At 35.6% G+C, this 115,343-nt stretch carries 67 protein-coding genes (2 of these 67 cut by a window edge); 50 read left to right on the forward strand and 17 right to left on the reverse strand.

The window, feature by feature from the left end; translation table 11 throughout:
• From Q7C23_RS09390 to Q7C23_RS09450, 13 genes are all read left to right on the forward strand, one after another.
• On the forward strand, positions 1-625 hold the end of the coding sequence (locus Q7C23_RS09390) for an ROK family protein (protein WP_375032279.1). The gene continues 2,042 nt to the left of window position 1, outside the view; 625 of the gene's 2,667 nt are visible here — the last part of the coding sequence; its start codon lies beyond the left edge, outside the window; the stop codon is at positions 623-625.
• Between the two features lie 88 nt (positions 626-713).
• Complete coding sequence (locus tag Q7C23_RS09395) at positions 714-2,120, forward strand: sugar porter family MFS transporter (RefSeq protein WP_375032280.1); 1,407 nt, start codon at positions 714-716, stop codon at positions 2,118-2,120.
• A gap of 4 nt (positions 2,121-2,124) precedes the next feature.
• Complete coding sequence (locus Q7C23_RS09400) at positions 2,125-5,466, forward strand: glycoside hydrolase (protein WP_375032281.1); 3,342 nt, start codon at positions 2,125-2,127, stop codon at positions 5,464-5,466.
• Positions 5,467-5,511: 45 nt separating this feature from the next.
• Complete coding sequence (locus Q7C23_RS09405) at positions 5,512-7,893, forward strand: GH92 family glycosyl hydrolase (protein WP_375032282.1); 2,382 nt, start codon at positions 5,512-5,514, stop codon at positions 7,891-7,893.
• Positions 7,894-7,939: 46 nt separating this feature from the next.
• Positions 7,940-9,229, forward strand: a complete 1,290-nt coding sequence (locus Q7C23_RS09410; protein WP_375032283.1) for a hypothetical protein — start codon at positions 7,940-7,942, stop codon at positions 9,227-9,229.
• 251 nt (positions 9,230-9,480) lie between these two features.
• A complete protein-coding gene (locus tag Q7C23_RS09415; protein ID WP_375032284.1) occupies positions 9,481-11,670 on the forward strand; it encodes a glycoside hydrolase family 3 N-terminal domain-containing protein in 2,190 nt (729 codons plus the stop codon).
• Positions 11,671-11,745: 75 nt separating this feature from the next.
• Positions 11,746-14,004 (forward strand): GH92 family glycosyl hydrolase, encoded by a 2,259-nt coding sequence (locus Q7C23_RS09420; RefSeq protein ID WP_375032285.1) that lies wholly within the window; start codon positions 11,746-11,748, stop codon positions 14,002-14,004.
• Between the two features lie 26 nt (positions 14,005-14,030).
• Entirely contained in the window at positions 14,031-14,936 is a 906-nt protein-coding gene (locus Q7C23_RS09425) for a metallophosphoesterase family protein (protein ID WP_375032286.1), read from the forward strand.
• Positions 14,937-15,046: 110 nt separating this feature from the next.
• Positions 15,047-16,360, forward strand: a complete 1,314-nt coding sequence (gene fucP / locus Q7C23_RS09430) for an L-fucose:H+ symporter permease (protein WP_375032287.1) — start codon at positions 15,047-15,049, stop codon at positions 16,358-16,360.
• A 52-nt stretch (positions 16,361-16,412) separates the two neighbouring features.
• Positions 16,413-18,032, forward strand: coding sequence for a UxaA family hydrolase (locus Q7C23_RS09435; RefSeq protein ID WP_375032288.1), 1,620 nt, complete (start codon positions 16,413-16,415; stop codon positions 18,030-18,032).
• 24 nt (positions 18,033-18,056) lie between these two features.
• Positions 18,057-18,821 (forward strand): SDR family NAD(P)-dependent oxidoreductase, encoded by a 765-nt coding sequence (locus Q7C23_RS09440; RefSeq protein ID WP_375032289.1) that lies wholly within the window; start codon positions 18,057-18,059, stop codon positions 18,819-18,821.
• A 176-nt stretch (positions 18,822-18,997) separates the two neighbouring features.
• Positions 18,998-19,852, forward strand: a complete 855-nt coding sequence (locus tag Q7C23_RS09445; protein ID WP_375032290.1) for a fumarylacetoacetate hydrolase family protein — start codon at positions 18,998-19,000, stop codon at positions 19,850-19,852.
• A 250-nt stretch (positions 19,853-20,102) separates the two neighbouring features.
• Entirely contained in the window at positions 20,103-21,734 is a 1,632-nt protein-coding gene (locus Q7C23_RS09450; protein ID WP_375032291.1) for a beta-N-acetylhexosaminidase, read from the forward strand.
• Positions 21,735-21,832: 98 nt separating this feature from the next.
• Here the strand turns inward: Q7C23_RS09450 and Q7C23_RS09455 are convergent, their stop codons facing one another.
• From Q7C23_RS09455 to Q7C23_RS09470, 4 genes are read right to left on the reverse strand one after another with little or no spacing between them, the layout of a single operon-like run.
• Positions 21,833-22,681 carry an outer membrane beta-barrel protein gene (locus Q7C23_RS09455; protein ID WP_375032292.1) on the reverse strand — a complete coding sequence of 283 codons (849 nt, stop codon included), beginning with the start codon at positions 22,679-22,681 and terminating at the stop codon, positions 21,833-21,835.
• 49 nt (positions 22,682-22,730) lie between these two features.
• Positions 22,731-31,472 carry a T9SS type A sorting domain-containing protein gene (locus tag Q7C23_RS09460; protein WP_375032293.1) on the reverse strand — a complete coding sequence of 2,914 codons (8,742 nt, stop codon included), beginning with the start codon at positions 31,470-31,472 and terminating at the stop codon, positions 22,731-22,733.
• Positions 31,473-31,488: 16 nt separating this feature from the next.
• Positions 31,489-32,625, reverse strand: coding sequence for an ABC transporter substrate-binding protein (locus Q7C23_RS09465; protein ID WP_375032294.1), 1,137 nt, complete (start codon positions 32,623-32,625; stop codon positions 31,489-31,491).
• 54 nt (positions 32,626-32,679) lie between these two features.
• The gene (locus tag Q7C23_RS09470; RefSeq protein WP_375032295.1) at positions 32,680-33,261 is read right to left on the reverse strand and encodes a phage tail protein; all 582 of its coding nucleotides are present in this window, start codon (positions 33,259-33,261) and stop codon (positions 32,680-32,682) included.
• A gap of 780 nt (positions 33,262-34,041) precedes the next feature.
• On the opposite strand from Q7C23_RS09470, the gene Q7C23_RS09475 reads away from it, so the two are divergent.
• The 5 genes from Q7C23_RS09475 to Q7C23_RS09495 all read left to right on the forward strand — a co-directional run bounded on the left by Q7C23_RS09475 (position 34,042) and on the right by Q7C23_RS09495 (position 38,774).
• Positions 34,042-35,328, forward strand: coding sequence for an ATP-binding protein (locus Q7C23_RS09475; RefSeq protein ID WP_375032296.1), 1,287 nt, complete (start codon positions 34,042-34,044; stop codon positions 35,326-35,328).
• A 14-nt stretch (positions 35,329-35,342) separates the two neighbouring features.
• Positions 35,343-35,771, forward strand: coding sequence for a response regulator (locus Q7C23_RS09480; RefSeq protein WP_375032297.1), 429 nt, complete (start codon positions 35,343-35,345; stop codon positions 35,769-35,771).
• A 322-nt stretch (positions 35,772-36,093) separates the two neighbouring features.
• Positions 36,094-36,924 (forward strand): Ca2+-dependent phosphoinositide-specific phospholipase C, encoded by an 831-nt coding sequence (locus Q7C23_RS09485; RefSeq protein WP_375032298.1) that lies wholly within the window; start codon positions 36,094-36,096, stop codon positions 36,922-36,924.
• Positions 36,925-37,454: 530 nt separating this feature from the next.
• Entirely contained in the window at positions 37,455-38,204 is a 750-nt protein-coding gene (locus Q7C23_RS09490; RefSeq protein ID WP_375032299.1) for a LuxR C-terminal-related transcriptional regulator, read from the forward strand.
• 111 nt (positions 38,205-38,315) lie between these two features.
• Entirely contained in the window at positions 38,316-38,774 is a 459-nt protein-coding gene (locus Q7C23_RS09495) for an RNA methyltransferase (protein WP_375032300.1), read from the forward strand.
• Positions 38,775-38,781: 7 nt separating this feature from the next.
• Here the strand turns inward: Q7C23_RS09495 and Q7C23_RS09500 are convergent, their stop codons facing one another.
• The 3 genes from Q7C23_RS09500 to Q7C23_RS09510 all read right to left on the reverse strand — a co-directional run bounded on the left by Q7C23_RS09500 (position 38,782) and on the right by Q7C23_RS09510 (position 41,995).
• Positions 38,782-39,141, reverse strand: coding sequence for a hypothetical protein (locus tag Q7C23_RS09500; RefSeq protein ID WP_375032301.1), 360 nt, complete (start codon positions 39,139-39,141; stop codon positions 38,782-38,784).
• Positions 39,142-39,333: 192 nt separating this feature from the next.
• Entirely contained in the window at positions 39,334-41,061 is a 1,728-nt protein-coding gene (locus Q7C23_RS09505) for a tetratricopeptide repeat protein (RefSeq protein ID WP_375032302.1), read from the reverse strand.
• A 67-nt stretch (positions 41,062-41,128) separates the two neighbouring features.
• Positions 41,129-41,995, reverse strand: a complete 867-nt coding sequence (locus Q7C23_RS09510; RefSeq protein WP_375032303.1) for a class I SAM-dependent methyltransferase — start codon at positions 41,993-41,995, stop codon at positions 41,129-41,131.
• 789 nt (positions 41,996-42,784) lie between these two features.
• Here Q7C23_RS09510 and Q7C23_RS09515 point away from each other — a divergent pair.
• From Q7C23_RS09515 to Q7C23_RS09595, 17 genes are all read left to right on the forward strand, one after another.
• Complete coding sequence (locus Q7C23_RS09515) at positions 42,785-44,503, forward strand: glycoside hydrolase family 43 protein (protein WP_375032304.1); 1,719 nt, start codon at positions 42,785-42,787, stop codon at positions 44,501-44,503.
• A 25-nt stretch (positions 44,504-44,528) separates the two neighbouring features.
• Entirely contained in the window at positions 44,529-47,246 is a 2,718-nt protein-coding gene (locus Q7C23_RS09520) for an alpha/beta hydrolase-fold protein (RefSeq protein WP_375032305.1), read from the forward strand.
• Between the two features lie 41 nt (positions 47,247-47,287).
• A complete protein-coding gene (locus Q7C23_RS09525; protein WP_375032306.1) occupies positions 47,288-49,750 on the forward strand; it encodes a glycoside hydrolase N-terminal domain-containing protein in 2,463 nt (820 codons plus the stop codon).
• 4 nt (positions 49,751-49,754) lie between these two features.
• On the forward strand, positions 49,755-52,052 hold the full coding sequence (locus tag Q7C23_RS09530) for a beta-L-arabinofuranosidase domain-containing protein (RefSeq protein ID WP_375032307.1): 2,298 nt from the start codon (positions 49,755-49,757) through the stop codon (positions 52,050-52,052).
• Between the two features lie 38 nt (positions 52,053-52,090).
• On the forward strand, positions 52,091-54,682 hold the full coding sequence (gene xyl3A / locus Q7C23_RS09535; protein ID WP_375032308.1) for a xylan 1,4-beta-xylosidase: 2,592 nt from the start codon (positions 52,091-52,093) through the stop codon (positions 54,680-54,682).
• A gap of 46 nt (positions 54,683-54,728) precedes the next feature.
• Positions 54,729-56,612, forward strand: a complete 1,884-nt coding sequence (locus Q7C23_RS09540) for a glycoside hydrolase family 97 catalytic domain-containing protein (protein ID WP_375032309.1) — start codon at positions 54,729-54,731, stop codon at positions 56,610-56,612.
• Positions 56,613-56,877: 265 nt separating this feature from the next.
• A complete protein-coding gene (locus Q7C23_RS09545) occupies positions 56,878-60,990 on the forward strand; it encodes a two-component regulator propeller domain-containing protein (RefSeq protein WP_375032310.1) in 4,113 nt (1,370 codons plus the stop codon).
• A 637-nt stretch (positions 60,991-61,627) separates the two neighbouring features.
• Positions 61,628-64,636 carry a SusC/RagA family TonB-linked outer membrane protein gene (locus Q7C23_RS09550; RefSeq protein WP_375032311.1) on the forward strand — a complete coding sequence of 1,003 codons (3,009 nt, stop codon included), beginning with the start codon at positions 61,628-61,630 and terminating at the stop codon, positions 64,634-64,636.
• 12 nt (positions 64,637-64,648) lie between these two features.
• Complete coding sequence (locus Q7C23_RS09555; RefSeq protein WP_375032312.1) at positions 64,649-66,136, forward strand: RagB/SusD family nutrient uptake outer membrane protein; 1,488 nt, start codon at positions 64,649-64,651, stop codon at positions 66,134-66,136.
• Between the two features lie 172 nt (positions 66,137-66,308).
• Positions 66,309-66,851 (forward strand): hypothetical protein, encoded by a 543-nt coding sequence (locus tag Q7C23_RS09560; protein ID WP_375032313.1) that lies wholly within the window; start codon positions 66,309-66,311, stop codon positions 66,849-66,851.
• Between the two features lie 166 nt (positions 66,852-67,017).
• A complete protein-coding gene (locus Q7C23_RS09565; RefSeq protein WP_375032314.1) occupies positions 67,018-68,502 on the forward strand; it encodes a vanadium-dependent haloperoxidase in 1,485 nt (494 codons plus the stop codon).
• 34 nt (positions 68,503-68,536) lie between these two features.
• Positions 68,537-70,741 carry an FG-GAP-like repeat-containing protein gene (locus Q7C23_RS09570; RefSeq protein WP_375032315.1) on the forward strand — a complete coding sequence of 735 codons (2,205 nt, stop codon included), beginning with the start codon at positions 68,537-68,539 and terminating at the stop codon, positions 70,739-70,741.
• Positions 70,742-70,762: 21 nt separating this feature from the next.
• Entirely contained in the window at positions 70,763-74,056 is a 3,294-nt protein-coding gene (locus Q7C23_RS09575) for a VCBS repeat-containing protein (protein ID WP_375032316.1), read from the forward strand.
• Positions 74,057-74,229: 173 nt separating this feature from the next.
• The gene (locus Q7C23_RS09580; RefSeq protein WP_375032317.1) at positions 74,230-75,423 is read left to right on the forward strand and encodes a hypothetical protein; all 1,194 of its coding nucleotides are present in this window, start codon (positions 74,230-74,232) and stop codon (positions 75,421-75,423) included.
• Between the two features lie 48 nt (positions 75,424-75,471).
• Complete coding sequence (locus tag Q7C23_RS09585) at positions 75,472-78,621, forward strand: SusC/RagA family TonB-linked outer membrane protein (protein ID WP_375032318.1); 3,150 nt, start codon at positions 75,472-75,474, stop codon at positions 78,619-78,621.
• A gap of 16 nt (positions 78,622-78,637) precedes the next feature.
• Positions 78,638-80,086 carry a RagB/SusD family nutrient uptake outer membrane protein gene (locus tag Q7C23_RS09590; protein WP_375032319.1) on the forward strand — a complete coding sequence of 483 codons (1,449 nt, stop codon included), beginning with the start codon at positions 78,638-78,640 and terminating at the stop codon, positions 80,084-80,086.
• A gap of 158 nt (positions 80,087-80,244) precedes the next feature.
• Complete coding sequence (locus Q7C23_RS09595) at positions 80,245-82,410, forward strand: beta-glucosidase (protein WP_375032320.1); 2,166 nt, start codon at positions 80,245-80,247, stop codon at positions 82,408-82,410.
• A 219-nt stretch (positions 82,411-82,629) separates the two neighbouring features.
• On the opposite strand, the gene Q7C23_RS09600 is transcribed toward Q7C23_RS09595, so the two are convergent.
• Positions 82,630-84,096, reverse strand: coding sequence for an MFS transporter (locus Q7C23_RS09600; protein ID WP_375032321.1), 1,467 nt, complete (start codon positions 84,094-84,096; stop codon positions 82,630-82,632).
• A gap of 296 nt (positions 84,097-84,392) precedes the next feature.
• On the opposite strand from Q7C23_RS09600, the gene Q7C23_RS09605 reads away from it, so the two are divergent.
• The 9 genes from Q7C23_RS09605 (at position 84,393) to Q7C23_RS09645 (ending at position 99,240) form a co-directional block, all read left to right on the forward strand.
• Positions 84,393-86,507, forward strand: coding sequence for a thioredoxin domain-containing protein (locus Q7C23_RS09605; protein WP_375032322.1), 2,115 nt, complete (start codon positions 84,393-84,395; stop codon positions 86,505-86,507).
• A gap of 662 nt (positions 86,508-87,169) precedes the next feature.
• Positions 87,170-87,670 (forward strand): glycoside hydrolase family 97 C-terminal domain-containing protein, encoded by a 501-nt coding sequence (locus Q7C23_RS09610; protein ID WP_375032323.1) that lies wholly within the window; start codon positions 87,170-87,172, stop codon positions 87,668-87,670.
• Positions 87,671-87,677: 7 nt separating this feature from the next.
• Positions 87,678-90,275 (forward strand): TIM-barrel domain-containing protein, encoded by a 2,598-nt coding sequence (locus Q7C23_RS09615; RefSeq protein WP_375032324.1) that lies wholly within the window; start codon positions 87,678-87,680, stop codon positions 90,273-90,275.
• 68 nt (positions 90,276-90,343) lie between these two features.
• Positions 90,344-91,306 carry a glycoside hydrolase family 43 protein gene (locus Q7C23_RS09620; RefSeq protein ID WP_375032325.1) on the forward strand — a complete coding sequence of 321 codons (963 nt, stop codon included), beginning with the start codon at positions 90,344-90,346 and terminating at the stop codon, positions 91,304-91,306.
• A gap of 26 nt (positions 91,307-91,332) precedes the next feature.
• Positions 91,333-92,883, forward strand: a complete 1,551-nt coding sequence (locus Q7C23_RS09625) for a glycoside hydrolase 43 family protein (protein ID WP_375032326.1) — start codon at positions 91,333-91,335, stop codon at positions 92,881-92,883.
• An 11-nt stretch (positions 92,884-92,894) separates the two neighbouring features.
• Complete coding sequence (locus Q7C23_RS09630; protein WP_375032327.1) at positions 92,895-94,190, forward strand: glycosyl hydrolase family 8; 1,296 nt, start codon at positions 92,895-92,897, stop codon at positions 94,188-94,190.
• Positions 94,191-94,217: 27 nt separating this feature from the next.
• Complete coding sequence (locus tag Q7C23_RS09635) at positions 94,218-95,342, forward strand: alpha/beta hydrolase-fold protein (RefSeq protein ID WP_375032328.1); 1,125 nt, start codon at positions 94,218-94,220, stop codon at positions 95,340-95,342.
• A 138-nt stretch (positions 95,343-95,480) separates the two neighbouring features.
• Positions 95,481-98,054, forward strand: a complete 2,574-nt coding sequence (locus Q7C23_RS09640) for a glycoside hydrolase family 9 protein (protein WP_375032329.1) — start codon at positions 95,481-95,483, stop codon at positions 98,052-98,054.
• A gap of 19 nt (positions 98,055-98,073) precedes the next feature.
• On the forward strand, positions 98,074-99,240 hold the full coding sequence (locus Q7C23_RS09645; RefSeq protein WP_375032330.1) for an alpha/beta hydrolase-fold protein: 1,167 nt from the start codon (positions 98,074-98,076) through the stop codon (positions 99,238-99,240).
• Between the two features lie 77 nt (positions 99,241-99,317).
• On the opposite strand, the gene Q7C23_RS09650 is transcribed toward Q7C23_RS09645, so the two are convergent.
• Together Q7C23_RS09650 and mnmE are read right to left on the reverse strand one after the other, a co-directional pair.
• Complete coding sequence (locus tag Q7C23_RS09650) at positions 99,318-101,771, reverse strand: glycoside hydrolase family 9 protein (RefSeq protein ID WP_375032331.1); 2,454 nt, start codon at positions 101,769-101,771, stop codon at positions 99,318-99,320.
• A 593-nt stretch (positions 101,772-102,364) separates the two neighbouring features.
• A complete protein-coding gene (gene mnmE / locus Q7C23_RS09655) occupies positions 102,365-103,753 on the reverse strand; it encodes a tRNA uridine-5-carboxymethylaminomethyl(34) synthesis GTPase MnmE (protein ID WP_375032332.1) in 1,389 nt (462 codons plus the stop codon).
• A 183-nt stretch (positions 103,754-103,936) separates the two neighbouring features.
• On the opposite strand from mnmE, the gene Q7C23_RS09660 reads away from it, so the two are divergent.
• Together Q7C23_RS09660 and Q7C23_RS09665 are read left to right on the forward strand one after the other, a co-directional pair.
• Positions 103,937-104,770 (forward strand): universal stress protein, encoded by an 834-nt coding sequence (locus Q7C23_RS09660; protein WP_375032333.1) that lies wholly within the window; start codon positions 103,937-103,939, stop codon positions 104,768-104,770.
• A gap of 67 nt (positions 104,771-104,837) precedes the next feature.
• On the forward strand, positions 104,838-106,610 hold the full coding sequence (locus Q7C23_RS09665) for a DNA mismatch repair protein (protein WP_375032334.1): 1,773 nt from the start codon (positions 104,838-104,840) through the stop codon (positions 106,608-106,610).
• 165 nt (positions 106,611-106,775) lie between these two features.
• Here Q7C23_RS09665 and Q7C23_RS09670 read toward each other — a convergent pair whose 3' ends face one another.
• From Q7C23_RS09670 to Q7C23_RS09700, 7 genes are all read right to left on the reverse strand, one after another.
• Positions 106,776-107,405, reverse strand: a complete 630-nt coding sequence (locus Q7C23_RS09670) for a DsbA family oxidoreductase (RefSeq protein ID WP_375032335.1) — start codon at positions 107,403-107,405, stop codon at positions 106,776-106,778.
• A 250-nt stretch (positions 107,406-107,655) separates the two neighbouring features.
• Positions 107,656-108,774, reverse strand: coding sequence for a DNA polymerase III subunit beta (gene dnaN, locus Q7C23_RS09675; protein ID WP_026984000.1), 1,119 nt, complete (start codon positions 108,772-108,774; stop codon positions 107,656-107,658).
• A gap of 106 nt (positions 108,775-108,880) precedes the next feature.
• Positions 108,881-110,566: a gliding motility-associated ABC transporter substrate-binding protein GldG gene (gldG, locus tag Q7C23_RS09680; protein ID WP_375032336.1), complete on the reverse strand. Its 1,686-nt coding sequence runs from the start codon at positions 110,564-110,566 to the stop codon at positions 108,881-108,883.
• A complete protein-coding gene (gene gldF, locus Q7C23_RS09685) occupies positions 110,566-111,288 on the reverse strand; it encodes a gliding motility-associated ABC transporter permease subunit GldF (protein ID WP_375032337.1) in 723 nt (240 codons plus the stop codon). The genes gldG and gldF overlap by 1 nt, the downstream gene beginning before the upstream one ends.
• Before the next feature lie 151 nt (positions 111,289-111,439).
• On the reverse strand, positions 111,440-111,736 hold the full coding sequence (locus tag Q7C23_RS09690) for a putative quinol monooxygenase (RefSeq protein WP_375032338.1): 297 nt from the start codon (positions 111,734-111,736) through the stop codon (positions 111,440-111,442).
• Positions 111,737-111,893: 157 nt separating this feature from the next.
• Complete coding sequence (locus tag Q7C23_RS09695) at positions 111,894-112,409, reverse strand: hypothetical protein (RefSeq protein WP_375032339.1); 516 nt, start codon at positions 112,407-112,409, stop codon at positions 111,894-111,896.
• 43 nt (positions 112,410-112,452) lie between these two features.
• A complete protein-coding gene (locus Q7C23_RS09700; RefSeq protein WP_375032340.1) occupies positions 112,453-113,283 on the reverse strand; it encodes an S-adenosyl-l-methionine hydroxide adenosyltransferase family protein in 831 nt (276 codons plus the stop codon).
• A 182-nt stretch (positions 113,284-113,465) separates the two neighbouring features.
• Here Q7C23_RS09700 and Q7C23_RS09705 point away from each other — a divergent pair, with 182 nt between their 5' ends.
• The 4 genes from Q7C23_RS09705 to Q7C23_RS09720 form a co-directional block, all read left to right on the forward strand.
• Positions 113,466-114,416: a PhoH family protein gene (locus Q7C23_RS09705; RefSeq protein WP_026984005.1), complete on the forward strand. Its 951-nt coding sequence runs from the start codon at positions 113,466-113,468 to the stop codon at positions 114,414-114,416.
• A gap of 122 nt (positions 114,417-114,538) precedes the next feature.
• A complete protein-coding gene (locus Q7C23_RS09710) occupies positions 114,539-114,796 on the forward strand; it encodes a hypothetical protein (RefSeq protein WP_375032341.1) in 258 nt (85 codons plus the stop codon).
• A gap of 10 nt (positions 114,797-114,806) precedes the next feature.
• Entirely contained in the window at positions 114,807-115,169 is a 363-nt protein-coding gene (locus tag Q7C23_RS09715) for a DUF1801 domain-containing protein (RefSeq protein ID WP_375032342.1), read from the forward strand.
• Positions 115,170-115,308: 139 nt separating this feature from the next.
• Positions 115,309-115,343, forward strand: partial view of a Cof-type HAD-IIB family hydrolase gene (locus Q7C23_RS09720; RefSeq protein WP_375032343.1) — the 5' portion only. Its footprint extends 796 nt past the window's final position; the window shows 35 of its 831 coding nt (coding positions 1-35); its start codon is at positions 115,309-115,311; the stop codon falls past the right edge of the window.

A 115,343-nucleotide genomic window follows, 5' to 3' on the forward strand; every position in this document is an offset into this window, starting at 1 on the left:
CAATCCTGAAGAATTCAAAAATGCTTTGATCGAATCTCAGGAAAAATCAGAAGCGATTGATATTGAAAAATATGTATTAAAACACAAAGCTAAAAAACATGATTTGTTCCTGATTCCAAATGGAACTATTCATGCTTCAGGGATCAATAATATGGTTCTGGAGATAAGCAGCACCCCTTATATTTTTACTTTCAAAATGTACGATTGGGTTCGCCCGGGATTGGATGGAAAACCCCGTCCAATCAACTTAGAGCACGGCTTTAAGAATGTTTATTTTGACAGAAAAGGCGAAAGGATAGCAGATGAATTTATTTCAAAACAAAAGGTTACAGAAGAATTTGAAAACGGTAGAAAAGTGAGTTTGCCTACGCATGAAGATCATTTTTATGCCGTAGATCGTTACGAATTTACAGGCGAAATCGAAATTGAAACGCTTGGGCAATGTCATATCTGTATGTTGGTTGAAGGCGATATAGCCGAAGTAGGTGCAGGAGAAAACACTCAAATATTCAAATATGCCGAAACTTTTGTAATTCCAGCCAATGTTCCGAAATACAAAATCAATCACAAAAGCGATAAGAAAGCATTTGTAGTGGTTTCGTATGTAAAAGATAGCTGGTGTTAAAACCAAGAGCAACAAATTAAATGAACCACCATGTTGCTCTTTTTCATTTACTATTAAAAATAATTTCTATTAAGAACCAAAAACTATTATGAAAACAAAAGGGACAAAATATTTTATATTTCTCATAACACTTATAGCAGCGTTGGGAGGTTTTTTATTCGGTTTTGATATGGCCGTTGTAAGCGGAATTATCGAACCATTAAAACTGCAATACGCATTATCATCTGCACAGGAAGGGTTATTTGTTTCCTGTGCTTTATTGGGTTGTATTGTAGGTGTTGGCTTTTCGGGTTATCTCAGTGATAAAATCGGAAGAAAAAAAGTATTGGCTATTTCTGCTGTATTATTTTTAATAAGTGCTGTAGGTTTTGCATTTTCGGAAGCTTATGCAATATTGATCTTGTTTCGTGTTTTGGCAGGTATGGGTGTTGGTGTAGCTTCAAATGTGTCACCGCTTTATATCTCAGAGGTTGCTCCTTCACATAAACGCGGACAATTGGTGGTATTTTATCAACTTGCTATAACCATAGGAATTTTAGCGGCTTATATCAGTAATTTGTTTTTACAAAGATATGCTTCTTCATATGCAGGAGAAGGGAGTGGATTGCTATATTGGCTGTTTGTAGAAAATGTTTGGCGCGGAATGTTTCTTGTTGGTGTTATTCCGGCAACAGCATTTTGTCTGTTGTTACTGATAGTTCCGGAAAGTCCGCGTTGGTTAGTGCAATTTGAGAAAAATGAAGAAGCCTTAGCTATTCTTACTAAAATAAATGGAGCAGAAACGGCACAATTAGAGTTGAACTCCATAAAAGAAATGGCCAGTCAAAAATCAGGAGGTTACAAAGAATTATTGCGTTTGCCTTTGCGTAAATTGTTGACATTGGCTATGGTACTTACTGCCTTGTCGCAATTTAGCGGTATCAATGGTGTTATTTTTTATGGACCTACTATTTTAAAATCGGCAGGTATTGTGACCAGCGATGCCTTGTTTTATCAGGTAATATTAGGATCAGCAAATATGCTTTTTACTTTTATAGCCATCTTTAAAGTGGATAGCTGGGGGCGCAGGCCTTTGTACCTGATAGGTTCTTTGTGTGCTGCTTTTGCATTGGCTTTAACGGGCTTTTGTTTCCTGATGAATATAACAGGCTGGTTCATGTTATTTAGCATCATTTTATTCCTTTTATTCTTCGCCTTTTCACTTGGCCCATTAAAATTTGTGATCTCAACTGAAATATTCCCCACACATATTAGAGGAACGGCTTTATCTATGTGTATTATGACAATGTGGGTTTCTGATTGGGTAGTGAATTTGTTGTTTCCTATGCTCAGAGATGGATTGGGAATTGCGGCGACCTTCTTTATTTTCTCTTTCTTCTGTATTCTCTCTTTTGGATATGCCAAAAAGAAATTATTTGAAACAAAAGGAAAAAGTTTAGAAGAGATTGAAAAAGCCTGGAATTTGGATCTAAAGTCAAGCCCCGATAAATTATAGAATAATGAATTTAGAAAAACAAAACATCAAACAGTTATCACTGATCTTTTTGCTGATCTTGACACAATCAATTTTTGCTCAAAAGGAAGTCCCTTATTTTGGAAAAATCAATTGGATTAATGGTTTTGCAAAAAAAATTACGGGTGAAAACATTACGTATAATTCGGCTTTTCAGGATTATGCAACGGTGGCACTTTTGACCAGAAATACGGACGGAAATAAGATAATAGAGTGGGAAACATCGCCAGTTCCTAATAAAATAAAGGGAGATTATGTTTATTTCAGTTGGGTGGCAGGACATTCTACAGGATCAAGCAGTGGCGATCGAAATTACGATTTGTATGTTGACGGAAAAAAGATTCTAACTTTTACAACTTTACCTAAAAATCAAAAACCAAACTGGATTTTTAATGCAGATGACGGATCAGCATTAGCATTTCAACAAATTAAGCTTGATGGTGCAAATGATTCGCAAGGGTATGCCTTTTTGCGTCTTCCTGTGAGTAAGGTAAAATCAGGACAGGCAATTCGAATCAAAATCGTGGGTCAGAAACAAAACAGTAATGACTGGTTTATGACTTTCAAATTTGCATTTGAAGAAAATGTAAAAGTTGTTCCGATGCCTTTTTTGCTAAAAGATGGAACGCAGCCTATTGTGGTTACTGTTTTGCATTTTGGAAAAGACGAACCGGTAAAAGTAAAAATCAATGATAAACAAGAATATACTTATGTAGCCAAAGACGGAATGAACAGTTTTGATGTTCCGGTTACTGCAGTTAATAAAGAAGAAAAAATTAAAGTTGCAGCGAGTATAAACAATAAAATTTTTGTTGATGATTATTTTGTTGTAAAACCGGTTGTATACAGAGAACTTCACTTATTACATCATTCTCATACCGATATTGGTTATTCTGATCTACAGCCTGAGATTCTGAAAATTCACAATAAAAATATTGATGATGCTCTTGATATGATTGAGAAAACAAAATCATATCCGGAAGAAGCAAAATTTAAATGGAATATTGAGTCTATATGGGCAGTTGAAAATTATTTAAAAGTAGTTACCCCAACGCAAAAAGAGAAGTTTGTTGCGGGTGTAAAAAATGGAGATATTTTTCTTTCGGCTTTGTATGTAAATATGCTTACAGGAATGAGTCAGGCCGAAGAGATGTTTCATTACACAGATTATGCTGCTAAATTACGCAAGGAATTTGGTTTTAAGATCAATAGTGCCATGATTTCAGATGTGCCCGGATTTGCGTGGTCTACAGTAACGGCACTTTCAAAAGGAGGCGTGAAGTATTTCTCGATTGGTTCTAATTTTATGGGATTAGATCATCCTTACAGAGGAGACAGAGCAGGACATTTTCTGAAAAATTGGGGAGACAAACCAGTTTGGTGGACATCACCTTCAGGAGAGGAAAAAATCTTGTTTTGGGCTGGAGCCAAAGGTTATTCGTCATGGCATGGAATGCAACCGGGTAACATTTATGAAAGAGCACCAAAAAAGATTGCAGATTATTTAAATGAATTAACGGAGAATAATTATCCGTATGATATGGTACAATGGCGTTTTAATATTGTTGCGGACAATGGCCCGATTGAACCTAATAGTCCTGATTTTGTAAAGAAATGGAATGAAAAATATGCTTCTCCAAAACTGATACTGAATACTACGGAGAAAATGTTTGAAGCTTTCGAGAAAAAGTATGGCGATAAAATCCCGACAGTAAAAGGAGATTTGACTCCGTATTGGGAAGATGGTGCACTTTCGACCGCTCAGGTAGAAGGGCAAAACAGAGTAAATAGTTTGCGTCTTCAACAATTGACTACGCTTTATACCATGTTGAATCCAAAAAAATACAACGAGCAAAATTTCTATGAGGCTTGGAGAAATATCATCATGTTTCATGAACATACCTGGGGAGCACACAATAGTACAACAGCTCCTGATGTTCCTTTTGTAACGGAACAATGGCGCATTAAAAGGCAATTTATGCTCGATGCAGATACTCAGATTAATACGTTAGAGAAAAGTTTGTTTGAAAAGATGAGTAATTCACAATCTAAAAAGATAGCCGTTTTTAATACTTCTTCTTGGAAAAGAACAGGATTGGTTACGCTGAAAACAAATGTTGAAGGAAAATCAATTAAAGATACAAATGGGAATATTTTGCCTTTGCAAAAATTGAGCAACGGAAAGTATGCCTTTATAGCAAAAGAGGTTCCAGCTTTTGGAACCGCTATCTATGAAATAACAAACAAAGTAGCACCAGTTTTGACGAGCAAATTTGTTTTGGGTGAAAATTCTTTATCAAACGGGAAAATTGAATTTAGCTGGGATAAAAACAATGGAAGCATTACGAATCTGAAAGCAGTTTCCGATTTTAATTACGCTGGAGATTTTAAACAACAAGGATTAAACAGCTATTGGTATGTACCGGGACTAAATCCTGAAGAAGTACAAACTAACGGAAATATTCAGGTTAAAATTATCGAAAAAGGTCCGGTGATGACAGCCGTTTCGATTACCTCAGATGCGCCTGGAGCCAATAAATTAGAGCGTATTCTTTCACTTTACAGTGGAAGCGATGAAGTATTAATTCAGAATATTTTAGATAAAAAAGCTGTTAGAACAAAAGAAGGAGTTCATTTTGGATATCCATTTAATACACAATTTACCAAAACGACTCTTGATGCGGGTTACGGATCGATGGAATTCTTAAAAGATCAATTGGCCGGATCAAACATAGATTATTTGTACGGTAGAAGATGGGTAGGTGTTTCTGCCGGAGACAAAGGAATTCAGTGGATGTTATTGGAGTCACCTTTGGTTGAACCAAATAGTCTCATCGATGAACGAAAAGAGGTTGTACCGAACCATAAAGAATGGAAAAAAGCGGAGAAACCAACAGCGACCTGGTTCAGTTATGTGATGAACAATTATTGGCATACTAACTATAAAGCGGATCAGGAAGGAATTGTAACTTTTAAATACGCACTTCGTCCGCATGCAGAAGTAAATGATGTGGAAATGGAAAAAGCAGCCGCTGAGTTTACACAACCTTTGATTGGAATGGCTATTAATGAAGAGGTAAAATTGCCTTCAAATCTTTTTGAATTGACGAATTCTAAAATTGTAGTAACGAGTCTGACACCAAATGAAGATGGGACAGTATTGATGCGTTTATTCAATTCGGAGAAATCTGCAGAACAAACTAAATTTATTTGGAAATCGTTACTTCCGAAGTCTATTATTGACGTATCAACCGGAGAAGAAAAATCAAATGCTGCAGAAATCAATATGGTAGGAAGTGGAGTTTCGGAGTTTTTATTGAAAATGTAAAAATGGGTAAAACAGAAAAGTTAATTTTAAACAGAATAAACAGATATGAAAACAATTTCAAGAATAGTTTTGCTGCTGGTAATGACCATTTTTATTTTTTCCTGTTCAAAGGAAAAGGATAGTTTCAATCCGGCTTCCTGGGTAGATCCGCAAATTGGATCGGTACACGGACGTTGGTTTTTTTACACACCGGCTTCTTTGCCTTTTGGAATGGCAAAACTGGCACCGCATACCAATGCTTATGGAAGTATAGGAAGCTGGGAGCCTTGTGGTTACGACGATCGTCATACCTCCATTGAAGGTTTTGGTCATTTTCATGAATTTCAAATTGGCGGTTTGGTTGCAATGCCAGTAACGGGAAAATTACAAACTACTCCAGGAACTTTAGAAAAACCGGAAACAGGCTACAGATCCACTTTTGATAAAAAAGACGAACATGCCGAACCGGGTTATTATTCGGTTTTCCTGAAAGAGTATGGTATTAAAGCCGAATTAACAGCAACGGAAAGAGTAGGTTTTCATCGTTATACTTTTCCGGAGTCTGCGGCATCACGTATTATTTTCGACATCGGCCACCGTCAGGGCGAAAGCAGCGGTGTGACAGAAGCGACAATGAAACTTTCAGGTAAAAATACATTAGAAGGAACAATCGAAACGTATCCGGAATATTTGAAATTCTGTGATCCTGAGAAACGTGTGAAAATGTATTTTGTGATTCAGATGAATAAAAGACCTGAAACCTTTGGTTCATTTGTTGAGGGTAAAACCTTTGATAATCAGTCAGAAACCAAAGGAATTGGAAACGGAATGTACTTGAATTTTGCTACCAAAAAAGGAGAAGTTGTGGAGATGCAGGTTGGGCTTTCTTACACCAGTATTGAAAATGCAAAATTAAATTTGAAAGTGGAAGCAGACGGACAAACTTTTGATGCCGTAAAACAAACAGCACACGAAAAATGGAATGAAAAACTAGGAAGAATCACAGTTCAAACCAAGAATAATATCAATAAAGTAAAATTCTACACGGGCTTATATCATGCGCTTTTAGGACGTGGATTAGCAAGTGATGCGAATGGAAGTTATCCGAGACACGATGGAAAAATCGGTCATATACCTTTGAATGCAGACGGAAAACCAAAATACAATCATTACAATACAGATGGAATCTGGGGCGGATTTTGGAATCTGAGCCAGCTTTGGGCTTTGGCTTATCCTGATTATTTAAGCGAATACATTCAGTCGAATATTGATTTTGCAAAAGAAACAGGCTGGCTGCACGATGGAGTAGCGGCGGGTGCTCATTCTAATGGTGTGCAAACGAATTGTTTCGGGTTGATGATTGCTTCAACATATAATTGTGGCATTCGCGATTTTAATGTCCAAGAAACCTATAAGATTGCTTATAAAAATGAAACAGGCTACAGCGGTCGTCCGTTTGGTTCAGGAAAATACGATCTGGCTTATTTTGTAAAAGAAGGTTATATTCCTTCAAAAGATACGCTGCTGGCTAATGGATGGACATTCAATTTTGGAGCATCACATACTTTGGAATTCGCTTACACCTCTTATGGTGTTGCGCAATTTGCAAAAGCATTGGGCAAAAAGAACGATTATAATAAACTGATGAAACAGGCAGGAAACTGGAAAAATATTTTTGATCCGGAAACCAAATTCATCCGTCCAAGATATGAGAATGGCAAATTCATAGAAAAGTTCGACCCAATGCAGGCCTGGCGAGGGTTTCAGGAAGCAAATGGTTACCAATATACCTGGTATGTACCGCAAGATCCTGCAGGATTAATTAAAATTCTGGGTAAAAATTTATTTAACAAACGTCTGGAAACAACATTTGAAGAAAGCCAGAAATCAACCTTTGGAGGGGGAAAAGGAGTGGACAGTTTCTCTGGATTGGAAAAGCTTTATAATCACGGAAATCAGCCTTGTCTGCACCATTCTTTCCTGTTTAATTATTCGGGTAAACCCTGGCTGACACAAAAATGGTCGCGCACGATCTGCGATGAATTCTATGGTACAGAACCACTTCACGGTTACGGATTTGGCCAGGATGAAGATCAGGGACAATTGGGCGCCTGGTTTGTAATGGCATCCATGGGATTGTTCGATGTTCAGGGACACGCAGCAATGAATCCAACTTTTCAGTTTGGAAGTCCGTTGTTTGATAAAGTAACAATCAAACTGGATAAAAAATACTATAAAGGCGATGAACTGATAATCGAAACCAAAAACAATTCAAAGGCAAACAGATATATTCAATCGGCTTCTTTTAATGGGGAGAAAATTGAGAACGCCTGGATCTATCGCAAGAAACTAACAGATGGCGGCACTTTAATTTTTGATATGGGGGCAAATCCAAACAAAAAGTGGGGTATTAAAACACCACCGCCATCTATGAGTACAAGTAAATAATAACATAGGAATTCTATATTCTAACCAAAACAATTTCAATTAACACATGAGAAAAATTCTTTCTTCAATAGCAAGTCTTGCATTTGCGTTGACCGCTATAGCCCAACAAAAACAGATGATTGATAAGGCATTATCAGATAAAATAAAAAACGATCAATACATGCCATTTGTAAAAAATAAGGCATTAGAAGTAATGAAGACCGGAGTAAATGCCGGTGATGGCTACCGCGAAGTATGGATCCGTGATTATAATACTTTTATCGAACTGGCCGCACAGGTAACTAAAAAAGAAGATATAAAAGAAAATCTTCTGGTGTTTTTCAGAATGCAGGGAGAAGATGGAAACATCATTGACGGTTACACGCCAAAAGAACAAATTGGCGCAGGTGAAACGGATTTCTCCTATTCAAAACTAGAACCAAGATATGCTGCTCATAAAAATACAGTTGAAACGGATCAGGAAACATCATTGGTACAGGCGGTTTATAAATACATTCAATTAACTGGTGATACCTCTATTTTAACAGAAAAAGTTGGAGATAAAACCGTTGCACAAAGATTAGAGTGGTCAATGGATTTTTTAATGAAAAATCGCTACACTGAAAAATATGGACTAATTACAGGAGCAACTACTGCCGATTGGGGAGATGTGCAACCGGAGGAAGGTTATGGAGTTGATATTGATGGACATACTCATGTGGCCTGCGATATCTACGACAATGCGATGTTTATAGTGGCTTTGAATAACATGATGGAAATTATGCCATCAACTAAAAAGAAATGGGATGAAATCAGAAAAGAGGTAGCGAAAAATTGCCGCACTTATCTTTGGGATGCCAAAAAGCAAAAATATATTCCGCATTTGTATTTGAATGGATCGCCTTTTCCTGCTGATTTTGATGAAGATAATATTTTCTATTTTGGCGGAACAACAGTAGCCATGGAAGCAGGCTTATTGAGTAAAAAAGAAGTAAAAGCTTCCTTAGACGAGATGGTAAAAAGAGTAAAAGAGGCCGGAGCACCTTCTATTGGTCTGACGCTTTATCCTCCTTATCCTAATGGTTATTTTGTCAACAAAATCATGAATCCGGTTTATAGTTATCAAAACGGTGGCGACTGGACCTGGTTTGGAGCCAGAACGATTCAGCAATTAATTAAATACGGGTATGTTGAAGAAGCTTACCGCGAAGTACAACCGATGTTAAAAAGAGTAAAAGACAATAATGGTTTCTTCGAATGGTATTCGATAAAAAATGAGCCAAGAGGTTCAGGTACTTTCAGAGGCGAAGCAGGAGTTTTATATACTGCAATTGTGATGTTCGAAAATCTGAAATAATAAAAGTATTGGTTAATGCTAAAAAGGGATATTTCTTATGAAGTATCTCTTTTTTTTTCTTTAATAGAAGGACAAATAATAATTAAATAAAGATAATATCGACCTAATATATAAACAGAAGTAATTATATCTTTAAATTTCTAAAAATAATACCAATTTGGTAGAAAATAGGCAAGAATGATTTTTTGGCTTGTGAGAAAAACGTTTGTTTTTGAAAAGCCTTATTTTTTTTAGTTTTAATGTAATTAAATATGAAAATGGATTGTTTAAGAAGCTACAAGTTTATATTGATTTTTTGTTTTTCTGTTGGAATAATGCAGGGGCAGCAAAAAACAGTTGCCTATAAAAATCAGAGTTTACCCGTTGATAAGAGAGTTGAAGATTTACTGAAACAATTGACTACGGAAGAGAAAATTTCTTTGTTGGGATTTGAAAGCAAAGCAGTAAAAAGATTAGATATTCCACAATACAATTGGTGGAATGAATCTTTGCACGGAGTAGCTAGAGCAGGAAAAGCGACTGTTTTTCCACAAGCAATCGGGATGGCGGCTTCATTTAATGATGATTTATTGAATGAAGTGGCAAACGCAATTTCTACTGAAGCCAGAGCCAAGAATAATATGGCTGTAGCCAAAGACCGTCGTTTGCAATATATGGGATTGAATTTTTGGTCACCAAACATTAATATCTTTAGAGATCCGCGTTGGGGAAGAGGACAGGAAACCTATGGAGAAGATCCTTTTCTTACCGGAAAAATGGGTACAGCTTACATCAAAGGATTGCAGGGAACAGATCCCAAATACATGAAAACAGCGGCTTGTGCCAAACATTTTGCTGTACATAGCGGACCTGAGAAAACAAGGCATTCTATTGATGTTATTGTAGATGAAAAAGATTTAAGAGAAACCTATTTGTACGCCTTTAAAAAATTGGTTGATGCTAAAGTAGAAACCGTAATGTGTGCTTACAACAGAGTGAATTCTGAACCTTGTTGTACCGGAAAAACATTACTTCAGGATATTCTAAGAAAAGAATGGAAATTCGGCGGACATGTAGTAACCGATTGTTGGGCATTACAGGATATTTATGAAGGACATAAAACATTGCCAAACAGTGTAATTGTCGCTGCCGAAGCCATAAAAAGAGGCGTGAATATGGATTGCAGCGGACTGTTGCAAAAAGATGCTATAAACGCCTTAAACCAGAAATTGATTACTACTAAAGATATTGATAATGCGTTGGCTCCAACTTTGCGCACGCAATTCAAGTTAGGTTTTTATGACAAACCGGAAGATAATCCATATCGAAAATATGGTATAGACAGTATAGCGAATTCTTACCACAGAAATCTTAGCCGAAAAATGGCCGAGCAAAGTATGGTTTTGTTGAAAAATGGAGAAGTAGGTGAGAAGAAAACAAAGTTACTGCCTCTGAAAAAAGAGAATTATAAATCGTTGATGGTAGTAGGACCAAATGCGGGTTCTTTGGATGCTTTGTTAGGGAATTATCATGGAATAACAGATAAAGCTGTAAATTTTGTGGAAGGAATTGCAGGCGCTGTCGATCCTGACACTCGTATAGAATACGATATGGGTTGTGACTTTACCGATACAACCAATTTTGGCGGAGTTTGGGCCGCTTCTATGGCTGATGTAACGATTGCCGTAATTGGTTTTACACCGGTTTATGAAGGTGAAGAAGGCGATGCTTTTTTGGCTGATGGAAAAGGAGATCGAAAAAACATGGATTTACCTGCTTCGCATATTGCCTACATTAAAGCACTTCAAAAAGGAACTAAAACCCCTCTTGTAGCTGTAATCACCGGAGGAAGTGCTGTTGATATTTCAGCAATTGAACCTTATGTTGATGCCATTGTTTTTGCCTGGTATCCGGGAGAACAAGGTGGAACAGCTTTGGCAAATCTTCTTTTCGGAAAAGTATCGCCATCTGGACATTTACCAATTAGTTTTTACAAATCTTTTAGCGATTTGCCTGATTATAACAGCTATGTAATGGCAGGCAGAACCTATCGTTATTTCGATAAAGAAGTGCAATATCCTTTTGGTTTCGGTTTAAGCTATACCACTTTTGGATACAATTGGGTTCAAAAACCAGAAAACACCAAAACGACTTCAGATAAAATTTCAATGCAAATTAAAATTGAAAATACAGGTAATTATGATGCTGATGAAGTAGCTCAGGTTTATATTGAATATCCAAATATAGACAGAATGCCATTGAAAGAATTAAAGGCTTTTAAAAGAGTATCAATTGCTAAAGGGGAATCAAAAACAATTACGTTGGAAATTCCATTGTCAGAACTTCAAAAATGGGACGATACCAAAAAACAATTTAAGATTTACGAAGGACAATATAAAGTAAAAATCGGTTCGGATTCCAGAGATGCAATGTTGGAAACGGGTTTTAAAATTGTGAAATAGAGAATAGAACATAGAAAATAGAATAAAGAGGCAAGATTTTATCGCTTTGCTCTTTTATAAAATAACAGAAGAAAAATGAATAGAAATTTTAAATCAGCTTTTTTTGCAATTTTAGGGGTTTGTACGCTGCAATTGCACAGTCAGGTTTCTAAGCAAAATTTGACACAATATGTAGATCCTTTTATTGGAACTGGATTTCACGGGCATGTATTTATGGGGGCAAATGTTCCTTTTGGCGCGGTTCAGTTGGGGCCGGTTAATATTTCACAAGGCTGGGATTGGTGTTCTGGTTATCATTATTCTGATCCAACCATCATCGGATTTTCGCACACGCATTTAAGCGGAACCGGAATTGGGGATCTTGGTGATTTTCTTTTTATGCCTGCAGTTGGTAAAATCAACCTTAAGAAAGGTACAGCCAAAGACATGGAAAATGGCTATATCTCCGGTTTTGACCATAAAGATGAAGTGGCTAAACCAGGTTATTATTCGGTTATTTTGAAAAAAAACGGAATCAAAGCTGAAATGACGGCTTCTGAAAGAGTGGGTTTTCAAAAATATACTTTCCCGGCTTCGGATAAATCACATATCATTTTAGATTTAGTAGAAGGAATTGGCTGGGATAAAGCGGTTGATACGTACATCCGTGTAAAAAATGATACTTTGATTGAAGGCTATCGTTTCTCAAAAGGCTGGGCAAACGACCAACGCATTTATTTTGCCGCAGTTTTATCAAAACCGGCCAAAAAAATCCAATTGTACAACAGTACAAAAGAGATGATAAACAAAGTGGTTTTGGGTGATAGTGCCAAAGCAGTACTTCAATTTTCAACTTCACAAGATGAAGTGATAAAAATTAAAGTAGGAATCTCGGCAGTGAGCACAGAGAATGCTTTAATGAACATTAAAAAAGAAATTTCAGGTTGGGATTTTGAAAAAACAGCAGCTCAGGCTGATGAAAAATGGAACAAAGAGCTGAATAAAATTTCGGTAAAATCAAATGATGTTGCCAAATTGAAAACGTTCTACACAGCTTTATATCACACGATGATTGCACCGTCTACTTACAATGATAGTAATGGTGATTATTATGGTTCAGACAAACAGGTTCATAAAGCGGCAGGATTCACCAATTTGACGACTTTTTCTTTGTGGGATACGTACAGAGGGGCAAACTCTTTGTTTACTTTAACACAGACGGAAAAAGTTTCGGATATAATCAATTCAATGTTGGCAATTTATCAGGAAACAGGCCATCTTCCGGTTTGGCATTTGATGGGGAATGAAACGTATTGTATGCCTGGAAACAGTGCCATTCAGATTGTTGTTGATGCGTATTTAAAAGGTATCAAAGGAATTGATGGAGAATTGGCTTTCGAAGCTGTAAAAGCAACAGCAATGCAGGACGACCGCGGATTAAACTTCGTGAAAAAAATCGGCTATATTCCGGCAGATAGTCTGAGAGAATCAGTAGCCATCGGAATGGAATATGCGATCTCTGACGGAGCAATTGCCATGATGGCTAAGAAAATGGGCAAAACCGAAGATTACAATTATTTCTATAACCGCTCAAAAGCCTATAAAAAATATTACGATGCCTCGACGACTTTTGTGCGTGGTAAAGTAAGCGATACGCAATGGAGAACACCTTTCGATCCTTTTAAATCGGCACATATGAAAGATGATTTTGCTGAAGGAAATGCCTGGCAATATACCTGGTTAGTACCTCATGATGTTGAAGGATTGATTGCCATGTTGGGAGGAGAAAAACCTTTTACAAAAAAACTGGATAATTTGTTTGTCGTGAAAGGCGATATGGGAGCTGAAGCGTCAAGTGATATCACGGGTTTGATTGGGCAATATGCACACGGAAACGAGCCAAGTCATCATATTACCTATTTATACAATTTCGTAGGACAACCTTGGAAAACAGCAGAGAAAGTACGCTATATCGTTGATAATTTATACAGCGATAAACCAGATGGATTGTGCGGAAACGAAGATGTCGGCCAAATGTCGGCCTGGTATGTTTGGAGTACTTTTGGAATGTATTCTGTAAACCCATTTAACGGGATTTATGTTATCGGTAGTCCAAGTATGGATGAATCAGTGTTGAATTTGTCTGATGGAAAAAGTTTTACGGTGAAAGCTTTAAACAACAGTCCAAAAAACATCTACATTCAAAAAGCAACTTTAAATGGAAAATCGTATACAAAAAGTTATCTGCTTCATTCTGACATCATGAAGGGAGGAGAATTGATTTTTACTATGGGTGAAAAACCTTCTAAAACCTGGGGTGTTTCGACTAAAGACCGACCTTATTCTGCAGAATAATTTTTTCTAATCAGAAAACTTGAAAAATGAAAAGAAGAGAATTACTAAAATATATTGGTTTAACTGCAGGGACAGTCGCTTTGAGCGGTTCCGCATCTATACTTTCGGCTGCTGAAAAAAGTCCTAAATCTAAAAGAGTGCTGCGTATTGGACATATCACTGATGTACACATTCGACCGGAAGAAAATGCCCCGGATAGATTTGTTCAATGTTTAGAGGAAATAAAGAAACACAAAGTTGATTTTTTCCTGAATGGCGGAGATTCAATCTATGCTGCAGATTATGATAATATTACAAGAGACAGAGTAACTGAATTGTGGAAAGTTTGGAGTGAAACCACTAAGGAAATAAGTGATTTTGAAATGCATAGCTGTCTTGGAAATCATGATATGTGGTGGGCGGCTCCCAATAAAGAAGATTCGATGTATGGAAAAGAGCATGTTGTGAAGCAACTTGGCATTCCAAATCGTTATTATAGTTTTGATAAAAAAGGATGGCATTTTATAATCTTGGACAGTAATAATGGTGGCGGTTCTTTAGACGAAGAACAGCGTTTGTGGTTAGAAAAAGACCTGCAAACCATTGCCGTTGGTACACCAGTTGTGTGCATGAGTCATTATCCTATTCTTGCTGTATGTACGCATGTTGATGGAGGAAATCATACCGATTCTAAGTACATCAGCGATCTTTTTTATAAACATAAAGACAAAAAAATCACCTGTGTTAGCGGACATATTCATTTACTGGATGAAGCGGTATATAATAATGTACATTATTACTGTAATGGTGCTTTGAGTGGTTTTTGGTGGGAGCCAGGTGATAAAGACTCTGCAGGAAAGAGTTTTTATAAGCAAACGCCACCCGGTTATGCCATAATCGATTTGTTTGAAGACGGCTCAGTTAAGAATCAATACTTTCCACACTCTTTCTAAAATTTTCTTATTTATTGTACTTTTTACGAAAAAAGATAATTACTAATTAAACAAGGGTAATATTGAATTAATTAATATACTTCAGGTATTATATTTTTATATTCCTAAAAATGTATGAATTTAATAAAAAATATATGGCATTAATAACGCAGACAGATATTAAAAAGGATGTTAGTTCTAATGAAAATAAGAAATGGCTTTTTCCTTTTATATTGGTAACCAGCTTGTTCTTTTTCTGGGGATTTGTACACAACTTAGATCCGATACTTATTCCGCATCTAAGAAAAGCATTTAATCTTACAGACTTAGAATCTTCTTTAATCGATTCTTCAGTTTTTATAGCCTATTTTGTCATGGCTTTGCCTGCCGGTTATATCATGAGAAAATACGGTTATAAATCGGGTATTATGATAGGATTAGTACTGTTTGGTATTGGCTCCATTTTGTTTGTTCCTGCTGCCAATTCATTACAATATATTTATTTTTTGGGAGCTTTGTTTGTTATAGCTTGCGGACTTACGTTTTTAGAAACAGCGGCAAATCCTTATGTAACCATCTTGGGGCCATCTGAAAGCGCTACTAAAAGATTGAATTTTTCTCAGTCATTCAACGGATTGGCGGCTTTTATTGCACCGGCTTATGTTGGACCAATGATTTTATCAGGTAAAAACGCAACTCAGGCCGAATTAGATGCCATGACACCCGCTGCATTACACACTCATATTTTAGAAGAAGCAGCAAGTGTAAAAATGCCTTATTTGATATTAGGATTGATTATTTTATCGGTAGCCGTAGTTTTTTATTTTACCAATATGCCAGATGTAAAAGATGAAGATAAAGAAGGAGTAGACGGAGCGAGTTTTGCCGGAGCTTTGAGTTCAATGCGTTTACGATGGGGGATTTTAGCCCAGTTCTTTTATGTTGGAGCACAAGTTTGTGTGGCAAGTTTTTTTATCAAAATGGCTACTACTTCGGCTGGTTTAGATGAAGATACAGCTGCCAAATATTTAGGTTTTTATGGCCTTGCCTTTATGATAGGCCGTTTCGCAGGAACATTTTTCATGCAATACATACAACCAAGAAAATTATTGATCATTTATTCGATCATTACGATACTGTTATCAGTACTGGCAATTGTAGGAACAGGAATGGTAGTAGTTTACACCTTAATAGCGATTGCCTTTTTTATGAGCATCATGTTTCCAACAATTTTTTCGATGGGAATTGACGGACTCGGACACAATACAAAAATAGGATCTTCACTGATCGTAATGTCTATAGTTGGGGGAGCATTACTTCCTCCGGTTTTAGGATATATTTCAGATGTTACCGGAAGTATTCAGAATGGTTATATAGTTCCGCTGATCTGTTTTTCAGTAATACTATTGTTCGCCTTTAATGGACATAAAACAAATAAAGCATAAATTCTATTTATATAATATGTTAGAAAACGGAGTTAAAAGATTAGTAGTAAAAATGCACCCACAAGATAATGTGTTGGTGGCCTTAACTGATCTGGGAAAGGGAGAAAGTGTCGCTTTTGAGAATGAAAATTACATCCTGAGAGACACAATTAAGGCGAAACATAAATTTTATACTTCCGACTTGAAAGCGGGAGCTGAGATCATTATGTATGGTGTTTTGGTTGGAAAAGTACAAAATGATGTTGCAAAAGGCAGTTTAATGACAACAGAAAATCTTAAACATGCTGCAGAACCGTATCAGTATCGTGATGTTGATTTTACATGGCAGGCACCAGATGTTTCAAAGTATAAAGACAGGACTTTTAAAGGATATAAAAGAAATGATGGCCGTTTTGGAACTGCCAATTACTGGTTATTTGTTCCAACGGTATTCTGTGAAAACAGAAATCTCGATGTAATACGCGAAGCCTTGCATAATGAGTTAGGCTATTCTGTGAGCGATAAATACACGCAGTATACACACCATTTGCTTGAAGCTTATAAAAAAGGAGAAAGTCTGGATGCAATTGATGTGCAATTGGCTCCGGATCATAATGAGAATAAGGTTTTCAAAAACGTAGATGGAATAAAATTCTTAAACCATCAGGGAGGTTGCGGTGGTACACGTCAGGACGCTTCTACATTGAGTGCATTATTGGCTTCATACGCCAATCATCCCAATGTAGCAGGAATTACAGTCTTGAGTTTAGGGTGTCAACATTTGCAGGTACAGGATTTTACAAATGATGTGAAAAAGCAAAATCCTGCTTTTGATAAGCCGATCTTTATTTTTGAGCAGCAACAATCCAAAAGTGAAGAACAATTGATTGCGGATGCTATTAAAAAGACCTTTGAAGGATTAATTGAAATAAACAAACAAGAAAGAGTTCCGGCTCCATTAAGCGAATTATGCTTAGGCGTTAAATGTGGAGGAAGTGACGGTTTTAGCGGGGTTTCTGCTAATCCGGCTGTGGGTTATACTTCCGATTTATTAGTAGCTTTGGGAGGTAAAGTACTATTGGCTGAATTCCCTGAATTATGCGGAGTAGAACAGAACTTAATTGATCGTTGTATATCAGAACCAGTTGCTAAAAAATTCATCGATTTAATGCAATCCTACGATGCATTGGCACATAAAGTAGGTTCAGGATTTCATATGAATCCTTCTCCGGGAAATATTAAAGACGGATTAATAACTGATGCTATAAAAAGTGCAGGAGCAGCTAAAAAAGGAGGGACAGCACCAGTAGTTGATGTTTTAGATTATACGGAACCGGCAACAAAAGCAGGTTTAAGTTTGGTTTGTACACCAGGAAATGATGTGGAAGCTACAACTGGTAAAGCGGCATCCGGAGCAACTTTAATATTGTTTACGACAGGATTAGGAACTCCAACAGGGAATCCGGTTTGTCCTGTTATTAAGGTGGCTACAAATTCTCTTTTAGCGCAAAAAATGAGCGATATTATCGATATCGATTGTGGTCCGATTATTAGCGGAGAAAAGTCTATTGAAGAAATGGGTGAAGATATTTTGGAGTATTGTATTAAAGCTGCAAGTGGTGAAATTATTCCAAAAGCAGTTTTATTAAACCAGGATGATTTTATTCCGTGGAAACGAGGAGTTTCTCTATAATTTTAAAATTTAAAATAAAAACACATGTTTTCATTACAAAATAAAAAAGCGGTTGTTACCGGTGGCGGTAGCGGAATTGGGAAAGCCATTTCGGTTTTATTTGCAAAACAAGGAGCTGAAGTTCATATAATTGAATTAACAGAAGAAAGTGCTAAAACGGCTGTGGACGAAATTAAAGCAAATGGCGGAAAAGTATTTTCACATGCCTGTAATGTGGCCAATCAGGAAGAAGTTTTAGCAACATTCGAAAAAATTGGAAATATTAATATCCTGATCAATAACGCAGGAATTGCGCATGTTGGAAAAGTTGATACTACTCCGGCAGCTGATTTTGATCGTGTTATGGAGGTAAATGTCAAAGGAGTTTATAACTGTTTGTTTGCCGCGATTCCACAATTGAGACTTTCAAATGGAGGTGTTATTATCAACATGGCTTCAATTGCAGCCTGGGTTGGTATTCCGGACAGGTTTGCTTATTCTACAGCAAAAGGAGCCGTTATGGCCATGACTTTATCTGTAGCAAAAGATTATATAAAAGAAAATATTCGTTGTAATTCTATTTCACCTGCAAGGGTTCACACACCTTTTGTAGACGGTTTTATTTCGAAAAATTACGCTGGGAAAGAAGAGGAAATGTTCGAGAAATTATCACAGTCACAACCGATAGGAAGAATGGGTAAACCGGATGAAATTGCAGCGTTAGCGTTATATTTATGCAGTGACGAAGCAGGATTTATTACAGGTAGTGATTACCCAATCGACGGAGGATTTATCAAGTTAAATAACTAGTTGAAACTCTAAGATGCTAAGATTCTGAGCTACTAAGCTGAAAAACTTAGAACCTTAGCATCTTAAAAAATAAATAATTAATAAATTAAGTTACTAAGACTTTGAAGCATAAATAAGTAAGATTAAAAAAAACTTAGCATCTCAGAATCTTAGCAACTTAGCAACTTTAAAAAGAAATGAAATTAATACGTTTTGGAGAAATAGGAAAAGAAAAACCAGGAGTTTTAATTGGTGAAAAGAGATATGATGTTTCGTCAATTGTAACAGATTTTAATGAAAGCTTTTTTGAAGAAAATGGCCTGGAGAAATTACAGAAAGCATTAGATAGTAATCCGGCTTTACCGGAAGTTGATGGTAGTGTGCGTTTAGGCTCTCCGGTGGCGAGACCTTCAAAAATAATCTGCATCGGTTTGAATTATGTGGATCATTGTAAAGAAACCGGTGCGCCAATTCCGGCAGAGCCAATTATCTTTTTTAAATCGACCACTTCTTTGTGCGGACCAAATGACAATTTAATCATTCCCAAGAATAGTGAAAAAACAGACTGGGAAGTGGAACTGGCATTTGTAGTAGGTAAAAAAGCGAGTTATGTAGAAGAGGCAGAAGCTTTGGATTATGTTGCCGGATATGCCTTATTGAACGATTACAGCGAAAGAGCGTTTCAAATCGAGCGTGGCGGACAATGGGCAAAAGGAAAAGGAAGCGATACATTTGCGCCTCTTGGACCCTTTTTGGCTACAAAAGATGAAGTAAAAGATGTTGATAATTTATCAATGTGGCTAACCGTAAATGGTAAAAAATACCAAGACAGTAATACACTAAATTTAGTTTTCAAGATTCCATTTTTGGTACATTATTTAAGCCAGTTTATGACTCTGCTTCCTGGTGATATTATCAGTACAGGAACACCTCCGGGAGTTGGTTTGGGAATTAAACCAGAACCAATTTATCTAAAAGCCGGCGATGTTGTAGAATTAGGAATTGAAGGTTTGGGTTCTAGTAAACAAACTGCGATAGCATATACAAAATAGATTGATGTAACCCCATGGGGGTGAAATTAATTGTGGCACATAGAAACATAGGTTTTTAGACTTTCAAAAAAAGGTATTTCACTTGTTTAAAATACGCAAAGCTAATTTTGTACAAGAAATGGATTTCTTTTTATTTTTTTCAAAAATCGATGTTTCTATATTAAGTAAATTTATTATAAATTGTATTTAAGGTGTTATCGTACACATGATGTTTTTTTAGTTTTAGTAATAATTTAATTACATAATAAACATGGTTAAGTCATTTTTCTTTTCGCTTCTTTTATGCACGACATTGTCGTTTGCACAAGAAGTAAATATCATTCCGCAGCCTGTAAAAGTGGTGAGGAATACCGGAAATTTTGTGATTACATCACAAACAAGTTTGGTTGTTACCAATAAGGAAGATAATGCTACAGCAGCTTTTCTGAATGGTTATTTATCTAATTATTATGGTTTTGTATTGCCTATTGCTAAAAAAGCAAATACAAATTACATCAAATTGACAAGTCAGAAGAATATCGAAGGGCTTAAAAGTGAAGGTTATAGTTTAATATCAGATAAAAATGGTGTTGAAATTAACGGAAACGCGGCCATAGGGACTTTCTACGGTATGCAAACCCTTATTCAATTACTGCCTGTTGAAAAAAGCAAAAGTCTTGCCATTGCAGCAGTAGAGGTGAAAGACGAGCCTCGTTTTGAATACAGAGGAGCAATGTTGGATGTTGGACGTCACTATTTTCCGGTTGCCTTTGTAAAGAAATATATTGATTATCTGGCGTTACATAAAATGAATTATTTTCATTGGCACTTAACGGAAGATCAGGGATGGAGAATCGAAATTAAAAAATATCCTAAACTTACTCAAATAGGTTCTAAAAGAAATGGAAGTATTATTGGAAGTTATCCTGGTAAAGGAAGTGATAACACACCAGAGGGTGGTTTTTATACGCAGGAAGAAGTAAAGGATATCGTTAAATATGCTTCAGACCGATTTATAACAGTTATTCCGGAAATTGAAATGCCTGGACATGGAAGTGCTGCTATTGCCGCTTATCCGGAGCTGAGCTGTTTTCCGAATGAGAAAACACAACTTCCTGACAATATGATTTCAGCTAAAAGTAAACAGGAAATGGCAAACGGTAGAAATAAAATTGTTCAGGAAACCTGGGGAGTTCATTCAGATGTTTATGTTCCAAGCGAATATACCTTTAAGTTTTTACAGGATGTTATCGATGAAGTAGTAGTTTTATTCCCTTCAAAATACATTCATGTTGGAGGAGATGAAGCTCCTAAAGATGCCTGGAAAAGAAGCGAATTTTGTCAGCAGTTGATAAAAGAAAAAGGGTTGAAGGATGAGCACGGTCTTCAGAGTTACTTTATTCAGCGCATGGAGAAATATATTAATGGAAAAGGAAGAACGCTGATCGGCTGGGATGAAATATTAGAAGGTGGTCTTGCGCCAAATGCTATAGTAATGAGCTGGCGAGGCGAGGAAGGCGGAATTGCAGCTGCAAAAGAAAATCATAAGGTTATTATGACACCGGGAAGCCACGTTTATTTAGATCACTCACAGACCAAAAATGAAAAAGAAGTTACCATTGGCGGTTATTTACCAATAGAAACTGTGTATAGTTATGAGCCAATTCCGAAAGAATTAAATGAGCAACAAGCAAAATATGTTTTAGGAGCTCAGGGAAATGTATGGACAGAATATATGGCAAATCCTGTTAAAGTAGAATATATGATATTCCCTCGTTTGAGCGCTCTAAGTGAAGTATTGTGGTCTCCAAAAGAGAATAAAAACTGGACTGAATTTCAAACAAAAATTGAAACGATGAAAAAGCGATATACTATTTGGGGAGCTAATTATTTCAAAGAGTAAGTCATCACAAACTAGAAAAAATGGTAAAAAAAAACGAGGAACTTTATGTTCCTCGTTTTTTTGTTTAAATCTAAAAATAATTTAAACTGCCATCTCCATTAACGCAAAGCATATCTTAATTTGATACCATAAGAAACCAATATCACATCAGTAACTTTTGATGAATCAAGAATAGAATTATATCCTAACTGTACCGGTAGTTCGGGATTATACTGAATCAGATTTTTGCTTTCATTTTGGTCATAGATATTGTTTAATCCATAATCTAAATAAAGACCAATATAAAGAGAACTTCTTGATCCGATCTTTTGTTTTAGACCCGTTTCAAAAGTCGCAGAATAGGATACATCAGTATCCAGGTCTTGTTTACTTGTTTTGATATTATCTGTACTTGCAAAACCAGCAAATGCAGGAGCAAATAATTCAACATTATACTGCGGATAGTAGCCGCTTGTAGTTAGATTTTCAATTTTTGTTTCATATTTTCCGTTTGCTGCAAATCCAATTTTAAATCCACCGGCAAGATATAATTGTGATGTTCCCGGAGTTTCATATTGAATACCAATTGGAATATTAATATATCCTAAGTTTTGTTCTTCTCTTAAATTGGTAGCTTTATATCGAAACTGAAAAGATTCATTCTCAGCATCTGTAGTCATATATTGTCCTGAGAGAAACGAGGATTTAAAATCAGATCTGTACGTCTGATATTCTACACCTACACCAATACTGACAGTTTCATTTAGGTAGTAAGAATAGCGAAGTCCGGCACTAAAACCATTACCAGCAACTACTTGAGCTTCTGGTAAATAATCCAAATAGGAAAACGGCCCGCCAAGAGATATCGATATTTCTTGTTTTTTATCCTGACCATAACTATTGAGGTATATAATTAAAAGTGCCGCTACAGCCAATGATTTTATAGAGTTGTTTATATTTTTTTTCATTTTAAAGTTAAATTATGCAAGTACTACCAAAGTAGTACCGGCAGATTATTTATTTTACAATTACTTTGAATGATTTTTTGATGTTACTAGTTTCAAGAACAACTAGATACATGTTGCTTTCAGTTGTCTCAGGTAATTGTATTTCAGTTATCACACTAGATGACTGAACAGTTTTAATCAGTTTGCCAGCAACCGAATAAAGCGTTATTTGCATATTTTGTAATTCTTCCTGAGGAAAATCAGCTTCAACAGTAATAACTTTTCCAACTTCAATTGGATTAGGATAAAGTTTGGCCTGCAAAGAATTTTGCAATACAATGTTAGCGTCGCATGTTTTCAATACTTTTCCATCCAGAGTAGTCATTTTTACACTATATGTAGCTAAAGGGTCTAATGTAAAGTTTGAGTCATTTCCAGCTGAATAATAAGGACCGGTTCCTACCAGTTGGCCATTTTTAAACCACTGGAAAGAAACAAATACATAACCTCCATTTGTTAGCGGATTATTGTTTACAAGAAGTATGTTGTTAAACTTCTGCTTCACAATGTCATAAAAAGCAAATGGTTTTTCTACTTTGATAGTATAAGTAGCCGTTGCAGTTCCGTCTTGCGAAGTAATGGTTACATTTTGTGTGTAAATCCCAGGTTTTGGAGTTGCAATAGAGAAATTAGCGCCCGGTATAATAGTGGCGTTTGTTTGATTTAAAATTGCGACATTAGGATTATTTTCTCCACATGACATAAGGTAACTAATATCTTTGGTAGGACTATTGTAAACTTTAGTTCCAATAGTAATACTTTGTACTGTTATATCATTGTTTTTGATTATAAGAAGCTGCGAAACACTTGCTGCCGGAAGATAATTTTCATTTCCATCCTGATGAGCCGTAATTAGCAATTCTCCTGATCTTAACATGCTTACTACACCACTTGGTGAAACATCAGCCGGCGGCAGGGCAGAAGTGTAGGTAAATGAAAAACGTATTGGTAAACCTGAATTAGAAAGAGCCTGTAAATTAAAATTGTTATTACCTCCAAGAATTCTTGGTGCTAAAACTCCGAATGTAATTTGCTGCGCCGCTTTTTTAATTGTAAGATTTGCATTTAAAATGACTGGTGAGCAATTTGGCGTGGCTGCTGATGGTGTTACTGTAGCAGTAACGGCATAAATACCGGCGTTAGTAGCACCATTATTTGTTCCCGTTGCCGGAACAGTAGAATAAACTACGCTCGCGCCCGCAGGAAGATTTGCTACCTGTATTATGTGTTCATTGCTATCAAAAGTAAATTCAGTATTATTGAAAGTTACCTGATCGATAAGAGAATTTAAAACTTTAACAGTTTGATTCTGTGTTGAAATATTTCCACTGCCATCATTAAAACTCCATGTAATAACATAACTTCCGTCAGTAGTATAATTCAGAGGACTAGTTGTTGTTGCATTAATAATTCCGGCACAATTATCTGTTGCTGTTGGAATTGGAATTTGTGCTGCTAAAACAGAGCAATAATTAGTGATTTCCGGAAGATTTGCAACAGTAGGAACTGGCGGAGTTACATCTGGAATAGTACTTATAGTTACAGATTGTGTAGCAGAACAATTATTAGCGTCAGTAATTGTTAGGGTATAGATACCTGAAGCTAAGCCACTAATATCTTTTGTTGTACTACCATTAGACCATAAAAAGTTATAAGGAGCAACACCACCTGTAACAGTAATAATTGCTGAGCCATCACTTAATCCATTACAAGAAACATTAGTTTGGGATGCTATATTTGAAGTCAATAGGGTCGGTTCGGTTATATTGAAGACTTGTGTTGCACTACAACTGTTAGCATCAGTAACGGTCACGGTGTAAGTTCCTGTAGTAAGCCCTGTTGCAGTTGCTGCGGTACCGCCGGCTGGGGACCATGCATAAGTATATGAACCAGATCCACCTGTTACGTTTACAGTTGCAGATCCATCATTAAGTCCGTTGCAGCTAACATCAGTTTGACTTCCAATACTAGCAGTTAGTAGAGACGGTTCGGTTATGGTAACACTTTGAGTTGCAGTGCAGCTATGGGCATCCGTAACCGTTACGGTATAAGTTCCAGCTGTAAGTCCTGTTGCCGTTGCAGCAGTACCACCCATAGGAGCCCAAGTATAGCTGTATGTGCCGGTTCCTCCAGTTGCCGTTACAGTTGCTGCTCCTGTAGTACCTCCGTTACAGCTCACGTTTGTTGGAGCTATCGTAGCAGCAAGTGCATTAGGTTCTGTTATAGTGACACTTTGAGTTGTAGTACAGCTGTTGGCATCAGTAACGGTTACGGTATAAGTTCCTGCGGCAAGTCCTGTTGCTGTTGCGTCAGTTCCTCCGGATGGAGCCCATTCATATATATAAGTACCAGTTCCGCCAGTTGCTGTTACAGTTGCTGATCCATCGGCTTGACCATTACAAGTAACATCTGTTTGATCTGTAATAGAAGCAGCTAAAACAGCTGGTTCTGTAATTGTAAAGCTTTGATTAGCAGTACAACGGTTAGCATCAGTAACGGTCACGGTGTAAGTTCCCGGACTAAGTCCTGCTGCAGTTTCTGCAGTACCTCCGGCTGGGGACCATGCATAAGTATATGAACCAGTTCCTCCAGTTGCAGTTACTGTTGCAGATCCATCATTAAGTCCGTTGCAACTAACATCAGTTTGACCTCCAATACTAGCAGTTAGTAGAGACGGTTCGGTTATGGTAACACTTTGAGTTGCAGTGCAGCTATGGGCATCCTTAACAGTTACGGTATAGGTCCCTGCAGTAAGTCCTGTTGCCGTGGCAGCAGTTCCGCCAGATGGCGTCCATGCATATGTATAAGCACCAGTTCCTCCAGTTGTAGTTACCGTTGCAGATCCATTTGTTCCTCCGTTACAGCTCACGTTTGTTGGAGCTATCGTAGCAGTAAGCGTATTAGGTTCAGTTATAGTGACATTTTGAGTTGTAGTACAGCTATTAGCATCTGTCACGGTTACGGTATAAGTTCCTGCAGCAAGTCCTATTGCTGTTGCGGCAGTTCCTCCAGAAGGTGCCCATGCATATGTATACGCACCAGTTCCGCCATTTGCTGTTACAGTTGCTGATCCATCGGCTTGACCATTACAAGTAACATCTGTTTGACCTGTAATAGAAGCAGCTAAAACAGCTGGTTCTGTAATTGTAAAGCTTAGAGTAGTAGTACAACTGTTAGCATCAGTAACGATCACGGTATAAGTTCCTGCACTAATTCCTGTCGCAGTTGCTGCGGTACCTCCCGCTGGAGACCATGAATACGTATATGCGCCAGTTCCACCAGTTGCGGCTACCGTTGCAGATCCATTGTTAAGTCCGTTGCAGCTAACGTCAGTTTGACCTCCCACAGAAGCGACTAATAGAGATGGTTCAGTTATAGTAACACTTTGAATTGTAGCACAGCTATTGGCATCTGTAACCGTTACGGTATAAATTCCTGCAGCAAGTCCTGTTGCTGTTGCATCCGTTCCTCCGGTAGGTGCCCAAACATAAGTATATGCGCCAGTTCCTCCAGTGGTCGTTACAGTTGCGGCTCCATTTGTTCCTCCGTTACAGCTCACGTTTGTTGGAGCTATCGTAGCGGTAAGTGTATTAGGTTCGGTTATAGTGACACTTTGAGTTGTAGTACAGCTATTAGCATCAGTCACGGTTACGGTATAAGTTCCTGCAGTAAGTCCTGTTGCTGTTGCGTCAGTTCCTCCTGACGGAGCCCATGCATATGTATATGTACCAGTTCCACCAGTTGCGGTTACGGTTGCAGCTCCTGTTGTTCCTCCATTACAAGTAACATCCGTTTGACTTGTGATAGAGGCTGTTAAAACAGCGGGTTCTGTAATTGTAAAACTTTGAGTTGCAGTACAACTGTTAGTATCAGTAACGGTCACAGTGTAAATTCCCGGATTAAGTCCTGTTGCAGTTTCTGCAGTTCCTCCGGCTGGAGACCATGCATATGTATATGTACCAGTTCCACCAGTTGCGGTTACGGTTGCAGATCCATCATTAAATCCGTTGCAGGTAACATCAGTTTGCCCTCCACTGGAAGCAGCTAATAGAGATGGTTCGGTTATAGTAACACTTTGCGTTGTAGTACAGCTATTGGCATCAGTAACCGTTACGGTATAAGTTCCAGCTGTAAGTCCTGTTGCTGTTGCAGCAGTTCCACCCGTTGGAGACCATAAATAACCGTATGTGCCGGTTCCTCCAGTTGCGGTTACTGTTGCAGCTCCTGTAGTTCCTCCGTTACAGCTCACGTTTGTTGGAGCTATTGTAGTGGTAAGTGTATTAGGTTCGGTTATAGTAACACTTTGAGTTGTAGTACAGTTATTAGCATCAGTCACGGTTACCGTATAAGTTCCTGCTGCAAGTCCTGTTGCAGTGGCATCAGTTCCTCCAGAAGGAGCCCATGCATATGTATGCGGACCAGTTCCGCCAGTTGCGGTTACGGTTGCAGCTCCTGTTGTTCCTCCGTTACAGCTCACGTTTGTTGGAGCTATCGTAGCAGTAAGTGCATTAGGTTCAGTTATAGTAACACTTTGAGTTGTAGTACAGCTTTTGGCATCTGTCACGGTTACTGTGTAGGTTCCTGCGGCAAGTCCTGTTGCTGTTGCATTCGTTCCTCCGATAGGTGCCCATGAATAAGTATAGGTACCAGTTCCGCCCGTTGCTGTTATGGTTGCTGATCCATCGGCTTGACCATTACAAGTAACATCTGTTTGACCTGTAATAGAAGCAGCTAAAACAGCTGGTTCTGTAATTGTAAAAGTTTGAGTAGCAGCACAACTGTTAGCATCAGTAACGGTCACGGTGTAAGTTCCCGGACTAAGTCCTGTTGCTGTATCGCCAGTTCCACCTGATGGAGCCCAAGCATAAGTATAAGTTCCAGTTCCACCTGTTATGTTTACAGTTGCAGATCCATTGTTAAGTCCGTTGCAGGTAACATCAGTTTGACCTCCCACAGAAACGACTAATAGAGCTGGTTCAGTTATAGTAACACTTTGAGTTGTAGTACAGCTGTTAGCATCCGTAACGGTTACGATATAAGTTCCTGCAGTAAGTCCTGTTGCTGTTGCAGCAGTTCCTCCTGACGGAGCCCAAACATAAGTATATGCACCAGTTCCACCAGTTGTAGTTACCGTTGCAGATCCATTTGTTCCTCCGTTACAGCTCACGTTTGTTGGGGCTATTGTAGCAGTAAGAGCATCAGGCTCTGTAATTGTAAATGATTGCGTAGTCTGACATAAGTTAGCATCAGTAATAGTAACTGTGTATGTTCCCATACTAAGTCCTGTTGCAGTTGCAGCAGTACCTCCGGACGGAGCCCATGCATAACTGTATGCACCGGTTCCTCCGGTCACTGAAACAGAAGCAGATCCGGTAGCTGTACCATTGCACAATATATTAGTTTGTGATGGAGTAACTAGCAGTGCCGATGGCTGGGTAATTGTAAAGTTTTTTACAATTGAACAACCATTAGCCGCAGTTATGGTTACACTATAATTTCCTGCAGTAAGATTGCTGGCTGTAGCGGCATTACCTCCCGATGGCGCCCAAACATAGGTAAATGGCCCCGGAGCTCCTGATGGAACGACAGAGGCTGAACCTGTGTTTGAACCATTACAAAGAATATCAGTTTGTGATGCAGCAGCAACTAGCGTATTTGTAGTAGTAATTATGAAATTTTTAGATAAGGTGCAACCATTAGCATCACTAATAAAACAATTATAATTTCCTGCAAGTAATCCTGTTGCTATAGCTCCCGTTCCGCCAGAAGGTGCCCATGAATAATTATATGGCGCTGTTCCTCCTGATACAGTAACACCTGCCTGACCTGCAGTATTACAAGTCGCATTTACTTGTGAAGTTGTTGCTGATAATACTGCAGGTTGATTAATTGTAAAATTTTTAGTTATGAAACAACCTTTTGCATCTGTAATTAAACAAGAGTAGTTTCCTGCTGCTAATCCTGTCGCTGTAGATGCGGTTCCTCCGGAAGGTGACCATAGGTAAGTATATCCGGGTGTACCACCTAAGACCATTACTGATGCTGTTCCATTGGCTTGACTATTACAAAGTTGGTCGGTTGAAGCTGTCATTGCTGTTAAAACTGCTGGTTCATTTATTGTGACAGTTGCAGTATAGGTACAAGTATTGGCATCTGTAACGGTAACAGTATAAGTTCCTGCTGATAAACCGGAGGCAGAGGCTGCAGTTCCTCCAGATGGAGCCCATGAGTAGGTATAACCGGGTGTTCCTCCAGATGCAGTTACACTAGCTGAACCGTTAGATCCTCCATTGCAAGACACGTCCGTTTTAGAAGTTGTTATAGCTACTAACGAGGGAGTTGAGATTGTAATATTTTTAACTAAGGTACACCCATTTGCATCTGTAATAGTACATGTATAGTTTCCTGCTGGTCTTCCTGTGATACTCGAGGTAGTCCCTCCAAGCGGTGCCCATAAATAAGTATATGATGGTGTTCCTCCCGATACTATTACAGTAGCTGTACCGTTTGATCCACTAAAACAACTAACACCTGTCGATGCGGTAGTTGCTGATAAAGCAGCTGATGGACCATTAATTGTAAAACTTTGTGTCGCAAAACATCCATTTTCATCTGTAACTGTAACTGTATAAGTTCCGGCAGTTAATCCTGAAGCTGTTGCGCCAGTACCTCCTGACGGTGCCCATGAATAAGTGTACGCACCAGTTCCTCCTGTTACATTTACCGTAGCAGATCCGGTAGCGTCACCATGGCATCCTATATTAGTTTGCGCTACTGGTGTGGCGATTAATTCGCCAGGTTGAGTAATAGTGACAGTTTCAGTTGTTTGACACGAATTAGCATCTGTAATTGTAACGGTGTATGTTCCGGCAACAAGACCTGTTGCTGTAGCGGCAGTTCCTCCAGCTGGTGACCATGAATAGGTATATCCAGGTGTTCCTCCTGTTGGTGTAACAGTAGCGCTACCATTAGTTCCTCCATTACAAGTAACATCTGTTTTACTTATAGTTCCGCTAACGGCGGTAGAAGGTTGCCCTACAATAATACCAGTTACAGGGAATGGACATCCGTTCGCATCTGTAATAGTAACACTATATGTTCCGGCTATAAGCGATGTAGCTGTAGCAGTTGTTGCTCCGTTAGACCATAGATAGGTTTTAGCTCCCGTTCCTCCAATTGCAACAGCAGTTGCTGTACCATTATTTCCTCCAAAACAAGAAACCGGTGTTGTAGAAGCCGTTCCGCTAAGAGCTGCAGTAGGGCCACCAACAGTAATACCAGATATCGTTTTTGGACATCCGTTAGCATCTGTAATGGTTACACTGTAAGTTCCTGCCAAAAGTCCTGAAGCGGTCGCAGTTGTCGCCCCATTAGACCATAAATAAGTATATCCGCCTGCGCCTCCTGACGGAGTAATAGTTGCAGTACCATTAGATCCTCCAAAACATGAAACTGCAGTTGTAGAAGAAGTGCCGTTAAGTACAGAAGGCTGTATTATGTTAAAGCTTCTTGTGATTTGTGTTGCTTCACCATCAGTGATAGTTACGGTATAGGTTCCGGCAACAAGTGAAGATGCCGTTGCTCCGGTTCCTCCAGACGGTGACCAAGAATAAGAGTAAGGTACAGTACCACCTGTTACAGCAACAGTAGCGATACCATTGTTTCCGCCATTACAGTTTATATCAGTTTGTGGTGTAGATGAAGTACTTAGACCGGCAGTTGTATTGAGTGTTAATTCTGTACCATAACTGGTACCGGCAGTATTAGTAGCATATGCTCTGTAATGAATAGTAGAACCAGAAGGGAGTCCGGTAATAGTTGCACTAAATGCGCCAGTTCCAGTTCCATTTTGAACTTTATTATTAGAAATGGTTGGAGCAGCTGTTGTAGCCCAAACTATTCCTTTTTGTACAGATGGGTCACCGCCATCTGCACTTAGAGTACCACCCATTATCGCCGAAACAGATTTAACACTTGAAGCTGTAGCAGTACTAACAGTTGCAACTACCACAGTAGATACGGCAGGTGTTGCATAACCTGAAGGAGTTATTCCTAAATCAGTAGTTGCATTATGTGACCAGTTTGCATAATTATTTATGCTGGCTAATAAAGCAGAGACAGTGCCTGTTAATGTACCTGTATATTTGCTGTTAGCGACTTCCGCTACTCCGGGAAATAATGAAACACAATTTACTCCATTAGTTAAGCCCGGAGGCAAAGAGCTTGAATTTCCTCCAGTTGCTCCAGTTGTATTCCATTTGGTAGTTGTATCGTAGTCACTAAGATTATAATCTGCATGTACACCTGCAATAAATGTAGGTGATGCAGGCTGCGGACCAGTAGAAGATTGATAGGCCAGCATCTGGTCACCACCAGATAAATTAAAGCTTGTTCCTAACGCAAATGTGATCGAGGCCGGTGTTGTTCCTGTTACTGTGAAAGTATCTGCCGTTGCAGTTTCAACAATTGATACTATAGTCCCTGCGGGTGTAAATGCCGGTACCGTCCATAATAAATGTGGTTCGGTACTACCTGAAATCCAGGTTCCGTTACCCCATCCTTTTTCGGTTAAATACAAGAGCGTGCCTGTATTCATAGCCTTAAGGGTAATAAAAGAAAAACCATCTGAACCAGCGGTTTGATAGCCAATAAAAGCTATGTCACCTGCTGCCAGAGTAGTTTGGGCATTTACATTTTGTTGTACAAAAAAGGTACACAAAAAGACGATAAATGTGAGTAGTTTTCTTTTCATAACATAAAATTTTAGTTTAATGACATAAGTAGGCATTTTGCCAGCCGCCTGCTTTTTCAGGTTTATTAGATGAAGTAAAAGCTTTAATAAAATGCCCGTCATTAACGAATGTTTTTATTTTATTGAAACTGATATCATCATTAGAATCAAAATTTAATTTATACATATGGTGATCAAACATTGTTCTGTTTGTACCCTTATCGAATTCAATATTCCCTCGGGGACCGGAAATATTTAGTTTATCAATTTCTTCAATTAAAGAACTTATACCAGTATTGCTCTCGGTATTACGAAGAATGGTTTTTATTATCAGCCCATTTTCATATCCTAAAATAGAAAAGACGGATGGCGCATCTGAATACTTGTTTTTATATTCGTCGGTAAAGTTGGTACTAGTACTATCATTTTGCATCCAGGAGCTTACAACGTAAAGTTCGTGGGGCTCAATCTTATATTCTTCTAAAATTTTATCGTTGATAGAAAACGGAGTTACATAAAATGGATACTTTTTAGTGATTTTATTTTGATTTATAAAATCAGCATTTTCCTCAGCATATAGACCGCTATAGAAAGCAAAAACAGCATCAGGATCGTGCGAATTAATAAATTTATCCATGTATGCAGATTCATTTTCTCGTGGTACAAAAGGAGTGATATAGTGTCCTGAAAAAATAGGGTTTTCTTTAAAAGCATATTCAATCGCAGCTAACATACCGTAACCTGAATCGTAAAACGAAGTTGAGGTTACAATTTTCTGATAGTTTTTAGCTGTTAGATAAGTGCCTAAATGATAGCAAGATTCTGTTAGCCCAAAAGAATTAATGTAAACACCTCTGTGTGCAGCTGTCTCATAGGGTATCGTTGCTCCGGTATCTGCAACAAGCAGTAAAATATCATTTTTTGAAGCATAATGATAAACTTCAGAAATATTATAATGTCCAAAAAAGCCAATGATAATAGATATATCTTCCTGGAAATTTAATTTTTGTATTTTCTCAATTATCATTTTCTCATCTGCACCAATTCCAATACTTTCCACAAAAAAATTGACATCGAGATTGTTAAGCTTTAAACCTCTGATAAAATCTCTGTCTAATGTTGGGTATTGTTGCGATTTTGGAATCAGGATCCCAATTTTAATAGCCTTGTCCATAAAATAAGATTAAAAAAAACAGAGGCATAATTACCTCTGTTCATTTATATTGTATTAATTTCTGGAAGGGAATATCCCTTCTGTAGCGATGGAGTAGTTTATACCCAGATAAGGATTGCGGATACTAAAGGGCTGATTGCCACCAGCCACACCAGTAATACCACTGATAGTCGAAGCTATACCACCAATTAGGTTATTTGTACCTCCTGGTTCACTGTAAATATTAGGAACAGCGTTACCTGCAGCAAAAGAGTTATTTCCACTATCAGTCTCGTTGGTTATTGTACCTCCGCTTAATGCATTAGCAACTGTAGAAACATTAGCCTGACCCGCAACAAGAGCATGTGTATGCGAAGGCATGTTGGTTATTAATAGTGAAGTGTTTTCAGTTCCACTCATTTGTCCTGGAACAACAGGACTTAAGCCATTTCCGGTTCCTTGGCCTATAAGAGTTCTTCCTCTTAAATCAGGTAGCGCAAATGTGTTTTGCCCATCTCCACCAAAGGTTGTTCCAAGTAAGGAAAAGAGCGCGCTGTTTTGTGATATTGACATAAGTTGTCCTGAGCATGGTTGAAAACCTCTCGGCGTGAAGCTAAATCCAAAAGCTAGAATTGTTCCTAAATAAGTCTCGTTCATGATTTTTTAGTTTAATTGGTTATTGTATTTGTCAGTATTTCAGTATGATACAAAATTAGACTATATGAATCTTGTAGGAATAGGTAGTTATACCTGTTTTTGAGACGAAGTTTAGTTATGTATCTTATTTTCTGTTAAATAACAACTTGAATGCTATTTGTTGCTTTTAAATAGAGCATTTTGATACTTGTGTTAAAGATTTTAAATTTCTTTGTCTTACAACATTAAGTAGTTATAACTGAAGACTTCCCAAAAGAATTAAACCTACAGATCCTTACTTTGAGAAAATCTCCAGCATTTATTACTCCGAAATGAAAGAATTTAGGACATCTTAAAAATCAAACAATAGCTCCCTCAAATTATTTCGAAATGGAAAGAAAATGGACAGCAGAAAACGATTTGTTTACGCCACATTTATTAACAAGGGAGCAACAAAATTCTTTGATTAATGATATCTTAAGCTAGAAGTTATTTTTTTGTTTAATGTAGTTACTGGCCTTTTAAAAAAATAAAAGGTGTTTTTTTGCATTGTTTTTTTTGTAAAAATATAAGCAATGCAATTAATCAAAGGATTACCGTTTTTAATTTTATGATAAATTTTTAAGAATACAATAACTGTATGACTGAAAGAGATACTGTTTATTAAACACTTCTTAATATTTTTAAAACTGTTGTTTAATTCAGGAAAAATTACGAATAATTGTGTGATATATTTAATTATAGTTTGTTGTTATCGTTTTTTTATATAATTTGGTAAGATCCCAAATTGCAATAATTAAAATGAAACAAGATATTAAAGACCTGGAACAATCCTTACATATTCAGGATTTTCTTTTTATAATAAAACAAAAATCAGATCACTTAATTAATTATTTTCTTTTCAGTTTTTTTGTTGTCGGACTGCTTCTCGCATTCTATTATGACACCTGGCAAATTGCAATAGGGGTTGGAGGGTTATTACTTGTAGCCTATTATTCCACAAAAATAGCTTTACCAAAATCAAACTTGTATCAGTATGTTCTCAGTGTTGTATTGGGGATTTATATGGCTCAGTTTATTTACCAGATGCATGGGATGTTTGAAATGCATTTTATGGCATTTATTGCCAGTGCAATACTTATTACGTATCAAAACTGGAAACTCCAAATACCGCTTATGTTAGTTGTAGCAATCCACCATGGATTATTCGGCTATTTTCAGTACAAGGGTTTTGATGAAATTTATTTCTCTCAGTTAGATTATATGCCCTTGCAGACTTTTATCATCCATATGATATTGGCAGGTGTTATTTTTTCAATTTGTGGTTTATGGGCCTATCAGTTTAAAAAATATAGTGAAGCACACATTGACTTAATTTTTAATAAAAGGGAAACAGAAAATCAGGAATTAAAAACAGCCAATTATGAACTTGATCGGTTTGTTTACAGTACCTCCCATGATTTGCGCGCTCCACTTAATTCAATGCTTGGTCTGATTGAAATAGCCAAAGATGATACTGCTGAAGAGATCACACGGGAGCATCTTAAAATGTTGAACAGAAGTGCCAAGAAACTGGATGGTTTTATTTGTGACATTCTTGATTATTCGCGAAATTCTCGTATGGCGGTCAAGATGGAGGAAATTAATTTCAGGGAACTTCTTAATGATGTAACTGAAAATTTAAAATTTATAGGAGATAATAACAGAACAATTGAATTTATCATTGAAATCTCAGGTGAAACTTCTGTTTACTCGGATAAAAATCGTCTTATTACCATTCTGGGCAATCTTATTTCAAACGCTATTCGTTATCAAAATCCAGGAGTTTCGAATCCTTTTGTCCGTATTAAAATAGAAACATCCCAAACTGAAACAAGAATTACTATTCAGGACAATGGTATTGGTATTTGCGAAGAAGTACATTCAAAAATATTTGACATGTTTTATCGTGTATCCCATGAATCAGTAGGTTCAGGACTAGGGCTGTACATTGTAAAAGAAGCAGTAAACAAACTCAACGGAGAAATAAAAGTAGAATCGGAAGTAGGCGCAGGAACGACTTTCTTAATTAAAATACCAAATAAATAACCAATCATCATTAAATGAATCAAGAAATTACTCAATCATCTTTCAAAAAAATTCTCGTAATAGACGACAATCCAACAGATCGTTATATTGCAAAACGAATGGCTGAAAAGTATCATTTTGCAGAAGAAATCATTTTACAGGAATCGGCTCTTGAGGCTCTCGTTTATATTAGATCACTAGAAGCTACTCCTGATTTACTTCCGCAGTTGATTTTTTTAGACATCAATATGCCCGGAATGAACGGATATGAATTTTTGGAAGAATATGCTAAACTTTCAGAAACAATAAAAAGTAACTGTATTATTTTAATGATTACAACATCATTACATCCGGATGATTTTAAACGGGCAGAAAATGATCCTGCTATTTTTCGCTTTCTTAACAAACCGCTTGATCAGGAAAAATTCAGGCTTATTGAGTATGAGTTTTCCTTAAAAAAATAATAGTACGAGGTATTGGCAAACTTAACAGTTATTGATTTTTTATCTGGTCAAACTTCGTGTCATTCAAGATAATCTAAAAACCTCCAAAAGTATTGATTCTTGGAGGTTTTCTAATTTAGGAAATGTGAAGTGGTTCATCCTAAAAACAAAATTACACCGGGTTTCTAAATTAATATAACTCTGTGAAATAACAATATAAAATGTAATGCATTGAAAATGAGTATTTATACGTGTGGAAAAATAAAATGAGAAACATAAATTTGGTTTGCGATTTTGAGTAATACTTTAATCGTTTTCTTGTCTAATATTAAAAAATAAAAAGATGGCAAACTTAGAAGAATCATTTTACAAAGTGCAAATGAAAGGATCACATAACAGTTATGAGGATAAGAAGCCTTCGACGGTCCAACAGCTAACTTTTAATCCTGCAGACCCTGCTGATAATGGGTGTTTGTGTCTGGAGTTTGATATTTGGAGGCACAGTTCTAAATATAAACCATACATAGAGATAAAGGATGATTATTTTACCGTTTCACATTTTACACCTGGAAAAACAAAGCTTAAACATTATCTTGATCGAATGATCGAATGGCATAATGCAAACCCGAATCACCTTCCTGTTATAGTTTATTTAGATATCAAGAGCATAGGAGGCGGCTACAAGAGATTTCATGAAGAAATCGATACTTACCTGCAACTCTATTTTGGAGATGATAAAATTTACAATCCTGGGTTTCTTATGCCAGACAAAAGAGCAGGCCTTTATGATAATGTCAGAGTTTATGGATGGAAGAAAATTAATACAATGACTGGTAAGTTCTTATTCTGCTTAAGCGGAAATGAGGACTGGAAAATAAGATACTCTAATACAGATCCCTCAGAAAGACGCTGTTTTAGTGATTGTGATATAAATGGTACAAGTCATTTGGGTGATATTCCTAATATTGTAATATTCAACATAAAGGCTGGTGACGCAATGAAACAAACATTTGAGTCTCTTTCTTATAGTCGCCTAATTAGAGTTTATGGAGCCGAAAAAAAGAATGAATGGGAAGTTTTAAGGGCTTTGGGGTATACCGTAATTTCAACTGATAAAATAAATGGAACAGATTGGGCCAAGATGTCTGATTCTTCACCAATTAAAATTAGATAACACTAAATTTGGATCTCAAAAACAAATAAATTTTAAAAACTCTAAAGTCTTTTGATTTTGGAGTTTTTTTAGTTTGAATTATAACAGCTAAGCTACTAAATGAATTTACTAAAACCCCTAGCTGTTTTATAGAAATTAAAAGTTGTCTTAATGAAAGTTAGAGTTCTTCCAATATACTCCTTTTGGTGTATTTCAAATGGTTTGTATATGAAGTAAGTTTGTTGTGTACAATAGGTATTAAAAAATAGCAGTGTATCAGAGGTTTTAGATAATTAATAAAGGCATTTTAGAAATTTAATACTACACGAAAATGATTATCAGAATTATACTTTATTTGTTTTTAGCTTTAATGCTTGCTGTCAGTATAAGAGAATTTTATAAAAGCAGGGATTAAACAGTTTGATCTAACCGGGACAACAAAAGGTGTTAGAAGCTGTGCTTCTGATCACTTACTATGCAATTAATTTGATTTAAACGTTTTTTTATGTTAATTTGCTTTAACATACGTTTAATAAAATTACTTGTTTATTATGCTGCCGGAAATACAAAATCTTCACAATGTTTGGGAGTCTAATCGGACTGTCAAAACAACATCCCATCAAATCTCTTTTGATGAACTTACGAATTCAATTATTAGTACAGGTCCATTTTCTTTTTATATAATAGATTTTTTTGATATGTCGCTTTCGCATATTAGTCCGTCTTTATTTGAAATGCATGGATTTGATCCTGAAACCTTAACTTTTAATGATGTATTAGGTGCCATCCATCCGGAGGATATTGAGTTTGTAGTAAAAGCAGAAGCCTTTTTGACAAAATTTTTCTATGAAGATATTGGGCGTGAAAAACTATTAAGTTATAAAATAAGCTACAGTCATAGGTGCCGAATAGAAAACGGTGATTATGTATTGTTTAATCATCAGGCATTAATGCTGACAATGGATGATAACGGTGGTTATGGAAAATCATTAAATATCCATACACGCATAGATCATTTAAGCTCTTTTAATACCTATAAAATATCACTTATTGGACTTAATGGCGAACCATCTTTTATGAATTTGAGTCTTGATTTGGATGCTAAAGGATTTGAATTTTCTAAAAGAGAAGTTGATATTATTAAAGAGATAGGAAATGGCTTAAATAATACTGAAATAGCCGAGAAACTTTTCATCAGTCCATTGACAGTAAAAACACATCGCAATAATATACTCGCTAAATCTGGTTCTAAAAATACTGCTGAACTGATAAAGAATTGTATTATTCAGGGAATAATTTAATCAGCTTTAGAAAAACGAATATTTAGTATTAAAGGAATAACAAACAAAAGGCTTTTCTTTCGGATCAATAAAAAATTGATTTATCTGCTTACAGTTTGTACTTTTGCATTTATGAATGATAATTTTATAAATGAATATTTTGGGATCGGGATACAAAATGGTAAAACACCTGAAAATTTGGGTGTTTTGTGGCGATCGGCTCAAAATTTAGGTGCTACTTTTATATTTACAATTGGTAATCGATATGCCAAACAAGCCTGCGATACTCATGATGCAGTAAAAGCAATTCCTTATTTTCATTATGATACTTTTGAAGCTTTTTTCGAAAATTTACCTAAAGGTGCGCGATTGGTTGGTGTTGAATTAGATGATAGAGCTTCAGATTTGGAAACCTTTGAACATCCAAGACGTTGTGTTTATTTATTAGGAGCAGAAGATCATGGTTTATCCAAAAAAGTAATGGCTAAATGCCATCATCTGGTAAAGTTTAAATCAGTAAAAAGCTTAAACGTGGCAGTAGCTGGAACTATTATTATGTACGACAGAAACTTACCTAAACCTCGTTCTTAAATAATATTTAGTTTAGTCTCTCAATACTTTCCATTCTTAAACAATATTCCGTTCCTAAATAGAGTGGGTTTCCGTGTTTTTCAGACCAAAAGCCGTCCAATACGTCTTTGGTTATGCATCGGTAAACAGCAACTCCTTTAAACGTTTTATTGTTTTCTCCTTTGTAGTTAAAATTAATGACCAGAATATTGTCTTTAAAGAAACCGTAACCTTTTTGCTCTTGTGTATTACTAATAACCCAATGCGCAATAATTCGGTTGTTTTTATCTAACGATAAAGTCAAAATACCTTTATAAGTTAGTTCCTGGTTTTCATCCTGATTGCTTCCGGAAATAGAATAGGTGCCAATTAAATCTTGTATAGTCATTTATTTGATGATGCAGAATTATGGAGCTAAATAAGATGTAACAGAAACAAGCTAACTTGATTCTTTTCTAGTAGAATGTAGAATCAAGTTAAGTTTGTACTAAAATCTTGTTAAGAACACATTAATCCATTGGTTGGAGCAAATTTATAAAAATATATTTGACAGATGGTATGCAAGGTATTTTGAACTAATTTAGTTTTGCAATATCCTTGAAGAAGTAATTTCAATATCCGCATATTTCCAGGCATTGTTAAAGCTAATTTTTGCTTCGGTAGATTTTTTTTTGTCGTCAAGTTTTTCGAAAGCAACAACAAGCCCTTTAAAAGCCCAGCCATTATTGGGAAAGTTTTTTAAATCATCCTCATATATTTTTACAGCATCATTATATTTTCCTGCACTAATCAAAACTGCGCCTAAATGATGACGGACGGAAAAAAACCAATCTGGCGGTTCATTATAATTTAGGGCATCTTCTTTTGCCATGGCTTCTTTCAAAAGTAGAATTGCCTGACTGTATTTCTTTTCTCGGGCATAAATTTCTCCTTCCAAAGTTTTCGAGGCAATTTCACATAAGTCAAATACGCTATTGATTCCCCAAATTGTTAAATCTTTTATTTTAGGATCGGTCATTATTTTTCTCATGGAGGCAAGGTGTTTTTTTGCTTCGACTGTTTGATTTTTAGATAACATTGCCATTCCTTGCGCATAATGCCAGATTACCAATGGGTATTTTAACTCTTTTTCTGGCGGCGGAGCATTTAGGATCTCTTGCCATAAACCAAGTTTTACCTGAACATACCAGGGAATAGCGTAATAATGTTGTAATGTGGACCATGCAGGGTCACGAAGCAGTTTTTTATGGGCATGATTAGCCGTTGCAAATGCACCTTTTATGGCAAGTTTACTTTCTCCGCTTAATGTGGCACAGGCCGAAAGAAAATGATAGTTATGAGGATAATAGGCTAGGGGATATGCTCCCTGGGCATGACATGCATCAATATACAAGCTGTCAATTTCGACTGCCTTTTGATTAGCAGTGACACCATCATGGTAACGTCCGGTTCTTATATAAATATGTGATGGCATATGTACCAAATGTCCGGAACCCGGAACTAAATTATAAAGCAAGTCGGCACTGCTTTCTGCATTTTCAGGATGTTGAGACATTTCTTCAGCATGTATATAAAGATGGTTTGCGCCAGCATGTTTTGGTTCTATCACCAAACATTCTTTAAGTACTCTTATTATTTCGGGTGTCCAAGGCTGCGGTTTTCCGTCTTTATTCCATAAATCCCAAGGATGTTGATCCATTAAGGATTCTGCAAAAAGGGCGCCTATCATAACGTCTTTAGGATATTTTTTATATACTTTTCGCATGGCCACAGCATAGGATGAGTCGAGTACTGATCGTATAATTGTCGTATCTTTAGAATAGCGTTGTGTTAAAGCATTAATCAAATCTTTTTCTTTTTCAGTACAAGATGCAGAATATGTCTTTGCTTTTTTTACAGCGTCGAAAGCCCATATAAAATTATCTTTTTCCATACCAGCATTGTAATTGGGGCCAAGAACATAGGCATAACCCCACCATCCCATCGCGCATTGAGGTTCTTGACGTGTAATCTCAAAAAAGGAACGTGCTGCTTCGGCATGATTAAATCCGAAGGAAAGCATTAATCCTTGATTAAAATATTTTTGGACTTCTGTATTTTTTGTAGTTATTAGAAAATTAAATCCATCTAGTCCTGTAAATAAAGGTGCTTTTTTACCTGATGAATACCAGCTTTTGTCTGAAACTTCGGGTATACTGCAGCTGTAATTATTGGTCACGCTACTTGTTTTAGTGGTTTTGTTTTTTGTATCCCGATTGCAGGAACAGCAAACTAAAATTGAGCAGAATAAATAGAAAATGTTTCGCATGATTTCATTTTTTACGTTCTTAAATTTATAAAAGACTACTAGAGTCAATAATTCATTTTCTCTATTTTCATTTTTTTTCTCCCATTGCTACAATCATTTCGCAAGGGCCGACAAAACGGTTATCTGATTCAAAACTTTTAAGTTCATTCTCTATTTCAAGCCATACAGATTCTTTCTCCAAATCTGATAAAGTGCTTAACATTTGATGCAAGGCACCAAAAGATTCTTTTTCAAACTGTACACATTCCGCTGCTGAAGATAAATGTAGTGGTGAATCAACAAGCTCAGATTTTACATTAACAAATCCGGCATCAGTAAACGCTTTCTCTATAACACCTTCAGAACCTAAACTAAAAGGACCAGGCTGACCTAATAGTGGTGGGGGCAATTTAGCTCGGTTTCGAATAATGGAAACAGGTATTGAGAAAAATTTATTCTTTTCTGGGGTCGAATAAACAATTGCTGCTACTTTCCCACCTGGTTTTAATACCCTTAAAATTTCTTTCAATGCTTTTTGCTGATTGGGAAAATAAATCAAACCAACCCTCGAAATTACAGCATCAAATGATGCATCATCCAGTTCTAGATTTTCACCATCCATTACTCTTGTTTTAACATTGTTTAAGCCATTCTCACTGACCATTTTTTTGGCATACTCAAGAATATTTGGTGAAATATCGGTAGCTAAAACAGAACCAGATGTTCCAACTTTCTTTGCGGTAGTAATGGTTTGTTCCCCAGCTCCGGCAGCGATATCCAGAACGTGGTTACCTTTTGTAATACCGGCAAGTTCCAGCATTCTGTCGGTTGAAGGGCCAAGCCACTGATGAAGCGTATTACTCCATCTGTACCATGCATTGGCAGCTTCTTGCCATTGTTCTCTAGTGTTGGTTTTATACTTGATAGGGTCAAATTGCATGTTGTTAGTTTTCATAATATCAGTATTTTACATTAAAGTTACATTAAATTGATTATTACTGGTTTAAAATAAACATGAAAAGACCTGAATCATTCAAAATTAGATTAATCCTATCTAATGCTGTACGACTTGTTGTGTAAAAATTGGGTGTTAGTAAACCAAATAAGAGGAGTACTCAAGGAAAAATTTTCGATTCTCTTTGTCCTTTATTTAATAAAATTAAATGAGTCAGAATATTAAAAATAATCCACTTCACATCTCAGCGAGTTGATTTTGAAGAGCAGCAATAGAAATTTTCCTTTTTATAGAAGATAGTTGTAAAACGTTAAACCTATTCAATTAATTAAATTTTGAATTTATTTCTTCAAAGTCAGTTTAAAAATGATCAAGACAGGAATTACATCTTCTTGTTTAAAATTATTTTATAGTCTGTAAGCAATTTAGTTCCTATCGCTTTAGTAAAGTTTTTCTTTAAAATAATAAGAAATCTGTCAGTGGAAAATTATAGCCATTTATTTTTATTCTTTTGTTTTTTTAATAAAAAAACGGCAAAACAGTATTTTCGCTAAAATTAAAGCTGATTAAAATTGATAAAATAATTATTTTTTATCAATTTTATTACATAGACTGTTTTTTATAATGATTTTTTCTATGTAATTATTAAAAAATTATAGAAGCAACCGGTTGTGTGTTGAAATGTTTTTTTATATTTGTAATAAATACACTTATTAGCTTTTGGATTCAATTACTTTTTTATATAACCTAAACATTTCCAGGAGATGTTGTAATACAAGAACAATTAAAATGAAACAGCGACAGATATTTTTACTATTATCATTATTATTTCTTTTCTCTTTTAATGGGGTAAACTTTGAAGGTACACTTGGCAAAGGGCCCGTCTTTTCTAATGTGGTCTACACAGGCGACGATACTATTTACAAAAAGTACTTATTGAAATCAGATGAATTTTATTCGCCTGTTTTACAAGGATGTTACCCTGATCCTGCCATTACCAGAAAAGGAGATGACTATTATATGGTTTGCTCTTCATTTGCTATGTTTCCGGGTGTACCGATTTTCCATTCTAAAGATTTAGTAAATTGGACAGATTTGGGAGGCGTATTAAATAATGTTTCCGAATTTAACCCTCACGATACAGGTATCAGTCAGGGTGTATATGCTCCAGGTATCACATATAACCCTCACAATGATACTTTCTATATGATTGTGACTGCGTTTACGGGTAATATGGGTAATATCATAGTAAAAACAAAAGATCCTATGAAAGGTTGGGGAAGTCCAATAAAATTAGATTTTAACGGAATCGATCCTTGTATATTTTTTGATGATAATGGTAAAGGTTATATCGTTCATAACGATGCTCCTGATAAAGGAAAAGAGTTATATGAAGGCCATCGTGTCATTAAAGTGTGGGAATATGATGTTGCAAATGATAAAGTAATTCCAGGTACTGATAAAATTATAGTAGACGGAGGTGTAGATCTTTCAAAAAAACCAATATGGATCGAAGCACCGCATTTGTATAAAAAAGGCGGACATTATTATTTAATGTGTGCAGAAGGTGGTACAGGTGATAATCATAGCGAAGTTGTTTTTATTAGTGATAGTCCAAAAGGGCCTTTTAAACCATCTTCAAATAATCCGATTCTTACGCAAAGATACTTTCCGCAAGACAGGCCCCATAAAGTAGACTGGGCTGGCCATGCAGATTTAGTTCAGGGACCGGATAATAAATATTATGGAGTGTTTCTGGGTATCCGTCCTAATGATAAAAACCGTGTAAATACGGGACGTGAAACTTTTATGCTTCCGGTTGATTGGTCTGGAGTTTTTCCTGTTTTCGAAAATGGATTAGTTCCTCTGGAGCCAAAAATAAAAATGCCTAAAGGTGTTACTGAAAACAAAACAGGAAAAGACGGATTTTTCCCGAATGGTAATTTCACGTTTATTGAAAACTTCACTTCTCAAAAATTAGATTACAGATGGATAGGTCTAAGAGGACCTCGCGAAAAATTTACTTCGGTAACTAAAAAAGGTCTCGAGATTAAGCCTTTTGCAGTAAATATTAAAGAAGTGAAACCAACATCAACACTTTTTTACAGACAGCAACATAATACTTTTTCTTTTGCAACAACACTGGAGTATAAACCAGCATCTGAAAAAGATCTGGCAGGAATTGTTTGCCTTCAGAACGAGCGTTTTAATTACGTTTTTGGTATAACGAAAAAAGGCAAAGACACTTATGTTTTATTGGAAAGAACTGAAAAAGGTGCATCAAAAATTGTTGCAAGTGCTAAAATTGAAATCAAGAAAAATATCCGTTTGCAGGTAAAAGCAGCAGGAGATAGTTACGAATTTAGCTATGCTTTAAATGGTACTGATTATGAAAATTTAGGAGGAAGCGTTTCAGGTGATATTCTTTCAACAAATGTGGCCGGAGGTTTTACAGGAGCATTAGTAGGCTTGTATGCTACGGCTTCAAATGATGCTCAGGTAAAATAATGACAGGACTTAAAATATTTATATAATGAAATCAATAATTAGGTATTTCGTATTTGCAATTCTTTTTTTAATAGCACAAAAAGGATATTCCCAAGATCCGAGTTTTCACGTTTATTTGAGTTTTGGCCAATCTAATATGGAAGGTTATGCTAAAATTGAAGCACAGGATAAAGTTGGCGTTGATGATCGTTTTCAGGTTTTGCAAGTCGTAAATTGTCCTGATCTTAATCGTACAAATGGAAATTGGTATACCGCAATACCGCCACTATGTCGCTGTAGTACCGGATTAACGCCGGTTGATTATTTTGGAAGAAACATGGTAGCCAATTTGCCTAAAAATATAAAAGTTGGGGTTATAAATGTAGCGGTTGGTGGTTGCAAAATTGAACTTTTTGATAAAGATAAGACAGCAGAATATGTTGCAACTGCACCAGACTGGATGAAAGGAATACTGAAAGAGTATGACAACAATCCCTACGCACGACTTGTGGAGATGGCAAAAATTGCACAAAAAAATGGCGTTATTAAAGGTATTTTGCTGCATCAGGGTGAATCTAATACTGGTGATACACTTTGGCCTCAAAAGGTAAAAATAGTGTATGATAACTTGATAAAAGATTTAAATCTCGATCCAAAAAAAGTTCCATTGCTTTCAGGAGAAACTGTGAATGAAGATCAGAATGGTAAATGTGGAAGCATGAACAAAATTATTGCGACACTGCCCAAAACAATATCGAACTCTTATGTGATTTCATCTAAAGGATGCACTGCTGAGCCTGATTTTTTACATTTTAATGCGGCAGGTTACAGAGAATTGGGAAGACGTTATGCTGATAAAATGCTATACTTACTGGGTTATAAATTCTCAGAAGGTAAAACGCCTTTAAGAGTGCAGGCGCCGGTTGGTTTTGATCAGTTAAATTCTAATATTCCATCCGGAAAAATAGAAAGTATTACTTATGAATCTAAAACAGTAGGTTCGGTAAGAAAGGTTACGGTTTATACGCCTCCGGGATTCAATAAAAAGAAAAAATATCCTGCTCTCTATCTTTTGCACGGAATTGGTGGTGATGAAAAGGAATGGCTAAACGGAGGAAATCCGCAGGTTATATTAGACAATCTGTATGCTGAAGGAAAAATAGAACCGATGATTGTTGTAATGCCAAACGGCAGAGCGATGAAAGACGATACTGCTACCGGAAATATAATGGCTTCGGATAAAGTACAGGCATTTGCGGTTTTTGAAAAAGATCTGCTCAATGATTTAATTCCGTTTATCGAAAAAAAATATCCTGTTTACAAAGACAGAGAACATCGTGCTATTGCCGGTTTGTCTATGGGCGGAGGACAGTCACTGAATTTCGGATTAGGCAATCTGGACAAATTTGCCTGGGTAGGCGCCTTCTCAGCGGCTCCAAATACTAAAAAACCCGAAGAATTAGTTCCGAATCCGGAAGAAGCAAAAAAGAAATTAAAACTGCTTTGGATTTCTTGTGGTGATAACGACTGGCTTATCGAAAATAGCAGACGAACCCACGAATATTTAGCTAAAAATAATGTACCTCATATCTATTATATCGAGCCGGGAGTTCATGATTTTAAAGTTTGGAAAAACGGTTTGTACATGTATTCGCAGTTTTTATTTAAGCCTGTTGATCAGTCCCTTTTTCCATTCTATACTATTTTAGGAGAGCCGGCACAAACTAACATTCGTAATGCAAAGTATCCGCAAATATTGCCAGACAATCGTGTAGTTTTTAAAGTTAAAGCTCCGGAAGCTTCAAAAGTACAAATTGACTTAGGCAAAAAGTATGATATGGTAAGAGATACCGAAGGATTATGGACCGTTACTACAGATGTGATCAATAAAGGATTTAATTATTATTCGTTGCTTATTGATGGTGTGGCTGTAGCCGATCCGTCAAGTGAAACGTTTTACGGCATGGGACGTATGGCAAGCGGTATTGAAATTCCGAATAAAGAAGGAGATTTTTATGCTTTAAAAACAGTACCACATGGCGATATCAGAATTACAAAATACTTTTCGAAAGCAACTAATTCGTGGCGTGAAATGTATGTTTATACACCACCAGGTTACGACAATTCTACCGAAAAATATCCTGTTTTATATCTTTTGCATGGAGGAGGCGAAGACCAAACCGGATGGGCAACTCAGGGTAAAGCCAATTTAATTTTAGATAATTTAATAGTCGAAAATAAAGCTAAACCAATGGTGATTGCCATGCTTGACGGTAATATGGGAAGTGCCGGAGGAGTAGCTGGTTTCAATGAAAATGCATTGAAAGCTTTTGAAAACGAATTAAAAATGGGCGCAATCCCTTTTGTAGAAAGTAATTTTAAAGTAGCAGCAGATGCTAAAAACAGGGCTTTAGCCGGTTTGTCTATGGGGGGATTGCAGACACTTTATGCGGGTGTTAAAAATTCAGATCTGTTTTCCAGTATTGGCGTTTTTAGTTCTGGTTGGTGGGCTAATAATGCAACATTATCAGAACCGCAATATGAGTTCATGAAAAATAATACCGCAACTATTAATTCAAATATTAAAAACTTTTGGATTTCAATGGGAGGTAAAGAAGATATTGCTTTTGAAAATTGCAAAATCATGATGAGCAAGTTTGATCAAATGGGTATTAAATATCAATATAGCGAGTATCCGGGCGGTCATACCTGGCCGGTATGGAGACATGATTTATTTATGTTTGCTCCGTTGTTATTTAATTAATTATTCCGAATACCTCAAAAGAATTCAAAAGACAAAAAATTATGAAAATATATTGGATTGGCATATTGCTGTTTTTGGGAGTTTCATTAGCTGCTCAGCAGAAAGATGACTTAAAGCTTTGGTATAAAAATCCTGCCGGTGCTGTATGGGAAAATGCCCTGCCAATAGGAAATGGTTTTCAGGGTGCTATAGTTTATGGAAATATTGAGAAAGAAATTTTTCAATTAAACGAAGCAACGGTATGGAGCGGAAGTCCGAACAGGAATGACAATCCCGATGCAAAACACGCATTGGGAGAAATACGAAAACTTATTTTCCAGGGAGAATATAAAAAAGCAGAAAAGCGGATCAATGAAAGTATAATCACTAAAAAATCCCACGGACAGATGTTTCAGCCTGTGGGGAATTTAGAATTGAGTTTTTCAGATCAGCACAATTTTAGCAATTATTATCGTGAACTTGATATTGAAAACGCCGTTGCAAAGACCACTTATAAAGTTAATGGAATTACCTATGCCAGAGAAGCCTTTACATCTTTTCCGGATCGTGTTTTAGTGATAAAACTTTCTGCTGATAAACCCGGAAAAGTATCATTTACAGCAGCTTTTACATCGGAACATAAAAAACAAGAAATATCCGTTAACGGCAATAATGAACTTTTGCTTTCCGGAACGACAAGTGATCATGAGGGGATAGAAGGAAAGGTAAAATTTAATGCACTTACAAAATTTAAAGTGAAAGGCGGACGTGTAAATACCGCCGGAAATTCAATTGAAATTAACGGTGCAGATTCAGTTGTAATTTATGTATCAATTGCTACTAATTTTATTAATTATAATGATATCAGCGGCAGTGAAAAGGAACTTGCAAAGTCTTTTTTGGATAAGGCATTTGATAAGAATTATGATAAAATGAAGCAGGCTCATATTGCTCAGTATCAAGAATATTTTAAAAGGGTTACCCTTGATTTAGGAACATCAACAGCTTCAAAAGTACCGACAGATGAAAGACTGTCCAATTTCAGAAATGTGTCAGATCCTTCTTTCGTGACCTTATATTATCAATACGGACGGTATTTATTGATTTCTTCGTCACAGCCCGGAGGTCAGCCGGCAAATCTTCAGGGAATTTGGAATGCTGGTATGAAGCCTGCCTGGGATAGCAAGTACACCATCAATATTAATACAGAGATGAATTACTGGCCGGCAGAGAAAACCAACTTATCAGAAATGCATGAGCCTCTTCTAAAAATGATTCAGGAATTAGCTCAAACGGGAAAAGAAACGGCAAAAATAATGTATGGTGCCCGTGGCTGGATGGCGCATCATAATACAGATATCTGGCGAATTAATGGTGCTGTTGACGGTGCCACCTGGGGAGTTTGGAACGCAGGCGGAGGATGGCTGAGTCAGCATTTATGGGAACACTATTTGTATACAGGCGATAGGGCTTATCTTGAATCTGTATATGAAACGCTTAAGGGCGCAGCTGATTTTTATGCTGATTTTTTAGTAAAAGATCCTGCAAATGGATGGCTGGTCGTGGTGCCTGGAAATTCGCCTGAAAATGCTCCGGCAGCACATCAGGGTTCAGCCGTTACGGCCGGCTCTACGATGGACAATCAAATTGTATTTGATGTTTTTAGCTCAGTTATAAAAGCATCAGAAGTATTGGGGAAAAATAAACAATATACAGATAGTTTAAAGACATTAAGAGATATGCTTCCGCCTATGCAGATTGGAAAAAACAACCAGCTTCAGGAATGGCTGGACGATGTGGACGATCCCAAAGACAATCACCGTCACATTTCACATTTATACGGGTTATATCCTTCTAATCAGATTTCTGCCTATAGAACTCCCGAACTTTTTGCAGCAGCAAGAAATACGTTATTACAGAGAGGTGATATATCCACAGGATGGAGTATGGGATGGAAAGTGAACTGGTGGGCAAAAATGCAGGATGGCAATCACGCTTATAGTTTAATTCAAAATCAATTAACGCCGCTTGGTGTAAACAAAGATGGAGGCGGAACTTATAATAATCTTTTTGATGCTCATCCTCCCTTTCAAATTGATGGCAATTTTGGATGTACATCCGGAATTACCGAAATGTTGATGCAAAGTTCAGATGATGCCATTCATTTGCTGCCTGCCTTGCCGGATGCTTTAAAAGAATATGGCGAAATAATGGGTCTAAAAGCACATGGCGGTTTTGAAATTAAAGATTTGAAATGGAAAGATGGAAAATTAATTGCACTAACTATTCAGTCTAATCTTGGTGGAAATCTTCGGTTAAGAACGTCAAATGAAATTAAGCTAAAAAACAATAAAGAATTAAAAATAGCTGCCGGAAAGAATCCCAATGTTTTTTATCAGACTGAAGAAGTAAAAAAAGCGCTGATTGCTGCTACAGCTACTATAAAACCTTTAGATATTAACTCCACTTACTTATACGACATAGAAACTGAAAAAGGTAAAACGTACAGTTTCGTAATTAAATAATAGCATGAAAAATCTTTTTATAAAATATAGAATCTTGTATTGCCTACTGGGTTTGGTTGTAACATCGTCCGCAGCAGCCCAAATGCAATTATTTGATTTAAAAGAGGTAAGATTAAAAGAAGGTCCGTTTAAAAATGCGCAGGATGTTGATCTTAAATATATTTTAGAACTTAATCCAGATCGCCTTTTAGCACCTTATCTCATCGCTTCGGGAATACCCGTAAAAGCAGAACGCTATGGAAATTGGGAAAGCATAGGACTTGACGGGCACATTGCCGGACATTATCTTTCTGCTCTGGCGATGATGTATGCTTCGACCGGAAATACTGAAGTTAAAAATCGATTGGATTATATGATTTCTGAATTGGAAAAATGTCAGCAAAAAAATGGCAATGGTTATGTGGGCGGAATTCCACAGGGTAAAGTTTTTTGGGATCGCATTCATAGCGGAGACATCGATGGAAGCAATTTCGGATTAAACAATACCTGGGTTCCATTGTACAATATCCATAAACTTTTTGCCGGTTTAACCGATGCTTATCGTTATACCGGAAATGAAAAAGCAAAGGAAGTTTTAATCAAACTAGGAGACTGGTTTATCGAATTAATCCTTCCGCTTTCTGAGGATCAGATTCAAAACATATTAAAAACAGAACATGGTGGAATTAATGAATCTTTTGCCGATTTATATATCATCACAAAAGACAAAAAATACCTGGAAACAGCAGAAAAAGTTTCGCATTTAACACTATTAAATCCGTTAGAGAAAAAAGAAGATAAGTTAACGGGATTGCATGCCAATACCCAAATACCAAAAGTGATTGGTTTTGAAAAAATCGGCGTACTTTCCGGAAATAAAGACTGGACCAATGCTGCGCAGTTTTTCTGGGAGAATGTTACTCAAAAACGCAGCGTAGCTTTTGGAGGGAATAGTTTTGCAGAACATTTTAATCCAACAGAAGATTTTAGCGGTATGTTAAAATCGAATCAGGGGCCAGAAACCTGTAATTCCTACAATATGGAGCGTTTGAGTAAAGCCTTGTTTCTGGATAAAAATCAGGTAAGTTATCTCGATTTTTATGAACGTACACTTTACAACCATATTCTTTCGAGCCAGCATCCTGAAAAAGGCGGTTTTGTATATTTTACTCCTATCAGACCAAATCACTATCGCGTGTATTCTCAGCCAGAAACAAGCATGTGGTGCTGTGTGGGGTCAGGACTTGAAAACCATGCTAAATATGGAGAATTAATTTACAGCCACACCAGTAATGATGTTTTTGTAAATCTTTTTATTCCGTCGGCTCTAGACTGGAAAGAAAAGGATATTTATATCGAACAAAGTACCAAATTTCCTTACCAAAATAGTACACATCTTGTTTTGAAATTGAAGAAAAGCAGAACATTTTCTATGAATATTCGTCGTCCGGAATGGGCTCAGGATTTTGAAATTTCAATCAATGGAAAAATTCAGAAAATAGAAGCAAAGCCGTCCAGTTATGTAACGCTTAACAGAAAATGGAAATCAGGAGACAAGGTTCTTGTTATATTTAAAACTTCGACACATTTAGAAAGTTTACCTGATGGTCCAAACTGGAGTGCTTTTGTAAACGGACCTATCGTATTGGCGGCCAAAACATCAAACAAAGATTTAGACGGATTATTTGCCGATGACAGCCGAATGGGACATGTTGCTTCCGGTAAATATTACCCGTTGGATCAGGCGTATGAAATGATTGGAGATAAAGCAGGGTATATTGCAAAACTGAAGGAAGAAGGAAACCTGCATTTTCGTTTAGATTCTCTGGAATTACAGCCTTTCTTTGAAATTCATGACGCACGCTATCAAATGTATTTTCAAAATTACACCAAAGAACAATATCGGGAAAAACATGCCTTATTGAAGCAGCAGGAAATTGAGGCAATGGCTTTGGAAACCAGAACTATCGATAAGATTAGCTGTGGTGAACAGCAGTCAGAAGTGGATCATCGTTATAAAGGTGAAAAAAGTGATTCAGGCTACGACGACACAAAATCATGGAGAAGTACACGCTCGTATATTTCCTATCAGTTATTAAATAAAAACAAGTCTGGGAAATACTTGGATATAAGCTGCACAGCCGATTTTATAACCGATAAAATTACCATTCTCATCAATGAAAAGCCGGCACAGATTATCTCCTCAGCAAACAAAACTATTCGATTAAATGTTGAAAACATTGAAGTTGTAAACATTACCATAAAATCAAAAGATGGAAGTAATAGTCCAAAGTTTCATCAATTTAGAATTTTAAAAGAGTAAAAAATGACACAAAATATTCATCATATAATTCAGAAATCATGAAATTAAGTTATCTGTTTATCATAAGTTTAGTTGCTGTTTTTAATGTAAACGCACAACAATATCGCTTTAAAGATCCGTCTTTAAGTTCAAAAGAACGTGCAGAAGATTTAATTTCAAGGTTAACCCTTGAGGAAAAGGCAGCGTTGATGTGTGATCAGAGTGATGCCATTCCAAGACTTGGAATTAAAAAATTTAATTGGTGGAGTGAAGCGCTGCACGGTTACGCCAATAACGATAATGTTACCGTTTTTCCAGAACCGATAGGTATGGCGGCCTCTTTTGACGATCAGTTCGTGTATACTGTTTTTAATGCGGTTTCTGATGAAGCTCGTGCCAAATACAATCAATGGATTCAGAATGGGAATGAAAACAAACGTTTTTTGAGTCTTTCAGTCTGGACACCAAATGTTAATATTTTTAGAGATCCGCGTTGGGGCAGAGGGCAGGAAACTTATGGAGAAGATCCTTATCTTACTTCACGAATGGGAATTTCAGTTGTTAAAGGCCTTCAAGGTCCGGCAGATGCTAAATACCGCAAACTTTTAGCCTGTGCCAAACATTTTGCTGTTCATTCCGGCCCGGAATGGAGCAGACACGAATTAAATTTAAATAATGTAGATCCGCGTGAACTTTACGAAACTTATTTACCGGCCTTTAAAGCATTGGTACAAGATGCTGATGTACGTCAGGTAATGTGTGCTTATCAGCGTTTGGATGATGAACCTTGCTGCAGTAATACGCGTTTATTGCAGCGTATTTTGCGTGACGAATGGGGTTTTAAATACCTTGTAGTTTCAGATTGCGGAGCTGTTACTGATTTTTATACCACACATAAAGTTTCTTCAGATGCAACGCATGCAGCATCAAAAGCGGTTCTCGCCGGAACTGATGTTGAATGTGTCTGGGAAAAATATCCATTTAAAAATTTACCGGAAGCAGTCGAGAAAGACTTAATAAAAGAAGCTGATATTAATAAAAATCTGCTTCGTGTTTTAATTGGCCGTTTTGATTTAGGCGAAATGGATGATGACTCAATTGTGCCTTGGGCTCAAATTCCGGCATCTGTCCTTAATAGTAAAGAACATCAACAGTTAGCTCTTGAAATGGCTCAAAAGTCAATGACACTTTTGCAAAATAAAAATAACATACTTCCTTTAAATAAAACAAACAAGGTTGCAGTTATAGGTCCAAATGCTGAAAATGAACCAATGTTATGGGGAAACTATAATGGAACTCCAGTCAAAACAATTACTATCAAAAGCGGAATAGAATCAAAAGTTCCGACGGATAGAATCGTATATGATAAAGCCTGTGATTTAGTGGAAGACAAAGTAAATCAAACCTATTTTGACCAGCTTTCATTTGAAGGCAAAAAAGGAATCAAAGCCATTTATTGGAACAATCCAGACAGAGCAGGGAATAGTGTAGCAACGCAGCAAATTGTAAATCCGATTAAAATGACGACTGCCGGCCAGCACGAATTTGCTTCCGGAGTTAAATTAGAAGGATTTTCAGCTCAATATGAAGCAGAATTTGTGGCAAAAGAAAATGACAGTCTTGTTTTTAAAACAGGTGCTACCGGAGCTTTTGAATTATTAGTTAATGGTAAATCCTTATCAAAATATACCAACTGGCGCACGCTTCCGGGCAAAATTAAATTTGCAGTTGAAGCAGGCAAAAAATATAAAATCGAAATTTTGTATGCGCAGTCCAACAACTGGCAGGCGAATCTTGAATTCGATTTCGGAAAAGAACATGATATTGATTTCGCAGGACTAATTCAAAAACTAAAAGGAATTGATACGGTAATTTTTGTTGGCGGACTTTCAACTTTGCTTGAAGGCGAAGAAATGCCAGTTTCTTATCCTGGTTTTAAAGGTGGTGACAGAACGAATATTGAACTTCCTGCGGTTCAAAGAAAATGTTTACAGGAATTAAAAGCTGCTGGTAAAAAAGTGGTTTTTGTAAACTGTTCCGGTTCTGCAATTGCCTTAACGCCAGAAACAACCAGCTGCGATGCCATTTTGCAAGCATGGTATCCGGGAGAATCTGGAGGTCAGGCTGTTGCCGATGTTCTTTTCGGAGACTATAATCCTTCGGGTAAACTGCCAGTTTCATTTTATAAAAATTCAGATAAACTAGCTGACTTTGAAGATTATTCAATGAAAGGCCGTACTTACAGATATACTACGGATGTTTTGTTTCCCTTTGGTTTTGGTTTAAGTTATTCCAAATTCCAAATTGGTAAAGCAAATTTGGCAAGAACAAACATAAGAACAACTGAAAGTACACAGTTAAATTTTTCGATAAAAAATACAAGTAAACGGGACGGAACAGAGATTGTTCAGGTTTATGTTCGAAAAGTAAACGATACAGACGGTCCTTTAAAAACACTGAAAGCTTTTAAACGAATCGATTTAAAAGCAGGCCAAAATCAAAAAGTGACAATCGATTTACCAGCCACTTCATTTGAATTTTATGATTCAAAGACAAGGGGAATGAATGTAACTTCAGGTGAATATGAAGTTTATTATGGTATAAGTTCAACTGCTAACGATTTAAAAGTTATTAAAGTTTTAATTCAATAAATTAGCTATTCTGTTACAAAAAAAAATAATTAATATAAAGTACGTTATGAGTTTTAAGTATGTTTTATGTTTATGTCTGATAAGTTTTTTTAAACTAAGTGCACAATCTGTCGTAAAAAGTCCTGACGGAAAACTTAAAGTTTCTCTTGTGGTTTCTAACGGAATGCCTTTTTATAGTATTACATACAATGAAAAAACCTTTGTTGAAAATTCTCCGCTTGGGTTAAAAACCAGTGTGGGTGATTTTACAGCAGGATTAGTTTTAAAAGCAGATGTAAATCAAAATAAAACCGATGAAACTTATGAGCTGCCTAATATAAAACAGCGCGCTGTACATTATGAAGCTAATGAAGCTGTGTTTTCTTTCAGTAAAGAAAATAAACCTGCAATTGATGTGATATTCAGAGTAAGCAATAACAATGTAGCTTTTAAATATAAAATATATCCGCAAAAGGAAGTACTGGCCTGTGTAGTGCAGGAAGAAGCTTCCGGTTTTATGCTGCCTGAAGGAACTACAACATTTCTTTGTCCGCAAAGTAAACCCATGACCGGGTATGCCAGAAGTGCTCCCAGTTATGAAACTTCGTATACATTAGACGCCGCAATGGGCCAAAATGGCATAGGTGAAGGCTTTACGTTTCCCTGTCTTTTTAAAATAAAAAATAATGGCTGGGTTTTAATCTCTGAGACAGGGGTTGATAGCGGTTATTGTGGCAGCCGATTAATTGGACATGAAAAAGGATTGTATACGATTGGATTTCCAATGACGGGAGAAAATAACAGTAACGGAACCACAACGCCGGGACTGTCACTTATTGGCGAAACTCCCTGGAGAACAATCACTATTGGAGAAACGCTTGCCCCGATTGTAGAAACTACGATTCCTTTTGATTTGGTTAAGCCAAAATATAAAGCCTCGAAAGAATATAAATATACCAAAGGTTCCTGGAGCTGGATTATTAAAATGGATGGGAATACTACTTTTCCGGTACAAAAACAATACATCGATTTTAGTGCTGCAATGGGATATGAAACCATCTTAATTGATGCTCTTTGGGATATTCAGATAGGAAAAGATAAAATTGCTGAACTGGCAGAATATGGCGTAGGAAAAGGGGTTGGACTGTATTTGTGGTACAACTCGAATGGCTATTGGAATGATGCCCCTCAAAGTCCCAGAGGTATAATGGATAATTCGGCAATTCGTCGTCAGGAAATGGCCTGGATGAAAAGAATTGGCATAAAAGGAATTAAAGTAGATTTTTTTGGCGGAGACAAACAAGTCACCATGAAATTATATGAAGACATACTAACAGATGCCAATGATTTTGGCTTGATGGTTGTTTTTCACGGTTGTACCTTACCAAGAGGGTGGGAGCGTATGTATCCAAATTATGCAGCCAGCGAGGCAGTATTAGCGAGCGAGAATCTGCATTTTGGACAAGCTAGTTGTGACAATGAAGCCACAAATGCAGCTACTCATACTTTTATAAGAAATACGGTTGGTAGTATGGATTTTGGCGGAAGTACCTTAAATGAATTTTACAATAGTGACAATATTCCAAACAAAGGCTCAAAACGAAGAACTTCAGATGTATTTGCTTTAGCTACAGCGGTTCTTTTCCAGAGCGGCGTACAGCATTTTGCATTGGCACCAAACAATTTAACCGATGCTCCGGCCTGGGCTATCGATTTTATGAAAGAAGTTCCGACAATCTGGGATGAAGTTCGTTTTTTAGATGGATATCCGGGTAAATATGTAGTTTTTGCACGTCGAAAAGGAACGAAGTGGTATATAGCAGGTATTAATGCTCAAAAGGAAATGCAGAAAATTAAACTAAAACTGCCAATGATGACTTCCGGTACAACAGTAAATTACTATTTTGATGATGAAGATTTAAATGGAAAAGTAAAAACAGTAACGCTTTAGAGGAATAGTGAAGTCGAAATAAAAATTGCCTGTAATGGAGGAGTACTGTTAGTAAATTAATAAGCAAATTTTTATCCGAATTGAAAAAAAATATTGCAGCAAACAGAAACGGAAAGCAGGAATTTTAAATTTTATTCGTCTTAAATTTTGAGAGTTTTCCATAAAATTTTAAGCAAAAAAAAACATAATATATTTAATTGAGAAACAAATAATTGATTTTCGATAAAATAGTATATATTTAATTCAAATTACTAATCATTTTATAATGTCCAAAGAAAATTGTTTTAGAGTCATTTTATTTTTTCTGATAAATAACTTGTTTTCTCAAAATACTTTTGAAAACTATCAATTTCGTTTAGTAAATAAAGAGTCCTCGAAAAGTGGTATTTATACCATTGCACAAGATCAATTTGGGATCATGTGGATGGGAACAAATGGTGCTGGCCTCTATAAATTCGATGGAGTAAATTATGTTTCATACGAGCAAAACTCCAATGTTACAAATTCTATTAATAGCAACTTGATTTATGTAACTTATGTCGATGTTCGCAACCGGTTGTGGGTTGGAACTGATGAAGGATTATGTCTTTATAATCGTGATTTAAATAGTTTTGAAAGTATTGATATTCAAAAAAAAGTCAAAAAAGAAACTGTTATTTCGGTTAAGAGTATTATTGAAGACAATAATGGCAATCTTTTTTTAGGAACCTTTAACGGAGGTTTACTGAAATTAAATGGCAAGACAAGAGAAATAACTTCGGTAAAACTGGATGTTCCTAACCCGGCCAATTATCTTATTAATAGTCTTGTAAAAGATAAAAACGGAACGATTTATCTGGGAACCAATTTTGGTTTAAAAGTACTAGATCAGGTAAAAAATGAGGTTAAAAAAGTAACTGCCATAAACGATAATCAAATCTTGTCAGGAAATATTGTGTCTATGTTTAGGGATAACAGACAAAATATCTGGATTGGAAATGGTTACAAAGGACTTGTCAGAGTAAATCTAAATTCTAAAGAAGCCATTTCTTATCCTATTACTAAAAAAAGGATTATGTCAATATTGGCAACAGATTCTAAAACAATTCTTTGTGCAACAGAAAATGACGGGCTTATTATTGTAAACGATCAGGGTGAGGTTCAAAAAAAATATGTAAACAGCAAATTTAATATGCGCAGTCTAAGTTCGAATTCCGTTTGGTCTTTATTTCTGGACAATGAGCGTCGAATTTGGCTGGGTTATTACAACAAAGGATTAGGTGTATTTGATAAAATAAACAGTAAGGTAAATATCATCGAAAGTTTACCTGGAAATTCTCAGTCCTTACAAACCAATTGCGTTACGGGTATTGCCAAAGATCAGGAAGGGCAATTATGGATTTCTATGGAAGGAGGGGGAGTCGACGTGTACAATCCAGTTAATAAAACCTTTAAACATATTACTAAGTCGGATAATAATTTTTATTCCGGATTAACAAATGATAATATCACAAAAGTATATTTAGATAAAAAGCAAAATATTTGGTTATCCAGCTGGAACGAAGGGGTTTTTCTCTTAAAAAAAGGAAGCAGAAACTTTATTAATTACAATACAAAGAATACGAATCTGACCTCAGATAATATTATGAGTATTACTGAAGATTCAAGAGGTGTAATCTGGATAGGAACTTTTGCAAAAGGTTTACATTATTATACTCCTGCAGACGGGAAATTTCATCATTGTAATTCAAAACCCTTTAATACTATAATGAATTTAGACATTCGAAATGTGATGGTAGATTCAGATGATGCCATTTGGGTAGGTTCAACAACTGGTTTGTACAAGGTTTCCACAAAAGATTTCATTACTTTTTCTGTAGTATCTTTTCGCGATAAAATGTCTGAAAAGCTCAAAAATCATAAGAGTACACATACGATCAATACTTTGTATGAAACTAAAAATAAAGAAATCTGGATTGGTACTGACGGTGCAGGTTTATTTAGCTACAATAAAAAAACAGATAGTCTAAAATGGTATATAAATTTTAGAGGGCTTCATGAAAAATCAATTTCATCTATTGTAGAATCTAATGATGGCGGTATTTGGTTAAGTGGAAAAAAAGGAATTACAAGACTGGATTTAAAAAACAAAACCACCTTTAATTATTCTATATATGACGGTTTATTAGGGAATGACTTTAATAACAATTCGGTACTGAAAGATGAAAACGGAGTATTGTATTTTGGAAGTTATGAAGGTCTGAATTACTTTAATCCTACGAATTTGGTTAAAAGTAAAAAACAGCTTCCAATCTATTTTACAGATCTAAAACTTTATAATAGATCTGTCGGACCGCTAGAAAAAAACTCGCCATTAGTAAAAGTAATATCCCAAACAAAAAAAATAATTCTGCGACATGATCAGTCTGTTTTCACGATAGATTTTATTGCCGTTAATTATTCTTTCCCTGCCACAAATGAATTTGCATATTATTTAGAAGGTTTTGAGGATTCGTGGAATTATGTTGGAAACAAACGTTCAGCAACTTATACGAACTTGGCACCAGGCAATTACGTTTTTAAAGTGAAAGCGGCGGAGAAAAATGGAGTTTGGAGCCAAAAACCTTTGGAATTACAGATTGAAATTTTACCGCCTTGGTGGAAGACTTCTTTTGCCTATTTATTTTATACGCTATTGCTGTTAGCAGCCATATATTTTGCCAATCAATATTATCAGAATCGTTTTAAACAAAAGCAAATGATAGAATTTGAAAAGACAAAAGCGGTTCAGATTGAAAAATTAAACAATAAAAAATTACAATTTTTTACCAATATTTCACATGAGTTTCGAACACCGTTGACACTGATTTTAAATCCCCTAGGTGATATCTTGAGAAATTACAGCTCAGATTTACCAGAGGCTGTATTGAAAAAGCTGCAGACCATTCAAAAAAGTTCTGACAGACTTTCAAGATTAATCAACGAGTTGATGGATTTTAACCAATTGCAGTTTAATAAAATGACATTGCAATTACAACAAATTGAAGTAGTCAGTTTTACAAGGGAAATCGTTAGCTATTTCGACGAAGAAGCATTAAGTCGTGGAATTCAGCTGGAATTTGAATCTAATAAAACAACCTTAAAGGATTGGATAGATCCAAAAATGTTCGAAAAAATTATTTTTAATGTTATCTCAAATGCTTTCAAGGTGACGCCCGATAATGGCAGAATAACGGTTAAAATAGTAGTTAAAAACGATGTAATTCATTTTCCTCTGATAGACTCAGCTGCTGCTTATCCTTCATTTGAGATTATTGTTGAAGACACAGGTTCTGGATTAGATAAAAAAGATATAAAGAGAATTTTTGATCGTTTCTATCAGGTAAATAATTTAAATAAAGCCTACTACGGAAGTACCGGAATAGGATTGGAGGTAGTTCGTGGTTTTGTAGAATTACATAAAGGAATCATTGAAGTAGAAAGCGAATTGGGCGTTGGTACAACTTTTAAGTTATTATTTCCCATTGGAAAGGAGTTCTTCAATGAGAATGAAATACTACTTGAGGAGTATAAAAAGGAGAAAAAAGTGAGTTTCACGCCAATTGCGGAAAAAGAAGAAACTCAATCCGGGAATGTAGAAGAAAAACAAGATCGAATTTACACTATTCTGATTGTTGAAGACAATGTAGAGCTGCGAAATTATTTAAAAAATGAACTCAAAAAAGAATATAAAGTTTTAGTTGCAGAGAATGGTCAGGTTGGTTTAGAATTAGCTTTTCAGAAATTACCGGACCTAATTTTAACAGATGTAATTATGCCTGTTATGAATGGTTTGGAATTATGTAAAAACATTAAAGCCGATTTGAAAACCAGCCATATTCCGTTAATGATGCTGTCTGCAAAGGCATTAGTTAAAGATAGATTAGAAGGAATTGATTCGGGTGCAGATATGTACTTGAGCAAACCCTTTGATATGGATATTTTAAGATCCAGCCTGGTACAATTGATAAACAGCAGGCAGATTATGTTTAATAAATTCTATAACGGAATTACACCAAAAGCCAAAGAGAAAACCACCACTTTAGATAATGATTTTATAAAAAATGTATTGAGTTACATTAACGAAAACATTAGCGAATTGGAGCTAAGCGTTGAAGATTTGGCTTCGAACGTATATTTGAGCAGAAGTCAATTGTATCGAAAAATTAAAACATTAACAGGCGTATCCGTAAATGAGTTTATTCGAAATGTACGCTTAGAAAAAGCGCAGGAATTAATAGAATTAGGCAATGACAATATGACTGAAATTAGTTATAAGGTTGGCTTTAGTTCTCCGTCGTATTTTACAAAATGTTATAAAGATAAATATGGTTATTTGCCTACTCATAACAAAAAATAAAACATTTTTTAATTTACCCTAAGACGGCTTTTATGCCGTCTTTTTTGTTTCTGCTAGTAGCATAAATGAAAAAATATTATAGCTGAATAAGCTTTTAAATTATCGAATAATAATAAGTGAGATACTATTTCTTTTTTATGGAAATTATTAAATAAATATAAATTGTCTTCTAATTTCTTAATACCTAAAAAATCATGCTTCAATATTATTAAAATCAAAATTTTATTTTGTTTAGTAAATTAATGCAAAATACTGATTTTGCTCGTTTTTTTAACTATCGTGCTACAAATTTGATAGTTTTTGCATCATATTTAGTATGTGAAATTTATGTTAACGTTCTATTTTTGAATTAACTAATATCAAATAACCATGAAGCCTTTATTAACAATTTTAAACCAATTTAAAACATGAAATGAAACCAACATTTGTGTATTAAGCAGCTCTTTTTTCCACAATCAAAATTTAGGTCCACTACTTTATGATTAGAAAAGTAGAAAATTATTAGAAGATCCTATTTCTAATTTTCGAAATTTTGAAAGGGTAATAAATAATTTAAAAGCTAGATTATTTCAATACATAAATAGCAAAAAAACTTTACAACCAACAATTATTTAAACTAAACAAAAAACCAAGTAATATGATGTTAAAATTAAAATTTGCAATAATCGCATTGCTAATGATAAGCTATCAGAATGTGATGGCACAATCAAAGACCATACAGGGTGTGGTTGTGGATCCCTCAGGAGTTCCTTTGCCTGGAGCCAGTATTAATGTGGAAGGCTCAAAAAATAGCGCATCAACAGATTTTGATGGTAAATACATTTTAAAAGACGTTAATTCGAACGATAGAATTACATTTTCATTTGTTGGATTAGTTACTAAAACTATTACTGTAGGAACCAGTACTACAATTAATGTAACATTAGCAGAATCAACACAAACCTTACAGGAAGTTGTAGTAGCTTACGGTACTCAAAAAAGAACAAAAGTTACCGGAGCAATTTCGACAGTAACCTCAAAAGACATTACGGCAGTACCTATTACTAATGCAGAGTCAGCATTGCAGGGTAGAGCGGCAGGTGTTACCGTTGTTAATGGTTCACCGGGTTCTAATCCGACAGTTAATATTCGTGGTTTGGGTACAATGAATAATACTAACCCCTTATATGTAGTAGATGGTGTTTTGGTAGGTAATTTATCAGGACTAAATCCAGGCGATATTGAATCCATGTCAGTTTTAAAAGATGCTTCAACAACGGCTTTATATGGTTCGAGAGCTTTTAACGGGGTAATTATGGTAACGACCAAAAAAGGAAAAAAGGGCCCTGGTCAATTAAATTTTAGTACTTACGCTGGTTTTCAAACCGTGACAAAAAGATTTGATGTTATGAATACACAACAATATCTTAAGTATGCTAAGGATTTAGGAAGTGACTTAACAGCAAGAGCAGCGGAATTTGGTAATATCAATACCAATTGGCAGGATCAGGTTTTTCAGGATGGTTTAATGCAGGATTATAATCTGAGCTTCTCAAACGGAACTGAGAGTTCTTCAAGTCGTTATTCTGCAGGATATTTAAAACAGGAAGGTGCACTTATAGGTACTGGTTTTGAGCGTTATTCTTTCAGAGCCAATAATACACAAAATATAGGTAAGTTAACTATTGGAAGTAATATTGGAGTGTCTTTTAGTACTACTAACCCGGAGCGTGCCTCAGGAGGTAGAGCCCTATTGGAACATGCTATCAAAATGGCGCCTTACTTACCGATCTACAATTCAGCTAATAATGGTGGATATCAGGGACCTACTTCTGCTTTAGACGGGCAGGATGCTGAAAACCCGGTACGTATAGCAAATTTAGGATATCAGGAAGTTAAAGGATTATCTATTATAGGAAACATTTATGGCGAATTAGAAATTTATAAAGGTTTAAAATTCAAGTCACAGGTTTCCTTAGATTATTACACAACTGAAGATCATACCTTTATTCCAAGCTATGCTGATGGTGGGGCTCATCAACAGGCTTATGCTTCGATTGCAGAAACAAATACTCAGGGGCAAAGCATTGTTTTTGATAATAGTTTATCCTACAAAACAACTTTTGCAGAAAAACATAATCTTGAGGTATTAGGAGTTATAACTAAAATTGAAAATAAATTTCAGAATATAGTAGCGGGAAGCCGTAACTCGATTACAGACGAAATAGATCAGTTAAGTAATAACCTTTCTAATTTGGCGTCTACTAGTTCAGAAACTAATAATTTAGGTTATATCGCCCGTATCAATTATGATTATGATGATAAATACATATTTGCTGTTTCAGGTCGTAGAGATGGTGGTTCTCGTTTTGGAAATAACTTCCGTTACGGTAATTATTATTCTATTGCTTTAGGATGGAATATTGCAAAAGAAAGTTTTATGGCAGATTCTGTTTTTAGTACATTAAAACTTAGAGGTAGTATAGGAACAACAGGTAATGATTCCTTAGACAATTACCAATACAGCCCTACTTTGTCGTCCAATTATATATACCCTATTGACGGTGAACCAGAAATTGGTGTTACTCCGGGAGGTGCGGCTAATCCAAATTTGAGATGGGAATCTAAAAAAGACAGAAACATAGGTTTGGATTTTGGATTATTTGATGAAGCATTCACTGGTTCTGTGGAGTATTTTAACAACATAAGCAGTGATATTCTTTTTAGAGTACCACTTCCGGCATCTGTAGGTGTTCCTGGTGGAACTCAATTTCAAAACGTTGCCGATATGAAGACACACGGGTTTGAAGCATCTTTGGGCTACAACGACAGAAAAGGAGATTTTACCTGGTCTGCAACAGCCACTTTAGGTACGAGTAAAAATGAAGTAACTGGTTTAGCTCCAGGTGTAACCAGTGTTGTAAGCGGACCATCAGGAAGATCTGGTATAGAAAATTTCTCAAGATTAGAAGTAGGCCAGCCAGTATTTTACTTTTGGGGGTATGAAACCAACGGAATCTATCAAAATCAGGCAGAGGTAAATGCTGCTCTTCTTCCGGGTCAGACCACTTTTCAGCCAGGTGATATCCGATTTGTGGATCGCAATGGAGATAAAGTAATCAACTCAGAGGATAAAACAAATATCGGAAATCCATATCCTGATTTTACATATGGTTTAAACCTTACCGCAGCTTATAAAAAATTCGATTTTACTGCTTTTATAACAGGAGTATCAGGAAATGAAATTTTTAATGCAAATAAATTCGATTTAGAAGCGATGCCACGTTTGTTCAACGCTAGTACCGATGTTTTAGACCGATCTATTGTTGTAAACGGAGAGGTTACCAATCCTTCGGCAACATTGCCACGAGCTCAGGGTGCGAGTCAAAATTATGCAAATGCGAGTCAGCGTTATGTTGAAGATGGTTCTTTTACAAGGTTGAAAAATGTTACTATCGGGTATACGTTTTCAGATGATTCATTCGCTAAGTATTTTCAACGTTTAAGATTCTACGTAAGTGGTCAAAATCTTATTACTATTACTGATTACTCTGGGTTAGATCCTGAAATTGCACGTGTAGACACTACTTTAGGTTCTGCAGGAATTGATGTCGGAAGATATCCACAACCAAAATCAGTAATATTTGGCCTTGAAGTTACATTTTAATACAAAAAGACGATGAAAAAAATAAAATATATAGTGGTAGTATTGTTAGGGATTTTTGCAATAAATTCATGTAACGATAGTGATTTAGAATTAACTAATCCAAATCAATTGTCCCCTGAGACTTACTTTAAAAATGAAGTTCAGGTACAATCTGCGGTAAATGCTGCTTATGCTAACCTGCAGACAAGAGGGCTTTATGCAAGGCATATTTTCTTTGCCTTAGACAATATGTCACAGGAAAACAAAGGAAATCCACAATTAGAAGGAAATAAAGTACCTTTTTTAAATTTTTCTTTTGATGCCAGCAGTGATATAATCCAGTTTTACTGGGAAACCTGTTATTTAGGAATAGCAAAAGCAAATTTTGTACTGGATAATGCTGATAAAATTAATGCTTTATCAAATTCAGCACTGAGCCAGGAAAGAAAGAATAAATTTTTAGCAGAAGCGCATTTTCTAAGAGCGTATTACTATTTTCTTTTAGTACCTCGTTTTGGTGATTTGCCAATTTATACTAGTAGTACTACCGTAGTTGGTGCTGCAAGAAGCCCTAAAGCGGATGTATATAAATTGATTGAAGCTGATTTTGATTTTGCTTCTAAAAACCTTTTAAGCAAAAGTACTGAACAAAAAGGAAGAGCTACAAAAGAAGCAGCATATGCTTATTTGGGAAAGGCGTTATTGTATCAAAAAAAGTATGATGAAGCGTTAGCTGCTTTTAAGAATGTTACAGGATTTACCTTAGAGTCTAATTTCTATAATAACTTCATGGATGAAACCGAGCATGGTCCGGAATCCATTTTTGAAATTGAGTACGATGAAAATTTAGGAGTAGCAGACAAATGGGGTAGTGATACTACAGGAGAAGGTGTTGCTGAATCTACACTAAGAGGACAGGAATACGGTAACCTTGGCTGGTATAACGTGTATCCATCAGATGATATATTAGATGAGTACGAGCCTGGTGACAAACGTTTTGGAGATACTTTTTATGTTCCGGGATCAAAATACAATAATGGTGCTAATACTATGACAGCAGCTAATTTTTCATCATCTGCAGGTCCTAGAAGAGCAGGTTGGAAAAAATATCAAAACTACTACAAGCGTACAGATGAAAACCTGGATTCAAGTATCAACTTCAAAGTTATGCGCTACTCAGATGTATTGCTTATGATGGCAGAATGTGAAAGCATGCGAGCCGGTGGGGTACAGGCAACTGCTATTGGATACATTAATCAGGTTCGTCTTAGAGCAAATGTACCTTTACTGGCTACAACGCTTACAAAAGACCAGGTGTTTACAGCTCTTGTTCACGAACGTAAGGTAGAATTAGCTGGTGAGCAAGTTCGCTTTGATGATATTATAAGATGGGGTATTGCCAATACTGAATTGGCTGGAACTGGTTTCACGGCTGGTAAAAGTGAGTTATGGCCAATACCAAATAGAGAAACAACTTCAAATCCAAATATAAAACCAAGTGATAACAATCCTGGTTACTAAGTGGGTTAAGTTTGTTAGTTTGAGTTAGTTTAAGTTAGTATTTGACAAACAGCGCATTTAAATATGCGCTGTTTATCAATACGTTACACTTTTGTAAACACCAGATTATTTACTAAAGACTTTAGTTTTCAAAATTTAAATAAATTTTAAGGCAGGCCTCAGTTTTATTCAAATGAAAAGAATTGCTTCACTTTTTTTAATCGTAACGTTGTTTTACAATGTTTTAGGATTTTATATCATGTTTGCTGAACAAAAAGAGCAAGTGTGGGTGACTGCTATGGAGAAAACTAACAGTTCAAATTTTGAAATAATTGAAATTAAAATTACGCCTTATGCCTATGTTGTAGATTCTGGTATTGAAGATGCCAATGAAGATTTTGTAATCAACAATAAAACTTATCATGTCTTTAAGAAAAGAATTCAAAACAATGTTTTAAAATTATATTGCCTAAAGAGTTCTCATAATGAAGCTTTAAATAAAGATTTAAAAAAAATTGTCGATAGTCAGTTATTTGATGATAGTTCAAATAAAGAAAATCCAGGCAAAAAATTAATGAAATCCTTTATGCAGGATTACATTGCGGGAAACGCAATAATTTTTATAACTACTTCTATAAAATTAGTGTCCCCTGTTACTTTACATTCATACCCTCCACAACAAAATATTCTTTCGGGATATTTTACTGCCAATTATCCTCCTCCCGATATGGTATAGCATTTCCTTTGATGTCAAAATGTAAATAGCATTTGATTACCATTCTTAGAAGCTAATTATTTAGTTTCTGCTAAGGGTTAAATCTGCTTATTTACAATTTAGCATACAACGTCAATTAATCTCAATTGAAAAAAAGCTATCTAACAACCATATAAACCAACCAAAAATGAAAATTTATAGATTTTTGTTTAAAGTACTATTATGTAGTGCTTTAACTACAACCATATTTGCTCAGACTAAAGAGGATAAAACTAAAATTAAAGAACCCACTGGAGAAAATAATATGGCCTATAAATGGTCGCAAATCGCAGTTGTTGCCACTGGTAATGATACTGATAGATTTAAACCAAGACCAACAGTGACTTCCCGTTTTTTAGGATTAACATTTGTTGCTGTTTTTGATGCCTGGAGCCGTTATGATCAAAAAGCAATTCCTGTATATTTAAAAAATATAGAAAGAAGACCTAATAAAGAACAGACACTCAAAAATAAGGAGATTGCTATCAGTTATGCTGCCTATAATGCATTATGTGAATATTATTTTTCAGACAAAGATTTGTTTGTAGCTTTTATGGTTAAATTAGGTCTGGATCCTAATGATAAGTCACTCGACCCTAAAACGCCTGCAGGAATAGGTAATTTAGCAGCAAAAGCAGTAATTGAAGCAAGAAAACATGATGGATCAAATCAATATGGAGAAGAAAATGGTTCAAATGGAACTCCCTATTTTAACTATGTAAATTATAATCCGGTCAATTCGCCTGACGAAATGATTGATGTAGCTCATTGGCAGCCAAAATATTTTTCAGATGGAAAAGGCGGTAAGTTTGCACCAGGCTGCGCTACTCCATTTTGGAACAAAGTAAAGCCTGTAGGATTAAAATCAGGTGATCAATTTCGCCCTATACCCCCACCTGCATTGGATTCAGAACAACTTAAAAATGAAGTTAAAGAACTACTTGATTTACAATATAATCTTACCAATGAACAAAAAGCATTGGTAGAATTTATGCGTGATGGTCCAAAATCAGTACAACAGGCAGGACATTGGCTAAAATTTGCTCAGGATGTTTCCAGACGTGATAATCATACTTTAGATCAGGATGTAAAAATGTTTTTTTATAATCAGGTAACTGCTATGGATTGCTTTATAGCATGCTGGGATACAAAAATGTTTTATGACTTTGCCCGTCCTTATGCATTAGTACATTACTATTATAAAGATCAGACTATAAAAGCCTGGGGCGGACCAGGTTTTGGAAATATAGAAATGAAAGGTCAAGATTGGAGACCTTACTCGCCGGATATTTTTTTATGTCCCGCTTTTCCAGGTTATGTTTCCGGACACAGTACAATTAGTGGCGGTTGCGGTGAAGCATTAAAACTATGGACCGGAAGTGATACTTTTGGAGAATCTGCAATCTGTAATACGCCAGGATCAATGACAGAACCAAACAACATCGGAAAACCTGTTGTGCTTAAATTCCCAACCTTTACAGAAACAGCAAATATGGCAGGAATTTCCAGAGTAATGGGAGGCTATCATATCCAGGCAGATAATGTTGAAGGACTAAAGCTGGGCAGAAATGTGGCCCATGAAGTTTGGAAGTTTTATAATTTTCATATAGGAAACAAAAAGTTCGATAAATAATAGCAGGATTAACCCAATCTAAAATGTTTTAATTATGAAAATTAAACAGTTAATATTGCTATTTGTAACAGCTGCTTTAGCACAATCCTGTGATTATTTTTCTAATCCAAATGACAAAATGATTAAGATTTTGGAGGCCAGAAAAAAAATGTACGATGTGAAAGAAAATGCATTTGCTTCAAAAACGGAAGTGGCTTATTATGATTCTATAATCAAGAGTTCAGATGAAGGTTTTTTTAAATTAACGAACGAGTTAAATAAAGGAAATGCATTATTAAAGCTCGGAAAGGAAGCGGAGTCTGTAGCCACTATCGAAAGTGCCATTAACAGAATGAAGAAGCTGGATGGCAAAGACGATGTGAAATCACTACAAGCTTTAGGCATTGCATACATGAGACTCGGTGAAAAACAAAATTGTGTGAATTACCATAATCCGGAATCCTGTATTATGCCCATACAAAAAAATGGAATTCATGCGATACGTGAGGGTTCTCAAAAAGCAATTGCCGTTTATAAAAAGTTATTAGCGATAAACCCTAATGATTACGAATCAAGATGGCTGCTCAATGTAGCCTATATGACACTAGGCGAATATCCGTCAGAAGTTCCCAAACAATGGCTGATACCGAATCTGAATAAAGATTCAGGCTATAGTATAAAACCTTTTCTGGATGTTGCCGCAAACGCAGGTATAAAAGGAAGAAATATGTCGGGAGGTGTTATTGTGGATGATTTCAATAACGACAACTATTTAGATATTATGACTTCTGACTGGAGCCTGGATGGTGTGATGCATTATTATCAAAACGATCAAAAAGGAAAATATACCGATAATTCTAAAGTTTCAGAAATAGGCCGATTCAAAGGAGGGTTAAGTATGGTACAGGCAGATTATGACAATGATGGTGATACCGATATTTTTGTTTTGAGAGGTGCCTGGATGCGTAAATACGGAAGACAGCCGAATTCGCTTTTACGCAATAATGGCGATGGTACTTTTACTGATGTAACCATTAAAAGCGGATTGTACTCTGAATTTCCAACTCAGGCCGGAACCTGGAATGATTTTAATAACGATGGTTATCTGGATTTATTCATAGGCAACGAATCATCAGATGAATCTTATCCTTCAGAATTATATCTGAACAATCAGGATGGTACCTTTACGAATGTTGCCAAAGTCGCAAAATGTGATGTTGTTGCGTATATAAAAGGGGTAACAGCGGCAGACTACGATAATGATGGCGATATCGATTTGTTTCTTTCCGGAATGAATAAGAGAAAAATTTTATTAAAAAATACCGGACTCAAAAATGGGATTCCGCAATTTACAGACGTTACAGATCAGGCTGGATTGGCAGGCATTAATGTTATGACTTTTCCAACCTGGTTTTGGGATTACGATAACGATGGCTGGCAGGATATTTTTGTTTGTGGTTATCAATATAATGGGTCTATTGCGGGTGAAATTGCTATGGAAGCCTTGAATATTCCAAACGAAAGCAGTAAAATGTATTTGTATCATAATAATCATGACGGCACTTTTTCAGACGTTTCTAAAGAATCGGGACTAAGTAAAACCGTATTTGCAATGGGATCCAATTTTGGAGATATTGATAATGACGGTTTTCTTGATATGTACCTCGGAACAGGAAATCCGGATTATAAATCACTGGCACCTAATCGATTATTTAGAAATATGGGCAACGGAAAATTTGCTGATGTTACGGTTTCAGGACGTGTAGGAAACTTGCAAAAAGGGCATGCCGTGGCTATTAATGATCTTGATAATGACGGCGATTCCGATATTTTTATTGAAGTTGGTGGTGCTTATTTTGGAGATGCTTTTAGTAATTCCTTATACATGAACCCGGGTCAAAACAATAATCGCTGGATAAAATTACAATTAGAAGGTACAGAAAGCAATCGTTCTGCCATTGGAGCCAAAGTAAAAGTCACTTTCAAAGAAAACGGTGTTTCCAGATCGGTGTACAGAATCTTAAACTCAGGTGGTAGCTTTGGAGCGTCGGCTTTAAGAATGGAGATCGGGATTGGACAAGCGAAAATAATTGATCAGATCGAAATTACCTGGCCCAAAAACCAAAAGAAAGAAGTGTTTAAAAGCATAAAACCCAATCAATACATTAAAATTATTGAAGGGGAAAATAACTTCTCGAAAATAGACATTAAACGAACTATTTTTTCAACGGCCGGAGCACATTCTCCCGTTTGTATTTAAAAAAACATTACAATCATAAATATGAAAAATATAAAAATAAAAGTAACTTTTTTTAGCCTTCTGGGTTTATTAATACTTGTTAGCTGTTCTAAAGAATCAGACGAGAAGATCTTTACTACCTTAGATCGTTCTGACACTGGAATTGATTTTAGTAATAATCTGAAAGAAAATGATTCACTGAATTACTTTACTTACAATTATATTTATTTGGGTGGAGGAGTTGCCACCGGAGATATTAATAATGATGGACTGGTGGATATTTTCTTTACTGGAAATCAGGTATCCAATAAACTATATCTGAACAAAGGAAAATTAAAATTCGAAGATATTACCAAAAAAGCCGGCGTGGGTGGTGATTCTCGCTGGTACAGTGGCGTTGCGATGGCCGATGTAAACGGTGATGGTTTTTTGGATATTTATTGTAGCGTAGGAGGTAAATTCGGCCCTAAAAACAATGAATTATACATCAATAATGGCAATGGAACTTTCACGGAAAAAGCCAAAGAATACGGAATTGATGATATAGGAAACAGCGTTCAGGGAACCTTTTTTGATTACGATAAAGACGGTGATTTAGATTTATTTGTAGCCAATTATCCACCAACAAGATTCAATTCTGCCACAGGTGATTACGTTCAAATGATGCGTAATGTCAAAGACAATGAATCAGGACATTTATATCGAAACGACGGAAATCATTTTGCCAATGTCACCGAACAAGCCGGCGTAAAAAATTATGGATTATCATTAAGCGCTACGGTTGGTGACTTAAACAACGACAGCTGGCCGGATATCTATGTTTCTAACGATTTCAATTCACCTGATTTTATGTACATCAACAATCAGGACGGTACTTTTAAGGAAGTAGTAAAAGAGGCTATGGCGCATAATTCTTTTTACGGAATGGGTGTAGATATTTCTGATTTCAACAACGATGGAAATTTAGATGTTTTTCAGGTAGACATGGATGCAAAAGACAATCGTCGTAAAAAAGCCAATATGTCCAGTATGAATCCGAAACTTTTTTGGGATGTTGTCGATGCGGGTTTCAATTATCAATACATGCACAATTGCATGCAGCTGAATACAGGAGTTAATGAAAATGGTATTCCGCATTTTGGTAATGTATCACGTATTACAGGAACTTCATCTACCGATTGGAGCTGGGGACCTTTATTCGCCGATTTTGATAATGACGGAAATAAAGATTTGTTTGTAACAAATGGAACAAGAAGAGAAATTAATAACAATGATTTCTTTCATAGTTTAGAAGCGCTTAATCTACAGCCAAAAGATTTACTAAAGAAGTCACAAGAAATTCCTTCAGAGAAGATTGATAATTTTATGTTTCAAAACAAAGGGAATTTAAATTTTGAACAAGCCAATAAAAAATGGGGAATTGAATTCAAAGGTTTCTCAAATGGTGTAGCTTATGCCGATTTGGATAACGATGGTGATTTAGATTTGGTTGTCAATAATATCGACGATTATGCCTCTGTTTTTGAAAATTCAAGTTCTAAACTTAATAATTACATAAAAGTAAATTTTAAAGGAAATACTAAAAATACTTTTGGTTTAGGCAACCGTGTTTACATAAAAACGAAAAAAGGAACTCAGATGCAGGAACTTACTTTAACCAGAGGATTTCAATCATCTGTGGCTCCAGAATTGCATTTTGGTGTGGGTAAAGATAAAACGATCGATGAAGTTAAAGTAGTCTGGACAAACGGGAAAGTGCAAAAATTATCGAATGTTAAAGTGAATCAAACATTAAGCTTTAAAGAGCAGGATGCTAAAGAAGAAATAGCTGTGAAAACAGCACCTAGAACCCATTTGTTTGCCACTGAAAACACCGTTTTTCCGGCTTTCAAACACGAAGAAAATAAGTACGATGATTTTAAAGATCAGGTTTTATTGCCTCATAAAATGTCGACTTTTGGGCCTGCTATTGCAGTTGGAGATTTAAATAGAGATGGTTTGGATGATTATTTTATTGGAGGTTCTGCAACCTATTCAGGAAAAATATTTATGCAGACAAAGAATGGTTTTGTAGAAAAAAACAGTCAGGCACTTGAAGATGATAAAGCGAGTGAAGATACAGGAGCCTTAATTTTTGATGCTGATAATGATGGCGATAATGATTTGTATGTAGTGAGCGGTGGTTACGAATTCTTGGTTAACGACCCAAAATTACAAGACAGATTGTACATCAATAACGGGAAAGGTGATTTTACAAAAGCTCCAAAAGGAGTATTGCCAACGATGCTGACTAGTGGTTCAAAAGTGTACCCTATTGATTATGATAAAGATGGAAAACAAGATTTGTTAGTTTTAGGAAGACAGGTTCCGGGACAATACCCATCACCGGCAACTACTTATTTGTTGCATAACATAAGCACTGCAACTCAGCCAAAATTTGAAGTTTCTAAAAAAGCCCCTAAAGAATTTACCAATTTAGGAATGGCTACAAGTGCCGTAATAACCGATTTTAATAATGACAAATTAGCCGATATTATTGTGGTGGGCGAATGGATGCCTATCCGTATTTTTCAAAATACTGCCTCCGGATTCAAAGAGGTAACAAAAAACATGGGACTTAATGATGATACCACAGGTTGGTGGTGGAGCATTCAGCAAGGCGATTTTGATCATGATGGCGATATGGATTATATTGTAGGAAACAATGGTTTGAATTACAAATACAAAGCGACTCCTAGTGAAACCTTTGATATTTATGTAAAAGATTTCGACAACAACAAACACAAAGACATTGTGTTGAGTTACTACAATGATGGAAAACAATATCCGGTGCGTGGCCGTGGCTGTTCGTCTCAGCAAATTCCAAATATCAAGAAGAAATTCAAAGACTACGAGAGTTTTTCAGAAGCCACTTTGGTTGATGTTTACACAGAAAAATCACTGAAGGAAGCCCTGCATTATAAAGTAAAATCATTCGCCAGTATTTATTTAGAGAATAAAAATGGTAAGTTCATCATTCACGAACTACCCGTTGAAGCACAGCTTACCTGCATCAATCAAATAATGGTTGATGATTACGATAAAGACGGTAAACTAGATGTTTTAATAACCGGTAACATGTACAACTCCGAAGTTGAAACACCTCGAAACGATGCTGGTCATGGATTGTTTTTAAAAGGAGATGGTAAAGGGAAATTCAAATCAGTTGCAGCAACTGAAAGCGGATTTTTTACTCCGGGCGATGTTAAAAACATGGAAAAAATTAATGTAAAAGGGAAAACGTATCTCCTGGTCACTAAAAACAATTCGTTTTTACAAAGTGTGAGAATTAACTAAAGCCTTTCATAAAAAACATCTTACTGAAATGGTTGTTTCACAATACTTACAAGACCCAAAGTGGTCTTGTAAAGTATTGTTGTACACATTATTTAATGTTTTCAGCGAATTAGCTGTTTTTCTAAAATTTTATAATTCAATTCGTTTTTAGAAAATAAAATCAAACCAAAATCATGAAAAAAATAGCATCATTATTATACTTAGTAATATTGTTTTTAATCGCTTTTCAAACCCAAAAAATTAGTGCTCAGGGTTGTGTGGCTGTACGTCAAATGGGAGGCCTTTTTATGAATTCTGCCAGTTCCTACAATTTAAACAAAGGCGAATTTCAGGTAGGAACAAATTACCGTTATTTTCATTCCTGGAGACATTTTGTTGGTAAGGAAGAGCAATTAGAGCGTCAAACCACAGGGGGCGGACATGACGCAAATGGTGTAGAGCAGGGTAATGCCGTAAATATTTATTCGCATGCACTTGACTTTAATTTTTCGTACGGAATTACGAATAGAATCCAGATCAACGCCACATTACCTTATGTGCACAACGAACGTTCTCAGGTGCTAAGACAGGCAACGCCTGTAAAAGATACGCTTAGATACAGCGTTTATGCACAAGGTTTTGCAGACGCCCGAGTAAGTGTGAATTATTGGCTTTTTGATCCAAAAATGGCTCATAAAGGCAATTTAATGCTAGGATTGGGAGTAAAGCTAAATACCGGAAGCCATTCTAAAATGGATGACGCCCCACAAACCGACGGCACGACAAAAAGTGTAATAATGGATCAGGCCATTCAGCCGGGCGATGGCGGAATTGGAGTATCGGCAGAACTACAAGTATTCCGACAAATAACCAGTCGTCTTTACGGATTTGCAAACGGCTATTATTTATTCAACCCAAAAGAATCAAACGGCACTTTTAAATCACCACCAAAAGCAGGTCTTGAAGGCTACGAAATTTATGCTTGTCCCGACCAGTATTTTGCAAGGGCAGGATTGTCTGCAGCAATAGATAAAAAAGAAAATTTTAGTGTTTCACTTGCCGGAAGAATTGAAGGAATTCCGGCGTATGATGCTTTTGGAGGCCAGGTTGCTTATCGTCGTCCTGGTTATGTTATCGCAATCGAATATGGTTTTGCTTATCATATCGGAAAACATAATTTTAGTTTGTTTATCCCCTATAATATCGTAAAAAACCGTATTCAGAGTGCTGCTGATATTGCCAGTCAGAATTTGCAAAATTCAACTATCACGGATCCATCCAAATATGTGCACGTGCAGGGAGATGCCGCTTTCGCAGATTATTCTATCAATTTAGGTTACTCGTACCGATTTAGTTTAGGCAAAAAAATGAAGCTATTGATGCCTTAAGGAACTTCAGAGGGAAGCCCTTTTTAATTTAAAATCAATATTTAGAATATGTTTCGAGAAAAATATATAAAGTTAGTATGCTGTTTCTTCTTTTTGCTTAGCATCCAGATGCAGGCACAACAGCAAAATCTGAATGGGATAGTCGTAGATAGTAAAAATGGTTTGCCATTGAGCGGCGTAACCATTGAGTCAGAAAGGCAAGAAATTATCACTAATGAAAATGGCGAATTTCATATTCAGAATCAAAAATTGCCTGTTACATTGACCGTAAGTTTTATAGGATATAAGACGCACGAAATTGTGGTGAATACTTTTGACTCATTAAATATAAAACTAATCAGAGATTCTAATCAATTAGATGAAGTGCTGATTTCGAGTGGTTATTTATCTCAAAAAAAATCGGAGTTTTCCGGTTCTGTTGCTACGGTTTCAGCAAAACAACTACAAAATCGTCCTTCGACCAGTTTCGATCAGCTTTTAGGCGGTCAGGGAACAGGAATTGATGTAATACAATCTACAAGTGTTTTAAACAATACACCAGTTATCAGGGTTCGGGGTTTGAATACGATTACATCTGGGCTTTTCCCTTTAATTGTGGTAGATGGAGTGGCTGTTTTCACAGGTTCTTTGGGTGGATTTGTAGGTAACAATCCACTTTCAGGTATTAATCCTAATGATATTGCCACTGTCGATGTATTGAAAGATGCTTCGGCCGCAGCCATTTATGGCTCCAGAGCAGCAAATGGTGTTATGGTTATTACCACTAAAAAAGGAAAAAAAGGCAAAACAAGATTCAATTACAATACCTGGTTCAGCCGAAGCACACCTTATAATTTGCCTAAATTATTAAATGCAGAAGATTATACGATGATCAAAAACGAAGCTTTGGTCAATGCAGGTAAAGCACCGGGTTTTTTCTTATCCAAAAATCCTGACGGAAGTACAGTTGATACCAATTGGTACGATGTAGCGTATGAACCTGGGATTTCAAGCAATCAGAATCTTAATATTTCTGGAGGTAATGAAACGACTCAATACTATTTTTCTGTAGACTATACCAATCAAAATAGTTTTATTAAAAACAACACCTTTCAAAATTACATGACACGTTTAAACCTTAGTCATGAAGTTAACAGGTCCATTCGGGTCGGAATTAATCTCTCCTATAGCAGGGCCAAAAATGTAGGTCCGAATACAGGGGCGGTAGCAGGAAACACTTTATCATCCTCCACTTATAACACAGAATATATTACCAATGAACCTTTAGGAAGAATGACCTATGTGTTACCTCCGAATGTACCAGTTTACAATCCAGATGGTTCTTATAGTATTCAAAACGGAATAAGTGTAGGTTATGGCGCTAATATTCCATCGATTATCGGAACAATTAATGCCTACAATCTGGCCATGGTACAGGAACTTGATTTAACGACTTCGATCAGTAAATCGCTTTTGGGGAATATATATGGAGAGTTTGACATCACCAAAAAAATAATCTTTAGAACGAGTTATGGATTGAATACAATTGATCTTGAAAATAAATTGTTTTTAAATCCAATTCATGGAGGAGGAGCTGCATACAATGGTGTGGCAACAAACATAGCAACCGATTTATCTAGAACCGATTGGGCAAATACGCTTACCTACAAAGATTCTTTTAATGAAAACAACCATTTCACTTTCCTATTAGGTTACGAGCGTATTAAAACTACGCTCGATAGCTGGGGAGCTTCTCAAAGTAATGTCACTGATCCATATTATAAGAATTATCAGGGAAGTTATGCGAATATTTCGCCTATAGGTAATGAACTTTCTGAAAATGCTTTACTCTCTTATTTTTCGAACTTAAATTACAATTATAAAAACAAATATTTCCTGAGCTTAAATTATAGAATTGATGGTTTATCAGCTTTACCTGAGGGAAATAAATATGGTAGTTTTGGAGGAGGTTCTGTAAGCTGGAACCTGCTGGAAGAATCTTTTCTTAAAGATTCAAAAGTAAGAGGTTTTCTGGATAACTTAAGATTGAGAGCCAGTTACGGAATTGTCGGAAATAGCGAAATTGGAAATTATCCTGCTATCGGAACTTATAATTCATCTACTTATGGTGGTTCACCAACCTTAGGATATTCACAAACTGCCAATCCAAACTTGAAATGGGAAACCAGTTCAAAACTCGATTTAGGACTGAATTTTGCCATGCTGAACAATCGCATTTCAGTGGAGTTTGATTACTTCAATAATAAAATTAGAGATTTGATTCTGAAAACACCACAGTCTCTTTCAGCGGGAATTCCAAATAATTACATCAATGAAAATGTGGGGGGGATGTACAATACAGGTTATGAAATAGGTATTAATGCACTTGCTGTTACGAACCGAAATTTCAATTGGAACATAAGTCTGAACCTTTCTACTCTTGAAAACAAAGTGACTTCTTTATCAAGTGATGTATTTGTTCCGAGTGTTTTTGGAGTACAAAATATGACAAGAGTGGGCTATTCTATCGGGTCTGTTTTTGCGGTGCCAACAAAAGGTGTAAATCCGGATAACGGACAAATGGTTTTTATAAACAGTGCAGGCAAAGAAGTGCAATACAATCATATTGGTTCTCCAAAATGGACCTATCTCGATGGTACTGCAGCTCCGGCAATAGACAATTACAAAGATGGTGTGATACAAGGACCTTCCTTGCCAAAATTATTTGGAGGTTTGAACAACACTTTCAGCTACAAGAATTTTGTTTTGAATGTAAATCTGACTTTTGCTCAGGGAAATAAACTATATAACGGAACACGTGCAACCAATTCGGATCAGCGTTATTTCAACAATGGAGAATTTATAAAAAACAGATGGACGACTCCAGGTCAGGTTACTGATATTCAAAAATTATATTATGGTGATAATGTTTCGGCTGGTTTTTCATTCTCCAGTACTTCAAAAGTGGAAGACGGTTCCTATATAAAATTTAAAAATGTGTCTTTAGGATATAATGTACCAATGGAACTTTCTTTTCTAAAAAACACTTTTAGCTCTATTTATGTGTATTTACAAGGAAACAATTTTTACACTTTTACCAGATACAGAGGTTCTGATCCTGAAGTTTCGATCAATGGAAACTCTATTAATTCAGGAAAAGATCAAAATGTTCCGCCCAACGCCCAAGTATATACTTTGGGTTTAAATATTGGATTTTAAATTAAAATCAAAGACGATGAAAAAATATATTTTAATGAGCTGTTTTATTCTGATGTTTACGGCAGCCTGCAATGACGATTTATTAGATACCCAACCCGAAACCGGTATTCCTGAATCAATAGCATTTAGTACTCCCGAAAAAATTTTGGCGCAGACCAATAATCTGTATAAACAATTACAAAATCAAAGTTTTTATGGCGGAAGATTTATTGTTTTTAATGAACAGCGGGCAGATCAATTTGGACAAAATGATGGAAATGCGGCAACAGGATCTGCGGTATGGAATCAAAATGTGGCATCGACAAATGATTTTGTAAATAACGTTTGGTCAGTAGGATATACCGCAATTAATGCTTCAAATATTCTAATTAGTAAAATGAATGAAACGACGGTGATTTCAAAAGAACTGGCTAAAAACTATATTGCCGAAGCCAAATTTGTGCGTGCTTTATGTTATTTTAGTTTGATTCAAACCTATGCTAAACCCTATAATCAGGATAAAAGCTCATTGGGTCTTCCTTTGAGATTAACGCCAATTACAACTTCAGGAAATAATGATTTGGCCCGAAGTTCTGTAGAAATGGTGTACAATCAAATTCTGAAAGATTTAGATGAAGCCGAAACAGATTTACCGGTTAGTTATACAACGCCATTACTAAATACTTCCAGAGCTAAAAAAGTTACAGCAATTGCATTAAAAACAAGGGTTTTATTAGTACAGAATAATTTTGAAAAAGCAATAACAGAAGCTAAGAAAATTGTTTCTGCGACTCCGCCTTTTCAATATACAGAAGGAAATTTAACCCAAAAATTAGAACCTAATTATAGCGCTATTTTTGGAGGAAGTTATACGGGAACTGAAGCTGTTTTTTCTATTCCTTTTGCAAATTCAACTACCGAAACCCCTTCTGCACAGTATGCGCTGGCTTATAATTATTTAACGCAGCCTATTATTTTTCTCGCAGCTGCCGGAATTGTAAGCGATCCGGTTTTTACTTCTGTTTCTGATGCACGTTCAGGTCTTATCGGAACTAGTGCGGCCAATCAAAAAATATTAAAAAAATTCAGTGTCACAACAGCACCTTTTAGAGATTATGTTCCTGTAATTCGTTATGCCGAAATACTATTAAATTATGCCGAAGCAGCTGCTAATACTGACGATTTGACATTGGCAACAGCATTATTGAAAGCCGTTAGAAACCGTTCAGATCCTAATTATGTTTTTCCTGCAAATGACATTGCAACAAAAGAAGCGATGATTCTAACCATACAAAAAGAACGAGATATTGAATTTTTAGGAGAAGGTTTCCGTTTGATGGATTTGCAAAGAAAAGTACAAACCCTTCCAGCCAAAAAAGGTTCCATTGGAACAGCGCCTTTGGTCTTGCCAACTAGTAGTAATTATATCTGGCCAATTCCAAGCGGGGAAATGGCTGCAAATAAATTAATGGAGCCGAATCCTTAATTTCATGCTTCATTTCTTATATAAAATGCTTGATTATTGGGATTTATTTATTTCGTATTCTTCTATTTTTGAAAGCTTGTTAATTAGGGTATTTTTCTATTTAACACTCAAAATTTAATTATTTAATTTAACCCAAAAGGTTCTCTAAAACATATAAAATGAGAGTACGATTTATAGCTGCGGCTTTGTTTTCAGTTTTTTTTCAAAGTTCTTTTTCGCAAACCAATGCTTCGACTGAAAAAAGAATTCAGCAGTTAATTAAGAAAATGACTTTGAAGGAAAAGGTCGGTATGTTACATGGAAACTCTAAATTTTATACGGAAGAAATAAAACATCTCGGAATTCCGGAATGGGCCTTGTCAGATGGTCCACACGGAGTCAGGGCAGAAATGAATCGCCATAACTGGCAATATGCCGGACTAACGAATGATGCTTCAACCTCTTTTCCTCCGGGAACAGCCATGGCAGCAAGCTGGAATCTTGAACTGGCAAAACAACGTGGTATCGTTTTAGGTGAAGAAGCACGTTTTCGTAAAAAAGATGTTTTGCTTGGACCGGGAATCAATATTATTCGTTCTCCACTTTGCGGAAGAAATTTTGAGTATTTGAGTGAGGATCCCTTTCTTATTTCGCAGCTTTCCATCAATTATATTAAGGCTTTGCAAAATCAGGATGTTGCAGCTTGTGTAAAACATTTTGTAGCCAATAATCAGGAAGAAAATCGTTTTGTCGTTGATGTAACAATGAGCGAACGAGCCTTACGCGAAATTTATTTACCGGGTTTTAAGGCTTCTGTCGTTGATGCCGGTGTCTTAGGCGTTATGGGGGCTTATAACAAATTCAGAGGTTCCTATTGTACTGAAAATGATTATTTGGGAAGAACACTTTTGCGTGATGAATTTAAATTCAAAGGCGTTTATATGTCGGATTGGGATGCGGTTCACAGTACTGAAAAGGCGGCCTTGGCAGGTTTGGACTTAGAAATGGGAACCGAAAAAGAAAATTATAATGACTGGTATTTCGCAGATCCTTTGATTAAGGCAGTGCAGGAAGGGCGAATAAAAGAAAGTTTAGTCGATGAAAAAGTAGCCAATATTCTGAGAGTCATGATAAAAACGAAAGTTTTAGATCCAAAGACACGAATTAAAGGTGCTATAAACACAAAAGAGCACCAACAGGCAGCGTACCGTTCTGCAGTGGAAGCAGTTGTTTTACTGAAAAACGAAAAGCAAATTTTGCCGTTGAATATGAGTGTTATTAAATCAGTAGCGGTTATTGGTGATAACGCAACCCGTACACATTGCGGTGGTGGATTTAGTTCAGAAATAAAAGCTCTATACGAGGTAACACCACTTCAGGCTATGACTACTAAATACGGAAAGGCAATGCAAATAAATTTTGCGCAAGGTTATGAAAAACAATCTCACGTTGTAGAAAGAAGCAGTGACGGTCAATTGAACACCGACAAAGTGGATTGGAAATTAATCGAAGAAGCAGTGGCTCAGGCAAAAAAATCAGATGTAGCAATTGTTTTTGCAGGTTTGAACCATGACTTCGATTCAGAATCATTTGACAGATTACACATGCATTTGCCTTATGGCCAGGAAACTTTAATTCAGGAAGTAGCCAAAGCAAATCCTAAAACAATTGTAGTTATTATTGCAGGTTCTCCGCTTGAATTGGCAGGTATTGAATCTCGTGTACCGGCCGTAGTTTGGGGCTGGTACGGTGGAATGGAAGCAGGTAATGCTATAGTTGACGTATTGAGCGGCAAAGAATTTCCTTCGGGAAAATTACCCTTTACGTTGCCTGTTACTTTGAGCCAATCTCCCGCACATGCTTTAGGAGCTTATCCCGGGCACGATTTAAAAGTAAACTATGAGGAAGATATTTTGGTAGGATATCGTTGGTTTGATACCAAAGGAATTGAACCTCAATATCCTTTTGGTTACGGTCTGTCTTATACTTCTTTTGATATCTCTAATGTTACTGCTGATAAAAAAGTATACAGTGTAAATGATGAAATAACAGTAAAATTTACTATCAAAAACACAGGAAAAACAGACGGTGCAGAGGTAGTTCAATTGTATGCTGGTCAAACAAATTCATCCGTTTTGAGACCTAAAAAAGAATTAAAAGCATTTGATAAAATATTTCTTAAACCAGGAGAGCAAAAAACAATTGATTTAAAATTGAAAGTAAAAGATTTGGCTTTTTATGATGAGAAGACTTCTGAATGGAAAATCGAACCGGGTCAGTTTGTACTTTATACGGCTACATCAGTTGAAAACATTGTGAGTACGCTTGTTGTTACAGTGCAATAAGAGAATAATATAGTTTTTTTTACAGTAATATCGTTCGTTCTTCGAACTGTAATACTGTTTTTTTTAGCATATAATTTGCGTTAAATTTAACCGCGAGGCACGCAAAGGGATTACGCAAAGGTCGCAAAGTTTTATTCGCAAAGCTTTGCGGACTTACTGAAGTTAATTACAAACACACCGAAAAAAATACTTGGCGCACTTTGCGTTAAACTAAACGGGCTAATTTCCTCTTCTTTCCTTTAAATCTTTTTCAATTCCAATTTCCATATTCCTGTCAATTACATAAAAGCACAACAGAACGGCGCTTATAATGAATATAAAGCCTGGATATATACTCACACACAATTTAATTCCCTCAACAGCTGCCGGAACCTGATTTACTTCTTCAGCGACATAGCCATATTTAGATAAAAAAGCCGCACCAAGGGCACCGCCAATACTGATGCCTATTTTTAGTCCGAAAATCATAGCCGAAAAAACAGTAGCAGTCGCTCTTCGATTGTTTTTCCATTCGCTGTAATCGGCCACATCAGCAATCATGGCCCACAATAAAGGAATTGTCACTCCATAAATAAATCCATGTGCCAATTGCGTCAAAAAAACCATTGCAATAGCTGTTCTGCTGTAAAAATTAAAAAGCAACAAACTTAAAGCAGACAAAAAAATGAAAGTGATGTAGATATTTCTTTTGCCGAAAGAATCAGCAAGTGATTTTGAGAACAAAATTCCAAAAATCATAAAAAGAATTCCACCAGCATTAAAAAGACTAAATGCAGAAGTAGGAACATCTCCCGGCCACTGAAAATCTACTAATCCCATTGCTATTAATGAATTATTGAGATCGTTTATAAATGCCGTAAAACCAATATCATTAAGAAATACAGTTTGTGCAACAGGATCTAAATAATATTTAAAATAGAAAACATACATTCCCCCTTTTAAAGACAAGGTTATAAATACCAGAATAGTAACCAGTAACATAACCAGCCAGGGGCCATTTTTTGTCAGATCGGCAAAATCCTGCCTGATTGAAGATTTTTGGTTCTTTGTTGGTATGATCCTTTCTTTGGTAGTAAAAAAAGTAATTAGAAAACAAATTACTCCAATAACAGCAAATAGGATCATCGTATTTTTAAAACCAACTGCCTTATCACCATGTCCTAAAATTAAGACCAATGGTAATAAAAGAGACTGAATTATAAATTGAGCTACCATTACCGTTACAAAACGATAGGAGGAAAGACTATTTCGTTCTTTCATATCACCGGTTAAAACGCCACTTAAAGCAACATACGGCAAATTATTTGCGGAATAGATTATAACCAGAAAAAAGTAAGTCAGCAAGGTGTAAATTATCTTTCCGTTTTCTCCAAAATTTGGAGTTAAAAAAGAAAGAACAGCGCCAATTCCAAAAGGTAGGGCAGTCCATAATATCCAGGGTCTGAATTTTCCCCAGCGGGTTTGGGTACGATCAGCAATAACGCCCATAATAATATTAAAAAAAGCGCCGATAAACCCGCCAATAAAAATTATAATACTTGCTGTTCCGGCAGGAATTTTATAAACATCGGTATAAAAGAAAGCCAAAAAGGTCAGTAAGGTTTGAAAAATCAAATTCGCCGCAAAATCTCCTAAACCGTAACCTATTTTTTCCAGTACCGAAAGTTTCTGCGATGTATCACTCATTAATATGCGGGTTGACTTTTTTCTGCTTATCTCCATCGTGTTGCTTGAAAATTATTTTAGAGCGATATTTATTATTAAAATAGCACTTCGTTTTCATTTCATTTAAATAAAATGTTAAACGTAAAAATAGCTTGAAAGTTGAAATAAGATTGTCAATTTTGAAGCCTTTAATATCAGATTTGAAGCATTCTTTAGTTGTACTAATTCTATTAAATTTAAATTGCTATTTTAGCTTCTTATTTAAAGAAAACAACTGAAAGTCAACATTATTATTCACAATTTTTTCATTTACTTATATGCGTATTTTCTATCTTTTGTTGATTGTTTCCTGTTTTTTTATTAGTTGTAATAAAAAACAGCATACTGAGGAGCATCACAAATATACCAATGATTTAATTAATGAAACTAGTCCGTATCTTTTGCAGCATGCACACAATCCTGTAGATTGGAAAGCATGGAATCAGGAAGCGTTGGACAAAGCAAAAGCAGAAAATAAACTTATTATTATTTCTGTAGGATACTCTGCCTGTCATTGGTGTCATGTTATGGAAGAAGAAAGTTTTGAAAATGGAGCTGTGGCTAAATTAATGAACGACAATTTTATCAGCATAAAAGTGGATAGGGAAGAGCGTCCGGATATTGACCAGATTTATATGAATGCGGTACAATTAATGACAGGCAAAGGTGGATGGCCATTAAACTGTATAGCACTTCCTGATGGGCGTCCCATATTTGGGGGGACTTATTTTACCAAAGAAGAATGGACAAAAGCTTTAACAGATATCTCTGATTTGTATAAAAAAAATCCTAAGAAAGCCAGTGAATATGCAGATAAATTAGTAGCAGGAATTCAGAAATCAGAATTAATTTCAGTTAATAATAGCCCGGCTGATTTTAAAAGTTCAGCGCTTTCGGAAGCCTTAAAATTATGGCAGAAAGAATTAGATTATAAAGAAGGCGGTTTAGCTGGCGATATCAAATTTCCAATGCCAGGCGCATTGAGTTTTATGCTACGTTACAGTATCCAAAATAATGATAAAGCGATCCAAACCTATGTACATACAACACTGACAAAAATGGCGAATGGAGGAATTTACGATCCAATCGGTGGCGGTTTCTCCAGGTATTCTGTAGATTCAAAATGGCATATCCCTCATTTTGAAAAAATGCTTTACGATAATGCACAATTAGTGAGTTTGTATTCTGATGCTTATCTGGCAACCAAAAATGAATTTTATAAGAAAACAGTAGTTGAAACACTAAATTTTGTAGAAAAAGAACTCATGGCTTCCAACGGTGCTTTTTATTCGTCTCTAGATGCCGACAGTAAAAACAAATCAAATAAACTGGAAGAAGGTGCGTATTATGTTTGGAAAAAAGAAGAGTTAGAAACATTGTTAAAATCTGATTTTTCTCTTTTTCAGGAATACCTCAATATCAATGAAAATGGTTTGTGGGAAAAGGGGAACTATGTTTTATATAAAACACAATCGGATAGAGACTTTGCAATCAAAAACAAACTGACGGTAACAGAACTGGATTCTAAAATTAAAAATTGGAAACAAATACTTTTGTCGGCTAGAAACAAAAGACCGAGGCCACATTTAGATAATAAAACTTTGACTTCATGGAATGCTTTAATGATAAAGGGCTATGTTAGTGCTTATCGGGCATTTAAAAATCCACATTATAAAGAAGTTGCTTTGAAAAATGCTAATTTTATTATTATCAATCAGCTGCAAAAAGATGGAAGTTTAAATCACAGTTATAAGGAAGGCAAAAGTAGTATTGCTGGTTTTTCAGAAGATTATGCTGCAGTTATTGATGCGTTTATTTCTGTCTATCAAATTACGCTCGAAGAAAAATGGCTCAATAAGGCAAAACAATTAATGGATTACACAACAACTCATTTTTGGGATAAAAAATCGAATCTGTTTTATTTTACTTCTAATACTTCAACAGATTTAATTACCAGAAAAATGGAAATTGGGGATAATGTAATTCCTGGTTCTAATTCTGTACTTGCCCAAAATCTGTTTTTATTAGGACATTATTATTCTAATGATGCTTATTCCAAAACGGCGCAGCAAATGTTGAATAATGTAAAAGCAGATGTCCTACAAGCACCAACAGAGTATTACAATTGGCTAAATTTAATGCTGAATTACACCGATAGTTATTTTGAGGTTGCTATTTCCGGAAAAGATGCTGTAGCTAAAACGAGCCAGCTTCAAAGCTATTATTTGCCTAATATTCTTATTGCAGGAGCGACTAAGGAAAGTAAGCTTCCTATTTTGGAAAATCGTTTTGCAGACAATCAAACCTACATTTATGTATGCGTTAACAAAGCTTGTAAAATGCCGGAGAAAGAAGTAAATGTGGCAGTTGGTAAAATAAAAAATGGTTTGTAGAAAACAATTAAACAAGTAAAAATTCTTCGCAAGCTTACTTTAGTAGTGTCTTACCTTATTAATAGAAAGGACTTTAGGGTTAACAAGTTTAGATACTGATACTATTCTAATGCGCAACCAGTTGTTTTAGACCATATCCTTTCTTCAAAGGATCCAAACATTAATCTTATTGATTTACAAGTATTTGATGACTAATTCTCCTGATTTTCACTTTTACGACTTATGTAACAAAAATGGAGTATGTCTTTTAAATTGGCAAAATTTTCTTTTAAAATAATCATGTAAATATATATAATTTACTTTTTTGTCTTTAAAATTGATTAGAATGTTTTTTATTGTATATTTTTTTAATAATTCTTCTTATAAATTATTAAGCAACCGGTTGTTCTTCAAATGTTTTTATTTATATTTGTAATAAATACACTTATTGAGATTTATAAAAATGGCATCTCTACATAATTAAAGACTTTGAGTTTGGATTTAAAAATTAATGTTGGTTATAAGTGTTATTCTACAAAATTGGTTTATAACTAAGGGTAAGGTTAGTTTTTAAATTAAAGCCGAAAGCTTAAACACTTTCGGCTTTTTCATTACGCTTGGATTATTAAGCTATAATTCGACTACGGTAAAAAGAAAATAATAAGAATGAATTATTTAAAATCATGAATTTAAAAAATATTTTAGTGTTTTTTGCTTTTCTTGTCTCATGTCAGTCCTGGCCATATCCGCATCACACTTCTTACGGGCATGAGCTGGCACTGTCCGTAATTTTTGAATCTCCTTTGCAACATTTAGCAGACAGACAGGAAAGATATTGTGAATTGGCTGAAGCTAAAATTTTTCTAAAAGAAGTAGCAACAGCATGGGCCGATACAAAGCTAATAGATGGTTATCCGGGTCAGGACGTCATTATGGGGCGTAGAAAAGGAAATGTTTGGTATGTGGGAGGAAATACTTCTTCTGAAAATAAAGAAATAACAAAAAACATCAAGTTAGAATTTTTGAAAGAAGGAGTTAGTTACCGTACAGTTTTGATTGCTGATGGCAAACACGATAAAGCTTTTGATTCGCAAGTGATGATAGTTGATAAAAATTCAACTATTGATATAAAATTACTCCGTAGAGGAGGTTTTGTTATTTTATTAACTCCAATGGATAAATAGTGTAGTTATGAAAACAACTATTTACATCTTATTTCTGGTTTTTATATTCACTTCAGTGAATGCACAGTATAAAAAACATTCTTTAAGTAAGGATAGACTACATATAGACTTATCTGAAGGAGTACTCAACATAATTCCTCTTACCGAAAAGTCAATACGCATACAATATCAAATAGAAAATAAAAAAGAAGAACAAGATTTTGTTTTCATAAGTAAGCCTGATGCTCCTCATTTTGCAATAAAAGAAACTGCAGATAATTTAGAACTCAGTACAAAAACAATCGTAGTTACATTCAATAAAAAAACAGCTGTAATTTCATATAGTGATAAATCAGGAAGTGTATTTCTTAGCGAAAAAGCAAATGCAAGATTGTTAAGACCGAGCAAAATTATGGGAGAACCTTGTTTTATAGCCGAACAAGGTTTTGAATCCCCTCAAGACGAATATTTGTTTGGACTAGGGCAGTTTCAGGATGGTTTTTATAATCTAAAAAATACCACACGGAAACTAATTCAGGTTAATACACAAATTGCAATTCCGTTTTTGGTGTCCAATAAGGGCTATGGGTTATTATGGAATCAGTATGGCTTGACCTATTTTAATCCAACAAATCAGGAGATTCCATTGATTAAGAATACAGTTAGTGAAGGTGAAAAGAAAGAAGTTGAAGTGACAACGACTTCGGGTACTCAGAAAGTTTCACAACAGCAATCCATTTACTCTGGAAATTTTTCAGTAGACAAAGATGGAGAATATTCTATATTTCTGGATCTAGGAGATATGGATAGCCGTCATTTAGTGCTGATTGATGGTATTGATGTAATCAATCAATCTAATTTATGGCTTCCACCGGCAGTAGGTAAAATAGTTCACTTAAACGCAGGAGAGCATAAAGTAAAAGTAATTTGCAAATCAAGCAATACACCATCTCTTAGTTTAAAACTTTCTAATAACGAAACTGTTTTTAATTCTCCCAATGCAAAATCAATTGATTATGTGGTTTTTGCAGGAAATAATACAGACGAAATTATAGCCAATTACCGTAATCTAACGGGTAATGTACCAATGCTTCCTAAATGGGCATTTGGATTTTGGCAATGTCGGGAGCGTTATACTTCGGGACAGCATTTGGTTTCAACCGTAAAAGAGTTTAGAAAACGTAATTTACCGGTGGATGTGGTTGTACAGGACTGGCAATATTGGGGAAAATATGGCTGGGGAGTACCAAAGTTTGATGAAACAAATTATCCGGAACCTGAAAAATTCATAAAGGAAATACACGATTTAAATGCTCATTTTTCTATTTCTGTCTGGGAAAATTTAAATAAAGAATCTGAAATAGGGAAGGAATATGTAGCTAAAAATTTATTTATACCTAACAGTCCCTGGATCGATATTTATAATCCCGAAACCCAGAAAACGCATTGGAATGCCCTAAATAAAAATTTATTTACACAGGGAGTAGATTCGTGGTGGATGGATGCGACTGAACCTGAAAATGATGCCTTGCGAGGTAAGCAGACTTATTTTGGATTAGGTGATTTTTACCGATTAACCTATCCGTTATTTGTTAGTAAAGCGGTTTATGAAGGTCAAAGAAATACTAATCCGGACAAGAGAGTCGCTATTCTTACCCGATCTGCTTTTTTAGGACAGCAGCGTTATGGCACTATCAATTGGTCGGGCGATATAGGCTGGGATTGGGATGCATACAAACGCCAGATTGTTGCTGGCTTAAATTATAATCTTACCGGAATGCCGTATTGGACAACCGATATTGGTGGCTTTTTTCGCCCGGGTCCGACACAATACACTGATGAAAAATACCATGAAATACTCACTCGCTGGTTTCAGTGGGGTGTTTTCAATCCGATATTTCGCATTCATGGTTATCAAACAGAAACCGAGCCCTGGAAATATGGAGAAAAAGTAGAAAGCAATATGCGATCGATGCTCAATCTGAGATATCGATTGCTTCCCTATATCTATTCAGAAGGCTGGCAGATTACGACGAATAATTCAACCTTGATGCGACCTTTAATTATGGATTTCAATGATGACAAAACTGCAGTTAGTAAAGCTTATGAATACATGTTTGGAAAAGCATTATTAATAGCACCCGTTATCGCTCCCGATGTTACAAATTGGGATGTTTACCTGCCAAAGCAAAATGCCTGGTTTGATTTCTGGACGGGAAAACGATTCGAAGGAGGACAAACTGTTTCAACGCCGGCCCCATTGGATAAAATTCCCGTTTTTGTAAAAGAAGGTTCAATTGTTCCTCTAGGAAGTGTAATTCAGGATACGCATTCGAAACAAGATGTATTAGAACTTCGAATTTACACAGGTAAGGATGCGGGGTTTACACTTTACAATGACGAAGGCGATAATTACAATTATGAAAAAGGAAAATATGCTGAGATTCCTATAAACTGGAATGAAAAAAATCAAACGCTGACTCTGGAAAAACAAATAGGAAGTTATCAGAATCAAACAGGATCATATAACGTGAACATTGTATGGATCTCCGGAAAACAAAACGATACCATTTCTGAAACAATAAAGTATGTTGGGAAAAAAGTAGTAATAAAAAAGACAAATTAAACTGAATTTCAATGCAATATAATTAAATACAGCATCACCATTAACTATCAAACCAAAAAATCGTTACAATGAAAAACCATACCAAAATTTTATTTGCGCTACTATGTTGCGTATCAGTAATTAAAACTACAGCACAAAATCCTATTATAAAAAACATCTTCACTGCTGATCCTGCGCCTATTGTACATAAAGGAACCTTGTATTTATATACAGGACATGATGTTGCAACCGAGCAGGATACGAATTACAAAATGGCCGATTGGCGTGTATATTCGACAACAGATATGGCAACGTGGAAAGATCATGGCGCACCGCTTTCACCAAGCACATTTTCCTGGGCAACCGGCGATGCTTACGCAGCGCAATGTATCAAGAGAAACGGAAAGTTTTACTGGTTTGTTTCCACATTTCACAAAAAAGATGATGTAAGTACAGGAGGCGCTGCAATAGGAGTGGCCGTTTCTGATAGTCCGACTGGTCCTTTTAAAGATGCAATTGGCAAAGCCCTTATCATTAATGAAATGACTACGGACATGGCCTATGCCTGGGACGATATTGACCCGACTGTATTTGTTGATGATGATGGACAAGCTTATATGTTTTGGGGAAATGGAAGCTGCAAATGGGTAAAACTTAAAAAGAATATGACCGAGGTAGATGGTCCGATCACGACTTTCAAACCTAAAAATTATATTGAAGGACCATGGGTATATAAACGAAAAGGAATTTATTATTTAGTCTATGCCAGCGCCGGAACAAAACCGGAAATGATTGAATATTGCACCGCCAAAAAACCAACAGGACCTTGGGAATATCAGGGCATTATTCAGGAAAACGTATCCAATAGTTTTACGACTCACCCGGGTATTATTGATTACAAAGGCAAATCATACTTTTTTTATCACAATGGAAGTCTGCCTACAGGCGGAAGCTACAGACGTTCTGTTTGTGTAGACTATATGTATTATAATGAGGATGGAACCATTCAAAAAATAATACAAACGACTGAAGGTGTCAGCAAAATCAAATAGAGTCTCTTAATTTAATCTTTTGTCCCATGAAAAAAGGAATTAAGTTCATTTTCTGCTTCTTTGTTTTGCTTATACAGGCTGTTGCTTTGGCACAAGCCCAGAATCCAATAGGTTTTGCTGATGTGCCTGATATGGCTATAATAAGAGTAGGTAAAAATTACTATATGAGCAGTACTACGATGCACATGAGTCCGGGTTTGCCTATTATGAAATCGACCGATCTTGTTAATTGGAAACTAATCAATTATGCCTATAATACTTTGGCAGATATGCCGGAATTAAATTTAACAGAAGGAAAAAGCACGTACGGAAGAGGTTCCTGGGCAAGCAGTCTGCGTTTCCATAAAGGTATGTATTATGTGACCACTTTTGCACAAACTACAGGCGAAACCTATATTTTTAAGACGAAAGATATAGAAAAAGGAAATTGGCAAAGAGTTTCTTTTAAACCCGATTATCACGACCATTCTTTGTTTTTTGATGATGACGGTAAGGCGTATTTAATCTACGGAGCGGGCAAAATTAAAATGGTTGAACTCAATGATGATTTAACCGGAATTAAACAAAATGTTCCGGAGAAAGTTATTATAGAAAATGCCAGTGAACCTGCTGGAAACAATATTATGCTAGGTGCAGAAGGTTCTCAGTTATTTAAAATAAAAGGAAAATATTACCTGTTTAATATTTGCTGGCCTCAGGAAGGAATGCGTACCGTAATCATTCATAGGGCAGATAATATTAATGGCCCTTGGGAAGGAAAAATAGGTTTACAGGATTTAGGCATTGCTCAGGGCGGACTTATAGATACTCCTGACGGACGCTGGTTCTCTTATCTTTTCCGCGATTTTGGAGCTGTTGGAAGAATTCCTTATCTGGTTCCTGTAAAATGGAAAGACGGTTGGCCAATATTGGGTGAAAATGGAAAAGTTCCCGAAAAATTAGACCTGCCTGAGAGTAAAGGCTTGATTCCGAATTTGGTTGCTTCTGATGAATTCAATACAAAGAAAGGAGAAGAAACACTACCCTTAGTATGGCAATGGAATCACAATCCGGATAATACACTTTGGTCTTTAAAAGAGAGAAAAGGATTCCTGCGTCTTAAGACAGGAAGAATTGATACTGATTTTCTCTTAGCAAGAAATACACTTACACAACGCACTATTGGTCCAAGAAGTTCAGCTTCTGTTTCTTTGGATATTTCTAAAATGAAAGAAGGTGATTTTGTCGGATTATCTGCATTACAAAAAGAATACGGATTAGTCGGCGTAACATTTGAAAAGGACAAAAAATCAATAGTAATGGTAAATACGACTAAAGATAAAGCTGTTGAAGTACAGCGAATTCCTTTAGATCAAAATCAGGTTTATTTTAAAATTGACTGTGATTTCACGAACAAAAAAGATGAAGCCAGTTTCTTCTACAGTTTAGATGGAAAAGTGTGGAACCCGATAGGCGAAGCTTTAAAAATGAAATATACCCTTCCGCATTTTATGGGTTATCGTTTTGGCTTATTCAATTATGCAACAAAAAATACAGGCGGATATGTTGATTTTGATTGGTTTAGAATTAAATATTAAAAAGATAAATTATGATTATAGATAAAAGTTTAACAAAGGAATTTCTGCTTAGAATTCACGTTTTGGTATTGGTATTCGGATTGATTGTACCCGTTTTGACGGTTGGTCAAATTAAAAAGAAAGTAGAAAAATCAGAATCAAAACCGCAATACCGTAACCTTTTTGCGGCAGCAGGTTACACTCAAACGGATATTGACAAGAAATTAGCCAAAGCCTACTATGATGTTTTTGAGGGACCAAACAAGGTATATTTTGAAGAAGGAGATTCTTTAGGATATGTTTCGGATGTCAAAAACAAAGACGCCCGTACCGAGGGAATGTCATATGGGATGATGGTTGCTGTTCAACTTAATAAAAAAGAGGTTTTTGACCGCATCTGGAGATGGTCGGTTAAATACATGCAACATCAGGATGGACCGAGAGAAGGCTATTTTGCTTGGAGTGTAAATCCTGAAACTAAAAAACAAAACTCGGCAGGTTCGGCCTCAGACGGAGAATTATATTATGTAACCAGTTTGCTTTTCGCTTCTAATAAATGGGGAAATAATGCGGGAATTCATTACTATAATGAAGCAAGAAAAATATTGGATGCCATGTGGAAAAAAGATGGTACCAATGGTATTCATAATATTATAAATACCGAACATAAGCAAATATCTTTCGTGCCAGAAGGAGGAGGATATAATTGGACAGATCCTTCTTATCATGTTCCTGCGTTTTATGAAATATGGGCTTTGTATGCCAAAGATGGTCATGAGCAATTTTATAAAGAATGTGCTGATGTTTCCCGTAATTTTCTTCATAAAGCCACCCATCCGGTAACGGGACTAAATTCAGATTACACCGAATTTACAGGAGAACCACATCCTACACCATGGATGCCTCCCGGATTTCGTTATGATTCCTGGCGTGTTCCTATGAATATAGCAATGGATTATACCTGGTATGGAAAAGATAAAAAATGGCAGGAAGAATACGCTGGGAAATTTCAAAATTTCCTTAGATCCAAAGGATTGGATGCTTTTGAAGATCAATTTAATCTGGATGGTTCTACTCCTGATTTTATTCTGCAAGCTGGTCCGGTTAAAAAACTCAGACATTCAATAGGATTAGTTGGTACTTCAGCGACTGCATCATTAGTTAATCCCGATATAGCAAGTATAGATTTTGTTCATGCAGTTTGGAATGCCAAACTCGAACCGTATGAAGATGGTTACTTCGATCCATATTATGATGGGTTGATGTATCTCTTTAGTTTAATGCATCTTAGTGGGAATTATCAAATTATAAACCCGGCAGCTAAATAAATTTTTAAATCTAAAAAAAATAAAAATATGAAACAGTATACAGTTGTTATGTTATGGGCTTTTATTTTATCTGGTATTACAGGTTTTTCACAAACAAGTCAAACCACTATTGCCGAAGATTTTAAACCTTCAACCGTTAATCAGCCCGGACAGGAATACCCGCAAGTCAATTCGCAGGGTTATGCACGATTTCAAATTCTGGCTCCCGAAGCCAAATCGGTTGTAGTAAGCCTTGGATTAGGTGGAGCAAAAGGAGGTACAATCCTTACAAAAGAAGAAGATGGTTTGTGGAGAGGCATTACCGCTGGTGCTATGGACGAAGGTTTTCATTATTATCATCTAACTATCGAAGGAGGCGTTTTTAACGATCCGGGAGCACTCAATTTTTATGGCTCAACCCGTTGGGAAAGCGGAATTGAAATACCGGCACATGATCAGGATTTTTATGCCCTGAAAAATGTGCCGCACGGAAACGTACAGCAGATTCTTTTTCCTTCAAAAAGTACTAATACCTCTCGCAGGGCTTTTGTTTATACGCCACCAGGATATCATAAAGATAAATCAAAGCAATATCCGGTTTTGTATTTACAACACGGCTGGGGAGAAGACGAAACAGCCTGGAGCAATCAGGGACATGTCAATTTGATCATGGATAATTTGATTGCAGAAGGAAAAATTAAACCATTCCTGATCGTTATGACTTACGGAATGACAAATGAAATTAAATATGGTGGCCTGGCCAGCTTTAAAATAGAACCTTTTCAGACCGTTCTTACAGAGGAATTAATTCCGTATGTAGATTCCAATTTCCGAACGCTTGCTAATCAGACGAATCGAGCAATGGCGGGTTTATCGATGGGAGGTATGGAAACCAAAATGATAACACTCAATAAACCGGAAGTTTTCTCTCAATATGCGCTTCTTAGTGGCGGAATTTATAAACCGGAAGACATTAAGGATAAATCAAAAGTAAAATTGATCTTCTTAAGTTGTGGAAGTAAGGAGCGTCCTGATGGTATTAAAGATGCTGTATCAACGCTTAAAAATGCTGGTTTTAATGCTGTTTCTTATATTTCAGAAAACACAGGGCATGAATTTCAAACCTGGCGTCGAAGCTTCAAAGAATTGGCACCGCTATTATTTAAAGAGTAGTGATTTTTTCAAGATTACTAATTCATTCATTTTAATATGCAGTATCTGGCTATGAATTGTATTTGCCCCAAAACATGACATTTAAACAATCATCAGTCCAGATACTTGTTGTTGGCTGTAATAATTAAATATAAAATTATGCGTAAACTTAATAGTAGGTTATTGGTTGTTTTCAATAAAGTTTTATTGAAAAAAGTATTTATTTTTTTTTGTTTGTTTAGTCTTGCAAACAAGTCATTTTCTCAAAATTTAGTATTAAATGAAAAGGAATATTTTGAAACGCCGGGATTCAATGTCTGGGTTTTTAATAATGAATACAACGGAATGTTTTTCGACGAAAAAACAGCCGGAATAGAATTTATTCACCATGGTGTCAGAACGGTAACGGGCGGTGCCATCAGGCTTCAGAATACACCGGAACAATGGGATTTAATTCCGAAAATGATCAGCCGAAAAGTCGACAAAGCAAAGAATTCCATTGAAGTCACCCTGCGATATGAGGAATTTAATTTTGATTCCAAAATCATAGTCACACCAAAAGGAAAAGGTTTTGTTATCGATGTAATATTAGACAAACCAGTTCCAAAACAGCTGGAAGGAAGAGCCGGCTTTAATATGGAATTTATTCCTACTTCGTATTTTGAAAGCAATTATTTGGTTGATGGCAAAGCAGGAATTTTTCCGAGATATCCTGCCAGTAACACAGAAATCCGACCTTTAGCTGAAAAAATCCCTCAGTTTGCCGGACATACTACATTTGATGATCGCGGACGAAATGAATTTATAGCAACGATTCCTTTAGAATCGGGTAAGAATTTCATCTTTGCTCCTGAAAATCCGGAACGTACCGTAAAAATTCAGTCTGAGGATCAGGATGTAATGCTTTTTGATGGAAGAAATTTGGGGCAAAATGGTTGGTTTATAGCGCGAAGTATACTGCCGATAAACAGAAAAGGGAAAGTAATGACCTGGTATGTAGAACCCAATGCGATACCGAATTGGAAAAGAGAACCCGTAATTGGTTTTTCACAAGTGGGATATATGCCGGGCCAGAAGAAAGTAGCGGTTGTCGAACTGGATAAAAATGACAAAGCGTTAAGTACGGCGTCGATTTTTAAACTTGGTGCCGACGGAAATTTTACAGAAGCACTAAAGGCAAATGTCAAGGATTGGGGAACTTATCTCCGATATAATTATGCCCAGATTGATTTTAGTGCTGTTAAAGATAAAGGGCTTTATTACATTCAATATGGTGACCAAAAAACAAATACCTTTCAGATAGAGGATGATATTTATTCCAAAATATGGCATCCCACTATGGACGTTTGGTTTCCTGTTCAAATGGATCACATGGAAGTCAATGAGGCCTACAGAGTTTGGCACGGAAAACCTTTTTTAGACGATTGTCTTCAGGCGCCAGTTAATCATGAACATTTTGATGGATATAAACAAGGTCCTACGACAGAGACTAAATACAAACCATTAGAACGTATTCCGGGAATGTCGGTAGGAGGCTGGTTTGATGCGGGTGATTTTGATATACAGACTTTTTCGCATGTCAGTGTCATCAATAGTTTTGTAGAATCCTGGGAAGCATTCAAAGTAGACAGGGATGAAACTTACATTGATCAAAAAACACAGTTTGTAGACATTCACCGTCCGGATGGCCAACCCGATATGTTACAGCAAATTGAACACGGCGTTTTGAATCTGGTAGCACAAGTAGAGAATATTGGACATCCTGTCAGAGGGATAGTGGTTCCTAATCTTCATCAGTATCATCATTTGGGTGATGCTTCAACCGAAACCGATAATCTGCCTTATAATCCATCTCTTAAACCTTTTGAATCTAATGGAGTTTCAAGCGGTACTAAAGATGACAGATGGGCATTTACCAACCGAACTTCATTTCTTGATTTCAGAACAGCGGGTGCTTTAGCGGCAGCAAGCAGAGCTCTAAAAGGCTATAATGATGCACTTTCTGTAAAATGTTTATCTCTTGCTATAAAGTTGACAAACGAAGCAACTGAAATAGATAAAAAGGCAAAAATTGATAATAGTCCAATGTCAAGATGGGGCAAAGGAAGTGATATGATAGCGATATTGCAACTTTATCTAAGTACAAAAGACGAACAGTATAAAAAAAGCTTTGAAGATAAGATATGGAAATTGCTGGATGAAAATTTAGAATTCAATATTAGTTCAGCACTATTGGCAGCGCCTTCTATGGATACCAACTATAAACAAAAATTACGCGGCTATGTAATCAAGTATAAAGAAAAAACGGAGAAAGAAAATGCAGAAAACCCTTATGGTGTGCCAATAGCAAAAAGGGGATGGGGAGGCAGTTCACAAGTTATCAATTGGGCAAGTACGAATTATTATATTCATAAAATTTATCCTGATATCATGGACAAAGAAAGTGTTTATCAAGGATTGAATTATATTTTAGGCTGTCATCCTTATTCTAATTTGTCGTTTGTAAATGCAGTGGGAAACAGATCCAAAAAAGTGGCGTATGGAGGCAATCGCGCTGACTTTACCACAATTGCAGGTGGAGTTGTTCCGGGACTTATTTTTTTAAAACCGGACTATTTAGAGAACAAAGATGACTGGCCATTTTTTTGGGGAGAAAATGAATGTATTATCGATGGTGGTGCGTGGTATGTTTTTCTTGCGAATGCAGTAAATGATTTGGCTAAGGAAAAATAATAAACTTAAAAAAGAAAATATGAAACGATTTTTAAATATTATCATTATAATTTCCAGCTTGTGTTTTGAGTCAGGCTGGAGTCAGGAAACACAAATAGTGGAGGACTTTAAACCTTCAACTATTAATCAGATGGATAAACAATTCCCTCAGGTAAATTCACAAAGGCGTGTACGTGCCAGTATTTCAGCGCCCGGTGCAAATAAAGTCCAGCTTGATCTTGGCGGAGTGAAATATGATATGCGAAAAGACGCGAATGGCGTATGGACAGGTGAATCCAATCCTCAAGATGAAGGATTTCATTATTATCAGTTAAACATTGATGGGGCTTCTGTTCCAGATCCGGGAAGTTTGTATTTCTACGGAGCAGGAAGGTCAGGAAGTGGAATAGAAATTCCGGCGAGAGATCAGGAATTTTTCGCTCTGAAAGAAGTACCTCACGGTTTGGTGAGTGAAAATATCTATTTCTCAAAATTGACTAACTCTTTTAGACGCTGTTTTATTTATACACCTCCGGGTTATACTGAAAATACAAAAATACGATATCCGGTACTGTATTTACAACACGGGAGTTTTGAAGATGAAACAGGATGGTCAGCACAAGGGAAAGCAAATTTAATTTTAGATAACCTGATTGCTTCAAAGCAGGCAAGCCCCATGATTATTGTAATGGATAATGGGTATGCGTACAAACCGCAAAACAATGAATCAAAGGATAAAAAAGAACGCCCTGAATCTGTTTTTGAAGAAGTTCTTATTACAGAAGTTATTCCGATGATTGATTCGAAATTTCGTACGATGGCCAGTCAGGAACATAGAGCGATAGCCGGCCTTTCAATGGGAGCCAATCAAACGATGCGCATTATGATGAACCATCTGGATACTTTTTCCTACTATGGAGGATTTAGCGGTACAGCCAATTATCCGAGTATAGATCCCATTGATACTAATAGTTTTTTAGAAGGAAAATACAAAGACGGTCCGGCACTTAATAAAAAAATAAAGCTTTTTTGGTTAGGCTTAGGGACTAAAGAACCTAGTCCGTTTCCTAAATCAGTTGGTGCTTTCAAAACCATGTTAGACCAGCAAGGAATTAAATATATCTATTACGAATCGCCTGAAACGGCTCATGAATGGCTTACATGGCGTAGATGTTTATATCAATTTGCTTCTAAGTTATTCAAATAGTATTCGAACAATCAATAAAAAAAAGATCAATTTATGGGAAAAATCTTCTATAAATTGATCTTTTTTCTTGCTTAAATTTAATTTCCAAAATGTTTTTGGACTGCCAGAACTAAGAACATAAAATCGGTAGATCCGCCGCCCATAACGTATTCTGTTTGTTGCCAAAAGAAAGGCCATTTTTTAAGTTCGGGCAAGTTTGGTCTAATAAGCGCTGTACCAGAAGTAACTCCTCCCGGAATGTACGACCAATCAGCACGGTTCATACCATAAGCAACTAACAATGAATTTGATCCAATACCCGAAGCAAACGATGCGGTATTATTACCCGGATGAACTCCCAGTATAAAATTCAGGGCATTACTATACACTTCATAATTGGCATATTCCGGCCACGATTTCGAAAAATAATATTGTTGGACACCAAACTCCTGCAAAGTCCATCCGGCTCCCCAAATATTAGGTGTGTATGGGACTCCATATGGAGAATCGATAAGTGCATTGTTTTTGGTTTTAATACTCCTTTTTTTTGCTTCAGCATTTAATTGATCCAGAAATGATTTATCCTTGATAATATGTTTTACCCTTCCAACTTCCCATCCTGATTTTTCAAAATTCTTCAATACATCTTTTTGCATACTGACAATTTCATTTATGTAAATCGCTTCATTGGTTGCCAATGCCAATTCAACCAGTACCATTATTTTGCTATCTGTTTTTTTTGATTTGCTATAAGAAGTTTTATAGAGTGCTTTTGCAGTTTCCAGACATTCAGTGGCTAATTTTGGGTTAGGACCCTTTAAAACACGATACGAAGCAGCAAGTCCGGCAGCCACATACAATTCCCTTTCAGGATTATCTTCTGTAAAAACCCATCGGTCATCATCTTTTGCACTCGGATTGGCACTCCATTTATTATCAGTAACGCCTCCAAAATCGCCAAGAAGGACATATTGTTTTAAATCATTTGTAATTATTCCTCTATATAACCGTCCCATAGATCGATAGGCTCCTAAAACCGAGGCAAGTCCGTGTTCCATTTGCTGTAAAGCATCTGACTTTCCGTCTGGCTGATGAATTTCTACTATTTTCTTATCATTATCAATACTGGTGGCATCGTATGATTCAATATTGAATTCTTCCAGCATTAACGCAAGATTCCAAACCGTACCAATTTGAGATTCTACCCGTAAGTCATCATCACCTGCATCATGCCATCCGCCCTGATTTAAATTCGGAACAACTTCATTAGATTTATACTTTGTAAGTGTTGACGGACCCTGAACATAACCATCAAAATGATTAAGATTAAGGGGAGCCATCTGAGCATCATCTAAATGACAGAAGTTATGCCAAATTCGATATTTTTCATTCACGCGAACGTGACACATTTGAACAGGCAAAAAATACTCAAGAATGGGCTGCCAAACATTTCGCTCGTATAATTTTTTACTTATTTGAAAAGGAGATGTTTCATTTCCTTTATAACTCAGCGTATACATTCCTTCTTCTTTTACTTCAGAAAAGTCTAGTTGAAAGTAGTTGTATCTTAAAAAATTACCCCACTTTTTAGGGTTTATGATTTTGATGTTTTTTTTACCGAACTCATCATGTTTTATCAAAATTACTTCTGATGTTGCTGAATCATTTGGATCAGTTTCAAGAATAGCTACCTTTGATTGTGTTGGATAGTAACCCACCTGTGAAACCTGAACTACCGGTTTATATGTCCAATTTGGAATAACATTTGGAGAAACAATAATGTCGATGACCCTTTTACCGGAATTTTTAGAGATAGGAGCGCGGACAATAAACCAGCCATTATTATGATTGATTCTTCCATCCCATAAAGCAATCTCTTCTAAATTAGATTCAATAGTTACTCTTGATAAATCATTTTCGGGAGCAATTGTAATTCTCTTTCCTTTACAAAGCGGTGTTCCCAGATTCTGTCCATCAATTTGTGATTGAACGGGCCCATAAGGAGAATGGGTAAAAATGCCAAAATTTCCATCACAGATATAAGATTTTCCAAATAAGTCACCGGGAAACAATTCAATATTAAAACCAATTTTACCTAACCATTTTACATCAACCTCATTTTCTAAATCGACCGTAATTCGAAAATTATTCCCTTCAGTAGGCGTTACGCTTACTTTATACTTTAATTTCAAATCCGGATAATCGATTGGATTAAAACCAACATGATTTTTAGTTTCATCCGGATAGGATAAGGATTGTGAAATGGTTTGTCTAGCAGGATCAATTTTTTTCTCTGCTTCTTTTGGTACAGGAGACCATTGTCCAGGCGAAATTTCTAATCTCAAATCTCCATTGGCCATAACGCGCTCGCCATGTTGAATCATGGTTACACCCGTTTGATGACCATCAGGATAAATATCATCAAAAACGGTAACTTCTATTCCACGGGCCGAAAAATAACCTTTTGGATGGAGTTTCAAATTTTGGGCCACCATTTTTAGTTGCAACATCACTGCTATTAATACAAAAACAAGAAGAGCTTTATTTTTCATTATTTTTTTTAGGTGTTTTGGTTAATATTCTATAATGAATGCAAATAGGCTAATGTTAATTAATTGGATATTCAATAATGCCATTAAGTTTATAAATATAGTCTTCTGCTAATAATCTGAATAACAAAATTGAAGCGTAATGTAGAAGAATTGATGCGCTTTGGATAACTTAATTTTCATACACGAGCATTTTTAACGATGCAAGGCGATAAAAAGGGTGAATTTAATTTAAGCAAATATTCTTGGATAGCATCATTAGCAAGTTCATCAGGAGAAATATTTAATTCGTACACAAAAGATAGTACTGATGAACTTAAACCTTATTTGAATTCTAATAAAATATTTTTTTTTAGAAATTTATTGCTCAGAATTTAATATTAATTTTAGTGTCTATATGTGCCATAATTTGGCCAAAAAAAATATTATTTGTACTCACATTCTCGAGGTACAAATAAGGTAGGAATTTAAGCAAAAGATCACATAATATCCAAAAGAATAAGGAATTTTTAAAAAAAAAAAACAAAAGAATTAAAGTATTGTTTATCAGTACTTTAATTCTTTTATTTGTTGTTGTTTTGCGTTATATTGTCTTGCTATTTTCCGATGCAGAAATTAGCAAAAATATTCCCTAGTAGTTCGTCGTTAGAAACCTGGCCTGTAATAAGTCCGAATTGATATAAAGCTTCACGAATATCAAGCGCAATTAAGTCACTTGAAAGATTGGTTTCAAGACCAAATTTTACTTTTTGTATTTCATCTAAAGCTTTTAATAAAGAATCATAATGCCTTGTATTCGTTACAATTGTTTCATTGTTTCTTAAAGCTCCTGTATTAACAAAAGAAAGCAACTGATTCTTTAATTCATCAACACCAATGTTTTCTTTTGCGGATAGCATTAAGATTTCAGGAATATCAGATTTTAAGTTTGCAATTTCAATTTCGGATAATTTATCTGATTTATTTCCTATAACAACTAATGGTTTTAAAGGAAATTGATTTTTGATTTTTTCAAGTTCTACTTTTAATTTCAATCCTGAAACTTTAAACTCTGAACTATCAAATAAGAAAATAACAACCTGTGCCTGTTCTATTTTTTCAAAAGTTTTTTTGATTCCGATACTTTCTACGACATCTTTAGTTTCTCGAATTCCTGCAGTATCAATGAATCTAAAACCGATTCCGCCAATAACTAATTCATCTTCGATTGTATCACGTGTTGTTCCGGCAATGTCTGAGACAATGGCACGCTCTTCGTTTAATAAAGCATTTAACAAAGTTGATTTTCCCACGTTTGGTTCTCCTACAATCGCAACAGGAATACCGTTTTTAATAACATTTCCAACAGCAAACGAGTCGATTAAACGTTTCAGTACAAATTCAATTCGGTTTAATAATTCGTGGAATTGAGTTCGGTCTGCAAATTCAACATCTTCTTCTGCAAAGTCTAGTTCCAGTTCAATTAAAGAAGCAAAATTTAAAAGCTCTTCACGTAATTTGGCAATTTCATTACTAAAACCACCACGCATTTGCTGCATTGCAATTTGGTGGGAAGCTTCATTATCTGATGAAATCAAATCCGCAACTGCTTCTGCTTGTGATAAATCTAGTTTTCCATTTAAGAAAGCTCTTAAAGTAAACTCTCCCGCATCAGCCATTCTACAGCCTTTTCTCAATAGTAACTGAATAATTTGCTGCTGAATATAAGTTGATCCATGACAAGAGATTTCGATAGTATCTTCACCCGTATAAGAGTTTGGTCCTTTGAAAACAGAAACTAATACTTCATCCAGTGTTTTTGAATCATCTATAATATGACCCAGGTGTAAAGTATGCGTTTTCTGTTTGGTTAAATCTTTGTTTTTGATGGATTTAAAAACCGAATTTCCGATAGTGATAGCCTCGGAACCTGAAATACGAATGATAGCAATAGCACCTGCTCCTGATGGAGTAGCTAATGCAACTATAGAATCTTGATTTATCATGGTGCAAAGGTATAAAAAAAGGCATAAAGTTCTGAAGTGGAAGTCGGAGAAGATATCTTGCTTTTTACTTTTGCAAGTTCATATTTTAAGGAATTAACAAATGTTAAATTACTGATAATTATCAGGTTGTTTTGTTTTTAGAATGATTAAATTTGAGAAAACAATACTTTAATCCTAAGCAAAATGAAAAAGATATTATTTCCCACAGATTTTTCTGAAGCAGCTACTAATGCATTTGTTCATGCGTTAGAATTTGCGAAAATTGTCAATGCCGAACTGGTTTTGTTACACACATTTGAAATTCCGGTTTATGATAGTCAGTTTTTTCCAGAAAATTACGCTTCGATTTACAGCTCAATAGAATTGGCTAAATTTGAGATGTTTAAGGATGAAATTCCTAAACTTAGAACTATTGCTATCGAACGAAACTTAGAGGATATAGTGATAAAACATCGTTTGATGGATGGAGATTTAATTTATAATTTAAAAAATGCCGTTGAAGAGGATAAGATTGATTTTGTTATTATGGGAACTTCGGGCGTTTCAGACTGGACTAAATTTTTTACGGGATCAAATACAAACTCAGTAATTTCTGAAGTCAAAGTGCCGGTTTTATGCATTCCTGTTACTGCAAAATTTCACAGAATAAAAATTATAGGTTTTACTACCCGTTATCGTGAAAAAGACAAAACAGAACTTCGTAAAGTGATTGAAATTGCCAAAAAAACAAATGCTAAAGTAAAATGTTTATATGTTAAAACTTCTAATTCAGATGTTTCAAGCGCCACAATTAAAGAATGGGAAAATGAATTCAAGGGCGATCATGTTGAGTTTTTAGTATTGCCAAGCGATGAAGTTAAGGAAACCATTCTTGATTTTATTCTTTATAAAGACATTGATATTCTGACCACAATTACACATAAAAGATCTTTTTTTGAAAGTATCTTTGAATCTAGTTTTACAAAAAAAATTGCCAAAGAAGTTTCGGTTCCTGTTTTAGTAATGCATGAAAATTAAAATTCGAATTTTTTAAGATTGATTTTATGATGCAAAACTTATATTTGTATCTCATCAAATCAATAAAATGAATTCATATCAAAATAAGGTTACCCACTATTCAGAACTTTTTAGTAAAATCAATAAAAGATACAATAGCATTAGTTTACTGCGTTTATTAAGTGTTTTTCTGTGTTTGCTTATGTTGTTTTATTACATCAAAACCGATGAAACGCTTTATGTAGTTCTCGCTTTTCTGTCTTTTGTTGGTTTTATTTTTTTAATGAGAATCCACTCTAAGTTATCTTTTCAAAAACAACTCACAACGGCACTATTGAAAATAAATCAAAACGAAATCTCCTATCTGAAAAGGGAAAAGATTCCTTTTGAGAACGGAATTGAATTCAATGATTTCCATCATCCTTATGCTTACGATTTAGATATTTTTGGAGAACATTCCTTATTTCAAAACCTGAATAGAACCGCTACTTATATTGGAAAAAAGACATTAGCAAACCAATTGTTAACTCAACTTCCGAATGAAGTTATTCTGGAAAACCAGGAAGCAATAGATGAACTGAAATCTAAAATCGATTGGAGACATGATTTCCTGGCATTGGCAACAATTAGCAATGACTCTAAAGCTTCTTACGATTCTATATTATATTGGAATTCATTTAAAAATAATACTTTACCTAAAGTTTTAATTGTACTTTCATTTGTTATTCCAGCTTTGTTTTTTGGAGTTTTAACTGCTTATTTCATTACTTCTAAAACTATTTTATTATCCTATCTGAGTTATATTTTTATTGCCAATTTGATGGTCGTGGGAAGGTCATTGAAAAGAATTCAGTCCGAAATTGCGAAGGCAGATAATGTCCATAAAATCATAAAGCAATATAGTTTATTGGTTCAGAAAATTGAATTAGAAACGTTTCAATCCAAAAAGCTAATCGATTTGCAAAAGCAGCTTATTTTTAAGAATGCTACTGCAAGTATTCATCTAAAACAATTATCAGAGTTGTTCTCCAGAATGGATACAATAAGCAATCTAGTAACGGCACTTTTGTTTAATGGAACGTTTTTGTTTAATCTTCACGTTTTAAAAGCGTTATTAAAATGGAAAGAAAATTATTCTGAAGAATTTGAAAAATGGATTGCTATTATTGGAGAATTTGAAGCCTTAAACAGTTTGGCAAATTTGGCCTATAATAATCAGGATTTTGTTTTTCCTGAAATCAATTCAGAATATAAAATCGGTTTTAAAAATCTAAGTCATCCGTTATTGAATCCGGCAACCAGAGTTGGGAATGATACTCATTTTTATCCCGAATCTTTTATGATTTTAACGGGTTCTAATATGTCGGGAAAAAGTACTTTTTTAAGAAGCTTAGGTGTTAATATGGTTTTAGGTGGAATAGGTTCAGTTGTTTGTGCTTCAGAAGCTAATATTCATCCACTTCCAGTTTTAGTTTCAATGCGATTATCTGATTCTTTAGCGGATAGTGAATCGTATTTTTTTGCAGAAATTAAGCGTTTAAAGCAAATTATGGATGCCTTAGAAGAGAAACCGGCTTTTGTTTTATTAGATGAAATTTTAAGAGGAACCAATTCTGATGACAAACGAAATGGAACAATAGAAGTAGTTAAAAAGATCATTGGCAAAAATGCAATTGGTGCAATAGCAACGCACGATATTGAAGTTTGTCTTACTACAAATGAATATCCTGATATTTTAACGAATCAATGTTTTGAAGTAGAAATCAAAAATAACGAACTTCATTTCGATTATAAACTTCGTAATGGAATTTGCAAAAATAAAAGTGCTACATTTTTGATGCAGAAAATGGGAGTTATTTAGGATTTTAGATTTTAGACTGTAGATTTTGATCTACAATATGGAATTTACCGCAAAGATTCTGATTAGCGTATTTTGATAAAACCGAAAAGTTCGCAAGGCATTATGTAAACTTTGCGAACTCTGCGTAAATCTTTGCGTACTTCGCGATTAATCTAAAATCTAAAATTATTTCTGTACTTCCTTAATCGTATTCACAAATGCCTCAACGGGCTGAGCGCCAGAAACAGCATATTTTCGATCAAAAACAAAAAATGGAACTCCTTGCACACCAATTTCCTGAGCTTCTTTAATATCGCCTCTTACATCATTTAAATAAAGGCTTTCATTCTCTACGACTTCCTTTACTTCATCTGAATCTAATCCAGCCTGAATTCCCAGTTCAATTAAAGTTTGAGCATCATTTAGATCTTTGCCATCAGTGAAATAAGCTTTAAAGAAAATCTCTTCCATTTCATCGTCGAGTTTTTTAGCTTTCGCCAAATGGATAATACGATGTGCTGTCAGCGAATTCGAAATAATAGCTTTGTCAAAATGATAATCCAAACCTACGCTTTTTGCGCGTTCTACAACACCTTTATGCATTTCTATAGATTGTTCAACTGAAATGCCTTTTCGTTCGGCTAAAAACGTATAAACGTCTTTTCCGGATTGCGGTTCAATAGTTGGGTCAAGTTGAAAGCTTTTCCACTCAATTTCAAAATTATTCCCAGGAAACACCTCCAAAGCGGTTTCCAATTGTCTTTTTCCGATATAACAAAACGGACACATGATGTCCGACCAAATTTCTATTTTCATAAATACAAAGTTATAAAAATTGTTTAAGGTTTTAATTTTTTCAAGTTTCAGGTTTTTGCTTTGAACAGAATGTAACCGCAAAGTTTTGAAACTTGAAACTAAGCTAAAATAAAAAACCGCAAATCTTTTAAAAAGAATTGCGGTTTCTAGGTATAAAAAATGGTTGGTTAATAGCGATATTTTTTTTTACAATGATATGTCTTTAATTCGAAACTAAAAAAAATCCCTGTAACAAAAAGAAGTTTTGATGTTAACTATTTAACATTACTGGCATTACCAACATAGTAACAGTTTCGCCTTCTTCTAAACCATCAACTGGCGTAAGAATTCCGGCTCTGTTAGGCAATGACATCTCTAACATAATCATGTCAGATTGTAAGTTGGTCAACATTTCAGTTAAAAAACGAGAGTTGAAGCCAATTTGAAGATCATCTCCCTGATAATCACAAGTCAATCTTTCTTCTGCTTTGTTTGAGTAATCAATATCTTCTGCAGAAACATTTAATTCGGCTCCGGCGATTTTTAAACGAATTTGGTGTGTTGTTTTGTTTGAGAAAATCGCAACACGCTTAACTGAACTTAAAAATAAAGAACGGTCAATCATTAATTTATTTGGATTTTCTTTTGGAATAACCGCTTCGTAATTTGGGTATTTTCCATCAATCAAACGACACATTAAAATATAATTATCAAATGAGAAAGTCGCATTTGAATCGTTGTATTCAATTTTTACTTCAGCATCAGAACTTCCTAAAATACTTTTTAAGATATTCAAAGGTTTCTTTGGCATAATAAAATCAGCTACCTGAGATGCTTTTACATCTGTACGGGCATACTTTACTAATTTATGAGCATCCGTAGCAACAAATGTCAAACCTTCTGGTGAAAACTGAAAGAAAACTCCAGACATTACCGGACGTAAATCATCATTTCCGGCAGCGAAAATAGTTTTGCTAACCGCAGTTGCCAAAACATCAGCAGGAACTAAAGTTACAGATGGATCTTCAAGATTCACTGATTTTGGAAATTCTTCTCCAGCGGCATATGCCAATGCATATTTTCCTGAATTAGAGCTGATTTCAACTGTATTGTTGTCTTCGACTGTAAAAGTTAAAGGCTGTTCTGGAAATGTTTTTAAAATTTCAAGCAAAAGTTTTGCAGGCACAGCTACACTTCCTTTACTTTTAGAATCGATTGATAATGTAGCCGACATTGTAGTTTCAAGATCTGAAGCCGAAACTGTCAACGCATCATTGTCTAGTTCAAATAAAAAGTTGTCTAAAATAGGCAACGTGTTGTTACTGTTAATTACACTACCTAAAACTTGTAATTGTTTTAATAAGTACGAACTCGATACTATAAATTTCATCTGTTTTGTTTTATTTTTTGATGTGTTTTTTAGCAATTAGAGGCTAAATATACGGATTACAAATATATCGTAAACTATCTTAGTTTTGCAATTTTTTTATTAACATCTATTTGCTGTATTTTCTTTTTCTCATGTAAGTAAATACAAGTCCGAAAACCAATAAAATTAGAATTGGAAGTCCGATAGTTATGAATTGCGTCATTGTATAGTTTTCATAAACTTTATCCTTATCCAATAAAGGCAAGTCAACATCTTTGCTTCTAATGTTAATAAGTCCGGTATCATCTAACAAATAATTGATGCAATTCATCATGAAATCTTTGTTGTCATATAAATTCCCTGTACGTTGATCATAGCCTAATTCAACTGGCATCATGTTTTTATCCAATTGATTTCGGGCTAAATCCCCATCAGCAATTACAATCATTTTATTTGGTTTTCCCTTTGCCTGAAATGCATTTTCTTTGAAAGGTAAAACACGATTCTCGAAAGCCGAATGAAAATCTCCTTCTAATAAAACCGCAAGAGCAGAGTTTCCTTTATTTAAATATTCTTGTGGAGTAGTCTGCTCAGTTACAATATTCAAATTGATTTCGGTGGGAGTTCCAATTTTCTTAGAATATTGTGAAGATTGTAATAAAACCGTTTTCTTAATTCCGTTTTTCAAAGTGTCAATCGGGCTGGCAAAATCAAATTTAATTTGGCCTAAATTTTTAACGATTGGGTGTTTGCTAGAAGGGATTACAATTGGAGCGTATTTCCATTTGAATTCCTGATATTGTGTTGCGCTTCCTTGTTCTCCGGTAGCCAGTTTGATTGGACTTCCGTATTCGTCTTTTACTAAATCAGGATTAATTCTGAACCCATATTTGAAGAACATGTCATTCAAATTCAGATCCCTTGGATAAGCCAGAGTTGCTCCGGATTGATTGTACAAACTATCCATATCGGCAGCAACCTGATCGACTAGCCATAATGTTTTTCCGCCGTTCATGATAAACTGATCCAAAACCTGTTTTTCTTCATCGGAAAAAGTTTCAGTTGGTTTTGAAATGATGGCTAAGTCATATTTTTTAAGAGCTTCTAAAGTTCCGTTTGGATTTTTAGCAACAGAATCTAATGTGAATGGTCCGATATAGTAGCTTTCTTTAATTTGTCTCAGCATTTTAGCAATATGAACTTCGTTCATTTCACCATTTCCTTTTATGAAAGCGACTTTCTTCTGTTTTGCTTTAGTAATTTTATTGATAGCATCTGAAATAGAATATTCTAAATGCTGAATCGAACCGATAACTTTTTGTTCAGTCGAAGCGCCCATAATGTTTTTCAACAGGGGAATATTCACTTCTTTATTGTCGTAAACGGCAATTGCCCAAGGGAAAACCATCGCCTGAGATTGTTTTCCTTTGTCGTCAACTGTGATGTTTATTGGTGTTAATCCTTTTTGGTAAAGTGATTTAACCATTTCCATGCTTTCGTCTTTGTTTTCCATCGGATTTACAAATTCGAAAACAATATTGTTGTTATAAGCTTGAAATTCTTCTAATAATTGTTTGGTTTCCTGTTGTAAACGTCTGAAATCCGCAGGAAGATCGCCCTGCATATAAATCTTAATGGAAAGCAGATTCTTTACTTGTTTTACAATTTGCAAAGAAGTTTCAGATAAAGTATAACGTTTGTCTTTGGTTAAATCGAATCGGTGAAAAAACAAAGTTCCCAACACATTTAAAACAATTAAAACAAAAACGGTAATACCTAAAACTTTGATATTTTGTTGAGTAGATGCTTTCATTATGCTTTAAAAGATTTTAATTGATAAACAGTAAAAGACAAAAACAATACTGTGATACTTAAAAAATAAATTACATCACGAGTATCGATCACGCCCCGACTCATACTTTTAAAGTGATCCTGCATTCCAAATGCCGAAACAAAAGAATCGCCTGGAATCAATGAAGATATACCCTGAAAACCGAAATAAAAGAAAAAACATAGAAAGACCGCAATGATAAAAGCAACAATTTGATTCTCTGAAAGGGTAGAAGTGAAGATTCCGATTGCAGAATAAGAAGCAATCAAAAACAACAATCCGAAATAAGAACCAATGGTGCTTCCCATATCGATATTTCCTTCAGGTAAACCCAAATTTGAAATGACTTTCACATAAATAAATGTTGGTATAATTGCTAAAACGATTAGGAATAAAGAACCCAAAAATTTTCCGTTTACAATTTCCCAAATCGATAATGGTTTAGTCAAAAGCAACTCTAATGTTCCTTGCTTTTTTTCATCTGAGAAACTTCTCATCGTAACCGCCGGAATCAGGAAAATCAAGATCCATGGCGCTAAAGTGAAAAACGGGGTTAAATCGGCGTAACCAGTATTTAATATGTTATAATCCCCTTCAAAAACCCATAAAAAAAGTCCGTTGCTAATTAAGAAAATAGCAATGACCAAATAGCCAATAGGAGATCCAAAAAAGGATTTTATTTCTCGTAAAATGATTGATTTCATTTGTTTTATTTTTGTTTCAAGTTTTTCTTGTTTCAGGTTTCAGGTTGCTCCACTTTGCGAACTTTGTGTTTTCTGAAAACCTTTTAAATATAATCTTTGCGCTCTCTGCGGTTAAATAGTTCCAATTTTCAAATCCAGTATGAACTTTAAATTAATTTAAACTAACTATTTTGTCGACACTCCAAGCCTCAGGTTTTGCATTGAATAGTTTTTTTGTAAAACTCCAAACCGAATTGAATAGTTCAGATTGTCTGTAATTCTCTAAATTTTCTTCGGTTTCCCAATAACTATATGTGAAAAAGATACATTTGTCATTTTTATCCTGATACAATTCTAAAAAACGATTTCCTTCGGTATTTCTTATTTTATCTTTTACGGTTTCAAAATTCTCCAGAAAATCGAGGATCTTTTCTTCGTGAAAACTCATTTTAACTATTCGAACAAACATGTTATAATTTTAAAATTTAGATTGTGGATTTTTAGATTGAAAAATCCGCAATACGCGCGCAAAAGTATCAAAATTGATTGTTCTTTTTATTATAATTCTGTTTCTTGTGAAAACAATTTTTTAATAACTTTAAATTAGACCTTAATTTGTATTCTGATTATTGCTTAATTATTGATTTTAATTTAAAAGCTTTTTGATCTTTTTCGCTCATCATTTCAAGAAGTTTTTCATTGAATAAGTTTTTTAAATACTCCCAACTACTTGCATTTACACCGCCATTCCCACTTTTATCAATATTATTAACGATTTTCAGGTTGCCCATAGATTCAAAATTATCACGAAATTTCATAAAATCTTTCTTCCATATAATGAAATTATAACTACCTAAAAGGTATGGTTTTATTTCTGGATGAATTGTCCACATTTTTTCTAATTCTTCATCTGAATGTTTATAGAAGTTACTCTTTGTAGTGTGTTCAACCCCGAAAAAGCTACTTTCTTTAATTGCTGCAACTGTAGGCTTTTCAATAGTATCAATATTTAATGCGCAAAAGGTAAAAGTATGCGGACTTCTTTCTTTATAGGTACTTGTACATAGAAGAACTTTGTATTTGCCGCTAACATCTTTAAAGGTTAAAAGATCGCCTTGATGTATGTCTTTAATTTTTTCCATATTACTTTTTAGTATTGTAATAATGTAAATCTTTTAAAAAAATCTAACTCAAAAATTGAATCGTAATAACATCCCTATAATTCAATCCCAACAAGCTATTTGCAGAACCCACTTTTGAAGGATTACTCCTAAAAATGGCAATTTCAAGAAAACCAGCTTCATTAAAAATGGCTAATTTTTCTCCTTCGTAAGTTTTGATTGGATATTTATCAGATGTTGCAATTGCTGAATAATTTGGCAGAATTGTTTTGATGCTTTTAGGCTTCATCACGATTTCGTAGGGACGGCCTTTGGCAACTTCTATAAATTGCTGTTTTGAGATGTTGGTTACAATATTTCCAAAATGGTCAATGTAAATAACATATCCTTTTAGCGAATTTCCGTCGTTGGCAACTACAGCTTGTAATTCGGTAATCTGTTTAATTCCAGTAACTTCTTTTCCAATAACATTCAGCAAACCGCCTTTTGCAATATGACAGGCTACTTGTATGAAAATATCTAAGTCACTGAATTCAGCCGGAAAACGGTCGTGAATATTGATTTCGACAATTTTTTGAGGAACGATTTTCTGCGTAAGCATACTCAGGATTCCATTATCAGCACAAATAAAGTAGTGATCGTTCCATTGCATGGCAATATGCTGATTTTCTTTATTACGCTCAATATCAACACCTATAAGGTGTACGGTTCCTTTAGGAAAACTTAAATAGGAGGCGCCAATAACATAACTTGCTTCGGCAGTATTAAACGGATCTATATCATGCGAAATGTCAACAATTTGAACCTCTGAATATTCAGAAAGAATTTTACCCTTTAGCGAACCAACAAAGTGGTCTTTTAAGCCGTAATCAGTAGTAAGGGTAATTATTGACATAATTTTGTTTATAACTATTGGTAGTATTTAAATCTAATTTTCATTAAATTTGAGAAATGCAAATCTAATAATACTAAATACAAATTGAAAGAAAGAAAAGACAATTTGCATTTAAAGATATGAACATACCCGACAACCACGATTTATAAAACTGATTTATTTTTAATTTAAAACTACTTCATTTGAACGAAAGAATTATCGAGCTAATAGACATCGCTCCAAAAGACTTTTGGGGCGCTCAAGACTCTCATCTTGAAATAATTAAAAAGTACTACCCAAAGCTTAAAATAGTAGCGAGAGGGACGACTTTAAAAGCATTTGGCGAAAAAGAAGTTTTAGATGAATTCGAAAAAAGATTTCAAAGGTTAATGCTGCATTTTACCCGATACAACAACATTGATGACAATGTAATTGAACGCGTAATTATGAGTGATGGTCAGGATGAAAAAAAATCATACGATCATGACAAAATATTAGTTCATGGTGTTGGAGGTAAAATAATTAAGGCCATGACGCCTAACCAGCAGCTACTGGTAGATACCATCAAAAAAAATGATATGGTATTTGCTGTTGGTCCTGCCGGAACCGGTAAAACTTATACCGGTGTAGCAATGGCGGTTAAAGCGCTTAAAGACAAAGAAGTAAAAAGGATCATACTCACGCGACCAGCGGTAGAAGCAGGAGAAAATCTTGGTTTCTTACCCGGCGATATGAAAGAAAAACTGGATCCGTACATGCAACCTCTTTATGATGCTTTGCGCGACATGCTTCCGAACGAAAAACTCGAAGATTATATTTTAAAAGGAATTATTCAGATTGCGCCATTGGCATTTATGCGTGGTCGCACACTCGATAACGCCTTTGTAATTCTCGACGAGGCACAGAATACTACCCACTCACAAATGAAAATGTTTTTGACCCGTATGGGAAAAAACGCCAAATTTATGATTACGGGAGATCCTGGACAGGTCGATTTACCACGCAGAACTATTTCTGGTCTTAAAGAAGCTATTTTGGTTCTGAAAGATGTTGACGGAATCGGAATTATTTATCTGGATGATAAAGATATCGTACGTCACAGATTAGTGAAAAAGGTAATTGACGCTTATAAACAAATTGAAAACCACGATTAATTTTATAGAATGTCAAATGTAAATCGTGAAATGTGTTTTGGCATTTACTAATATTCGTTTTCTACATCATCTTTTATGGGAATGTGGAAAACGAATTTTTTTTTACTATTAAATAAAGTACTATGACCCATACAATTAATGATTTTAATGTTACCAATAGAGAAAGTTTTGTAGAATTTATTGATTTACTCAGAGAAGATTTTTTGCAAAATTCTGAAAGTTGGGAAAGTAAAACTTTGCCTGATTTTTTAGAAGTTTTAAGTTCTTATGCTGAAGGTATTCAAGGATATTATGATAATACAAAGCAAAATATTAATGCAGATAAACCTGACTGGAAAACGTTTTCAGATATTTTTAAAGGCGCAAGAATTTACGAATAGATAAGAAGTGATGAAACAACTAGATGATTTCTATTTAAAACAAGAAGAACCTGTAAAAGGCATGTTTTTTGCATTAAAAGAAATTATCCTAAAACAAGATTCTGAAATTACTCACGTCCTCAAATACGGAATGCCTTTTTTCTGTTACAAAGGAAAAATGTTCTGTTATTTATGGACTCATAAAAAACACAAACAGCCTTATATCGGAATTGTCGAAGGAAAATATTTTGATGAATCCTTTTTGCTTCAGGAAGCACGTTCGAGAATGAAAATTATGTTGTTTAATCCTGATGAAGATTTGCCTTTGGAACAAATCGAAAAAGTTATTGAGAAAGCCTTAGATTTATACAAATCCGGAATTGTAAAAGTTTAAATTATTTGTAATTCAATATTTAACGAAATAGTTAAATAAATAATAAACTTCACGTATTTCGGGCTTTTACAGCTTGCAATCTTTGCTCTTCTGAGCATAAAGCTATAAATTTGTATTTCATAAATATTTGATCTTTAATATGACTAAGCTTAAAAATATAAAAGTTGTAGTAAG

Source organism: Flavobacterium sp. LAR06 (assembly GCF_041946075.1).
Lineage (GTDB): Bacteria > Bacteroidota > Bacteroidia > Flavobacteriales > Flavobacteriaceae > Flavobacterium.

Excerpts from the sequence above, each read along its gene's own strand:
- Q7C23_RS09650 (WP_375032331.1), bottom strand. The coding sequence starts at position 101,771 with ATGAAAAATAAAGCTCTTCTTGTTTTTGTATTAATAGCAGTGATGTTG.
- Q7C23_RS09455 (WP_375032292.1), bottom strand. The coding sequence starts at position 22,681 with ATGAAAAAAAATATAAACAACTCTATAAAATCATTGGCTGTAGCGGCA.
- Q7C23_RS09440 (WP_375032289.1), top strand. The coding sequence starts at position 18,057 with ATGTTTTCATTACAAAATAAAAAAGCGGTTGTTACCGGTGGCGGTAGC.
- Q7C23_RS09645 (WP_375032330.1), top strand. The coding sequence starts at position 98,074 with ATGAAACGATTTTTAAATATTATCATTATAATTTCCAGCTTGTGTTTT.
- Q7C23_RS09465 (WP_375032294.1), bottom strand. The coding sequence starts at position 32,625 with ATGGACAAGGCTATTAAAATTGGGATCCTGATTCCAAAATCGCAACAA.
- Q7C23_RS09410 (WP_375032283.1), top strand. The coding sequence starts at position 7,940 with ATGAGAAAAATTCTTTCTTCAATAGCAAGTCTTGCATTTGCGTTGACC.
- Q7C23_RS09405 (WP_375032282.1), top strand. The coding sequence starts at position 5,512 with ATGAAAACAATTTCAAGAATAGTTTTGCTGCTGGTAATGACCATTTTT.
- Q7C23_RS09715 (WP_375032342.1), top strand. The coding sequence starts at position 114,807 with ATGAAACAACTAGATGATTTCTATTTAAAACAAGAAGAACCTGTAAAA.
- Q7C23_RS09400 (WP_375032281.1), top strand. The coding sequence starts at position 2,125 with ATGAATTTAGAAAAACAAAACATCAAACAGTTATCACTGATCTTTTTG.
- Q7C23_RS09635 (WP_375032328.1), top strand. The coding sequence starts at position 94,218 with ATGAAACAGTATACAGTTGTTATGTTATGGGCTTTTATTTTATCTGGT.
- Q7C23_RS09585 (WP_375032318.1), top strand. The coding sequence starts at position 75,472 with ATGTTTCGAGAAAAATATATAAAGTTAGTATGCTGTTTCTTCTTTTTG.
- Q7C23_RS09515 (WP_375032304.1), top strand. The coding sequence starts at position 42,785 with ATGAAACAGCGACAGATATTTTTACTATTATCATTATTATTTCTTTTC.
- Q7C23_RS09485 (WP_375032298.1), top strand. The coding sequence starts at position 36,094 with ATGGCAAACTTAGAAGAATCATTTTACAAAGTGCAAATGAAAGGATCA.
- Q7C23_RS09590 (WP_375032319.1), top strand. The coding sequence starts at position 78,638 with ATGAAAAAATATATTTTAATGAGCTGTTTTATTCTGATGTTTACGGCA.
- Q7C23_RS09415 (WP_375032284.1), top strand. The coding sequence starts at position 9,481 with ATGAAAATGGATTGTTTAAGAAGCTACAAGTTTATATTGATTTTTTGT.
- Q7C23_RS09625 (WP_375032326.1), top strand. The coding sequence starts at position 91,333 with ATGAAAAAAGGAATTAAGTTCATTTTCTGCTTCTTTGTTTTGCTTATA.
- Q7C23_RS09620 (WP_375032325.1), top strand. The coding sequence starts at position 90,344 with ATGAAAAACCATACCAAAATTTTATTTGCGCTACTATGTTGCGTATCA.
- Q7C23_RS09540 (WP_375032309.1), top strand. The coding sequence starts at position 54,729 with ATGAGTTTTAAGTATGTTTTATGTTTATGTCTGATAAGTTTTTTTAAA.
- Q7C23_RS09510 (WP_375032303.1), bottom strand. The coding sequence starts at position 41,995 with ATGAAAACTAACAACATGCAATTTGACCCTATCAAGTATAAAACCAAC.
- Q7C23_RS09565 (WP_375032314.1), top strand. The coding sequence starts at position 67,018 with ATGAAAATTTATAGATTTTTGTTTAAAGTACTATTATGTAGTGCTTTA.
- xyl3A (WP_375032308.1), top strand. The coding sequence starts at position 52,091 with ATGAAATTAAGTTATCTGTTTATCATAAGTTTAGTTGCTGTTTTTAAT.
- Q7C23_RS09555 (WP_375032312.1), top strand. The coding sequence starts at position 64,649 with ATGAAAAAAATAAAATATATAGTGGTAGTATTGTTAGGGATTTTTGCA.
- Q7C23_RS09630 (WP_375032327.1), top strand. The coding sequence starts at position 92,895 with ATGATTATAGATAAAAGTTTAACAAAGGAATTTCTGCTTAGAATTCAC.
- Q7C23_RS09550 (WP_375032311.1), top strand. The coding sequence starts at position 61,628 with ATGATGTTAAAATTAAAATTTGCAATAATCGCATTGCTAATGATAAGC.
- Q7C23_RS09435 (WP_375032288.1), top strand. The coding sequence starts at position 16,413 with ATGCACCCACAAGATAATGTGTTGGTGGCCTTAACTGATCTGGGAAAG.
- Q7C23_RS09395 (WP_375032280.1), top strand. The coding sequence starts at position 714 with ATGAAAACAAAAGGGACAAAATATTTTATATTTCTCATAACACTTATA.
- Q7C23_RS09580 (WP_375032317.1), top strand. The coding sequence starts at position 74,230 with ATGAAAAAAATAGCATCATTATTATACTTAGTAATATTGTTTTTAATC.
- Q7C23_RS09665 (WP_375032334.1), top strand. The coding sequence starts at position 104,838 with ATGAATTCATATCAAAATAAGGTTACCCACTATTCAGAACTTTTTAGT.
- Q7C23_RS09600 (WP_375032321.1), bottom strand. The coding sequence starts at position 84,096 with ATGAGTGATACATCGCAGAAACTTTCGGTACTGGAAAAAATAGGTTAC.
- Q7C23_RS09425 (WP_375032286.1), top strand. The coding sequence starts at position 14,031 with ATGAAAAGAAGAGAATTACTAAAATATATTGGTTTAACTGCAGGGACA.
- Q7C23_RS09560 (WP_375032313.1), top strand. The coding sequence starts at position 66,309 with ATGAAAAGAATTGCTTCACTTTTTTTAATCGTAACGTTGTTTTACAAT.
- gldG (WP_375032336.1), bottom strand. The coding sequence starts at position 110,566 with ATGAAAGCATCTACTCAACAAAATATCAAAGTTTTAGGTATTACCGTT.
- fucP (WP_375032287.1), top strand. The coding sequence starts at position 15,047 with ATGTATGAATTTAATAAAAAATATATGGCATTAATAACGCAGACAGAT.
- Q7C23_RS09710 (WP_375032341.1), top strand. The coding sequence starts at position 114,539 with ATGACCCATACAATTAATGATTTTAATGTTACCAATAGAGAAAGTTTT.
- Q7C23_RS09610 (WP_375032323.1), top strand. The coding sequence starts at position 87,170 with ATGAATTTAAAAAATATTTTAGTGTTTTTTGCTTTTCTTGTCTCATGT.
- Q7C23_RS09505 (WP_375032302.1), bottom strand. The coding sequence starts at position 41,061 with ATGCGAAACATTTTCTATTTATTCTGCTCAATTTTAGTTTGCTGTTCC.
- Q7C23_RS09695 (WP_375032339.1), bottom strand. The coding sequence starts at position 112,409 with ATGGAAAAAATTAAAGACATACATCAAGGCGATCTTTTAACCTTTAAA.
- Q7C23_RS09525 (WP_375032306.1), top strand. The coding sequence starts at position 47,288 with ATGAAAATATATTGGATTGGCATATTGCTGTTTTTGGGAGTTTCATTA.
- Q7C23_RS09530 (WP_375032307.1), top strand. The coding sequence starts at position 49,755 with ATGAAAAATCTTTTTATAAAATATAGAATCTTGTATTGCCTACTGGGT.
- Q7C23_RS09470 (WP_375032295.1), bottom strand. The coding sequence starts at position 33,261 with ATGAACGAGACTTATTTAGGAACAATTCTAGCTTTTGGATTTAGCTTC.
- mnmE (WP_375032332.1), bottom strand. The coding sequence starts at position 103,753 with ATGATAAATCAAGATTCTATAGTTGCATTAGCTACTCCATCAGGAGCA.
- Q7C23_RS09495 (WP_375032300.1), top strand. The coding sequence starts at position 38,316 with ATGAATGATAATTTTATAAATGAATATTTTGGGATCGGGATACAAAAT.
- Q7C23_RS09595 (WP_375032320.1), top strand. The coding sequence starts at position 80,245 with ATGAGAGTACGATTTATAGCTGCGGCTTTGTTTTCAGTTTTTTTTCAA.
- Q7C23_RS09570 (WP_375032315.1), top strand. The coding sequence starts at position 68,537 with ATGAAAATTAAACAGTTAATATTGCTATTTGTAACAGCTGCTTTAGCA.
- gldF (WP_375032337.1), bottom strand. The coding sequence starts at position 111,288 with ATGAAATCAATCATTTTACGAGAAATAAAATCCTTTTTTGGATCTCCT.
- Q7C23_RS09450 (WP_375032291.1), top strand. The coding sequence starts at position 20,103 with ATGGTTAAGTCATTTTTCTTTTCGCTTCTTTTATGCACGACATTGTCG.
- Q7C23_RS09500 (WP_375032301.1), bottom strand. The coding sequence starts at position 39,141 with ATGACTATACAAGATTTAATTGGCACCTATTCTATTTCCGGAAGCAAT.
- Q7C23_RS09605 (WP_375032322.1), top strand. The coding sequence starts at position 84,393 with ATGCGTATTTTCTATCTTTTGTTGATTGTTTCCTGTTTTTTTATTAGT.
- Q7C23_RS09660 (WP_375032333.1), top strand. The coding sequence starts at position 103,937 with ATGAAAAAGATATTATTTCCCACAGATTTTTCTGAAGCAGCTACTAAT.
- Q7C23_RS09480 (WP_375032297.1), top strand. The coding sequence starts at position 35,343 with ATGAATCAAGAAATTACTCAATCATCTTTCAAAAAAATTCTCGTAATA.
- Q7C23_RS09475 (WP_375032296.1), top strand. The coding sequence starts at position 34,042 with ATGAAACAAGATATTAAAGACCTGGAACAATCCTTACATATTCAGGAT.
- Q7C23_RS09545 (WP_375032310.1), top strand. The coding sequence starts at position 56,878 with ATGTCCAAAGAAAATTGTTTTAGAGTCATTTTATTTTTTCTGATAAAT.
- Q7C23_RS09615 (WP_375032324.1), top strand. The coding sequence starts at position 87,678 with ATGAAAACAACTATTTACATCTTATTTCTGGTTTTTATATTCACTTCA.
- Q7C23_RS09520 (WP_375032305.1), top strand. The coding sequence starts at position 44,529 with ATGAAATCAATAATTAGGTATTTCGTATTTGCAATTCTTTTTTTAATA.
- Q7C23_RS09640 (WP_375032329.1), top strand. The coding sequence starts at position 95,481 with ATGCGTAAACTTAATAGTAGGTTATTGGTTGTTTTCAATAAAGTTTTA.
- dnaN (WP_026984000.1), bottom strand. The coding sequence starts at position 108,774 with ATGAAATTTATAGTATCGAGTTCGTACTTATTAAAACAATTACAAGTT.
- Q7C23_RS09445 (WP_375032290.1), top strand. The coding sequence starts at position 18,998 with ATGAAATTAATACGTTTTGGAGAAATAGGAAAAGAAAAACCAGGAGTT.
- Q7C23_RS09670 (WP_375032335.1), bottom strand. The coding sequence starts at position 107,405 with ATGAAAATAGAAATTTGGTCGGACATCATGTGTCCGTTTTGTTATATC.
- Q7C23_RS09700 (WP_375032340.1), bottom strand. The coding sequence starts at position 113,283 with ATGTCAATAATTACCCTTACTACTGATTACGGCTTAAAAGACCACTTT.
- Q7C23_RS09460 (WP_375032293.1), bottom strand. The coding sequence starts at position 31,472 with ATGAAAAGAAAACTACTCACATTTATCGTCTTTTTGTGTACCTTTTTT.
- Q7C23_RS09420 (WP_375032285.1), top strand. The coding sequence starts at position 11,746 with ATGAATAGAAATTTTAAATCAGCTTTTTTTGCAATTTTAGGGGTTTGT.
- Q7C23_RS09690 (WP_375032338.1), bottom strand. The coding sequence starts at position 111,736 with ATGTTTGTTCGAATAGTTAAAATGAGTTTTCACGAAGAAAAGATCCTC.
- Q7C23_RS09575 (WP_375032316.1), top strand. The coding sequence starts at position 70,763 with ATGAAAAATATAAAAATAAAAGTAACTTTTTTTAGCCTTCTGGGTTTA.
- Q7C23_RS09490 (WP_375032299.1), top strand. The coding sequence starts at position 37,455 with ATGCTGCCGGAAATACAAAATCTTCACAATGTTTGGGAGTCTAATCGG.